Source organism: Flavobacterium circumlabens (assembly GCF_004345565.1).
GTDB lineage: Bacteria > Bacteroidota > Bacteroidia > Flavobacteriales > Flavobacteriaceae > Flavobacterium > Flavobacterium circumlabens.
In genome coordinates this window covers 230,685-346,027 of sequence record NZ_SLWA01000006.1, presented here as the reverse complement: position 1 = coordinate 346,027, position 115,343 = coordinate 230,685, and the positions used below count along the sequence as shown (strand labels likewise).

At 34.9% G+C, this 115,343-nt stretch carries 97 protein-coding genes, 1 tRNA gene and 1 pseudogene (2 of these 99 cut by a window edge); 57 read left to right on the top strand and 42 right to left on the bottom strand.

All coding sequences use genetic code 11. The features are described from left to right. On the top strand, positions 1-154 hold the 3' end of the coding sequence (locus tag EV142_RS16235) for a hypothetical protein (RefSeq protein WP_132036894.1). 1,346 nt of this gene lie to the left of the window's left edge; the window shows 154 of its 1,500 coding nt (coding positions 1,347-1,500); its start codon lies beyond the left edge, outside the window; its stop codon occupies positions 152-154. 600 nt (positions 155-754) lie between these two features. On the opposite strand, the gene EV142_RS16230 is transcribed toward EV142_RS16235, so the two are convergent. The 7 genes from EV142_RS16230 to EV142_RS16205 all read right to left on the bottom strand — a co-directional run bounded on the left by EV142_RS16230 (position 755) and on the right by EV142_RS16205 (position 7,300). Then, on the bottom strand, positions 755-2,365 hold the full coding sequence (locus tag EV142_RS16230) for a serine hydrolase (RefSeq protein ID WP_132036893.1): 1,611 nt from the start codon (positions 2,363-2,365) through the stop codon (positions 755-757). Between the two features lie 128 nt (positions 2,366-2,493). Then, positions 2,494-3,003, bottom strand: a complete 510-nt coding sequence (locus EV142_RS16225) for a hypothetical protein (protein ID WP_132036892.1) — start codon at positions 3,001-3,003, stop codon at positions 2,494-2,496. 157 nt (positions 3,004-3,160) lie between these two features. Further along, positions 3,161-3,274 carry a DUF6985 domain-containing protein gene (locus tag EV142_RS24720; RefSeq protein WP_371311645.1) on the bottom strand — a complete coding sequence of 38 codons (114 nt, stop codon included), beginning with the start codon at positions 3,272-3,274 and terminating at the stop codon, positions 3,161-3,163. A 773-nt stretch (positions 3,275-4,047) separates the two neighbouring features. After that, positions 4,048-4,638, bottom strand: coding sequence for a hypothetical protein (locus EV142_RS16220; RefSeq protein WP_132036891.1), 591 nt, complete (start codon positions 4,636-4,638; stop codon positions 4,048-4,050). A 154-nt stretch (positions 4,639-4,792) separates the two neighbouring features. Continuing rightward, the gene (locus EV142_RS16215) at positions 4,793-5,458 is read right to left on the bottom strand and encodes a hypothetical protein (protein ID WP_132036890.1); all 666 of its coding nucleotides are present in this window, start codon (positions 5,456-5,458) and stop codon (positions 4,793-4,795) included. Positions 5,459-5,622: 164 nt separating this feature from the next. Further along, positions 5,623-6,114: a hypothetical protein gene (locus tag EV142_RS16210; RefSeq protein ID WP_132036889.1), complete on the bottom strand. Its 492-nt coding sequence runs from the start codon at positions 6,112-6,114 to the stop codon at positions 5,623-5,625. A 10-nt stretch (positions 6,115-6,124) separates the two neighbouring features. Beyond that, positions 6,125-7,300, bottom strand: a complete 1,176-nt coding sequence (locus EV142_RS16205; RefSeq protein WP_132036888.1) for an ImmA/IrrE family metallo-endopeptidase — start codon at positions 7,298-7,300, stop codon at positions 6,125-6,127. A 713-nt stretch (positions 7,301-8,013) separates the two neighbouring features. On the opposite strand from EV142_RS16205, the gene EV142_RS16200 reads away from it, so the two are divergent. Further along, entirely contained in the window at positions 8,014-8,538 is a 525-nt protein-coding gene (locus tag EV142_RS16200) for a hypothetical protein (RefSeq protein ID WP_132036887.1), read from the top strand. Positions 8,539-8,616: 78 nt separating this feature from the next. On the opposite strand, the gene EV142_RS16195 is transcribed toward EV142_RS16200, so the two are convergent. After that, positions 8,617-9,021, bottom strand: coding sequence for a helix-turn-helix domain-containing protein (locus EV142_RS16195; protein WP_132036886.1), 405 nt, complete (start codon positions 9,019-9,021; stop codon positions 8,617-8,619). A 323-nt stretch (positions 9,022-9,344) separates the two neighbouring features. Here EV142_RS16195 and EV142_RS16190 point away from each other — a divergent pair, with 323 nt between their 5' ends. Continuing rightward, positions 9,345-10,814, top strand: coding sequence for a T9SS type A sorting domain-containing protein (locus EV142_RS16190; protein ID WP_132036885.1), 1,470 nt, complete (start codon positions 9,345-9,347; stop codon positions 10,812-10,814). Between the two features lie 232 nt (positions 10,815-11,046). Here the strand turns inward: EV142_RS16190 and EV142_RS16185 are convergent. Further along, positions 11,047-11,120: transfer RNA gene (locus EV142_RS16185), tRNA-Arg, on the bottom strand. 114 nt (positions 11,121-11,234) lie between these two features. Here EV142_RS16185 and EV142_RS16180 point away from each other — a divergent pair. Beyond that, the gene (locus EV142_RS16180; RefSeq protein WP_132036884.1) at positions 11,235-11,747 is read left to right on the top strand and encodes an adenine phosphoribosyltransferase; all 513 of its coding nucleotides are present in this window, start codon (positions 11,235-11,237) and stop codon (positions 11,745-11,747) included. A gap of 35 nt (positions 11,748-11,782) precedes the next feature. Further along, the gene (locus EV142_RS16175; RefSeq protein ID WP_132036883.1) at positions 11,783-12,547 is read left to right on the top strand and encodes a hypothetical protein; all 765 of its coding nucleotides are present in this window, start codon (positions 11,783-11,785) and stop codon (positions 12,545-12,547) included. Positions 12,548-12,555: 8 nt separating this feature from the next. On the opposite strand, the gene EV142_RS16170 is transcribed toward EV142_RS16175, so the two are convergent. Genes EV142_RS16170 through EV142_RS16155 form a run of 4 tightly spaced genes read right to left on the bottom strand, consistent with a single transcriptional unit; the run spans position 12,556 to position 15,049 of the window. After that, positions 12,556-13,206 carry a response regulator transcription factor gene (locus EV142_RS16170; RefSeq protein ID WP_132036882.1) on the bottom strand — a complete coding sequence of 217 codons (651 nt, stop codon included), beginning with the start codon at positions 13,204-13,206 and terminating at the stop codon, positions 12,556-12,558. Then, positions 13,184-13,981 (bottom strand): sensor histidine kinase, encoded by a 798-nt coding sequence (locus EV142_RS16165; protein ID WP_132036881.1) that lies wholly within the window; start codon positions 13,979-13,981, stop codon positions 13,184-13,186. Before EV142_RS16165 ends, EV142_RS16170 begins: the two co-directional genes overlap by 23 nt. After that, positions 13,954-14,601, bottom strand: coding sequence for a hypothetical protein (locus tag EV142_RS16160; protein ID WP_132036880.1), 648 nt, complete (start codon positions 14,599-14,601; stop codon positions 13,954-13,956). The genes EV142_RS16165 and EV142_RS16160 overlap by 28 nt, the downstream gene beginning before the upstream one ends. Positions 14,602-14,608: 7 nt before the next feature. After that, positions 14,609-15,049 carry a hypothetical protein gene (locus EV142_RS16155; protein ID WP_132036879.1) on the bottom strand — a complete coding sequence of 147 codons (441 nt, stop codon included), beginning with the start codon at positions 15,047-15,049 and terminating at the stop codon, positions 14,609-14,611. A 293-nt stretch (positions 15,050-15,342) separates the two neighbouring features. Here EV142_RS16155 and EV142_RS16150 point away from each other — a divergent pair, with 293 nt between their 5' ends. Continuing rightward, the gene (locus EV142_RS16150) at positions 15,343-16,167 is read left to right on the top strand and encodes an N-acetylmuramidase domain-containing protein (RefSeq protein WP_132036878.1); all 825 of its coding nucleotides are present in this window, start codon (positions 15,343-15,345) and stop codon (positions 16,165-16,167) included. A 184-nt stretch (positions 16,168-16,351) separates the two neighbouring features. Here the strand turns inward: EV142_RS16150 and pheT are convergent, their stop codons facing one another. The 5 genes from pheT to EV142_RS16125 form a co-directional block, all read right to left on the bottom strand. Then, on the bottom strand, positions 16,352-18,772 hold the full coding sequence (gene pheT, locus EV142_RS16145; protein ID WP_132036877.1) for a phenylalanine--tRNA ligase subunit beta: 2,421 nt from the start codon (positions 18,770-18,772) through the stop codon (positions 16,352-16,354). Between the two features lie 148 nt (positions 18,773-18,920). Next, positions 18,921-19,784 carry a bestrophin family protein gene (locus tag EV142_RS16140; RefSeq protein WP_132036876.1) on the bottom strand — a complete coding sequence of 288 codons (864 nt, stop codon included), beginning with the start codon at positions 19,782-19,784 and terminating at the stop codon, positions 18,921-18,923. Between the two features lie 28 nt (positions 19,785-19,812). Beyond that, positions 19,813-21,123, bottom strand: a complete 1,311-nt coding sequence (locus tag EV142_RS16135) for a TolC family protein (protein ID WP_132036875.1) — start codon at positions 21,121-21,123, stop codon at positions 19,813-19,815. Between the two features lie 61 nt (positions 21,124-21,184). Further along, entirely contained in the window at positions 21,185-24,280 is a 3,096-nt protein-coding gene (locus EV142_RS16130) for an efflux RND transporter permease subunit (protein WP_132036874.1), read from the bottom strand. Between the two features lie 92 nt (positions 24,281-24,372). Next, on the bottom strand, positions 24,373-25,434 hold the full coding sequence (locus tag EV142_RS16125; RefSeq protein WP_132036873.1) for an efflux RND transporter periplasmic adaptor subunit: 1,062 nt from the start codon (positions 25,432-25,434) through the stop codon (positions 24,373-24,375). Positions 25,435-26,065: 631 nt separating this feature from the next. Here EV142_RS16125 and EV142_RS16120 point away from each other — a divergent pair. From EV142_RS16120 to EV142_RS16105, 4 genes and pseudogenes are all read left to right on the top strand, one after another. After that, positions 26,066-26,665, top strand: a complete 600-nt coding sequence (locus tag EV142_RS16120) for a TlpA family protein disulfide reductase (protein ID WP_132036872.1) — start codon at positions 26,066-26,068, stop codon at positions 26,663-26,665. 30 nt (positions 26,666-26,695) lie between these two features. Further along, positions 26,696-27,553, top strand: a complete 858-nt coding sequence (locus tag EV142_RS16115; protein ID WP_132036871.1) for an ATP-binding protein — start codon at positions 26,696-26,698, stop codon at positions 27,551-27,553. A 59-nt stretch (positions 27,554-27,612) separates the two neighbouring features. Continuing rightward, positions 27,613-27,951 (top strand): hypothetical protein, encoded by a 339-nt coding sequence (locus EV142_RS16110; RefSeq protein WP_132036870.1) that lies wholly within the window; start codon positions 27,613-27,615, stop codon positions 27,949-27,951. Positions 27,952-28,029: 78 nt separating this feature from the next. After that, a pseudogene (locus EV142_RS16105) lies at positions 28,030-28,631 on the top strand (PAS domain-containing protein). Positions 28,632-28,984: 353 nt separating this feature from the next. Here EV142_RS16105 and recG read toward each other — a convergent pair. Then, positions 28,985-31,093 (bottom strand): ATP-dependent DNA helicase RecG, encoded by a 2,109-nt coding sequence (recG, locus tag EV142_RS16100; RefSeq protein ID WP_132036869.1) that lies wholly within the window; start codon positions 31,091-31,093, stop codon positions 28,985-28,987. Positions 31,094-31,376: 283 nt separating this feature from the next. On the opposite strand from recG, the gene EV142_RS16095 reads away from it, so the two are divergent. Both EV142_RS16095 and EV142_RS16090 read left to right on the top strand, forming a co-directional pair. Further along, positions 31,377-32,189 carry a hypothetical protein gene (locus EV142_RS16095; protein WP_132036868.1) on the top strand — a complete coding sequence of 271 codons (813 nt, stop codon included), beginning with the start codon at positions 31,377-31,379 and terminating at the stop codon, positions 32,187-32,189. A gap of 122 nt (positions 32,190-32,311) precedes the next feature. Then, positions 32,312-32,854 (top strand): DUF1697 domain-containing protein, encoded by a 543-nt coding sequence (locus EV142_RS16090; RefSeq protein WP_132036867.1) that lies wholly within the window; start codon positions 32,312-32,314, stop codon positions 32,852-32,854. An 18-nt stretch (positions 32,855-32,872) separates the two neighbouring features. On the opposite strand, the gene EV142_RS16085 is transcribed toward EV142_RS16090, so the two are convergent. Genes EV142_RS16085 through EV142_RS16075 form a run of 3 tightly spaced genes read right to left on the bottom strand, consistent with a single transcriptional unit; the run spans position 32,873 to position 34,908 of the window. After that, positions 32,873-33,376, bottom strand: coding sequence for an MBL fold metallo-hydrolase (locus tag EV142_RS16085; RefSeq protein ID WP_132036866.1), 504 nt, complete (start codon positions 33,374-33,376; stop codon positions 32,873-32,875). A gap of 24 nt (positions 33,377-33,400) precedes the next feature. Further along, positions 33,401-34,090, bottom strand: coding sequence for an aspartyl/asparaginyl beta-hydroxylase domain-containing protein (locus EV142_RS16080; protein WP_132036865.1), 690 nt, complete (start codon positions 34,088-34,090; stop codon positions 33,401-33,403). A 47-nt stretch (positions 34,091-34,137) separates the two neighbouring features. Then, complete coding sequence (locus tag EV142_RS16075; protein WP_132036864.1) at positions 34,138-34,908, bottom strand: Dph6-related ATP pyrophosphatase; 771 nt, start codon at positions 34,906-34,908, stop codon at positions 34,138-34,140. Between the two features lie 67 nt (positions 34,909-34,975). Here EV142_RS16075 and EV142_RS16070 point away from each other — a divergent pair, with 67 nt between their 5' ends. Together EV142_RS16070 and EV142_RS16065 are read left to right on the top strand one after the other, a co-directional pair. Further along, complete coding sequence (locus tag EV142_RS16070) at positions 34,976-37,036, top strand: M1 family metallopeptidase (protein ID WP_132036863.1); 2,061 nt, start codon at positions 34,976-34,978, stop codon at positions 37,034-37,036. A gap of 196 nt (positions 37,037-37,232) precedes the next feature. Then, a complete protein-coding gene (locus tag EV142_RS16065) occupies positions 37,233-38,132 on the top strand; it encodes a patatin-like phospholipase family protein (protein WP_132036862.1) in 900 nt (299 codons plus the stop codon). 97 nt (positions 38,133-38,229) lie between these two features. Here EV142_RS16065 and EV142_RS16060 read toward each other — a convergent pair whose 3' ends face one another. From EV142_RS16060 to EV142_RS16040, 5 genes are all read right to left on the bottom strand, one after another. Beyond that, positions 38,230-39,465 (bottom strand): lanthionine synthetase LanC family protein, encoded by a 1,236-nt coding sequence (locus EV142_RS16060; protein ID WP_132036861.1) that lies wholly within the window; start codon positions 39,463-39,465, stop codon positions 38,230-38,232. A 10-nt stretch (positions 39,466-39,475) separates the two neighbouring features. Then, positions 39,476-40,441, bottom strand: coding sequence for a T3SS effector HopA1 family protein (locus EV142_RS16055; RefSeq protein WP_132036860.1), 966 nt, complete (start codon positions 40,439-40,441; stop codon positions 39,476-39,478). Then, positions 40,428-41,531 (bottom strand): aminoglycoside phosphotransferase family protein, encoded by a 1,104-nt coding sequence (locus EV142_RS16050; RefSeq protein ID WP_132036859.1) that lies wholly within the window; start codon positions 41,529-41,531, stop codon positions 40,428-40,430. The genes EV142_RS16055 and EV142_RS16050 overlap by 14 nt, the downstream gene beginning before the upstream one ends. 69 nt (positions 41,532-41,600) lie before the next feature. Then, complete coding sequence (locus EV142_RS16045; protein WP_132036858.1) at positions 41,601-42,827, bottom strand: hypothetical protein; 1,227 nt, start codon at positions 42,825-42,827, stop codon at positions 41,601-41,603. Positions 42,828-43,275: 448 nt separating this feature from the next. Continuing rightward, a complete protein-coding gene (locus EV142_RS16040; protein ID WP_132036857.1) occupies positions 43,276-43,797 on the bottom strand; it encodes a DUF7935 family protein in 522 nt (173 codons plus the stop codon). Positions 43,798-43,920: 123 nt separating this feature from the next. On the opposite strand from EV142_RS16040, the gene EV142_RS16035 reads away from it, so the two are divergent. The 3 genes from EV142_RS16035 to EV142_RS16025 all read left to right on the top strand — a co-directional run bounded on the left by EV142_RS16035 (position 43,921) and on the right by EV142_RS16025 (position 47,861). Then, the gene (locus EV142_RS16035) at positions 43,921-44,688 is read left to right on the top strand and encodes a sulfite exporter TauE/SafE family protein (protein WP_132036856.1); all 768 of its coding nucleotides are present in this window, start codon (positions 43,921-43,923) and stop codon (positions 44,686-44,688) included. A gap of 146 nt (positions 44,689-44,834) precedes the next feature. Beyond that, on the top strand, positions 44,835-47,171 hold the full coding sequence (locus EV142_RS16030) for an ATP-dependent helicase (RefSeq protein ID WP_132036855.1): 2,337 nt from the start codon (positions 44,835-44,837) through the stop codon (positions 47,169-47,171). Between the two features lie 69 nt (positions 47,172-47,240). Beyond that, the gene (locus EV142_RS16025) at positions 47,241-47,861 is read left to right on the top strand and encodes an L-threonylcarbamoyladenylate synthase (RefSeq protein ID WP_132036854.1); all 621 of its coding nucleotides are present in this window, start codon (positions 47,241-47,243) and stop codon (positions 47,859-47,861) included. A gap of 191 nt (positions 47,862-48,052) precedes the next feature. Here the strand turns inward: EV142_RS16025 and EV142_RS16020 are convergent, their stop codons facing one another. Genes EV142_RS16020 through EV142_RS16010 form a run of 3 tightly spaced genes read right to left on the bottom strand, consistent with a single transcriptional unit; the run spans position 48,053 to position 50,408 of the window. Beyond that, positions 48,053-48,886: an OmpA/MotB family protein gene (locus EV142_RS16020; protein ID WP_132036853.1), complete on the bottom strand. Its 834-nt coding sequence runs from the start codon at positions 48,884-48,886 to the stop codon at positions 48,053-48,055. 32 nt (positions 48,887-48,918) lie between these two features. Beyond that, on the bottom strand, positions 48,919-49,938 hold the full coding sequence (locus EV142_RS16015; RefSeq protein WP_132036852.1) for a glycosyltransferase family 2 protein: 1,020 nt from the start codon (positions 49,936-49,938) through the stop codon (positions 48,919-48,921). 20 nt (positions 49,939-49,958) lie between these two features. Continuing rightward, positions 49,959-50,408, bottom strand: coding sequence for a type I restriction enzyme HsdR N-terminal domain-containing protein (locus EV142_RS16010; RefSeq protein ID WP_132036851.1), 450 nt, complete (start codon positions 50,406-50,408; stop codon positions 49,959-49,961). Positions 50,409-50,503: 95 nt separating this feature from the next. On the opposite strand from EV142_RS16010, the gene holA reads away from it, so the two are divergent. The 3 genes from holA to ettA all read left to right on the top strand — a co-directional run bounded on the left by holA (position 50,504) and on the right by ettA (position 53,530). Next, positions 50,504-51,508, top strand: a complete 1,005-nt coding sequence (gene holA, locus EV142_RS16005; RefSeq protein WP_132036850.1) for a DNA polymerase III subunit delta — start codon at positions 50,504-50,506, stop codon at positions 51,506-51,508. Positions 51,509-51,576: 68 nt separating this feature from the next. Beyond that, positions 51,577-51,759 carry a CAL67264 family membrane protein gene (locus tag EV142_RS16000; protein ID WP_057122980.1) on the top strand — a complete coding sequence of 61 codons (183 nt, stop codon included), beginning with the start codon at positions 51,577-51,579 and terminating at the stop codon, positions 51,757-51,759. 79 nt (positions 51,760-51,838) lie between these two features. Next, positions 51,839-53,530, top strand: coding sequence for an energy-dependent translational throttle protein EttA (gene ettA / locus EV142_RS15995; protein WP_132036849.1), 1,692 nt, complete (start codon positions 51,839-51,841; stop codon positions 53,528-53,530). Positions 53,531-53,788: 258 nt separating this feature from the next. Here the strand turns inward: ettA and EV142_RS15990 are convergent, their stop codons facing one another. Then, positions 53,789-54,202, bottom strand: a complete 414-nt coding sequence (locus tag EV142_RS15990; RefSeq protein WP_132036848.1) for a thiol-disulfide oxidoreductase DCC family protein — start codon at positions 54,200-54,202, stop codon at positions 53,789-53,791. 322 nt (positions 54,203-54,524) lie between these two features. After that, a complete protein-coding gene (locus EV142_RS15985; protein WP_132036847.1) occupies positions 54,525-56,690 on the bottom strand; it encodes an endonuclease MutS2 in 2,166 nt (721 codons plus the stop codon). A 130-nt stretch (positions 56,691-56,820) separates the two neighbouring features. Here EV142_RS15985 and EV142_RS15980 point away from each other — a divergent pair, with 130 nt between their 5' ends. After that, positions 56,821-57,486 carry a uracil-DNA glycosylase gene (locus tag EV142_RS15980; protein ID WP_132036940.1) on the top strand — a complete coding sequence of 222 codons (666 nt, stop codon included), beginning with the start codon at positions 56,821-56,823 and terminating at the stop codon, positions 57,484-57,486. 175 nt (positions 57,487-57,661) lie between these two features. Here the strand turns inward: EV142_RS15980 and EV142_RS15975 are convergent, their stop codons facing one another. From EV142_RS15975 to porX, 5 genes are all read right to left on the bottom strand, one after another. Then, entirely contained in the window at positions 57,662-58,045 is a 384-nt protein-coding gene (locus EV142_RS15975; RefSeq protein ID WP_132036846.1) for a DUF4258 domain-containing protein, read from the bottom strand. A 36-nt stretch (positions 58,046-58,081) separates the two neighbouring features. After that, positions 58,082-59,281 (bottom strand): alanine dehydrogenase, encoded by a 1,200-nt coding sequence (locus tag EV142_RS15970; protein WP_132036845.1) that lies wholly within the window; start codon positions 59,279-59,281, stop codon positions 58,082-58,084. Positions 59,282-59,366: 85 nt separating this feature from the next. Then, complete coding sequence (locus EV142_RS15965) at positions 59,367-59,840, bottom strand: GNAT family N-acetyltransferase (RefSeq protein WP_132036844.1); 474 nt, start codon at positions 59,838-59,840, stop codon at positions 59,367-59,369. Between the two features lie 125 nt (positions 59,841-59,965). Continuing rightward, the gene (gene tsaE / locus EV142_RS15960) at positions 59,966-60,373 is read right to left on the bottom strand and encodes a tRNA (adenosine(37)-N6)-threonylcarbamoyltransferase complex ATPase subunit type 1 TsaE (RefSeq protein ID WP_132036843.1); all 408 of its coding nucleotides are present in this window, start codon (positions 60,371-60,373) and stop codon (positions 59,966-59,968) included. Positions 60,374-60,646: 273 nt separating this feature from the next. Continuing rightward, positions 60,647-62,200 (bottom strand): T9SS response regulator signal transducer PorX, encoded by a 1,554-nt coding sequence (gene porX, locus EV142_RS15955; protein ID WP_132036842.1) that lies wholly within the window; start codon positions 62,198-62,200, stop codon positions 60,647-60,649. 219 nt (positions 62,201-62,419) lie between these two features. Between porX and EV142_RS15950 the strand changes: the two genes are divergently transcribed. From EV142_RS15950 to EV142_RS15900, 11 genes are all read left to right on the top strand, one after another. Further along, positions 62,420-63,649: an HD domain-containing protein gene (locus tag EV142_RS15950; RefSeq protein WP_132036841.1), complete on the top strand. Its 1,230-nt coding sequence runs from the start codon at positions 62,420-62,422 to the stop codon at positions 63,647-63,649. A gap of 39 nt (positions 63,650-63,688) precedes the next feature. Further along, positions 63,689-64,732: a UDP-3-O-(3-hydroxymyristoyl)glucosamine N-acyltransferase gene (gene lpxD, locus EV142_RS15945; RefSeq protein WP_132036840.1), complete on the top strand. Its 1,044-nt coding sequence runs from the start codon at positions 63,689-63,691 to the stop codon at positions 64,730-64,732. After that, complete coding sequence (locus EV142_RS15940; protein WP_132036839.1) at positions 64,725-66,113, top strand: bifunctional UDP-3-O-[3-hydroxymyristoyl] N-acetylglucosamine deacetylase/3-hydroxyacyl-ACP dehydratase; 1,389 nt, start codon at positions 64,725-64,727, stop codon at positions 66,111-66,113. Before lpxD ends, EV142_RS15940 begins: the two co-directional genes overlap by 8 nt. Before the next feature lie 72 nt (positions 66,114-66,185). Further along, entirely contained in the window at positions 66,186-66,971 is a 786-nt protein-coding gene (gene lpxA / locus EV142_RS15935; RefSeq protein ID WP_132036838.1) for an acyl-ACP--UDP-N-acetylglucosamine O-acyltransferase, read from the top strand. 146 nt (positions 66,972-67,117) lie between these two features. Further along, positions 67,118-67,684, top strand: a complete 567-nt coding sequence (gene efp, locus EV142_RS15930) for an elongation factor P (protein ID WP_132036837.1) — start codon at positions 67,118-67,120, stop codon at positions 67,682-67,684. Positions 67,685-67,819: 135 nt separating this feature from the next. Next, the gene (locus EV142_RS15925) at positions 67,820-68,749 is read left to right on the top strand and encodes a UDP-3-O-(3-hydroxymyristoyl)glucosamine N-acyltransferase (protein WP_132036836.1); all 930 of its coding nucleotides are present in this window, start codon (positions 67,820-67,822) and stop codon (positions 68,747-68,749) included. Between the two features lie 124 nt (positions 68,750-68,873). Continuing rightward, complete coding sequence (locus EV142_RS15920; RefSeq protein WP_238698731.1) at positions 68,874-69,113, top strand: hypothetical protein; 240 nt, start codon at positions 68,874-68,876, stop codon at positions 69,111-69,113. A gap of 84 nt (positions 69,114-69,197) precedes the next feature. Then, the gene (sucD, locus tag EV142_RS15915) at positions 69,198-70,070 is read left to right on the top strand and encodes a succinate--CoA ligase subunit alpha (RefSeq protein WP_132036834.1); all 873 of its coding nucleotides are present in this window, start codon (positions 69,198-69,200) and stop codon (positions 70,068-70,070) included. Between the two features lie 170 nt (positions 70,071-70,240). Beyond that, on the top strand, positions 70,241-70,669 hold the full coding sequence (locus EV142_RS15910) for a hypothetical protein (protein WP_132036833.1): 429 nt from the start codon (positions 70,241-70,243) through the stop codon (positions 70,667-70,669). Between the two features lie 123 nt (positions 70,670-70,792). Then, complete coding sequence (locus EV142_RS15905; RefSeq protein ID WP_132036832.1) at positions 70,793-73,390, top strand: DUF7619 domain-containing protein; 2,598 nt, start codon at positions 70,793-70,795, stop codon at positions 73,388-73,390. Between the two features lie 10 nt (positions 73,391-73,400). Then, positions 73,401-75,929, top strand: coding sequence for a T9SS type A sorting domain-containing protein (locus tag EV142_RS15900; RefSeq protein ID WP_132036831.1), 2,529 nt, complete (start codon positions 73,401-73,403; stop codon positions 75,927-75,929). Positions 75,930-75,994: 65 nt separating this feature from the next. Here the strand turns inward: EV142_RS15900 and EV142_RS15895 are convergent, their stop codons facing one another. Beyond that, positions 75,995-79,099, bottom strand: coding sequence for a T9SS type B sorting domain-containing protein (locus tag EV142_RS15895; RefSeq protein ID WP_132036830.1), 3,105 nt, complete (start codon positions 79,097-79,099; stop codon positions 75,995-75,997). 149 nt (positions 79,100-79,248) lie between these two features. Here EV142_RS15895 and EV142_RS15890 point away from each other — a divergent pair, with 149 nt between their 5' ends. The 12 genes from EV142_RS15890 (at position 79,249) to EV142_RS15835 (ending at position 97,421) form a co-directional block, all read left to right on the top strand. Continuing rightward, on the top strand, positions 79,249-81,852 hold the full coding sequence (locus EV142_RS15890; protein WP_132036829.1) for a DUF7619 domain-containing protein: 2,604 nt from the start codon (positions 79,249-79,251) through the stop codon (positions 81,850-81,852). Between the two features lie 253 nt (positions 81,853-82,105). After that, positions 82,106-82,717, top strand: coding sequence for an RNA polymerase sigma factor (locus EV142_RS15885; RefSeq protein ID WP_132036828.1), 612 nt, complete (start codon positions 82,106-82,108; stop codon positions 82,715-82,717). 90 nt (positions 82,718-82,807) lie between these two features. After that, entirely contained in the window at positions 82,808-83,920 is a 1,113-nt protein-coding gene (locus EV142_RS15880) for a FecR family protein (protein WP_132036827.1), read from the top strand. A gap of 308 nt (positions 83,921-84,228) precedes the next feature. Then, positions 84,229-87,954: a SusC/RagA family TonB-linked outer membrane protein gene (locus tag EV142_RS15875; protein ID WP_132036826.1), complete on the top strand. Its 3,726-nt coding sequence runs from the start codon at positions 84,229-84,231 to the stop codon at positions 87,952-87,954. A gap of 11 nt (positions 87,955-87,965) precedes the next feature. Continuing rightward, on the top strand, positions 87,966-89,450 hold the full coding sequence (locus EV142_RS15870) for a RagB/SusD family nutrient uptake outer membrane protein (RefSeq protein WP_132036825.1): 1,485 nt from the start codon (positions 87,966-87,968) through the stop codon (positions 89,448-89,450). Between the two features lie 25 nt (positions 89,451-89,475). Next, positions 89,476-90,336 carry a zinc-binding metallopeptidase gene (locus EV142_RS15865; protein WP_132036824.1) on the top strand — a complete coding sequence of 287 codons (861 nt, stop codon included), beginning with the start codon at positions 89,476-89,478 and terminating at the stop codon, positions 90,334-90,336. Positions 90,337-90,368: 32 nt separating this feature from the next. Further along, positions 90,369-91,718, top strand: coding sequence for a DUF4302 domain-containing protein (locus EV142_RS15860; protein ID WP_132036823.1), 1,350 nt, complete (start codon positions 90,369-90,371; stop codon positions 91,716-91,718). Between the two features lie 217 nt (positions 91,719-91,935). Next, positions 91,936-92,139 (top strand): hypothetical protein, encoded by a 204-nt coding sequence (locus tag EV142_RS15855; RefSeq protein ID WP_127339988.1) that lies wholly within the window; start codon positions 91,936-91,938, stop codon positions 92,137-92,139. Between the two features lie 260 nt (positions 92,140-92,399). Next, the gene (fabG, locus tag EV142_RS15850; protein ID WP_132036822.1) at positions 92,400-93,146 is read left to right on the top strand and encodes a 3-oxoacyl-[acyl-carrier-protein] reductase; all 747 of its coding nucleotides are present in this window, start codon (positions 92,400-92,402) and stop codon (positions 93,144-93,146) included. 120 nt (positions 93,147-93,266) lie between these two features. Then, positions 93,267-95,294: a hypothetical protein gene (locus EV142_RS15845; RefSeq protein WP_132036821.1), complete on the top strand. Its 2,028-nt coding sequence runs from the start codon at positions 93,267-93,269 to the stop codon at positions 95,292-95,294. A gap of 190 nt (positions 95,295-95,484) precedes the next feature. Beyond that, complete coding sequence (locus EV142_RS15840) at positions 95,485-96,381, top strand: LysR family transcriptional regulator (RefSeq protein WP_132036820.1); 897 nt, start codon at positions 95,485-95,487, stop codon at positions 96,379-96,381. 74 nt (positions 96,382-96,455) lie between these two features. Then, positions 96,456-97,421, top strand: coding sequence for a YeiH family protein (locus EV142_RS15835; RefSeq protein WP_132036819.1), 966 nt, complete (start codon positions 96,456-96,458; stop codon positions 97,419-97,421). 12 nt (positions 97,422-97,433) lie between these two features. Here the strand turns inward: EV142_RS15835 and EV142_RS15830 are convergent, their stop codons facing one another. Then, positions 97,434-98,387 (bottom strand): hypothetical protein, encoded by a 954-nt coding sequence (locus EV142_RS15830; RefSeq protein ID WP_132036818.1) that lies wholly within the window; start codon positions 98,385-98,387, stop codon positions 97,434-97,436. Between the two features lie 336 nt (positions 98,388-98,723). Between EV142_RS15830 and EV142_RS15825 the strand changes: the two genes are divergently transcribed. Further along, complete coding sequence (locus tag EV142_RS15825; RefSeq protein ID WP_132036817.1) at positions 98,724-99,725, top strand: cellulase family glycosylhydrolase; 1,002 nt, start codon at positions 98,724-98,726, stop codon at positions 99,723-99,725. A 205-nt stretch (positions 99,726-99,930) separates the two neighbouring features. Next, complete coding sequence (locus EV142_RS15820) at positions 99,931-100,929, top strand: zinc dependent phospholipase C family protein (protein WP_132036816.1); 999 nt, start codon at positions 99,931-99,933, stop codon at positions 100,927-100,929. Between the two features lie 132 nt (positions 100,930-101,061). Here the strand turns inward: EV142_RS15820 and EV142_RS15815 are convergent, their stop codons facing one another. Together EV142_RS15815 and EV142_RS15810 are read right to left on the bottom strand one after the other, a co-directional pair. Continuing rightward, complete coding sequence (locus EV142_RS15815) at positions 101,062-102,087, bottom strand: threonine aldolase family protein (protein ID WP_132036815.1); 1,026 nt, start codon at positions 102,085-102,087, stop codon at positions 101,062-101,064. 73 nt (positions 102,088-102,160) lie between these two features. Further along, entirely contained in the window at positions 102,161-104,260 is a 2,100-nt protein-coding gene (locus EV142_RS15810) for an LTA synthase family protein (RefSeq protein WP_132036814.1), read from the bottom strand. Positions 104,261-104,595: 335 nt separating this feature from the next. Here EV142_RS15810 and EV142_RS15805 point away from each other — a divergent pair, with 335 nt between their 5' ends. The 11 genes from EV142_RS15805 to hisIE all read left to right on the top strand — a co-directional run bounded on the left by EV142_RS15805 (position 104,596) and on the right by hisIE (position 115,172). Beyond that, on the top strand, positions 104,596-105,258 hold the full coding sequence (locus EV142_RS15805) for a response regulator transcription factor (protein WP_132036813.1): 663 nt from the start codon (positions 104,596-104,598) through the stop codon (positions 105,256-105,258). Between the two features lie 3 nt (positions 105,259-105,261). Further along, the gene (locus tag EV142_RS15800; protein WP_132036812.1) at positions 105,262-106,656 is read left to right on the top strand and encodes a sensor histidine kinase; all 1,395 of its coding nucleotides are present in this window, start codon (positions 105,262-105,264) and stop codon (positions 106,654-106,656) included. A 305-nt stretch (positions 106,657-106,961) separates the two neighbouring features. Next, on the top strand, positions 106,962-107,819 hold the full coding sequence (gene hisG, locus EV142_RS15795) for an ATP phosphoribosyltransferase (protein WP_132036811.1): 858 nt from the start codon (positions 106,962-106,964) through the stop codon (positions 107,817-107,819). 108 nt (positions 107,820-107,927) lie between these two features. Beyond that, positions 107,928-109,220 carry a histidinol dehydrogenase gene (hisD, locus tag EV142_RS15790; RefSeq protein ID WP_132036810.1) on the top strand — a complete coding sequence of 431 codons (1,293 nt, stop codon included), beginning with the start codon at positions 107,928-107,930 and terminating at the stop codon, positions 109,218-109,220. A gap of 107 nt (positions 109,221-109,327) precedes the next feature. Then, positions 109,328-110,374, top strand: coding sequence for a histidinol-phosphate transaminase (gene hisC, locus EV142_RS15785; RefSeq protein ID WP_132036809.1), 1,047 nt, complete (start codon positions 109,328-109,330; stop codon positions 110,372-110,374). A gap of 171 nt (positions 110,375-110,545) precedes the next feature. Beyond that, a complete protein-coding gene (gene hisB, locus EV142_RS15780) occupies positions 110,546-111,682 on the top strand; it encodes a bifunctional histidinol-phosphatase/imidazoleglycerol-phosphate dehydratase HisB (protein ID WP_132036808.1) in 1,137 nt (378 codons plus the stop codon). Positions 111,683-111,742: 60 nt separating this feature from the next. Next, the gene (locus EV142_RS15775; protein WP_238698732.1) at positions 111,743-112,117 is read left to right on the top strand and encodes a nuclear transport factor 2 family protein; all 375 of its coding nucleotides are present in this window, start codon (positions 111,743-111,745) and stop codon (positions 112,115-112,117) included. 77 nt (positions 112,118-112,194) lie between these two features. Next, entirely contained in the window at positions 112,195-112,788 is a 594-nt protein-coding gene (gene hisH, locus EV142_RS15770; RefSeq protein WP_132036807.1) for an imidazole glycerol phosphate synthase subunit HisH, read from the top strand. An 89-nt stretch (positions 112,789-112,877) separates the two neighbouring features. Continuing rightward, positions 112,878-113,603, top strand: coding sequence for a 1-(5-phosphoribosyl)-5-[(5-phosphoribosylamino)methylideneamino]imidazole-4-carboxamide isomerase (hisA, locus tag EV142_RS15765; protein WP_132036806.1), 726 nt, complete (start codon positions 112,878-112,880; stop codon positions 113,601-113,603). Between the two features lie 81 nt (positions 113,604-113,684). Beyond that, complete coding sequence (gene hisF / locus EV142_RS15760) at positions 113,685-114,440, top strand: imidazole glycerol phosphate synthase subunit HisF (RefSeq protein ID WP_132036805.1); 756 nt, start codon at positions 113,685-113,687, stop codon at positions 114,438-114,440. Between the two features lie 135 nt (positions 114,441-114,575). Further along, positions 114,576-115,172 carry a bifunctional phosphoribosyl-AMP cyclohydrolase/phosphoribosyl-ATP diphosphatase HisIE gene (gene hisIE, locus EV142_RS15755; RefSeq protein WP_132036804.1) on the top strand — a complete coding sequence of 199 codons (597 nt, stop codon included), beginning with the start codon at positions 114,576-114,578 and terminating at the stop codon, positions 115,170-115,172. A gap of 131 nt (positions 115,173-115,303) precedes the next feature. On the opposite strand, the gene EV142_RS15750 is transcribed toward hisIE, so the two are convergent. Further along, positions 115,304-115,343, bottom strand: the 3' portion of a protein-coding gene (locus EV142_RS15750) for a carbohydrate-binding family 9-like protein (RefSeq protein WP_132036803.1). 659 nt of this gene lie beyond the right edge of the window; the window shows 40 of its 699 coding nt (coding positions 660-699); its start codon lies beyond the right edge, outside the window; the stop codon is at positions 115,304-115,306.

Below are 115,343 nucleotides of genomic sequence, written 5' to 3'. Positions count from 1 at the left end.
GATGGATCTTAGTCCAACGATGGATAGCTATTTAAAAACTATTCCAAGTAAGGGAAATGCAGTTTATTTTGAAACCATTTTTTCTGATCAGGGAATATGGTTGGTAGAAACTGATAACAAAGAATATTACAAAGTTCTTTTATTTAAAGAATAAAAAAAGCTCCCAATCTGGTAGTCATGGTCGGAAGATTTTTTCTTCCGGCTTTTTTTGTATATCCGAAAAAAGTATATCTGTATTACAAAAAACCCGCTCTTCGAAGTGTTCTCATGAAAAGCTGCGCAATCCCGAAAGCCTTCGGGGCTGACTTTGTGTAATTTTTTTGTTTCTTAGAAATTATAAACCTGATAAAAGTCTCCCGACTTTTTACGTTTAGTTCTTATTATTATCTTGGATTTTTTACATTCAGGAAAAATATTCTAAGAAAATTAGTTTTAAAGTCAGAGACTTTATGAAATCTCTTTTTTCAATTATATTTGTTAAAATGGCGCAAAGTCACAGACATTTGCCCAGCGTAAAGAAGAACACTTCGGAGAGCGGGGTAAGGGAACTTATGCTTAAAAGTGATAGAAAACACTAAAAAACCAAGTAGAAACTACTTCCAAAAAAAAAGAGGCGCAATAGCCTCTTGTAATTCTTATAACTCATTTATCGAAAAACCCATAGTTGCGGAATCTCAGCGGTTCCGTTCAACAAGGGCTTCATTGTTCGTGCTGCGCACGGCAACGAATCCCTTAGCTGTTGCAGGCTGTTTTTTTAACTTTTCTTGAAAATTTTGTATTTTGGTTTTTCGTAATCAGTTATGTCCAAAATAATATCATAAACGCCTGCTAAAATTTCTATACTATTTCCTTTTGGCATTATTCCGTCGCTCCTATCTTTTCCAAAATTTAAAGTCCAATCGTCATTAAAACGAAATTTAAGCTCTCCTGTTTTTAAAGTCACATTTTTAATTGTCCAGATTCCTTTTGTTTCAGTTTCAAAAAGTTTTGCATCAGGACCTTCCCAGCCTTTTTCCGTGGCAGTTCCTACAATTCCCCAGGAAGGAAATATTTTTTTTGCTTTTTTTAGTTCTTTTCCTACATGAAAATTTAATGACTCTATTTGTGAAGTCTCGTTTCTTTCAAAAATTACATCACCCATTAATTCTTCAGCATAAAATAAATTTTCTTTTACAGGATATAGAATAGTTGTGGGCCCGTTTCCACTTTGCAATTTTAATTTATTGTTTTCAATTGTAAGGTAAACTACAAAATTGTTTTCTACCTGATAAGTTCCCGCATATTGCTTTAAAGTTTCTGAGCTTATGTTGGCTACAATTGGAATTTTATAATCTTTATTATACAAATTATACAAAGTTTTCATAATAGCATAAGTGGCCGTGTCTAAACCTCTTTCTGTATTTGTAAGCAGTATAATGCAGATATCATCTTCGGGAATTTGAACAAAATTGCTACAAAAACCAGCCCCATAACCACTATGACCAACTGTCATTTTTCCAAACATTTTCTTTGTGATCCAACCATAACCATAATTGTTTTTGAAAGGTGTATATGCTTTTTCTAAAGTTTTTTTGGAGATAATTTTGTAATTTTTTAGTCCATTATAATATTTGTTTAAATCTTCAACAGTTGAGTATATTCCGCCAGCTGCAAAAGGCATAGGCGGATCATAAACAATCGATGGTTTTTGTTCTTTTTCAGAAAAAATCTCATAGCCAGTGACTTTATTTTTACTTTTTAGATTTTTAAAAGCAAAACCACTTTGCTTCATTTTCAATGGTTTAAATATGTATTTTTCCACTGCTTTTTCGTAACTTATTCCAATAACTTTTTGAATTATATAACCTAGAAAATAATATCCCGAGTTAGAATAACTCCAGTCAGTTCCAACTGGAAAATCCAAAGGTTTTGTTTTTTGAAATTCAATAAATGATTTTTCCGTTTGGTCTTTCATATCATTTCCTCTGGTATAGTCATATACTCCAGAGGTATGGGTTAACAAACTTTCAATTGAAATAGCACTTGCATCGGGATAATCCGGATAGAACTTTGAAAGTTTATCCTGTAATGAAAGTTTTTTTTCTTCTACTAATTTTAAAATTACCGTTGCTGTAAAAGTTTTTGTAATGGAATATATTTGAAAAATACTGTTAGCGTTATTTTCCTTTTTTAACTCTACATTTGATAATCCATAACCTTTATTTAGTAAAGTTTCTCCTTTTTCAGAAATAAAAACAGAACCGTTAAATAGATTTTGTTGATTGTAAAATTCAAAAAGTTGTTCTAATTTTTCTTTCTTACTTTGTGCAAAACCTAATTGTGTTATAAATAATAAAATAAAAGTGATTGATTGAATTGATTTCATATTTTTTTTTTTGATTTTTTATTGAATTCTAACTAACGGTTTGCCCTTTGACAGTTGCGTAAATTTATAATAAAAGATTACAAATAAAAATTCCTAACTGAATTTTCAAGCAAAATTCAGCGCACAGGCTAAGCTAACAATTGTTGGCAACTGGCTTTTACTTTTTCAAATTCCATGCGGTTATTTGTTCCAAAAATTAGTTTGTCTCCATTTAGAATAAACTTCTGTGGTTTTATTTTCTCAATCTGATTCCAAAATCTTTCGGTATCCTTTAATGTAAGCATTTCCCGAGATTCGTTTAAGTCGATTGAAAAGCCACTATAATTAACAAAAATATCCATTGATTTAAATCTCTGCTTAGTATCAAAAAGCAACCATTGGTCATAAATATCAAAAAGGGAGTTTTGTGATAATTCAAATGCAGTTACTTTGTCGAAATAAGCGATTTCATCTTCGTAAACCCAACCTCTTTGTAATTCATCATCAGTTGGTACGAACGAGTCGCTATCGAATGAAACAATAGAAAGATATTTATCAATAATAAATTCAGGAAACAGTAAAATAAGAGAATCCATATTATAACTATCAGATACTATTTCAATCCAATAGTATTCACTATATTTTCCAGAGTTTATCATTTTGTTTGTTAAAAAGTTCTCGCGATTCTAGACGTTTACAAGTTATGAAAACGAATATTTTCGGCTGAACGAAAATACGATAAAAACGGTAATTCCACTAAAATGTATAGAAACGTGTGTTGCTGGCTGGCTTTTAGTTATCCGAATGTAAACTAAATCAGATATCTGATCCTCCAACTTTATTTACTTTATAGTTTCTTAATTCTATTCCGAGTCCGTGTTCATCTTCAAATGTACATATAAAACAAATTCCAAAATATCCTTCATTTATTTTGCCAGCTCTGCAAAGTGTTGTTTATTTATAAAATATGCTGATCGCTGTGCGAAGTCCCCAGCTCTGCAAAGTGTTGTTTATTTATAAATTATGCTGATCGTTGTGCGAAGTCTCCCGACTTCGTAACTCAGCTATGCGAAGTGTTCTTTATTTATAAAATATGCTGATCGCTGTGCGAAGTCTCCCGACTTCGTACCAGCTCCAGTGATCCACAAAAAGAATGAAAAAAAATTGGAACGGAATGTAGCAACGGGTACGAAGTCGGGAGACTTCGCACAGCAAGGGTTCTCCGGGTCATAGCGGCTGCTGTTTTCTGCTGTGCTTTTTGGGTCTTTGATTTGGTTTTGAGAATTACGGTGGTCCTTGTCGTAATTTTTGGTTGTATGGGAATTTTTCGTTTTATTTTTTGAATTAAATTAGTACTGTCGATTTTTTAAAAGACTCAGTTTTTAGATTTAATATTATTTTTTAGGAGCTATTCCCGCTATACGTTTCAATCTTTTGTGCCGAACCCCGGCACAATAGGATTTCCACTGCTATCGAGGCTAGAGTGGGGAACCCATTTGCATTTTTTGAAACTCTCCACAATCTGTTCTGGCATTTATAGAGGGTTGTAACTAAATTAAGCTCTATTCTTGGATTTTCTTCCTGAGCGATAGCGAAACAGATCAAGCGTCCGACAGCGAACAGGCGAAGTAAATCATCCCAAATACAAAACTAATTTTCCATTAAGCCTATTGCCCAAATCCGTTGTAGCTGTTATGCCTAATTTATTTTATGCTTACATAGCTCCATTTATTATTCTTCTTTTTTATAAGCAAAGCCATATTATAACCATTTGTATATCCGCTTTCATTTCCAATTAAATAATTTATTACTACAATTCCATTTTCCATTTTCTCATCGAAGCAAACTCTAGAAAAAAGTATTTTTGAATAATCATCTTCTGGCTTAGCATCTTCGTTAAATTGTTTATATGGTTTTATAAGCTTTATTTTTGATTTATCATATTCACGATATTCAAGATCTTTAAATTTTTTTGAATTCATAATGCCATAAAAAATGATTGAATCAGATTTGATAAAATCATTATTTTTAAACATCCACTTATTGTCTTCTCGTATTTGGTTTATAGGCATTAAAGCATCTGATAAATATACTTTAAAATCAAGTTTGTCAATATTTGCTTTAGGTGTTGGTTTTCCAAAAAAATCTGGTGGATTTAAATAATATTTGTCTAAATGATTTTTTTTAAGATAATCATTTGTAATGTCTTCAATTGCTTTGACTTCTTCTTTTTCATATGATTTTTGACAACCAAAAAAAAATAGTATTATGAATATTGAAGTTGTTATTTTCATAGTTGGTTGTTAAATTAGGCATAACGTCCCGGGGCTTTATGAAATTGGGAATTTTGTTCCCGAACCATTCCGAAAAGACTGAAGCCAAATATACAAAAAGCTCCTTCGATTAAACACCCAAACCCCAATTTCATTAAACCGCTGTTGTGTGCCGTTATTTTATCGGTTTACCTTTAAGTTTATATTCGCCTACTTTTTGTATCGTGTAATTATAAATAATGTACTTGTCCTTTCTTTTAATTTTAGAAAATCCTAAGTCACTTTTTAATTCTGCGATATGTGGAACTAGGTCTTGACAATTATATTCCCAAAATGGTTTTAGGGTGTCAGCTTTAACTTTTTTAGCAATTGTGTCTATATGATTAGATATTGAAAGAGATATCCTTTCATTAGGAACAAGCTTGTCCTTAGAAAAAAAATATCTTTTTTTAAAAAAATAATCTCCGTCAAGAGAGTCAACTAGTTTGAAACTGTTTTCTGGAATGAAATGTAAGCTACTAATATCATAAACGTCTATTGCTAGGATTAAGTTAGTTGCAGTTTTGTTACTATTGTTGAAAATCTGATAGTTTGTTGAAACGTGAGGTGTACCAGTCATCATATTTTCTCCTTCTTCAACTTCAATATCTGGCTGATTATAAATATCAAGAAAATATGGAGAGGTTATTATAAGTTGAGCAACACTTGTTACTAAAGCAAGAATTGAAATCAAAAGAGCAATATCAATTTTTCTTTTACTCTTTTGAATTTCTGCATCCTGATTTATATCTGTGGCAGCCTTTTCGTCTTCTCCTATGTGTTCTTTGTTTTCTTCTGACATAATTTTTGTTATAATGGTACACAACGTTCTCGCGCTACAAGCAGTTTGGGATTAAATTAGCGTTATCTTTCGGATTTGTCAAATCTTCCAAATACAAAACTAATTTCAAATTAAGCCTAATACCCAAATTGCTTGTAGTGTGTGTTGGTGGCTGTGCTTTTTATTTAGTCTTGATGTCCGTATCCTAATTCTTCATTTTTATCCCAAAATGCCATAAAAAGTTCAGCTGGTGTTCCTTTATTGATTGTCCAATCTGCAACTATTTTAATAGCTTCTTCTAAATCTTCTACGTAAGCCATTCTACCATCGCTTCCTCTAATTCCTTTTTCATCTTTTTTTGCGCCTCGATTAATAAGAATGTTCTTTTCATCATAAACAATTCTTCTTACGTCTTCAAAAGATTTACCTTTTGGTAAGCTGTCTTTTACAAGTTTTGATAGTCCCTGATAATATAATTGAAACTTTTGTACAGGGTCATCTATTTTCTGTCCAAGTAATTGTTCGGCCTGATTTTCTATAACAAGTTCAGAATCCAAATTAATCGAAAGTTGTTCACCTTTTACCTCTTCAGATTTTTGTAATATGTCTAACCTTTCCACATCTTCTTTGGAAAGCTTTCGTTCGACCTTGTTTATATTGGTTTTTTTGTCGCTCATTATTATGATTTTATACTGTTAATAATTGTTTTATTTTTATTGCTGTTTCTTTTATTGACTCATTATCCCAATTTGAAACATTCAATTTTTTTGTTATACCTTTTATGTTTGGGAAATATTCTTTAAAAGCGCCCCAATAATCATTTCCTTTTTCAGATTGCCTCCATTGATATTGTGAATAAATTATGCAAGGATGGATCTGGCATTCCTTTGCAAATTTTTCTACCATAAATTTATTGTGAATCATCTTTTCAATGTATCTCATTTTCTCTGATGATATTAAGTATTCGGAAGCAAATTCATTTGCTTTATCTTCTTGAATTAAAAACAAATCTGGTTCACCAGATAAATGATATTTTGTTTTTTCAATTGTTTCCAGGTCAAATAAAACGTGGTGAAGTTCGTGAATTAGGGCAAACCAAATTGTAGCATAATTTTTATTGAAATCTGTAATTACGATACAAGGTCTGTCATTGATTAGAAATGTCGCTCCACGAATTTGATTTTTAGGTAAAGAAGGCTGGAATACAATTGTAATTCCGATGTTAAACAAGGCTTGGAAAACAGTTAGTAAACCTGTTTCAGTATTTTGTGTATAGGGTTTAATTTTAGGAATCAGATCAATAAGATTCTGTCTTTTATACTCATTCGGGTTATCGATTAATTCAAAATATTTATAGCTTGATTTAATCCAAAAATCTTTCATTTTGTCACTAAATGTTTTCTTTGTTCTACTATAAAAAGCTTCGTTTAATTCTCTTTCATATTCATAAATACTACTGATATCAAAGAATTTACAGATCCTTTCTTTTAGTATTTCCAAAGAATCGTTTTTATTAATAAATCCTAAACTTATTAAAGTTTTAAGGTCAAAGAATTTATTTATAAAGGTGATGTCCATTGAAGATTGAAGTTCTTTTATTTCCTCAACAGGTCTGTCTTTAAAATGGACAATTAGAGCCTCATTAAAATCTATTTCTAAAAATTCAGCAAGTTTTAATAGCTTGATAATATCAGTCTGTTTGGATGTTTTATCAAGTATAGCGTCTAAACTTCTTCTTTCCATTCCTGATAATTTTTCAAATTGAGTTTTAGTTAACCCAGATTCATCAAGTTTCTCTTTTAATAATTCTTCAAGAGATGGACCGTTATATTGGAAGCTTTTATTTAAAATATCGTCTATCATAATAGTTTGAGGTAAATATACCGCAAATATAGTAAAATGTTTTAAATAAATCAAAAAACAGAGGTAAATTTACCTTTTATGATTTTTTAAGCATATATAAAAGATAAAAATTTTTGTTCTAGCAATGATTTTCATTCGTAATGATAGCATTGCTATCAACTAATTTAGATCTCCCATAAAATGGCATCAATGCAAATTTTTTGTAGTTGGCTTTAGGTCATAAGTAAGCTTTTTTAAGTGAATATAAGAATAGTAACCAAATCTTTTTAGGTGTTGAATTCATTCCAAAGCCCGCTTCTTTTCTTCCTTTAATACTGTTATCTCCAGTATCCCAATTACTTCCCTTTTACTTTTTATACAAGACCCTGTATGCTTTTGTTTTATTTCACGAGCAAAGTTAACTCAGTGTCCTTATCCCAAAGGCAAGGCCAAGCCTTTCAGGTCTTGTCAAAAAATCTCCACCCATACGGGTTGTATTTTTTTACAGATCCTTGCTTTTGCCGGACACTCACCTTTTTATGCTCATAAAACAAAACATAACATCGGCTGCACAGGTGACTTTTTTAGCTGAAACAAAATAATTAAAAAAATATTTCGTTTCTAAAATCGGAACAAAAATAAAATAATAAAAATTTGTTCTAGGTTTTGAAACAAATAAAAAATAAGCTAAATTTGTTTCATTAGATAAAATAGAGTAACCAAAAAGCAGAAGAATGAAAAAAGAAGAAAATCTTGGAGCGCTATTAGGAATACCCCAGGAAGAAATGGCTTTGTTATTAGAGGTGAATCGCGTTCATTGGGCGCTGTTTCTGACCGGAAGGCGTAGTTTGCCTACAGCAGCGCTACTCAAATTGACCGAAATGCTTACTCTTTTAAAAGAGTCTGATACCGAAGAACCAGATGCTGCTGTCCTAAAGGAAGAGCAGGAACAAATAAAACAATACATAGAAGAGGAGATCATTATTAACCAACGCAACCAACGCGTTGCAGCAGATGAGCTCGAGAGGTGCAAAAAAAGATACCAGTCGGCTCAAAATGCGGTAAAGCTTACTGATGCCCTGATTGCCAAAGGACAGCAAATCGGAAAAGGGCAGCAAGAACTATTGCCGGGTATAAAAAGTACCGCCCAAAACGTCCTGCAGAAAAACAGCCTACTGGTACAAGAGCAATACACTATAAAACTACTCGTACTGCAGCAGAAAGAAACGGTATTGAGACAACGGTTGTTGAGTAAGTAAACATTTTACCGTTCACAGCTTATCAACTAAAAAATGTGACCATTATATATTTGAATAAAATAATATCTTTATAAATAATTATTTATTGATTAATTTTTCAAGCCTTGCCATCATTTCATCTTTCTCTTTCAACATACGCTCGTACAACGCAATTTTTTCTTCGTGCATCTTTAGCACTTGATCTATAGGATTAAAAGTAGGATTATCATTTCTCTGATATCCAATACTATTATCGCCAAATGTATTAGAAATAATATTTATCGCCTGCTCCTCATCAAAATTCTGAAAAGCTTCCACAGGAATTTTTAATACAGCTGAAATTTGTTTCAGCAGGCTGTCTTCAATTACATCTTTTTGCTCCAGCATCGAAATTTTCTTTTGGTTCCAGTCTGCGCCCAGATCATAAGCTAATGCTTCCTGCTTTATGTTAAGCATTTCTCTGAAACGTTTTACGTTTTTTCCCTGATGTATTTTCTGTTCCATAATGCGTATCAATTTTTCTAAAGGCTCAAAGATAAAGCGATTTTGATTAAAAATCCTGAATTTCAAAGATAAAAAAATATCCAGTAAAACATCCTTTTTTGTCAGATATTATATCCGTTTTCCGAATAGCAAAAAAAATGGAAGGTGAAAGAATCTGTACGCTGCGAAACTGTTTTTCATTTTTCTTTTCCTGACTTTGTGAGGAATAGTAAACCGTTATCTTGCAGGGAAATACACGTATGCGACATAACCGCAATAAATTGATTTAATATTTTTTTTACTTAATTGGAAAGTATATTTTTGTTAAAAAATCAGATTTAATTATGAAAAAAGTTTTACTTTTTATTTTACTTCCTTTATTGAGTATCGGACAATCACAAATTGGAGTAGCTATTCCTGGAGAAGCTGCTAATGATAATAGTTCCAGTGTTTCCCTTTCCAGTGATGGGACTACTCTGGCTATTGGAGCTCCTTTTAATGATGGAAATGGTACCAATTCGGGTTCAGTTCGGGTGTATAAGAATGTATCTGGAACCTGGACACAAATTGGATTAGATATAGATGGAGAAGCTGCCAATGATCAAAGTGGCTGCAGTGTTTCTCTTTCCAGCAATGGATCTGTTTTAGCTATTGGAGCCCTATATAATGGTGGAAATGGCAGATATTCGGGCTCAGTACGTGTGTATGAAAATAGATCTGGTACCTGGACAAAAATAGGTGCTGATATTGATGGAGAAGCCGCTGCTAATTATAGTGGTAAAAGTGTTTCTCTTTCTAGTGATGGCAGTATTTTAGCTATTGGAGCTGAAGGTAATACCAAAAGGGGGTATGCTTCAGGAACAGTATATGTATATAAAAATATTTCGGGTACCTGGACGCAAATAGGAGCAGACATATACGGAGTTGCAACTTATCCTGCTCTGGGGAATAATGTTTCCCTTTCTGGTGATGGAGGTATTGTTGCTATTGGCCTTCCATCAGAGCATGGAGTTGTAAGTGGTTCAGGAAAAGGTGTAGTGCGGGTGTTTAAAAATATTTCAGGGACTTGGACACAAATAGGAGTAGATATAGAAGGAGAAGCGAATGGTGATAACAGTGGCTGGAGTATTTCCCTTTCCAGCAATGGTACTATTTTAGCTATTGGATCAATATTTAATGGTGCAAATGGTTCAGGTTCAGGTTCAGTACGTGTATTTAAAAATATATCTGATACATGGACACAGATAGGTACTGATATTAATGGAGTAACCACTGATGATTTTAGTGGTAGAAGTATTTCTATTTCTGGTGATGGAAGTATTCTGGTTATTGGAGCTGATGGAAATAATCATTCAGGATCAGTTCGTATATATAAAAATGTGTCAGGTATCTGGACTAAAGTAGGAATAGATATAAATGGTGAAGCGGCTTATGATCAAAGTGGTTTTAATGTTTCTCTTTCCGGTAATGGATCTGTTTTAGCTATCGGAGCTCCATATAATGATGGAAATGGTGTATATTCAGGATCCGTTCGGGTATATGATTTGTCAGCTGCTCTGGCAGCTGTTTTGAGTTCAGATAGTTTTGTATTGGCTAAATTTTCGGTTTTTCCTAATCCAGCTTCAGAAGTTGTTACTATTAGCTTGCAGGAAGATTTAAAATTAGAAAAAGTAAATATTTACAACACTTTTGGACAATTGGTGAAAACAGAAAAGAAAACTGTTATTACTGTCAATTCTTTAGCAAAAGGAATATATTTTTTTGAGGTAATTACCAATAAAGGAAAAGCTACTAAACAGATTATTGTAAAATAACCGTAATTAAAAGCTAGTATTAAAAGATCACGGGGCTTTCGCGTTTGGGAATAACTTTATCTTTATAATTTTAGCCCCCGCTGGCGTGAGTTTCTGGATCATGAACGCTTACGTTGAAAGCGATAATACATAAAATATCCTAAAAGCAAAATAGTAAAAATAATATACTAAAAGGTAAAGAAAAAGCATAAAAAAAATCCCATTCGCCGCGGCGAATGGGATTGTAGTTTTGTGACCTCGACTGGATTCAAACCAGTAACCTCTTGAGCCGTAATCAAGTGCGCTATTCAGTTGCGCCACGAGGCCTTTTTTTTTTTCATTAAGCTAATTTTCGTAGCTTTGGTGAACGCTGTTTGCGGGTGCAAAGATAGAGATAAATGTGAGATAAACAAGGGAAAAATAACATAAAAATAAAAAAAAATGAAGATTGAAAATTATATACGTGATATTCAGGACTTTCCTAAAGAAGGAATTTTGTTTAAAGACATTACTTCGTTATTAAATGACCCCATTGCGAGGAAAGAATGCCTGTCGATTTTAGTTACGTCTTTAAATGGTCAGCCTATTGATAAGGTAGTAGGAGCGGAAAGCCGGGGTTTTTTCTTCGGAATGTTACTGGCTCAGGAATTAAATGCGGGCTTTGTCCCGGTTCGTAAACCTAAAAAACTGCCGTATAGTACGATTTCGGCTTCTTACGATTTAGAATATGGTACCGATACGCTGGAGATTCATACAGACGCGATTCAAAAAGGAGACCGGGTTTTGATCCACGATGATGTTTTGGCCACCGGAGGGACCGCAAAAGCCCTTGGCGAATTGGTTGAGAAACTTGGCGGAGAAATCATTCAGTTTAATTTTCTGATGGAGCTTTCTTTTCTGAACGGAAGAAATAAAATTGAAGGTCATCCGATTTTTGCCGCCATAACTTATTAACTTTACTTTTCAAAACCGCTTAACTAAACGCCACAATGAGATATTTTCTTTTAGCATCACTTCTGTTATTATTTTCGTGTACGGATAAAAAAGTTTCAGTTCCAAAAGAATCAAATGACAGTTCCGGGATTCCTTCTAAAGAAATTGACGTGACTCCTGAAGAAGTCAATGTTTTTAGCGCCATCAGACCTGATGAAAGACTGAATAAAGGAGAACAATACTCTGATGAAGTAGAATATGTGGGCTATGATGCGAATGGTGATTATACTTTATTTACGATAAAGAAAGGTTCAGAGGTAGTGGCACTGCAAACTAATTTTGAGGGGGCTGATCAATTCCTGCGAGGCGACATTTTAAAAATTACCTGGAAAATGGATTCTACTTATATAGCAGGTGAGGGGGAAAAACTTGATTTTACCGAATGGCTGATTAATGCTGAAAAAGTAAAGGACGGAAGCGTTAGTTTGTTTAGGAAAAAATACAATAAACCGCTTAAGTATTCCTGGACAGAAAAGGAAGAATATTCAAAAGACTTTAAAGATTATCTTTACACGCTGGTAGAATATTATTTGGCAAATTCGAAAAAAGAGCTTGTAAAGGCACACCTTCAGAATACGGATACCGAATTTGTTTTTTCGATAGAAGACCGCCAAAAAGACGGACGTGCATATACCGTTTTGGGAATTGCAAACGAATTCGAAAATCACACCAGCATCATTCAATGGCTTTATTTAGACAGCGAAACCAGAAAACTATACGAGTATGATTTACCGAATGACAAACTGATTGAATTTAAGTAATGATTGCTTTACACCAGGACAATTTTGTGTTTGATGGCATATAAAACCAAACCGATCCGGGTTTTAATTTCGAGTTTATCAAATAAACACTCCCTGTAGCCGTCAATCGTTTTGGGGCTGAGGCACATTTCAGAGGCGATTTCCTTGTATGTTTTTTCGCTGCAGGCATGTCGTATAAAAACAATTTCTTTTTCTTTTAAATTGATTTTTTTAGAATCGTCATTCGCTTTTTTGACCAGCATTCCCGAAACCAGTTCGGTAAAATAAAAACCTTTTTCAATCACACAGGACATGGCTTCCTTAAATATTTCCGGCGAAGTGTCTTTCAGCAGATAACCTTTGGCACCATTGGCGATCATCTTGATAATGATTTCTTCATCATCATTGACAGACAGCGCAATCACTTTGAGGAAAGGCCTGTTTTCCTTAATCCATTTCATTGTCTCAACACCGTCCATAACGGGCATATTGACATCTAGTAAAATTAAATCGACGTCTGAATCGGTATTTTCCTGAAGGTAGGTTATAAAAACTTTACCGTTTTCAAAACGGTTTATCACTTCAAATTCTTTAAAACTATTGATCAAAAGCTGTAAGGACTGTGAGAATAGCAAGTGATCATCAACAATAATAATTTTATTCCTGGCTATTGGTTTCATCTGATGGGGTTAATGGATATTCTAATAGTAAACTTGTTCCGGATGGGTTTGATTCTATAATTAGCGTGGCGCCAATTAGTTTAGCTCTCAGTTTCATGTTGCTTAATCCGATACCCGAATTGATTTTTTTAGTATCGTAACCAATTCCAAAATCTTTCATTTTCAACTGGAAAAGTTTTGCATTTGTCGTAATATTCACCTCATATAAATCGCTGTGTGAATGTTTCAGACTATTGTGCAGGGCCTCCTGGAAAATGCGGTAAATAAACAAATCATGACCTTCGTTAATCTTTGGTATTCTTCCTTTAAAATTATAATTGTATTGAATGTGTTTTAGCTTTTTTACGCGTTCCAGATCTTGTTTTATGGCTTCTATAAAATTGGTTTGAAGTAGATTATCCTTATTTATAATTCGGGATAAAATCCTGATTTCGTCTAGTGATTTTGCTAAAACATTTTTAAGATCGGTAAGCTCTCTGGTCTGAATAGATTTATCGTCCTGTATGTACATATTAAGCTGCATTATACCTACCGAAACAATCTGGCCAATATTGTCATGCAGTTCTTTGCTTATTTCAGAAAGGGTCTGATCTTTTATTTCTATTCTGGTCTTTACTAACTCGGACTGAAAGTACATTTCAGATTCCATTTTTTCGACCAGATAATGGTTCTTTTTCTTCAAAAAATAAAAAAAAATGACAAGCAGCGTCATCAGTAAAGTAAAAAAAACAATACCTAACGAAATGACTAATAATTGTATTTCTTTTCGCTCCATACAAATCCGATTATATAACAACTATGTGCTAAAAAATTTAAAATAAACAGGACCAGACTGAATACAGATTCATCCTGTTTAATTAGGAACCATTTTATGGCGAGCATAAATGGCAGAACGGGAACGTGAAAAACAAGTATACCTAAGATATACCAGAAAAACACCGATTTTTTAAAATTTAAGATCTTGTTTGAATTGAAAATCTCGACCAGATACAGACAAGAAAGCATCATAACCACTATAACGCCAACGGCGAAACTGTATGTAAAAGAGTGATTTATGTCTTTTTTGTAATATAAAATATTCAGAAAAAAGGAAATGATAAATAACATTAAAAACAGTACAGCCGAAATTCTGTTGGTTTGTTTCTGGAGAAGACTTCGAAGGAGTAATATATAGGCGGAAAAACTAACGAACATATAAAAATTATACACATAATAATTTAACAAGCCCGTCCATTGTGTAAAAAAATAGCCAACAACTTCAGTTAATGCTGAAAACCAGATTAAAAGTACTAAAAACTTAGCTTTATTACCGGGAAGTTTATGCAGGGAAATCAATCCGATGCTTCCTGATAATATCGCGAGATAGATGATATACGATCTTAAAAATTCAAACATAATTTGTTTAGTATATAATGCTAGGAGGTCTTCCTATGTTGCCATAATTCATTGGGTCAAGGCTTTCGATATCAGCAGAAGAATCTTCTTTTGCCATTACAAAACTTTGTATCTGATTTGCATTTTCTTCTGCTGATAATGTCTTTTTTCCTGTTGCAGCCAAAAATAAAGTGGTTAAACCTGCTTTTTCGCCATGCTTTTCATCATCCGGGTATACGCCAAAATAAAATCGGATGCCGTCCACTTCATATCCCGTATCGGCTCCATGGGTCTTAATATAATTAATGTAGCTTTCTAAAGCTTCCAGTGAATACCAAATGGCATTTGCATCTTCTTTTTTGGTTGACTTGTGAATTAGTTTTCCTCTTTTATGAGTGTAATTCAAATTCAGCTCTTTGGCGAATTCTTTTGTAATCAACTGACTTGGTTTTTCGGAAAGGTTTTTCATGATTTTTTTTAGTTTAAAAATAATTAGTTAAAATTTATTTGTGGTTTTGAAAATGTTCCTGACAAAATTATTTTAAAAGATAAAAGTGTACAAGGGTAAATTCACCCTTTTTTAGTAAGTAAAATTATTGAAAAAAAGGAGTCAAAGTACTGTTTTATAATAATTTATAAAAATTTAATTTTATATCGTTCATTTTTGTCGATAAATAAGCGACACTAAACTTTAAAAATATATCTGACAAAATGTGAACCTTTAAAGGATACCACAACTAACGATACTAAAATTAAAAAGCAATGAAAACTTTAAAATCCGGAGTAAAATCAAGCGAAGTATATTATTTAAATGAATTACTTGCAAAACTAAATTACAGCGTTGTTGTTTCTGACTATTTCGGAGTTGCAACCGATAAAGCTGTTCAGGATTTCCAACTAAAAAACAATTTGGTAGTGGATGGTATTGTAGGGCTAAAGACCTGGTCTGCTCTTATGGAGAAAAGTGCAGCCGGTTTTTTATCCAATCCTAAATTGCTCTCAGAACAAAACCTGATTGATTTTTCGAATCATCATACTATTGAACTGGCGATCGTGAAGGCCGTAAATTTGGTGGAAAGCAACGGTAAAGGTTTTCTTTTAGACGGAAGACCAAAAATTTTGTTTGAAGGTCATGTTTTCTGGAGAGAGCTTGAACAGAGAGGTATTCATTGCGAAAATTATGTAAATGCAAATACGGAAAATATCCTTTTTAGGAAGTTTACCAGAAAATATTATGTGGGCGGCGCTGCTGAATATGTACGGTTGGAAAAATCAATTCATTTAAATCCGGACAAAAGTTTTACTGATGCCGCCAATTGTGCAGCTTCGTGGGGACTTTTTCAGATTATGGGTTTCAATGCAGTTTCTATCGGATATCAGAATATAGACGAATTTGTGCAGAAAATGGACCTCAATGAAGGAGAGCACCTAAAAGCATTTGGATTATTCCTCGAAAAAAAGAAGCTGATTACTGTTTTAAGAAATAAAAATTGGGCAGAATTTGCACTGAAATATAATGGTGAAGGTTATAAGACCAATCGATATGATGAGAAGCTGAAAAATGCTTATTTGAAATTTTCGTCGTGAAAGAGTTTTCAGTCGCAGTTTTCAGTCACAGGTTTGAATTCCCATGTCACAATTTTTCACATCTCACAAGACAATAAATAATTAAACCCGACAGGTTTTAAAAACCTGTCGGGTTTATAACTCATAACTCATAACTCATAACTCATAACTCATAACTCATAACTCATAACTCACAACTAACTTTTTACCTCAAACTAGCTCCAAGTTCACTCTCAAAAGTATGTTGCAGTTTCGACATGATTTTATCGATTTGAGCATCGGTTAGGGTTTTTGTATTATCCTGGATAGTAAAACTCAAAGCGTATGATTTTTTACCTTCCGGAAGGTTTTTACCTTCATATACATCAAACAGGTTTACATCTTTTAAAAGCGTTTTTTCTGTTTGTTTCGCCAGATTGTAAATACTTTCGTAAGTCGTTTTCTGATCAATCAACAAAGCTAAATCTCTGCGGACTTCCGGGTATTTAGGGATTTCGCTGTATTTAATTTTTCCCGAGATAATTTTTAGAATCAGATCCCAGTTAAAATCAGCAAAATAAACATCTTGTTTGATTCCGAAATGTTTCAGGATTGATTTTTTAACAACGCCCATTTCCACCAAAGTATCATTATTATAGGAAATTGACGTTCCCTCAGAGAAAATATCAGATTGCACGGGAGCGTTAGATACTTTATCAATTCCTAAACGGGACAAAATAGCTTTTACATATCCTTTCAGTAAAAAGAAATCACTTGGTTTTTGCGGATTGGTCCAGCTTTCTTTGTTTCTGTCTCCTGAAACAGATAAGGTCAAATGTTTGTGCTCTTCGAAACCATTCAGGTATTTATGGTATGTTTTTCCAAATTCAAATAATTTCAGGTCAGAATTTCTTCTGTTGATGTTGTATGAAACTGCTTCTAAAGCAGAGAATAACAAAGACTGACGCATTGTTGCCAAATCACCGCTTAACGGGTTTAGCATCGTAACATTATGCTCTTCTTTTAAAACCGTTGATAATTTTGCATAAGCAGCTGTTGTTAAGGAATTCGCCATCATTTCATGAAAACCCTGTGAGTTTAATTGAGAGGCGATGATATTTTGTACTTTATAATCTTCAGTTCTTGGAGAGTTGGCAACAGTTGCATTAAACTTTTTAGAGAATTCAATGTTGTTGTAACCGTAAACTCTTAAAATTTCTTCAATTACATCAATTTCACGCTGTACATCAACACGGTAAGCCGGAATTGTTAATCCAAGACCCGATTCGGAAACACTGTTTACTTTGATGTCTAAGGAAACCAATATCTTTTTAATGGTATCTTTTGGAATTTCCTGTCCGATGATTTTAGAAACATGGCTAAAGTTTAACAGAACAGAAAAATCTTCTACTTTTTTAGGATAAATTTCTACTACATCAGAAGTGATTTTTCCGCCGGCCACTTCCTGAATTAAAAGTGCGGCACGCTTTAAGGCATATTCCGTAATAGTAGGATCAATTCCTCTTTCGAATCTAAAAGAAGCATCTGTATTTAACTGATGTCTTTTGGCCGTTTTACGAACGCTGACCGCATCAAAATAGGCACTTTCTAAGAAAATGGAAGTAGTTCCTTCTGAAACTCCAGATTTTTTCCCGCCAAAAACACCTGCAATACAAAGAGGTCCTTTTTCGTCGCAAATCATTAGATCCTCTGCATGCAATGTTCTCTCAACATCGTCAAGAGTGGTAAATTTGGTACCTTCCGGTACTGTTTTTACAATTATTTTCCCGTTGATTTTTGCAGCGTCGAAAGCGTGCAAAGGTTGTCCTAATTCATGTAACACATAATTCGTAACGTCAACGATATTATTTTTTGGAGTCAGACCGATCGCTTTCAAACGATCCTGTAACCATGCAGGAGATTCTTCAACAGAAATTCCTGAAATGGTCAGACCGCAGTATCTTGGGGCTAAAATAGGCTCTTCTACCGTAACATCAATTTTTAAGGTACGCATCTCTACTCTGAAATTACTTACCGATGGCGTAATTAATTCGATGTTTACACCACGCTGCAGCATTCCGGCTCTAAGATCACGTGCAGTACCATAGTGACTCATGGCATCGGCGCGATTAGGCGTTAATCCAATTTCGAAAACTTCATCACTTACAATATCAAACACTTTTGAAGCCGGAGTTCCGGGTGCTAAGTTTTCGTCTAATATCATAATTCCGTCATGGCTTGTACCCAGACCTAATTCGTCTTCTGCGCAAATCATTCCGTGACTTTCCTGTCCGCGAATTTTTCCTTTTTTAATGGTAAATTCCCCGCCATCTTTATCGTACAAAACCGTTCCGATAGTGGCAACCGGTACTTTTTGGCCTGCAGCAACATTGGCAGCACCACAAACAATTTGTATAGGAGTTTCCTGTCCGATATTAACGGTTGTAATATTTAATCTGTCGGCATCAGGGTGTTTTTCACAAGTCAGTACGTGTCCTACAACAACTCCTTCTAAACCGCCTTTTACTGATTCATATTTCTCAACAACTTCTACTTCCAGACCTAAATCTGTCAGTAATTCCGAAGTTTGTTCAGATGTCCAGTCTGTTTTAATGAATTGTTTTAACCAGTTGTAAGATATTTTCATGTTAACTTTTTTGTTCTTGAATAAGGATACAAATATAAGGATTGCGTATTGTAGAAAGAAACAATTTATTTGCTTTTTTCTAACTGTTTCTATTTTTGTACAGAAGTCTGTAATAATGAGTAATTTGTTCTTTTAACAGGGCAATTCACTAAATTAATTCTTCTACGTGTTTTTTAATGTTTTCTGATATTTTTTTTATTGGCAAATCGTTTTCATCATCGCCAAACGGATCTTCAATTTCTTCCGCAATTAATTCTAAACTGGCTAATACATAAAAGATAAAAACGACTACCGGAGCCACATAATATCCTAAACTCAACGAATAACCAAAAGGCAGGGTCATAATGTAAAAAAAGATAAATTTTTTGATAAAAGCACTGTAGGAGTAGGGAATAGGCGTGTTTTTGATACGCTCGCAAGCCCCGCAAATATCGGTAAAGGCAACTAATTCGGCATTTAAAATAATAAGCTGATCGCCGGTAATTTTTTTGGCCTCATACAGATCATTGATTTTATGCGACATCATTCGTTTTACCTGATTCGGTTTGTGTTTATGATGATCCAGTTCTAAATCTACATCGTCAAAAAGCTGTTTGGCAGTTTCAGAATTATTTAAATGTTTGTATAAAACCGAAGCGTAAGCGGGAATGAATTTCCTGAAAAATTTACGATCATTTTCGTCTTTCAACATGCAGGAAAGCTTGATGGCAAAATTACGGCTGTTGTTGACTAAGGCTCCCCATAACTTTCTTGCTTCCCACCAGCGGTCGTAAGCGGTATTGGTTCTGAATACTAATAACATTGAAATTACAAAACCTAATATTCCGTGCATCATCGGAATATTTTTGATGTAATGATTTTCATCGAGTCCTAAATAAATTACTTCAAAATAACCGACTACTGAAGCATAAACTCCAATGGCAAGCATCACCGGAAAAAGTTGTCTGACCGTATCGGATTTATGAAAATGAAAAATAAAAGAAAACCAGTCTTTAGTATTGTATGAGATCATTTAATTTTGTTTTGAAAACAAAATTAACTTAAAAATTAATATTTCCCGCCAATTCTTTTAAGGCAATTTCAGATAATTTTGCCTCATATTGCGCATTGCTGTAACGTACTTTAGCATTCACATAATTCAGCTGCGCAGTCCTGAAATCGATAGTTGTTATGGTTCCGATTTTAAATTTATCTAAGGTAATTTGAAGATTTTGTCTCGCAATGGCCTCATTATCCTCTTCTAAATCAATTAATTCCAAATTGGTTAAATAGGTTTGAAAAGCAATACTTAACTGTGAATTTAAAATCATGTTTTGCTGTTCGATTGCGATTTGCGAATTCTCAATTTGAAGCTTTGCCACCTTTTCATTTCGATGCTGATTGAAACCGTCAAAAATATTTAAGGTAGCATTGAAACCGTAATTTAAACCTCTTGACGAGGTAGCACTGGTAAAACCCAGACTCGATTCACTTTCGGCAAAATTATAGCCTGAACTCAGCCTCACAACTGGATAACGATCTGCCTTAACCTGTTTCAGCTGCAATTCCGCAACGCGTTTGTTGATGATCTGCGTTTCCAAAGCCTGATTTTGCTTTTGTGCCAAATTGATTAAATCAGCCAGAACTAATTTGCTGTCAACCGTTACCTGATCTGTTACTTTAAAATCTATTTTCGGATCACGCGCCAGATATTGGTTCAATAGGATTTTGGCATTGGCATACGATTCTTTTTGTCTTAATAAAGCCACCTGATCTGAATTTAAATCCACCTGAGCATTTAAAACTTCTAATTTGGATGCCTTACCAATAGTGAAACGATTTTTTGCAAGCGTAAGCCTTTGATTGGAAATTACAATGGTAGTATCCAGTGCAGCCAATTGCTGTTGCTGCTGAAATAAATCATAATAGGCAGAATTAACCTGACCAATTTTAAATAAAATGGTTCTTTTTAACTCCGAATCACCCAGTTTTTGAAGTTCTTTTAACTGATCGTGTCTGGCGAACATTTTCATTCCGTCAAAAATAGTCCAGCCGATACTTACGCCGTAATTCAAACTGTTATTTTTGGCGTTGTCCAACGAGGTCGAAGTTCCGTCCTGACGGGTTTGATCCGAATTCTGAATGCTGTTGTTATCGGTAACCGAAGCGGTTGCAACAGGCAGCATTCCGGCGTTTCCAATGGTTACGTTAGTCTCGCTTATCTTTGAATTGTTTTTTGCAATCTTGATTTCAAAATTGTTCTCCAAAGCGATTTTCATAGCATCTTCAATGGTTAAGACTTCCTGAGCCTGCATTTTTGCGAGGCAGAAGAAGCATAAAAAGATACTGCTGAATAGAATTTTAGTATTCATATTTGTTTTTCTTTTGGCAGGAATTCATCCATTATAATTCATTGAATTCCAGACTCCTAAATTATTTACTTTCTTTTTCGTATTCTTCAATATGGTCAAATTCCGGATAATGTTTTCGGGCTTTCGACCACATCAGGTAAATAGCCGGAATTACAAAAAGGGTTAAGGCCAAAGAGAAAATAGTTCCTCCGACAATAACAACTCCCATTCCGATTCTGCTGGTAGAAGCAGCTCCAAGCGACATTGCAATCGGCAGCGCCCCTAAAGCAATAGCTAAACTGGTCATTAAAATCGGACGTAAACGCGCTTCTGAAGCTTCCAGAATGGCTTCCATTTTTGGTTTTCCCTGTTCTCTTAACTGATTGGCAAATTCAACAATCAAAATACCATTTTTCGTCACCAGTCCGATAAGCATTACCGTTCCGATCTGGCTGAAAATATTCCAGGTCTGATTGAACAACCATAAGGAGAATAAAGCTCCGGCAACCGCCATCGGTACCGTTAAGATAATAATAAACGGGTCTATAAAACTCTCAAACTGAGCGGCAAGAATTAAAAATATTAATAATAAAGCCAATCCGAAAGCGAAAGAGGTATTCGAACTACTTTCAACAAAATCCCGTGATTCACCACTTAAATCCGTTGTAAAACTTTCATCCAGCACTTTAGCCTTAATCTGATTCATCGCTTCAATACCATCACTGATGCTTTTGCCCGGCGCCAAACCTGCAGAAACAGTGGCAGACATATAGCGGTTGTTGTGATATAATTGTGGCGGGTTACTTTGTTCTTCTATATTCACCACGTTATCCATCTGAATCAGTTCTCCGTTTTTATTTTTAACAAACATAGAAGTTAAATCCAACGGTTTAGAGCGGTCTTTTTGATCAAATTGCCCGATTACCTGATACTGTTTTCCGTTTTTAATGAAATAGCCAAAGCGCTGACCGCTTAACGAAAGCTGTAAAGTCTGGGCAATGTCTATAATAGAGATCCCTAAACTTTCAGCTTTTGCACGATCGATGCTTACGTTGATTTCCGGCTTGTTAAATTTCAAATTCACATCGGTAACCGAGAAAACATCGCTTTTACCCACTTCATCCATAAAAAGCGGAATTTTTTCTCTTAATTTTTCAAAAGTAGGAGCCTGAATAATGTATTGAATCGGTAAACCTCCACGTCTGTTTACCGCAATTGTAGGCTGCTGAATGACAGAGGTTTTAGCATCCGGATACTTTTTTGTCCACTTGGTTAATTTGTCGGCAATATCTTTTTGGGATGTTTTTCTTTCGTCCGGTTCTTTTAACGAAAGCCTGATAAAACCGGAATTGGTTGCTGAACCTCCGGAACCTCCCGCAGTAATTACTAAACTCACTTTTTTCTCCGGAATAGAGTCATCCACCAATTTTGATATTTCCTGCATAAAACGGCTGGTGTATTCATAAGAAGAACCTTCTGGAGTAGTCATACGCATGGTTACCGAACTACGGTCATCGTAAGGAGCCGTTTCTTTTGGCAGTATCGTAAAAAACAAATAAATCAATCCGAAACAGGCAATCAGAATCGGAAAACTGATCCATTTTTTTGCCATAAAACGATTTAAGGCATCTGCATAACCGCTGTTTAATTTCTCGAAAAAAGGCTCTGTTTTGATATAAAACTTCGATTTTTTCTGTTCTCCGCCTTTCATTAAATACGCATTCAGCATAGGCGTTAAAGTCAGGGATACAAAGGCAGAAATTAATACCGCAGCACCAATGACGACACCAAATTCCCGAAACAGACGGCCTACGAAACCTTCCAGGAAAATTACCGGTAAAAATACGGCTGCTAACGTTACTGAAATCGAAATTACTGCATAAAAGATTTCGTTGGAACCTTTGATTGCCGCTTCAATTGGCGACATTCCTTCTTCTACTTTCTTAAATATATTTTCGGTTACCACAATTCCATCATCTACTACCAGTCCCGTCGCCAAAACAATAGCCAGAAGGGTCAGTACATTGATGGAAAACCCGAAAAGCCACATGACAAAAAAGGTTGCAATTAGCGATACGGGAATATCAATCAAAGGTCTGAAGGCAATGGCCCAGTCCCTGAAGAACAGATAAATAATAATGATTACTAAAAGAATTGAAATTCCGAGAGTTTCGGCAACTTCAAGTACCGATTTTTTAACAAAAAGTGTATTGTCAAGCGCGATATTAAGCTTGATATCTTTGGGTAAATCCTTTTTTAAGGCTTCGTATTTTTTATAAAATTCAGACGAAATATCCAAATAATTCGCTCCGGGCATCGGTACAATAGCCAGACCAATCATAGGAAGTCCCGAAGATGTTAAGGACGTTTCGATATTTTCAGGTCCTAATTCAGCACTGCCGACATCACTAAAACGAACGATTTTATCTCCGTCTGTACGAATGATAATATTATTAAATTCTTCGGGTTTGGAAAGGTTTCCAATGGTTTTTACCGTCAGTTCGGTATTGTTTCCGGTAAGTTTTCCGGAAGGGAGTTCGACATTTTGCGCATTCAGTGCCGCGCGGACTTCTGCAACCGTACAGCCGTATGCTGCAAGTTTTACAGGGTCAATCCATAAACGCATGGCGTACCGTTTTTGTCCCCAAATTTGCACACCGCTTACACCCGGAATGGTTTCTAATCGTTGTGAGATAACATTTTCGGCATAATCACTTAATTCTAAAGAGCTTCGCGTATCACTCTGAACCGTCATTGAAATAATAGATTCACTATCAGCATCGGCTTTGGAAACTACGGGCGGCGCATCAATATCCTGTGGTAAACTTCTAACGGCCTGTGAAACTTTATCACGGACATCATTGGCAGCTTCTTCTAAATCTTTATCTAAATTAAATTCGATAGTAATGCTGCTGCTTCCCTGATTACTGGACGAAGTTATATTTCTGATTCCGTCGATCGCATTTACTGCTTTTTCTAAGGGTTCGGTAATTTGTGACTCAATAATATCGGCATTAGCTCCGGTGTAGTTGGTTCTTATCGAAACCTGCGCAGGGTCAATGGATGGGAATTCCCGAACACCTAAAAAGGTATACCCAATGAAACCGAACAAAATAATCAAAAGATTCAGTACAATGGTTAAAACGGGTCTTCGTATACTTGTGGTGGATAAACTCATAGGAGATTTTATATTTTAGATTTCAGATTTTAGAAGTATTGAATTCGCTTTCGCAATTCATAACGCATAATCCAAAAATCATAACTTAAAGATTATTTTTTTACTTTAACTTTTATCGGAGCTTCATTTTTCAAGGACATAACACCGCTTGTGATTAGCGTATCTCCAGCTTTCAATCCGGATAAAACCAAAATAGACGCATCAGTTCTGGTAGTGGCATCCACCATAATTTCTTTGGCTTTGCCCATATTGGCGATATATACTTTTTTGCCGCTTTGTACAGGAACAATAGCTTGCGACGGAACTACTATGGCATCTTTGATGATGTTTAAAGGTAATTTTACATCGGCAAAAGTACCCGGGAAAAGTTTGCCATCCATGTTATCGGCAATGGCACGAACCTGTAAAGTACGTGTTGCTACAGCCACTTCGGGCTCAATCGCATATATGGTTGCTTTGTAAACCTTATCGGAACCGGACACCCCAAAATCGATAACAGATCCTGATTTTACCTCAGAAGCATATTTTTCGGGAATAGAAAATGTAATTTTCAGTTTTCCGGTGTTGACTAATTTTGCTACGAGAACAGCAGGAGTAATGTAAGTTCCGGGAGAAATAGACCTCAAACCAATTTTCCCTGAGAAAGGGGCTTTTACAGAAGTTTTGGCAATCTGAGCCCTGATGAGTTGCGTTTGTGCCTGCATGGAGGCATAATCTGCGTTGGCAACATCAAATTCTTCCTGACTAATCGCTTCTTTCTGAAGTAATAATTTGGCTCTTCTTTGATTTTCACCTGCTAAACCTTCTTTCGTAACAGCCTGTCTTAATTGTGCTCTTAATTCAATATCGTTTACCTTAAACAGCACCTGACCTTTATTTACATTAGTGCCTTCCGTAAAGTAAATACCTTCTACAATCCCTGAGACTTCACTGTGAATTTCTACTTGTTCATTGGCTTCAATAGAGCCTGATAAGGAAAGGTTATTATCAAATGTTGAAGTTTTAACCACAATTCCTGTTACGGTTGTAGGTTTGTCTTTGTCCCCGGACTTTTTAGAATCTTCGTTTTTACCTTTATTAGAGATGACTCTGTAGGCAATAAATCCTCCGAGTCCGATAATCAGAAGGGCGTAAATCAGGTTTTTTAGTTTCATAGAATTGAGGTAGATGTAATTTTGGTGTGTATTTTTAGCAAGTGTACAAATTTAACTTTTTGGAATGAATCCAAATGATGTTATCTTTTATTTAACATTTGTATGTACAAATCTTTATAATGTGTTTAAATGTTTTACAATCAATTGTTTATGTTTTTTATGAATGAAGTTTTTATGAATTTGAGCTCTTTTTTTAATCATTTTATTAAGCATATCGAATACTGCTAAGTAATTTTAGACTTTCCTTCTGCTATTTGGTTTAATGCCTTGTCTTGATTTTAGTTCTTTTTAACAAAATTTTTAGATAATAGGTTAAAATTGTCATGTTTTTGTCTGTTTATACGCACGTAGTTTTACTTATAATAATCCTTTAAAAGGAGATAATTCCTACTTAAAAGTAATTATATGTATTTAATCCGATTTTTTTTGCACTTTATCGATTTTATTTGTAATATTGATAAGCTTAAACAAAATGATAGTTTTTTTGTGAGAATAGTAATGTTTTTGGAGGTTAAGCGTTAAAATGTGTAAGGTTTTTATTTTCTTTTAAGTTAAAATTATTGATTTATAAAATTAATTAATTAACAATCGTTTATACATTATTCGTGTAACATACCAAAAACTTCTCTTTATGGCGAAAAAAATACTTTTGGGCTTATGGTTTTCATTATTACTCTTCGCCATTTTGGTTTTGTTCTGGCAAAACGAATTCAAATACAGTTTGCCGACTCCGATTCCACAAAATTACCATGCGGTTGCCATGGGGTCCAGAATTGATTTAGGAAAATGCTGGACTACGAATAATAAACCTGTTTTTATTCATTTTTTTAATCCGGATTGCCCTTGCTCCCGTTTTAATGTACCTCACGTAAGCGGATTGATTAAAAAGTATGGTGACCGGATTAATTTTAAAATTGTGGTGCTGAACCAACAGAAAAATTTTACGATTGAAGAAATCCAGAAAAAATTCGGCGCAGCTGTACCTGTTTATTTTGACAGTGCCATGGCCAGCAAGTGTGGTGTTTTCTCGACTCCGCAAGCCGTTATAATTGATCCTTCCCACCATTTATACTATAGAGGAAACTACAATAAAACCAGATATTGCACCAATGCTGACAGTAATTATGCGCAGATGGCAATTGATTCTTTGCTAAAACAAACCCAGTCCCCCTCATTTGATGCTTTAGCGCTGAGAGCTTACGGATGTTCGTTACCAAAATGCACTAAATAAATCTAACCATTAACCTAATTACCAGAAACTATGAAAACAAAAGCAAGTTTAAATGAACAAGATTACCTGCACAATTTTATGTCTACCATGACACAAAAATCGGATACTATTATTAATTATGTTCTGGCCTTCTATTTTCTTCTCGGAATTGCTTTGGCTTTTAAATACGACACCTTTGAAATTGGAGTGGGTGTGGGAACCATTAATTTATTATTGTATTATTCTGCAAAATTCTTCCTTAAAAAATCAAATTTTTACCAGTACGTTTTATCTGTAGTACTTGCTGTTTTTATGGCGCAGTATATTTATCAGATGCATGGTTTGTTCGAAATGCATTTTACGGTTTTTATTGCCAGTACGATTTTGATTATTTATCAGAACTGGAAACTTCAAATTCCGCTTACGCTTTTGGTAGTGCTGCATCATGGTGCACTGGCTTATATGCAAAATTTCGTTTATACAGATCCGAAAGGGCTGCAATTGTATTTTTCCCAGGTCAATTTTGATTTAGAAACCTTTATCATCCACGTTGTTTTGGCAGCAGTTGTATTTCTTATGAATGGGTATTGGGCTTACTATTTTAAAGAACACAGTCAGAATCATATCTCTAAAATATCTGATGAGTATGAATTGGAAAATATCAAATTGGCATCAGCGAAATACAGTTCATTATCGGCCAATAACGAGTTTAATGTTTTTGTTTACAGAACGGCACAGGACTTAAAATCACCGGTTAATTCAGTATTGAAACTTATTGATGTTTCAAAAGGCCATACAGACAATGATAAATTGTTAAGCTATTTAGAGATGATGAGAGAAAGTGCCAAGAAAATTGATGATTTGGTGAACGATATTCATGGCAAATCGGCAAACAGGGTTTCGAATTAAGTTTAAGTAGTATTTGAAAATTTATTAAATCAATTCAATTATAACTAAAAATTTATTTTATGCCGAAGCATGATTTTGAAGCCACAAATATAATGCTGGATTCTTTAAAAAAATCTTTTGATTTCTTCCTGAAAAATGAGGCGACTTCAAATTCAATTGAAAAAATAGAGTCCGAAACAGAATTTGGAAAAGAAGTTGCAAAAATTTTTAGCACGTACGGAGATAATCCCCTTGCGAAGAATTTAGATTTTCAATATAAAAAGATGATCCAGATAGCCAGGGATATCCAACATCTGAAATTAGCCAACGATGCCACTTTACCGGATTGGCTGGAAGATGAGTTAGAGGTTATTTTTAAGAAAATAAAGGACCTGCTGGCACAACTAAAAGAAGAATGAAATAGCATATTTTTAAGAAACAGAGACCATTTTATGCACAGTGTGAGAACGGCATATTAATTTTAAAATACAAGATTTATGGATACCAGAATTACCCGCCCGACCCCGTCAGACAGAGAAGTTGATTGGAATAAAACGAAAGTACTATTAAGTAAAACAGATACAAAAGGAACCATTTTGTATGCAAATGAAGCTTTTATCGATGTATCGGGTTACGATGAATTTGAGCTCATTGGGCAGCCTCATAATGTTATCCGCCATCCTGATATGCCTAAGGTTATTTTTAAATTTTTGTGGGACAGTATTAAGTCCAGTCAAAATATTCATGCTATTATCAAAAACATGTCTAAAACCGGCAGGTACTATTGGGTAATCACAGATTTTAAAATTATCTCAGATTCTGATGGAGAAATTGTAGGTTACTTTGGAACCCGTAAATCGGTCCCGGAGGAAATCATCGTGAATTTATAGAACCTTTGTATAAGAAACTGATTCATATTGAAGAGGCGAGTGGCGTACATGCTTCTGAAGAATACCTGATCGGTTTTTTAGAAGAACGGAAAAAAACGTACATGGAGTATGTGGATCATCTTGTGGCAACAGGAAAAGATGATAAGAATAAAGTCAGCAAAGGTTTTTTTAACGGCTTTTTCGAAAAGAAGAATTCAACCAAAAAATAATTATAAAAAAGATGCTTCATTGTATCAGTTCTAAAATTGGAAAAGCCTTTTTCGCCTCAAATCTATCAAGCTTACTAATTTAATAGACTGTTTTAGACTTAAATAACGAGTGTTTAAGATGATACTTTGAAGTATTTTTTTTAAATTAGACAATTAGATAATTAGACAATTGGATAGTTAGACAATTAGATAACTAGATAATTAGGCAATTAGATAATGGATAATTTGTTTTTTATAAAGTGATAGCCTTAGAAAGTTAAATGACTTTTTTATCTTCCATCTCAGTGACTTAGCACCTCAGTACATTAGAGCCTTTGCATCTTTGCATCTTTGCACTTCTGTACCTTCACACCTTAACTAATATAATTCCAAATATTTTTCTTCTTCGTCAATTCGATAAAAACAGCTTTCAGGACTGCATGTTCCGGTTTTTGAAGAGGAGGATCTTCTTTTAGGATTTTCAGGGCATAATTTCTTCCTAAGGCCAGGATATCCCGATCGCGGACAATGTCTGCAATTTGAAGGTTTAAAACACCACTTTGCTGAGTTCCCATTAGATCACCGGGGCCGCGAAGCTTAAGATCTACTTCGGCAATTTCGAAACCATCATTGGTACTTACCATGGTTTCCATACGGGTTTTGCTGTCGGCACTTAATTTATGGCTGGTCATAAGAATACAATAACTTTGTTCGGCTCCACGGCCTACGCGACCGCGCAGCTGATGCAGCTGAGACAAGCCAAAACGTTCGGCACTTTCGATAATCATCACACTTGCATTCGGGACGTTTACGCCAACTTCAATAACTGTTGTCGCCACCATGATATTGGTTTTACCTTCAGAAAAACGTTTCATTTCGGCATCCTTATCCGCTGGTTTCATTTTCCCATGTAATATCGAAATTGAATATTGCGGTAACGGAAAATCACGTGAAATACTTTCGTATCCGTCCATCAAATCTTTGTAATCCATTTTTTCGGATTCCTGAATTAACGGATAAACAATATAAATTTGCCTGCCGAGTGCAATTTCATCACGCAGGAATTTCCATACTTTCAGACGATTAGAGTCAAATCGGTGTACAGTCTGAATGGGTTTTCTGCCCGGTGGTAATTCATCGATAACAGAGATATCCAGATCTCCATACAGACTCATCGCCAGTGTCCTCGGGATAGGAGTGGCGGTCATTACCAGAACATGAGGCGGAATATCATTTTTCTTCCACAATTTAGAGCGCTGTTCTACACCAAAACGATGCTGCTCATCAATTACGGACAACCCTAAATTCTGAAATTTCACCTTATCTTCCAGCAGTGCATGCGTACCGATTAAAATATGTAAACTCCCGTTTTCGAGCTCTTCATGAATAATTTTTCGGGCGGCGGTTTTGGTTGAACCCGTGAGTATTTTAATATTGATTCCCAAAGTTTCAGCCAGTTCGGATAATCCGATAAAATGCTGATTGGCCAGGATTTCGGTTGGTGCCATCAGACAGGCCTGAAAACCATTATCGATCGCCAAAAGCATACTCATAAAAGCGACAATGGTTTTTCCGGATCCGACATCTCCCTGCAATAAGCGGTTCATTTGGGCATTACTGCCCATATCGGCACGAATTTCTTTTATTACCCTTTTTTGTGCATTTGTCAATTGAAACGGCAAGTGATTCTTATAAAAATCATTAAAAAGTTCACCGACTTTGGTAAACGGGTGCCCTTTTATTTTATGTTTCCGAATGAGGTTTTTGGTGATTAATTGTAATTGAATGAAAAACAATTCTTCAAATTTTAAACGAAACTGCGCTTTTGACAAGGCATCGGCACTTTTCGGAAAATGGATATTGAATAAAGCTGCTTTTTTCGAAATCAGTTTTAATTCTTCAATTAAATAAGGAGGAAACGTTTCAGTAAACAAAGCTTGGGTTTCAATAAACAACTGTTCCATTAATTTATTGATTGTCCGGTTTGAAATACCACGATTTGTCAGGGTTTCTGTCGAAGGATAAACGGGCTGCATCGCGGAACGCAGGCTTTTTTCGTGTTCGCTTAAAAGTTCTATTTCCGGATGTGCCATGCTGAACTGGCTTCCGTACAGGGAACATTTTCCAAAAATCACACAAGCTTCATTCAGTTTCAGACTCTCCCGAACCCACTTATGTCCCTGAAACCAATTGAGGTCCAGTGATCCTGTATCATCCACGAAAGTGGCAACGAGACGTTTTTTGTTTTTAGCAAATTCAACCGTTTTTATATTGATTATTTTTCCAACCAACTGCACTTCAGAGCCCGTATTTTGAAGTTCGTTTATTTTGTAATAACGGGTCCGGTCAATATATCTGTTCGGAAAAAAGTTAATTAAATCACCATACTTATGAATTCCCAATTCCTTACGAAGCAGCTGACCGCGACTTGGGCCAACACCTTTTAAGTATTCGATGGGAGTTTCGAGGAGATTATTAGACATTTTTTTTAGATTGTTGGGACTTTAGAGTTTTAGATTGTTGGATCTTCAGATTTTTAGAATATAGAGTATAGAAAACAGAATAGAGACTAAAGACTAAAGTCTATTAATATATACTCTAATATTCTTTCTTCTATTTTCTTTTCTCTCTTACTGCGAAGATAGATTTTAATTAGGAATTTTGGAAATGTGCTCGTTTAGAAAAGCGATTTAACTTTAAAAATAAAATAGTGGTGGTCAATGCAAAAGAATATATTTGTCGAAATTTTAAGAAACCAATTAATAAATGAAAAAAAATATCCTACTCTTAATAATTGCTCTTATTTCCGTAGCCTGCTCTAAAGATAGCGAAGATAATAATGAAAAAGAGTGCAGTCTGGTCAGTGCAAAAATAACAGGCTTTTATTATGACGATATAACGATCTCAAATGACGCATCTAATTCCAATTTTTCAGGCAAAATAAGTTTTGAATATGACATTCAAAACCGTATCAACAAAGTGAAAGGAGGATTGCAGCACGTACCGGATGGAAATAACCTGAACAAATGGGGCTTATCAAATGATGTGGAAGATGTAGTTACCTACGATAATAATACGATTAAAGTGGATTACTCTGCCAATTCGGAATCCAAGCCTTATAAAAAAGAATTTACTTTAAATAATGGGATCTTAATCAGCAGAAAAGTAACCAAAATATATCCTCTGCAATTAGACCCTGTAATCTATACCTATGAATACAACGGCGACGAAATAAAGGAAAAAATAAACGGAAAAGTATACCGAACCTTTACTTTGTCTGCTGATAACCTGATTAAAATTGAGCAAATTAAATATGGTTTTCCCAATAATGAGATCGTAGGAAAAAGAGAGTATTTGTTTTTAAATTATGATAGTTCCCAGAATCTTTTAAAAGGCAAATTTTATATCAACGGGGCATTCTTTAAAGCTTTTTCAAAAAATAATTACACACAATTAAAAATTAGAGAGTATAGTTTTAAGGATAATACCTATACTTTAGAAGATGAATCAGGGACGTCTTTTGAACTTACCTATGATGCAGACAATATCGCTTCTTTGTTTGAAAGAGATTGTAAGTAAGGAGTTTAGGTCTAATGTAAAGTATAAAGCAGTTCAATGATTCGGGTTTAATTTTCCCGGACTTTGAACTGCTTCAGTTTTATTGCGATTGAATCTTTATCTTTGAACAAAACTTTAAAAAAATGACAACACATCTGGCACTTTTACGCGGCATCAACGTTTCCGGTCACAATATGATGAAAATGGAAGCGTTAAGAGCAATGCTTGAAAATATCGGTTTTCAAAACGTTAGAACTTACCTGCAATCCGGAAATGTGTTTGTCGATACAGAAGAAGAGAGTGCTTCGAAGGTAGGTTTTATGATCAAACAGGAAATTTTTAAGGTTTTCGGACATGAAGTTCCTGTGATTGTCATTACTAAAGAAGATCTGGAAGCTTGTTTTAAAAATAGTCCGTACTTAAAAGAAAAAGATTTAGATACCAAAAAGCTGTATGTTGCTTTTGTTTCGATTGCTTTGAAAAGTGAAAATATAAACGATCTCAAAATCAGTCAGTTTAAACCTGATGAAGCGAGTATTGACGGTAACAGAATATTTATTAAATATGCTGTTGGCGCCGGAAAAACAAGATTTGATCAGAAATATATTGAGAAGAAATTAAATGTTACGGCAACGATCAGAAACTGGAATACGGTTACGAATCTGTTGGAAATGTATGCTGAATAGGCTGAAAAGCAGATCTTATTAATCTCTCATCCATTTTAGCATGGCCGGAAATGCGGGTTTATTTTCCTTAACAGCGCGTTCTTTTCCTAAACAAAGCCCAATCCATTCCAGGAAAGGCAAACCGATATAATTTTCATTGGTAAAATTTGAAATGAGCCAATCAGATTCATTTTTATAGCCATAGGGATGAAATACGAATTCCAATGGCAACTGTAGATGATTTGCTGCAGCAAAAGACCAGAGAATTGCACCTATTTCTTCGGCTTGAGTTGGCCAGTCAGCTGCTGTTTTTTTTGTTCCGGCTAATTGTCTTTGACTGGATGTGGTAACAGCTAAATGTCCTGCTTCGTGCAGAATATCCCCGGGATATAATAATTTATTGTAATCGATATAAATACAATTTGGACCTAAACTTAATCCGGGTAAAAAAGTTGTATCTAGTTCTTTTTCAATTATATCTAATCCTATTTCTTTAAGGAACGATAAAATTTTTTGTAGTTCAAAGTTTCCTTCTACGGGCATATTAATTGGTTTTAAACAAAATTACTATTTTAGATTTTTGATCAGTTCGTTTGCGGCACTTGTATTCATTCGTTTTAACTCAGCAATCACCAATAGTTTCTGCTCTTCACTCATTGTTACTTCAGGTTTTACAAATTGATTTTCAGGAGCTTCTTTATAAAATAACGAATCAGTCCAGTCATTTCGTATGCCATCAATAACCAGATGAATACGGTCCTGATTTCCTCTGTTGGCAACCGAATGGGTAAAATTGGCATCAATATACCAGCATTCGCCTTCCTTCATCATCAGACGTTTTCCGTCCAGTATAAATTCAACATCCGGATTGGTAATGATCGGAATATGCAATCGGAACGAACCGTCTTCATAGCCCAGACAATGATCGGAATGAGGTTTTATTTCTGCTCCTGCGGCCAGTTGCAGCAATCTTACCGCTGTTTTTTCGAAATGGAAATGCTCCAGAATTTCTTTAAAATACGGACAGGAAGCTAAAATTTCGGTATTCATCATTTCATCACCTGTATTGGATAAGGCAAAGATATTGTTGGATTTCCCGTCTGTAGACATCAGGGCAACAGAAGTCCATTTTCCGGTGTAATCATTTTTATTGTAATGAGCTGTCCAGCTTTTATTCAGTATTCCCGAAAGGTCACTTTTGAGTTTATCGACATCAAAAGAGATTGGAAATTTGATAAAACGTATTAATGTATCCATATTGTTTGCTTTAAATGGTAGTGGTAAACTGTCATCAATTCAGTACTTTATTTCGGAATCAAATCGCAATACCAGAATCCAAAATCAAAAGCATCAGTGGCACTGGTGTCGCATGCGGTATCAGATGAAGCTTCGTTTTCTGGTCTTTCATATTTGCGATAAACGATTTCCCCGATTTCAAAAGCGATCGGTTTGTAAAAAATAGGTCCATCAAATGTAAAGGTATGAAATTCACCATTTTCTCCGCATAAATCTACATTTTCAGGCAGATCCTTTATAAAATCCTGATCGATAATCCGGCCAACAAAACTTTTGTCTAAATAACGTTCGTTCACGCAAACTACAATCGTTTTAAAACCCAGTTCAATAAATTCCTGAATCAATTCGCTGGTTGGAATCTTCCAAATGGGGAAGACGCCTTCGAAATCTATTCTTGCCAGTTGTGTTTCTCTGTATTTTCGCAGATCTTCGAGAAAAATATCCCCAAAAACAGAATGGGTAATTCCTTCGTTTTTAAGTTCGGTTAAAGTTTCGGTCATCACCTTTTCATACACTTCCATGGTTGGCATTTCCGGAACCTGCATAATTTTTAAGGGTAAGCTGATGCTCTCTGCCTGTGCTTCAAGTAGCTCCACCCGAACACCGTGCATTGAAATGCGCTGAAATTTTTGGTTGACACTGGTCAGTAAATATTCGATTTTATAATCGGGATTCTGTAAAATTTTGTACAGGGTAAGTGCGGAATCTTTTCCGCTGCTCCAGTTAAATAAGGCTTTGATTGGTTTGGACACGTTCTTATAATTTTCTATAGTAAACATACAAATTTCCTTCGATTTGTTGGTCAAACCTTTGTAACTTTGAGATTTCTGCCCAAATTTATAAGCAATGAAATATGTTTTCCTCTTTATTACCAGCTTTGTTTTTGCACAACAGACTCATTTTGTTGATTTTAAATCAGTTTCTGGACAATTAGTATTAGATGCTAAAGAAAAAATGGTTTCCGGATCTGTTGTTTATGATTTTAATGTTTTACAGCCCACGGATACGGTTAAAATTGATGCTAAAAACATGGAATTTACTCAGGTGAAAATCGATGGAAAAGAAGCTGTGTTTTTAAATACTGGAAAAGAACTGAAAATCATTTCAAATTTTCAAAAAGGAAAAAATCAGTTAAGCTTTGACTATTCGGTTAAACCAAAACAAGCTTTGTATTTTGTGGCTATCGAAAATGCTGAAGTTCAGATTTGGACACAGGGTCAGGGGAGATATACCAGTAATTGGTTTCCCAGTTTTGATGATGTGAATGAAAAATTGATTTTTAATCTACAAATCAGTTATGACAAGGGATATGAGGTTGTTTCGAATGGAATTTTAAAAAATAAAATCGAAAACAACAACCAAATCAATTGGCAGTATCAAATGGAACGCCCGATGAGTTCTTATTTACTGATGCTTGCTGTTGGTAAATTTGATAAAAAAGAATTTAGTTCAAAAACTAAAATCCCGTTAGAATATTATTTAGAAAACAAAGACAAAGATTCTTTTGAGCCAACGTATCGTTACTCTAAACGTATTTTTGATTTTTTGGAAAAGGAAATAGGAGTGAAGTATCCGTGGAAAATTTACAGGGAAATTCCGGTTCGCGATTTCCTGTATGGCGGAATGGAAAATACAACTTCAACGCTTTTTACCACCCGTTATGTAGTGGATTCAATTGGTTTTACAGACAGAAAGTACACCAATGTTGACGCCCACGAATTGGCACATCACTGGTTTGGAGATCTTATTACTGCCGAAAGCAGCACACATCACTGGCTGCAGGAAGGTTTTGCCACCTACTATGCTTTGCTTGCTGAAAGGGATATTTTTGGAGAGGATTACTTTTACTCGAGATTATACGATACCGCTCAACAACTTAAATTTGCCTCGCGGACAGATGTTATTCCGGTTTTAAATGCCAAAGCCAGTTCATTGACTTTTTATGAAAAGGGGGCTTGGGCGCTGTTTGTTTTACATGAATCGATAGGAGATAAAGCATTCAAAAAAGCCATTAAAAGCTACTTGAAAAAATACGCGTACCAAACGGTGAATACTCAGAATTTCTTTGATGAAATAAAAAAAGTATCCAATTTTGATCTGGAGAAATTTCAAAAAACCTGGCTGGAATCTGTTGCTTTTGATACACCAACAGCCAACGCTTTACTGAGTAAGAACAAAGCAATTCAAATTCGTCTGGAGGTTGATAAATTAAAAAAAGTACCTTTCGAAGAAAAGAAAGATTTCTTAATTAAAACTTTAAATTCAGATGTCTATCATTCTGTAAAGGAAGCGATTATTGACCAGATTCAAAATGAAAAGTATGACCTGAAAAAGGATTTATTGCTGATCGCTTTGCAAACTGATAATGTACAGGTTCGGCAGGCTCTTGCCGATAGTTTTAGTGAAATTCCGGAAGATTTCAGGGTAAATTATGAAACTTTACTGGATGATAAATCGTATCAGACCCAGGAAATTGCGTTGTTTTATTTATGGAAAAACTTCCCGGATCACCGAACGGCATATTTGAATAAGTCTAAAAACTGGATTGGTTTTAAAGATTACAATCTCCGTACTTTATGGCTTTCGCTGGCGCTATCGACTCCCAATTACAGTGAGGATCCGCAAGCCTTGATCTCTGAGTTGGTGGCTTTTTCTTCCACTAAATATGAGGCTACAACCCGACAAAATGCATTGGAAAAGCTAATAGCCTTTAAGCTGATCAACGATTCCGTTTTGATAAATCTGGTAAATGCAACAACGCATCATATGTGGCAATTTTCGAAATACGGAAGAGATTCAATTCGCATCTTGTTAAAAAATTCAGAAATACGTGTGTCGTTTGAAAGAATTTTGCCTAATTTGACACCCGATGAGCAGTTTCAGTTGAAGCGGTTATTAGCGGAGTAGAATGAAGAGTCAAGAGTATAGAATAAAGAATAAAGAGTAAAGAGTAAAGAATATGTAATAGAGAAAAAGAGTAAATATTAAGTTATAAAAAGCGATCGACACTACCCCCATACCGTTAGTTATGTCTTCTTTCTTCTATTCTCTTGACTCTATTGTCTTTCTTCTATTCTCTTAAAAAAAAACCTACAATATATTTATGAGAGCATTGGTTATTTCAGGTGGAGGCAGTAAAGGAGCATTTGCTGGCGGCGTTGCACAATATTTGATAGAGGAAAAAAAGCATGAATATGATCTCTTTTTAGGAACTTCAACCGGAAGTTTGCTGATTCCGCATTTGGCTCTTGGGCATATTAAGAAAATCCACTGGGTTTATACCAATGTTACGATGTCTAAAATCTTTAATATTTGTCCTTTTGTTGTGAAAGTAAAAGATGGAATTGATATTGTAACGATCAACCATTTTAATGTTATACGTCAGTTTTTCAAGGGAAAGAGGACGTTTGGTGAAAGTAAAGGTTTACAGAAATATATTAAAAATAACTTTTCGATATCCGATTTCAATAAACTTAAAAAACTCCAGTCTGATGTTATTGTAACGGTAACGAATTTAACCAAAAACGAAGCAGAATACAAATCGGTAAAAGATTGTACCTACGATGAATTCTGTGACTGGACCTGGATTTCCAGTAATTATATTCCGTTTATGAGCCTGGTTACCAAAAATAATTATGAATACGGAGACGGAGGTTTTTCAAGTCTGGTTCCCATTCGCGAAGCTATCAATCGTGGTGCCACCGAAATTGATGTCATTGTTTTGGAAACGGAAGTCAATATGGATAAAATGGTTATTGGCAAAAATCCTTTTTCACTGATGATCGATTTGTTTCGAATTGCCTTAGATCAGGTAGAAAAGCATGATATTGCTATCGGGAAATTGATGGCCAACAATAAAAACGTAAAACTCAATTTGTATTATACACCTACAAAACTTACTAATAATGCTTTGATTTTTAATAAAGAAGTCATGAAAGAATGGTGGAAACAGGGGTATGAATATGCTCAGAATAAATCTGAAATTATGAGTGATAACAAGTAGCTTCACAGTTTAAAATAATTTTAAAAAAAAGCAGGTAATCAATTGATTCCTGCTTTTTCGATTTCCAAATATAGTAGTTGAATTAGTTTAAGTCATATTATGATAGCACAAGTGCAGGTACTAACACACTTTTGTGCTTGTCTTTATTAAGTAAACGAAGATAAAAATAACCAGTACCGGCAATGCCCATCATGAGTCCGGGAGTATATTGTCCTGAATTTAATCCGGTAGACCACGGAATATTATTATCCTGGTATTTACTGATGCCGGCATTACCCACCGCTTCTGCAAGCTGTTGGTATTCAATCCCTCCGCAATCCAGTATAATATCTGCATTTCCTGCTATACCGTGGCAGATGGAATAATTGGTGTTGCTCAGATTTTCCACCAGGCCATGGTAAACGGAATTGGCAGTAGTGGTAAGGGCAATCTTCATTTCGTTGGCAAAAACAGTGTTTGGATAGAACTGATTCGCCTTTAATCTCGATATCGTAATGCCCGGAGCACCGTGGCACCATGCAAGTCCGCAGATATTTCCGGCTGAACCCGAAGTTACATCATCCCTAAAATCCGGCCAATTTTGCTGTGAGCTGTCGAAAGAATGACGTTCATAATTAAAACCTCCTTCGGAAGCTTCCAAAAAAGAAGGATTTCCTGTAACCTGATGCAATTGTAATAAGGCCAAAGCGATACCGCAAGATCCATGTGAAAAACCAGTCAGGTTTTTTTGGGAGGGAACTGTTGCCCATGACCAAATGGTATCGTTTTTAACTGCTGCGCTGCACAATAAATTGCCCAACGCAATTGCTTTGTCCAAAAGTTCTTGTTTTTCAAAAACGGCATACGCATCCAGTAGAACAGGTATAGTTCCGGCAGCGCCGCTAATAATATCAATTTCGTAAGATTGAAGCGAATCGGTGGGAATACTTTCAAGCAACTCAAGTCCTTCTTTTATCCATTCTTCTTTATCAAGGGCTGCTCCCAGTTTTATTAATGTTGCCGCGATCCCGGGTTTTCCTGCGTAGAAGCCATGATTGGAGGCCTGATTCATAGTTGATCTTACCTGTTCGATACTGCCTTCTATTGTTTTAAGTAAAATCGGGTCTTTTCTTTCGGAATACAATGCCATCAGAAATAAAGCAATACCAGAGGTGCCGGAATATACATCAGGGCCAAAAGTTTTGATGACCGGCTGGTAAGTCCCATTCAGAGGCTCAAAGGAATACCCTTGCCAGGTACAGGATTTATGATGCCAGATACTGGTTTTCATTAAATGCGTTCCGATATTCCATGCTGTTTCAAGGAAATTATTGTTAGTTGTAGTTGCGTCCATGGTTGTTTTTTTAATTGAATACTATTTTCGATCCTTTATTGAGAAAAGTGTTTTCAGGATCTATTCCTCTTTGAAGAAAAGCGGCAGCAATTTCGTCCACAACTGCAGCTGCAACGAGTTTTTTATGTGCAGTTTGAAATAAGGTTTCTGCAAGTATCGTTACCCTGTTCATTCCAAAACTTTCCTGTGTATTTGGACTTTCGGCTATGCCAACACCTTTCGCATAGGGATAAGTAAAAAGTGGAACATCTTCTTCCAGATACTCTTTCATTTCATTGCAAATTTCCGGCAATAACATTTTGATTATCGGAAGCATAGCGTCTTCTACATAAAGTACGGCTGCATCACGTCGAAAATATAAATCGGGATGATTAAGGCATTTGAAGAGAAACGGAATGTTATAATAATTTAATGTTTTAGTAAGGATATTAATAAGGACAGGAGCGCCTTCACTAATACAATTCCAGTAAATCCGGGTCAAATTAGGAGATGGATTCAGCGACTGATTGCTAAAAACATAATGAAAGGTAGGCTGCCTGTGTTTGTCCTCTTTTGGGAATAAAACCGTAACGGTCTGTCCAATTGCTGCAGTTGATCCGACAGGAATATCTGTTACGGAAGATACTGGAATAATACGATGTTCGGCCAGTTTTACGATTTCTAAATAGCCGTTCGGGTAAATGTTTTTTACCATCCAGTCTTTCTCCGTTTTATTTTTGCTATGGTTATTTTGAGACAACAATTCTGAAAAGGCATCATTAGTAACGCTAAAATGAACCGCTCTTTCTTTCTCGCCGGACTGATAACTTTCTTTTAAAGCGTAACATTCCGAATACAAGATGCTGATGAGACTGCCCATGGCATTTTCAGCAGTAGTGGCGTATTGTTTATCCCTGAAAAGTATAGTGGAGTCAGAAATATGAAGCTGACTGACCAGTCGGGTAAGTTCTTTAATAATGGTTTTATCCTGGAACATAGTCTTGTTGTAGTTTTATATTAAATAATTCCTGTAATGCCATAAAAGGATCATTCATAATATTGAAGGCCAGCTGAATACAGCGCATGCTATTGGCTTCTATTTTTGAATTATAAGTGATGCCTTCCAGACTGGTCTGAATAATCCTCGCAGCTGTTAGTTGTATCATTCGAATTAAGATGTAACTATGGCTGGATTCCGGGTACTGCTTTATTGCCATATATTCGTAAAGAAAAGCCTGTGCAGAAGATTGTGTGTTTTTGATATCATAAGGCTGCATGTATTCGGGCAATTTGTAACCCGCAGGATCATTATTATCAAATCCAAGAAGCCATACACTAACATAAGATTGTAATAGCCCGGCAACATCCCACATCGGATCACCAATATCTGCCAGTTCCCAATCGATGAGTTTTTGTGTAAAACCTTTCTCATTTGGTATCGCCATAAAGTTGATCCATTTGATATCACCGTGTATGAAGTGGGTGTAATTCCACGATACCGCCAGATTGATTAAAGTATTTTGTAAGACCTGATTTTCTTTTATCAATTGAATGATACTGGTGCTTGCTTCATTGTTAACAAAAAACTGATCAGCATTGTATTGATCCAGTTGCAATACCCAAGGTAATGCTTTTGGAAACATTGAAGTGTCTGTCCGGGCATCAGGTACAACATGGCACGCTGATAATATAGCGGCTTGCTCGCGGGCAAGGTTTAAGTCAAAATTTTTGGTAAGCATATAATGCTCGTATAGGTTTTTTGCGTTATATAACAGCTCGGTCACCATTATATTATGATCCCCATCATGATCCAGAAGTTTAGGAACATGGGTAGCAATGGATGAAAATTCGGTATTGTTTTTAAGTAAAGTATAGGCATCTATTTCTCTTCGGAATAAACCATCGGCGACAAGATCCTTTTCCATTTGTTTTACAAAAAGAGAATTTTCAGGCTGGACTATTATTTTCAAAATTGTATTCCTGGTGTTTACGGGATGTACCATAAAGTGACCTTTAACCACTGCATCTTCATCAATAAGCTGGCGTTTATGTAAGTATTGATATACGGTTTCCGGGGTTAATTGCATAACGTAAGATTTAAGAGTTAAAAAAGAATCGCAGGATTTTTCAGATCCTGCGATTTTTTAAATTAGGTATTATGGACAGATAAATGGTATTCCCGTACAAGATACAGTAGGGATACAAGATACTGTTGGAAAACAAGATACAGTAGGTACACACTGATTTACCGGCAATGTTGGTATTGCAGCAGCATTCACATCAGCAGGAGTTCCTGAGACTCTGCATATCTGTGGTATTGTGGGATGACAGTAAAGTGTATGTGGTAACCCCGCATTTACATTACCTGTGCTTTGAGCAACACCATTACAAATAAAAGGTATTCCGGTGCAGGATGCTGTTGGGATACAAGATAATGTTGGAATACAGGATACCGTCGGGATACACTGATTAACAGGTAAAGTAGGTATAGCAGCCGCATTTGCATTTGCATCAGTACCACTTAGCGATCTGCATACCGGTGGATAGGTTGGAAAACAAAACAGTGTTCTGCTTTCTGTATTTGCAGTATTATCAGCATTTTGAGCGACACCACTGCAAATAAAAGGTATTCCTGTGCAGGAAGCTGTTGGAATACAAGATAATGTCGGGATACAAGATACCGTTGGGATACACTGATTAACAGGTAATGTAGGTATTGCTGCAGCATTTACATTAGCATTCTGTTGCGTCAGACAAATTGGAGAGATGCCTGTTACACATGACGTAATAGTCGGAACACATTGTACCGTTGGTATTGGAAAACACTGTGTAATTGGTATGGTTGGAAAACCTGCCTGACTGTTTAGATAGTTGGTGTAGATATCACCTTTCAATAATGGAGAGGCTTTATCATCACATTGGCAGGCTGCATTTAGGGAACCACTCGCATGCAACGTTAATAAACTTGTAAACTGGCTGTCATCGATCTCACTTTGGATACCGGCAAGCAATAAAGGTACAGAGAATGTATGGCTGTAGTTGAAACATTTCCATCCAAGGAACGGAACGTCTACACATGGGTTCAGACCCAGGTCAAAACTAAAAACACCACTGGCTTCATTGAAGTTAGTGATGCTTACTGTAATTTTGAATTTACTAAAAGGCTGCCATGTAAAACTTGTATTGGTATTAAAGCTAAAGCTTTTCGTTACATTTCCAAAAGGAGTTTTTAATCCTAGTGTTATTGTAACCTGGCCTTTTATAGCACTGGCAGAGATGCACATGCTACAACCCAGAAATGATGGTGTACACCACTCTGAGGCCGCAAGACTGTCGTACCCTTCGTACACAGCCCCGTTTTCTACGTTTAAAATTTTAGACATAATTATTGGTTGATTTGACACCTACTCTTTTTTAGGGTTTTTCGGTTTTCTTCCCTGTTCTTCGGTTGATTTGCTTATTGTTTAAAATAAAATGGAGACAATAACTTTCTCTCAATATCATGTAAACACATGTTGGTTTTTATTGTCGAAAATCATTTTAGTAATAAGTGGAGAAACAAACGATGCTAGCTTTTCATTTGTTATTCTGAAATAAAAGTACTGGGCATAGCGCCGTATTTGAGAAGAAATGACAGGAGCAGGAGATTTCTTGTCATGAAAGAAGAAAAATGAAACATAAGAAAAACGCTCTCATTACGAAAGAGTTCCCCCCATAAAAAAAGCAGGCATCCATAAGGGAATGCCTGCTTTAATGTGTTATGTATTCGACCAATAATGGGTATTGGCATTAAAGAAATATACTTGTTTTAGCTGTTATGGTAAGTGGTTTTTACCACAACCCGGATACCTCATTTTTAATATATCCCAAAGCAGCATTGCTTGGAGATTGTTTCTCTAATAAATCGTTCAAAATTACTTCACGTAATTTATCAGCACTGTCGACGCGGTCACTCATTGCCGCTTTACGAATAATTTGTATCGTTGAGTTTTTAGCCGTTGTAATAATAGTCCAGCATTCATCAGACATATAAATCTGCTGTGTTAGATTGTGTTCGAATTCCTGTTCAATCTGATCGATTACAAAATTTTCGTAATCATGCTTTTCATTAGAAATGGGGGCAATTCTTATCAGTAGTTTAGTCAGGTTGATACGCTCTAAATATAAAGTCATGCGCTCGTAAGCCTGCAAACGAATTGGCAGGGATTCGCTGTGTGCTTGTTTATTCAATAAGAAAGCACGTTTTCTGTCGTTGTTTTTAATATGTAATTCAAAAAAACTGTAGGCCACAAATCCGGTAACAATGGCTGGTAAAGTATAACTTGCTAATTCTATAATTCTTGTAAAATCCATTTTAGTAATTTTTCAACAAAAATATACTTTTTGAGGAGAAATCCACTTTAAAATTATTGTAATAAACAAAATGGAATTCTACTTTTGTGCACAATTCTTTAAACGGACTGAAAGACAACAGAAATGGAATCATACATCATTATTTTACTTTGTTTAGCGGCCTTTGCTGCAGGATTTATTGATGCTATAGTGGGAGGCGGAGGATTGATTCAAACCCCAATGGGATTGATCCTGTTACCCAATTTGCCAGTTTCCACGGTTATCGGGACTTTAAAGTTACCGGCTTTCAGCGGTACGGCTTTTGCTGCTTTTCAATATCTGAAAAAAGTAGTGATTCAATGGAAATTATTATTGATTATGATGTTCCTGGCAGTTCCCTCGGCTTTTCTGGGCTCAACTATATTAACATATGTGAGTAATGACTTTATGAAACCGCTTTTACTGGTGGTTTTATCCATTTTACTGATTTATACCTATGCAAAGAAAAATTTCGGACAGCATGTGGCTAAAGAAAATTCAGAAAAAACACAAATTTTATATGCGGTCGTAATTAGCATGGTTGTTGGTTTTTACGATGGATTTATTGGCCCCGGAACAGGAAGTTTTTTAGTAGTAGCCTTTATAGCATTAATGGGTTTCGATTTCCTGCACGCTTCCGCGAATGCCAAAATGGTAAATCTGGCAACCAATTTTGGTTCGATATGTCTGTTTATTTCCAAAGGAAAAATAATCTGGGCAATCGCATTACCAATGGCTGCCAGTAATGCGTTGGGAGGCTGGCTGGGGGCTAAATTGGCAATTAATAAAGGAAATGGTTTTATCAGAATCTTCTTTTTGGTTGTAGTAATCGGCACTTTGATTCGTTTCGCTTACGATGTTTTTTATAAGTAATTTGCTGGGATATTAAGTTACTCATTTGCTCACTTTTATAAATTAGGATGCTCCTGAAAACTTATAGTTTTAATATCATCATAGCAGCTTAGTCACTTTCTTTTTCCATCTTTAATTCTTATTTTTGCATAAACAGAAAAAAATTCATGCATAAATATATTGACCAGCTAAACGAAGCGCAAAGAGAACCCGTTCTGCAAAAAGACGGGCCAATGATTATTATTGCTGGTGCAGGTTCGGGAAAAACACGTGTTTTAACCATCAGAATCGCTTATTTGATGCATCAGGGCGTTGACGCGTTTAATATTTTGTCGCTTACTTTTACGAATAAGGCAGCTCGTGAAATGAAGCACAGGATCTCAGATATTGTAGGACCAGCCGAAGCAAAAAACCTTTGGATGGGAACATTTCACTCGATTTTCGCACGTATTCTGCGTTCAGAATCGGAACACTTGGGATATCCTTCCAATTTTACCATTTATGATTCACAGGATTCCCAAAGACTAATTTCTTCCATCATCAAGGAAATGCAGCTGGATCGTGATGTTTATAAACCAAAGCAGGTTTTAGGCCGAATTTCAAGTTATAAAAACAGTCTGATTACGGTAAAAGCGTATTTCAATAATCCCGAATTGCAGGAAGCCGATGCCATGGCAAAAAAACCAAGGCTAGGAGAAATCTACCAGCAGTATGTAGACAGATGTTTTAAGGCAGGAGCAATGGATTTTGATGATTTGTTATTGAAAACCAACGAATTGCTAACCCGTTTTCCGGAAGTTTTATCCAAATATCAAAATCGTTTCCGTTATATTCTGGTAGATGAGTACCAGGATACCAACCACTCCCAATATTTGATTGTCAGGGCTTTATCAGATAAATTTCAGAATATTTGTGTCGTAGGAGATGATGCGCAGAGTATTTATGCTTTCCGTGGAGCGAATATCAATAACATTTTGAATTTCCAAAAGGATTACGAAGGGGTAAAAACCTTCAGACTCGAACAAAATTACCGATCCACAAAAAATATTGTTGAAGCAGCGAATACGATCATTGATAAAAATAAAACAAAACTGGACAAAATCGTTTGGACAGCGAATGATTTCGGACCAAAAATTAAAGTACACCGCAGTTTAACAGATGCCGAAGAAGGTCGTTTTGTGGCCAGTACCATTTTCGAGCAAAAAATGCAGAATCAACTGCATAATGGTTCTTTTGCAATTTTATATCGTACCAATGCACAATCACGTGCGATGGAGGATGCCCTTAGAAAACGTGATATTCCGTACAGGATTTATGGAGGTTTATCCTTCTATCAGCGTAAGGAAATTAAGGATGTACTTTGTTATCTTCGACTCGTGATTAATCCGAAGGATGAAGAAGCGCTAATTCGTGTGATCAATTATCCGGCACGTGGAATTGGGGATACAACAGTTGAAAAACTAACTATTGCAGCCAACCATTACAAAAGATCGATTTGGGAAGTGATGGTCAATATTGATAAAATTGACCTGAAACTGAATTCGGGAACGAAACAAAAACTAAATGATTTTGTGACAATGATCCAGAGTTTTCAGGTTATTGATCAGAATCAGGATGCTTTTTATATTACCGATTATGTAGCGAAAAAAACCGGTTTAGTTCAGGAACTTAAAAAAGACGCTACTCCCGAAGGAATGGCTAAAATTCAGAATATCGAAGAACTTTTAAACGGTATAAAAGATTTTACTGAAGGGCAGAAAGAAATTGATGGCGCAAGAGGAGCTTTGTCTGAATTTATGGAAGACGTAGCACTCGCCACAGATTTAGATAAAGATACAAGCGATGAAGATCGTGTGGCCCTGATGACCATTCACCTGGCAAAGGGACTTGAATTTCCTCATGTATTCGTAGTCGGAATGGAAGAAGATTTGTTTCCAAGCGCCATGAGTATGAGCACAAGAAGTGAATTGGAAGAAGAAAGACGTTTGTTTTATGTGGCATTGACACGTGCGGAACATCAGGCCTATCTAACCTACGCTCAATCACGATACCGCTGGGGAAAACTAACAGATAGCGAGCCATCCCGATTTGTGGAAGAAATTGATCCGCAATATTTAGAGTATTTAACACCCGCAGAAAGTAATTATCGTTACAAACCAATGATTGACAGCGATATTTTTGGAGATATTGATAAATCGAAGTTACGATTGGCAAAACCGGTAGGAGGAACTCCGCCTAAATATATAACAGATAACGAGCCTAAACCGGATTTGAATATTCGGAAACTAAAACCAGTTGCAGGTAATAACCCAAATATCAGCGCTCCCAATTTATTTGACAGCAAATTAACTGTTGGAAATATTGTCATGCACGAACGTTTTGGTAAAGGAGAAGTCGTTAATCTGGAAGGTGTAGGGCCAGATAAAAAAGCCGAAATCAAATTTGAAGTTGGCGGAATCAAAAAACTTTTACTACGATTTGCTAAGTTGGATGTGGTAGGATAAATAATGTTTTAAGTTTCAGGATTCAGTTACGTGAAACCAGAAATAAATTAAACTTTTAAACAAAAAGAAATGGCAGAATTTATAAAAATATATCCCGATAAACCTAGTGAAGCCGCAATTGCTAAAGTTGTAAAAGTGCTTCAGAATGGAGGTTTAGTAATTTATCCAACGGATACTGTTTACGGTCTAGGTTGTGATATTACAAATTCACGTGCATTAGAAAAAATTGCAAAAATCAAAGGGGTAAAATTAGAAAAAGCAAATTTCTCTTTTATTTGCCATGATTTAAGTAATCTCTCCGATTATGTGAGACAGATTGATACTGCAACTTTCAAAATCCTGAAAAGAGCATTGCCAGGCCCATATACTTTTATTTTACCGGGAAATAATAATTTACCAAAAGAATTTAAAAAGAAAACAACCGTTGGTATCCGTGTTCCCGATAATAATATCATCTTGGAAATCGTAAGGCAATTAGGGAATCCGGTGGTGTCCACTTCAATCCGGGATGAAGATGATGTAATTGAATATACAACTGATCCGGAATTGATTTTTGAAAAATGGCAAAACCTGGTAGACCTTGTTATTGATGGTGGTTACGGAGATAATGTAGGTTCAACAATTATTGATTTATCAGAGCATGAACCGGTAATTGTGAGAGAAGGAAAAGGAGATATTGGGATTTTGTAAAAAAAAACTTAAATTGTATAATAATCAAAAAATAATAACTAACTTTAATATCAGTTAAAATTTAGTTAGTTAATTGAAAATAATGCTATTCTTGATTTATATTTAATTGGTTATTAAAAAAGTTAAGAATACATAAAAGCAGGTCATTAGACCTGCTTTTTCTGTTTTTTATAATAAAGAAATATTGTTTTTTATTTCGCCTGTTTTTTCATTTCTTTTTCAATCATATCATAGAACTGATCGATTTTTGGCATAACAACAATACGCGTTCTTCTGTTACGGGATTTATTTTCCGGAGAATCATTTGCAACTAAAGGCACATATGAACTTCTACCAGCAGCAATTAATTTCGCCGGGTTAACACCTAAATCATTTGTTAATACACGAACGATTGAAGTAGAACGTTTAACACTTAGATCCCAGTTGTCTAGCAAAACGCCATTACTTTTGTAAGGAACATCATCTGTATGACCTTCAACCATACATTCGAAATCTGGTTTGTCGTTTACAACTTTAGCCACTTTAGCTAAAACAGATTTTGCTTTATCGCTTACATCATAACTACCGCTTTTAAATAATAATTTGTCAGCAATAGAGATAAATACAACTCCTTTTTCAACGTTGATTTCGATATCCGGATCATTAATTCCAACTGCTCCTTTTAAGCTTGTTACTAAAGCGAGAGTTACACTGTCCTTTTTAGTTAAAGCGTCTTGTAATCTGGATATTTTTAAATCTTTTTCTTTTAAACTTTCTAAAGATTTTTCAAGATTTTCAGCACCTTTTGTAGTTAATACAGTTAAGTCTTTAGAGCTGCTTATTAAGTCCTGATTGTGTTGTTTATAACTTTCCGCCGTAGCTGCCAATCCTGCTTTTTCTTCTAAACATGAATTAAGTTTTACAGTACAAGAATTTAATAAGTCCTGAATCTCTTTGTTCTTAGCTTCCAAAGCTGCATATTCCTTTTTAGAAACGCATGATGTTAAAGCCATTAATACTGATAGTGCAATTACTATTTTTCTCATAATTTTAATTTAATTAGACGTTGATTACAAATTTAGTTTTTAATATTTTGAATTCTGTTAAAGATTTCTTTAAATACCGTCAATTTCTTTACGTAATACAAGTAAACGATACTTTTTACGGTATAGTATTGTTGTATCTGAAAATCTTTTCTTTTCCTTATATATTTTAAAGATATGCAATAAAATGAAAAATGGGCTTTCAAAATTGCAAAAGTATGTTGAAATTTTCCCTGTGTAAGAAACCGGATAGCGGCAATTCCATCCAGAATCATTCGGGTAAAAATCACAAAAAACATTCTTTTTTTAGGCAGGTTTTTTACCAGCATTAATAATGAATTCCTGAAATTTAAATAGGTCTTTTTCGGATTTCCATGCTGTAAAGTTGCTCCTCCAACGTGATAAACAGTTGATTGGGAATTGTATTTAATAATGTAGCCTTCGTTCAAAGCACGCCAGCACAAATCGATTTCCTCCTGATGTGCAAAAAAGGATTCATCAAAACCGCCTAATTCGTGATAGACTTGTTTTCTTATAAAGAAACAAGCTCCGGAAGCCCAAGACAATTCACAATTATCATCATATTGACCGTTGTCTTTTTCAATGGTTTCAAAAATACGTCCGCGACAATACGGATAGCCGTATTTATCGATGAAACCACCGGCTGCACCGGCATATTCAAAGTATTCCTTATTTTTAAAGTCGAGAATTTTGGGCTGTATAATAGCAGTTTGATTTTCAATCTCAAAGGTCTCAATAATAGGTTTCAGCCAGTTTTCGCTTACTTCAATATCAGAATTAACCAGAGCATATATTTCTGCATCAATATGTTGTAAAGCATCATTATAGCCTTTTGCAAAGCCATGATTACCGCTGTTTTGTACAATTTTAATGGTGGGGAATTTTTCTCTGACGAAATTTACAGAATCATCTGTTGACGCGTTATCTGCAACATATATAGTGGCTCCTGCCGAAAATTGAACGACGGATGGTAAAAATTGTTCTAACAATTTCACCCCGTTCCAATTTAAAATGACGACTGCTATTTTATCCAAAAGTACTTTATTATAATTTGTTAAATCTGCTTGTAATCGGGTAGGGATTGTAAAAACTCATACTTTTCATTTTCAAAATCCATCTGACAATAAAAATGATTCAGACCGTTGGTGACGTTCAAAAACCGTGCCTTCATTGTCATATTATAACGTGCAATCTGATCAAAAGTTGCCTGCGAAATTTTAATTTCCGGAGCTTTGCACTCTACTAATATATGTATAGAACCATCCGAATTAAAAACGACAACATCATAGCGTTTTCTCAATCCGTTGACTGTAAGAACCTTCTCTACGTTGATGAGCGACTTCGGGTATTTTTTTTCATTCATTAAATAATGAACAACATGCTGCCGGACCCATTCTTCGGGTGTAAGAATGATAAATTTTTTCCTGATTTCATCAAAAATAGACACTTTATTTTCGCTATTTTTGAATCGGAAAGTATAACTAGGGAAATTTAATCTTAGCATAAAGCAAAAATATAAAAATGGTTTCAAGTTTCAGGTTTAAAGTTTCAAGTTATTGAAGCAAGCACCTGAAACTTTAAACCTGAAACAAAATTTTAATGGACGAAGTTGTAAAAATTGTTAATGATATAAAGGCCGGAAATATAAAACCAATCTATTTTTTAATGGGGGAAGAACCTTATTATATAGATAAACTGTCCGAATACATTGAGCAGAATGTACTTTCAGAGGAAGAAAAGGGGTTTAATCAGACTGTTTTGTACGGAAGGGATGTTTCTGTCGAGGATATTGTGTCAACGGCCAAGCGCTATCCTATGATGTCTGATCGTCAGGTTGTTATTGTGAAAGAAGCACAGGATTTATCCAGAACGATTGATAAAATTGAATCGTATGTAGATAATCCGATGGAATCTACCGTACTTGTTTTTTGTTATAAATACAAAACACTCGATAAGCGTAAAAAAGTCACTAAATTATTAGCCCAAAAAGGAGTAGTCTACGAAAGTAAAAAGTTATACGAAAACCAGGTGGGTGACTGGATCAAACGTGTACTGGCCAGAAAAAAATATACCATTGATCCGAAGGCAAACGCTATGTTAGTGGAATTTTTGGGTACCGATTTGAGTAAAATCAATAATGAACTTGAAAAACTACAGATTATTTTGCCTCAGGGAACTGTAATTACGCCACAACATATTGAAGAAAATATCGGTTTCAGTAAAGATTATAATGTTTTTGAACTTCGAAAAGCAATTGGCGAACGAAATCAGATTAAGGCCTATAAAATTGCTGCAAATTTCGCCCATAATCCTAAAGAATATCCGCTTGTCATGACAACGGGATTGGTTTTTGGATTTTTTATTCAACTTTTAAAATACCACGGACTTAAAGATAAGAACCCTAAGAATGTGGCCGCAGCGATTGGCGTAAATCCTTATTTTCTAAAGGAATATGATTTGGCCATAAAGAATTATCCGATGCGAAAAGTGAGTCAGATCGTGGGTGCGCTGCGTGATATTGATGTAAAAAGTAAGGGAGTTGGAGCTAATGCTTTATCTCAATCGGATTTGTTAAAAGAAATGCTTTACAAAATATTTAATTAAGCCGTGAAAATTCACGATATTTGCATTTCCGAAAAAAATAAATGAGATTAAAAAAATAACTAATAATTATGGGAATGAATAAAAATACCGTTTTAGGATGGGCAACTTTTATAATGGTACTTATGGGATTATTACTTATAGGTCTTGGAGCTTTCCGATACAGCGATGTATCCGGCTGGGGATTTGTAGCAGTAGGTGTCGGGTTTTTTGCTAATGCCTGGGTTTTTAATGCTTTGAAAGGCAGGGTTTAATAGGAATCAATGTCAATTGCAAATATCAATTGCAATAAAACAATAGAAAATAAATAATTAAAAATTTAAAATAAATAGAATGTCAGACGATAAGAAAGTAATTTTCTCAATGCAAAAATTGAGTAAAACCTATCAGGGAGCAGACAAACCGGTGCTTAAAAATATTTATTTAAGCTTCTTTTACGGAGCCAAAATTGGTATTTTAGGTCTTAATGGTTCTGGAAAATCTTCTTTATTAAAAATTATTGCAGGAGTTGATAAAAACTATCAGGGAGATGTTGTTTTTCAACCAGGTTATACAGTTGGTTATTTAGAACAGGAACCAATTCTTGATGATTCTAAAACCGTTATTGAAATTGTTCGTGAAGGAGCTGCAGAAACTATGGCAGTTTTAGAAGAATACAATCAAATTAATGATTTATTTGGTCTTCCTGAAAATTACGAAGATCAGGACAAAATGGACAAATTAATGGATCGTCAGGCCGCTTTGCAAGACAAAATTGATGCTCTTGGTGCCTGGGAAATCGATACTAAGCTTGAAATAGCAATGGATGCTTTGCGCACGCCGGAAGGAGATACACCAATCAAGAATCTTTCGGGAGGTGAGCGTCGTCGTGTTGCTTTATGTCGTTTGTTGTTACAACAGCCTGATGTATTGTTACTTGATGAACCTACCAACCACTTAGACGCTGAGTCTGTACTTTGGTTAGAGCAGCATTTAGCGCAATATGCAGGAACTGTAATTGCTGTAACGCACGATAGATATTTCCTTGATAATGTTGCTGGTTGGATTTTAGAGCTGGATAGAGGAGAAGGTATTCCGTGGAAAGGAAATTATTCTTCCTGGTTAGACCAGAAATCAACCCGTATGGCACAAGAAGAAAAGGTAGCTTCTAAACGCAGAAAAACGTTAGAGCGTGAGCTGGACTGGGTTCGTCAGGGAGCGAAAGGCCGTCAGACGAAACAAAAAGCGCGTTTGCAGAACTATGATAAATTATTGAACGAAGATCAAAAACAATTGGACGAAAACCTGGAAATCTACATTCCAAATGGTCCACGTTTAGGTACGAATGTTATCGAAGCAAAAAATGTTGCCAAAGCTTTTGGAGATAAATTATTATATGATAATTTGAATTTCACTTTGCCACAAGCCGGAATTGTTGGAATTATCGGACCAAATGGTGCTGGTAAATCCACTATTTTCAAAATGATCATGGGAGAGCAAAAAACAGACAGCGGAGAATTTTCAGTAGGAGAAACAGTTAAAATTGCTTACGTAGATCAGTCTCACTCTAATATCGATCCGAATAAATCGATATGGGAAAATTTTGCTGATGGTCAGGAATTGGTTATGATGGGTGGAAAGCAAGTAAACTCAAGAGCTTATTTATCTCGTTTCAACTTTGGTGGAGGTGAGCAAAATAAAAAAGTATCAATGTTATCTGGTGGAGAGCGTAACCGTTTGCACTTAGCTATGACATTGAAAGAAGAAGGAAATGTACTTTTACTGGATGAGCCTACGAACGACTTAGACGTAAATACACTTCGTGCACTTGAAGAAGGTTTAGAGAATTTTGCAGGTTGTGCCGTAATTATTTCGCACGACAGATGGTTTTTAGACAGAATCTGTACACACATTCTGGCATTCGAAGGAGATTCTGAAGTGTATTATTTCGAAGGTGGTTTCTCTGAATATGAAGAAAATAAAAAGAAACGTTTAGGTGGTGATTTAACTCCAAAACGTTTGAAATACAAAAAACTAATTAGATAATTTTCTAATAATTTCAAATTTAAAAATCCCAAATTCCAATTGTAAAAAATTGAATTTGGGATTTTTTATTTCTAGTAGTTATGATCCAAGCCATTTTGTCATTTCGAGGAACGAGAAATCTTAGCAACTAACTCCGCAACGAAAATAAAATATTTGTCGAGCTTCTCGCGAAGATTTCTCGTTCCTCGAAATGACAATACTACGCTGAAGAATTAGAATTTGGAATTTAAAAGATTGGAATTTTTAAAAAATTTGGAATTAAAGAAATTTTGCCTTCAATTCCGGAGTAGGAATCATACAGCTTTCTTTTTTGCCATACCATTTGTAACGGTTTTTAGCAATGTAATCGTAAATGTAATTTCGAAACTTTTCCGGAAAAATTTTAAAGAATGATACTAAACTATAAATTCCACCTAAATCTTTACTAATTTCAAGAACAGCTGAAGATTTATAATAATAAGCAACACCCGGATGATATAAAATAATGCTGTCAATTTTATTTTGATCAACACCTATATGATTACAAATTTCAATTCCCAATTCCGATTGCAGCGCTACAAACCTAAAAATATCTTTTTTATCATTTTTGATGATAAACTGAACCGCGCCATTGCATAAATTGCAGACTCCGTCGAAGAGGATTATTTTTTTGTTTTCTGGAAAGTCTTTCATTTTTTGAATTTTAGTTTTCGAGGTTTTTCAAAGCTAATGTATGATTTACAGAAATGACAAGATTGCGGGCGATCTTTCCATCAAATAAAAAAGCTTCATGATAAAAGCTTTTTTAAACTATTCGTTTTGTTTATGAAAATAGTTTTTTGTATAGATTTTACAAATCAAAAACAACCTTCATAAATAAGTTTTAAGCGATTTTTTTAAATTTTACAAATTCGTTTATAGTTTTAAAGCAGACGCTTGTTTAAATCGCTTTATTTTAATTTCTGCCCAATTTTCATATTTTTAAACACTGAAAACTGCGACTAAAAACTGAAAACTATTTCTTCCCCGCTTCAACAAATTCCAATTCGTCCAGACTTACTTTTGAAGTAAAGATTCCGTAATTTACTGTTGCTTTGTTTTTTTCAATTGAATCGATGCTGCCAACAGACCTGCCATCCAGCATTCTTACTCTGTCACCAACTTTCAGAATTGGTTTTGGTTTTTCAATAACAGGTTTGAGTTTTTTTTCTTTTTTCTCTTTTCGAATTTCTTCAACTTGTACAGTAATTTCGGCAATAACTTCTTTTTTCTTTTCGATTATGGCTTTTGCTTCTTTCGGAGTTGCTTTTTTACGTTTTGAATTTTCAATTTCAATAATTTTCAAAAATTCGCCAATCAGTTCTTTTTTATTTTTGTTATTGAAATATTTCTCCGAGATGTCCTCTATTTTTTGTCCAACGTAAATGGTCTTTTGATTGCTGTCATACAATTCCTGATAGCTTTCCAGTTTTTGTTTGATTTTTACATTGATGTTTTCCATTTTTTTGCTTTCCTCACGCGCACGGGTTTCTTCTTCTTTCAAATTGATAGAAGTTTTTTCGAGTTTGGAACGTTCTTTCTGGAGAGTTGCAATCGTTTTATCAAAACGGACTTTACCGACTTCAATTTTCTTTTTCGCACGATTAATCAATCCAAACGGAATGCCGTTTTTTAAGGCAACTTCAAATGTAAACGAACTTCCGGCCTGACCAAGAGCCAGTTTATACATGGGTTCTAATGACTTTTCATCAAACATCATATTGGCGTTTGTGGCAAAAGGCAATTCGTTGGCGAGAATCTTCAGATTAGAATAATGCGTGGTGATAATTCCGAAAGCTTCACGATGATAGAATTCTTCCAGGAAAATCTCTGCCAAAGCACCACCCAATTCAGGATCAGAACCTGTACCAAATTCATCAATCAGAAACATGGTTTTTTTATTACATTTTTTCAGAAAATAATTCATGTTTTTTAATCGATAACTATAGGTACTTAAATGATTTTCAATGGATTGATTATCACCGATGTCGGTCAGGATTCTGTCAAACAGGAAAGTTTCGCTGCGTTCGTGTACCGGAATCAGCATTCCGGACTGCAACATCAATTGCAGCAAACCCACTGTTTTAAGCGAAATTGTTTTTCCTCCTGCATTAGGTCCTGAAATAACAATTATTCGGTTATCTTGTTTTAATTCAATAGTTTGTGGGTGGGTGATTTCGTTCTTTTGTTTGTTATTCAGATACAAAATCGGATGATAGGCTTCCCTGAAGAATAATCTTCTTTCTTCTGTAATGGTCGGAAGAATTCCATTGATCCTGTTGGCATATTTTGCTTTTCCGGCAACAACATCAATATCACTTAAAAACTCCTGATATTCAATCAATAACGGTAAAAAAAGACGAATTGAATTTGATAGTTGCTTTAAAATTCGCATAATTTCCTCTTTCTCTTCGTATTCAAGATTGCTAAGTTCACGCGAATACTGCAAGGTTGCTTCCGGCTCGATATAGGCAATACTTCCGGTTTTGGAGCTTCCTAAAATAGAACCTTTCACTTTGCGGCGATACATGGCCAAAACTGCCAAAACCCTGCGGTTCTGTACAAAACTTTCCTTAATATCATCCAGATAACCAAGACTATTATTGTGTGTAAGGGCAACTCCGAAACTTTGGTTTACTTTGCCGCGAACGATATTCATATTTTGTCGAATGCTCAAAAGGGCAGGCGAGGCGTTGTCTTTTATCTCTCCATATTTGTCTACAATCGCATCAATTAGCGTTACTATATCTTTTGTATATTCGACTCTTGAAGCCCTTGCATTTAAATTCGGATAATAATCATCAAATTTTTTAAGGAAATTCACCAGGAAATTCGATGTTGATGAAAGTGTCGCAATTTTCCTGAAACTGCCTACTTCCAGAAAACTGTCTTCTATGGCCAGAAATTTAATTTCGTGCGTTATCGCGTCAAAACCATGATTTGGAATTGCGTTATTATTCTGAAACGACGAAACATATTCTGATGTCTGCATCAAAGCCTGCATCAAAGTTTCCTTGTCTCTAAATGGAGTTATATGTAAAGCTTTTTCCTTTCCAATGTCGGTATTGCAACCAGCTGAAATGGTTTCGAGTACGGTTGGAAATTGTAAGTCTTGTAATGTTTTTTCGGTAATACTGATCATTTATTCTCTTTATGAAAGTCACGCAAAAGTACAAAAATTGTAGCATTGAATGAGGTAAAGTTTTGCTCTAATTTTATAGTGTGTAAATATGATTGCAATAAAAAAATTCCGAAATTCGCATAAAAAAAGTATGGACGTTAAAATGCATGATTCCTGGAAGCCCGTTTTGAAAGAGGAGTTTGAAAAGACCTATTTCAACGAATTAATTGCTTTCGTAAAATCAGAATACACTACCAAAGTTTGTTATCCAAAAGGAAGTCAGATTTTTTCTGCTTTTGACCATTGTCATTTTGATCAGGTAAAAGTTGTCATTATTGGACAGGATCCCTATCACGGACCTAATCAGGCCAATGGATTGTGTTTTTCTGTAAATGACGGAATTTCATTTCCGCCCTCTCTCCAGAATATTTTTAAAGAAATCGAAACAGATTTAAATAAACCATTACCAAAAACAGGTAATTTGGAACGTTGGGCAGATCAGGGTGTTTTTCTTTTAAACGCTACCTTAACAGTCCGACAATCTGAAGCCGGAAGCCATCAGGGAAAAGGCTGGGAAAAATTTACAGATGCCGTTATTAAGCAAATTTCGGCTGAGAGTGAAAATGTCGTTTTTTTACTTTGGGGAGGTTTTGCCCAGAAGAAAGCAGCCTTAATTGATGCTGCAAAACATCATATTTTAAAATCGGGACATCCTTCTCCTTTAAGCGCGAACAGAGGATTTTGGTTTGGGAACAAACATTTTAGTCAGACTAATACTTTCCTGAAATCAAAAGGGATTAAAGAAATTGAATGGTAATCTTAAACCATAGAAGTGATTTTAGTCACATATCACATTGGTTTAAAATATTTCTCAGAATCTTGTCATTTCGAGGAACGAGAAATCACATAACGGATTAACGGTTCGTTGCTCTGTGGATGTGATTTCTCGTTCCTCGAAATGACAAACCTCGATTAGTATTAGACTTTAGGAACTATTTTTCGACAGGTTTTTTAACAATCTCGTCTAAAACAGCTTTGTTTTCGTAATTGATTACTTTTAGGATAATTTCCTGTTCTTTTATTTTGCCTTCAATGATATAAAGTTTTCCTTTTTTGAAAGGCACATTGCTTTGATCAAAATCAACATCTCCGTAAGTTAACGTTTTTCGGATATCGGCAGTATCAACCCATTTTTCATTTAATGTCTGAATTGCTTTTGGAGAATATTCAAAAGGTTTTGTACGCAGATTATTTAAAACACGGGCATTTGGAAAGTAATTGCATCTGGTGTCTTTTCCACTAAAAACAAGGGCTACAAAAAAGCATCCCATAATAAGACCAATCAAATAATAAGCAAAACGATGTACGAACTTCATGAAATATTTTTTTTGCAAAGGTACATTAAAGTTCCTTTAAAACACAAGTAAATTGATATCGTTATCCGGTAAATCAAACCATTCTCCAATAGCTTTATTGGTCAGGATTCCATGATAGAGATACACTCCGTTTTTCAGGCCTTTATTGCATCTGATAGAACTTTCCAAGCCACCTTCTTCTGCTATTTGAAGCAGGTATGGGGTTAAAATGTTACTTATTGAAAGTGAGGCGGTTTTGGAATATCTGGAAGGGATATTGGGTACGCAATAGTGCAAAACATTGCTTTTGATGAAGGTTGGTTTTTCATGCGTCGTAACTTCAGAGGTTTCAAAACAGCCTCCGGTATCGATGCTTACATCAACAATTACGGCACCTTTTTTCATGTGTTCTACCATAGTTTCTGTGACTATAATAGGACAACGTTCTTTTCCGCGCATGGCTCCGATAGCCACATCGCAGCGTCTTAATGCTTTCAGTAATGCTTTTTGCTGAACGGTAGAAGTAAAAATTCTTTGATTTAAATTATTCTGCAAGCGACGCAATTTAGTAATTGAATTATCAAAAACTTTTACGTTTGCACCAAGACCAATGGCTGTTTTAGCGGCAAATTCCCCTACGGTTCCGGCTCCTAAAATAACAACTTCAGTAGGAGGGACGCCTGTGATGTTGCCAAATAAAAGGCCTTTCCCAAATTCATCGGTGATCATTAATTCTGCTGCAATAAGTATGGAAGCAGTTCCTGCAATTTCACTTAATGATTTTACAGCGGGATAAGATCCGTCTTCATCTTTAATATATTCAAAAGCGAGTGCGGTTATCTTTTTTTGTGATAAAGCTTCAAAGTATGTTTTCTTCTTTGTTTTTAACTGAATGGCTGAAATGATAATCGTTTCAGGATTAATCATTTCGATTTCAGCTAAAGTCGGTGGTTCTACTTTAAGGAGCATCGGACAGCCAAATACTTTTTTGGTGTCTTTTGTTACTTCTGCACCGGCATCTGAATATTCTTTATCAGTATAACTTGAACTTTCTCCGGCTCCGGATTCAATCATAACGCGATGGCCTTCATAAGTTAATGAGTTCACAGCGTCCGGAGTCAGGCATATACGACGTTCCTGATAACTTGTTTCTTTAGGAATTCCTATAAAAAGCTCTCTTTTAAATCGGCCAACTTCAAGTTTTTCTTCTTGTGGCAACAATTGTTGTTTCGTAAATGGAGTTAAGGTAATTGACATGTATTATTCAAAAAATATTAAGGGTACAAATTACGTAAAAAGTTTTAAAATTAGTAGAAATATTCTGCTAATAAAACATTAATAATTAGGGCATTATTTTTTCCATTTTAATATCAGCTCTTTCATAAATCCCTTCTTCCAAAGGAATTTCCTTAAAACCAAATTTTTCATACAGATGAATCGCCGGAAGCAATATCCTGTTCGAATATAAAAACAGTTTTTTAATGTTATTTTCCTCAGCTACAGCCATGCAGTGTACCAGCATTTTGTTGCCAATTCCAAGTCCCTGCGCTTTATCCGAAACCGCCATTTTTCCGAGTTCGAATGTTGAGTCATCTGTTTTTAGCAACGAATAAGTTCCAAGGATTTCATCGTTATATCTGGCATAGAAAATAAATCCGCCTTTATCAATAATATATTCCTGTGGATTCGAAAGGACTAATTCATCTTTTTCCTCCACTCTGAAATACTTTTTCAGCCATTCTGTATTCAGGATTTTGACAGCCTCTTTTAGATCAGCTGAATAAGGAATTATTTCTACTTTATGCTGCGGATTCATTTTTAATAATTTTATTATAATCAGGTCATTCACAAAGATTCGCTGAGATTTCGGAAAGATTCACAAAACTTTTAGACGTTTTTTTGTTTTTCTCCGTACCATTTTAGTGCCTCTCTGTGCAATAATTAAGCTAAATTCAATTCCCTTTTTCCATCAGCCAATAACTCAATTGTTATAACAGAATGTTCATCGGGAATAAGACTTCCTATTTTTTCTGACCACTCAATAAAACACCAATTACCGGAATACAAATAATCATCAACACCCATATCAAGTGCTTCTGTTTCTTTATTCAAACGGTAAAAATCAAAATGATAAACAATTTGGTTGTCAGACGTATAGTATTCATTAACCAAAGAAAAAGTCGGACTGCTTGTGGCGTCTTCAACTCCAAGGGTTTTGCACAATTGTTTGATTAAAGTAGTTTTTCCAACGCCCATTTCTCCGTTGAAAAGAATGATTTTCTTTGGGTTCTGAGTCAAAATTTGTGCTGCTACTTCTTTAATCTGATCTAATGAAAAAACGATATTCATTGTTAATTATTTAGTGATAATTTTTTTTGTCAAGAATTTCACGAATTTTGATGAAAGAAATTTGTAAAATTCGTGGCATTTTTAAACAAGTCCCAGTTGTCAGTCTCAGCTTGAAAACTAAAACTGCGACTTAAAACTTTTTTTTGCCACAGATTAAAAAGATTTTATTGATTTTTAATCTGTGTGAAGCTGTGAAATCTGTGGCATTTATTTTAAATAAGTCTCAATTTTCAGTCTCCGCGTAAAAGCTGTAAACTGCGACTAAAAACTTTCCTACTTAGGGTTGAATACCAAAAACGGAATAATCATTTCTTCTAATGAAATTCCACCGTGCTGGTATGTATTTCTATAATAACTCACATAATGGTTATAGTTGTTTACGTAGGCCAAAAAGAAATCATTTTTAGCGAATATAAATGAACTGCTCATGTTTATGGCCGGTAAACCAATATCTTTTGGTTCTTTGACAACATAAACATCTTTTTGTTCATAGGTCAGACTACGACCTGTTTTATAACGCAAATTTAAGCTTGTATTTTTATCTCCGACAACTTTTGATGGATTTTTTACATTTATAGTTCCGTGATCGGTAGTCAGGATCAGTTTGAAACCCAAAAGTTGTGCCTGCTGTATAATTTCCAGTAAAGGAGAGTTTTTAAACCAGCTTAGGGTCAGGGAGCGATATGCCTTATCATCAGAGGCGAGTTCTTTTACGACGTCCATTTCGGTTTTGGCGTGCGATAACATATCGACGAAATTATAGACCACCGTTACCAGATCATTGCCTTTTAACGCTTTGAAGTTCTCGGCCAGTTTTTTTCCGCCTGCATAATTGGTGATTTTAAAATAATCTTCCTTTATATTCAGACCTAGACGTTTTAATTGTGCGCTTAAAAATTCGGCTTCATAGAGGTTTTTTCCTCCGTCTTCGACGTCATTTTTCCAATATTGTGGAAATTGTTTTTCCATTTCTGTTGGCAATAAACCGGAGAAAATAGCATTTCTTGCATATTGTGTAGCAGTTGGAAGAATAGAAAAATACGGGACTTCTTTTTCTAATTTATAGTAGTTGGCTACAACAGTTTCAAAAGATTTCCATTGGTCGTAGCGCAAATTATCAATGACAACGAACAAAATAGGTTTGTCTTTCTTTTTGATTTCAGGAACCACCAATTCCTTGAATAAAGTATGTGACTGAATCGGTTTGTCTGCTTTTGGCGCAAACCAGTCTTCGTAATTGCGTTCGATATATTTTCCAAATTGGGAATTGGCTTCTACCTTTTGAGACTCGAGAATTTCAATCATTCCCTGATCATTGATGTTTTCGAGTTCTAATTCCCAGAAAATCAATTTCTTGTATAATTCAACCCAATCTTCAAAGGAGTTAACCATGGCTAATTCCATTGAGATTTTTCGGAATTCTTTCTGGTAATCCAGAGTTGTTTTTTCGGATATTAATCTCGAATGGTCCAGATTTTTTTTCAGGCTCAATAAAATCTGATTTGGATTTACCGGTTTTATCAGGTAATCGGCGATTTTAGAACCAATCGCTTCTTCCATGATGTATTCTTCTTCACTTTTGGTAATCATAATCATCGGAGTGGCTGATTTTTTTTCTTTCATTTCAGAAAGTGTTTCCAGACCGCTCATTCCGGGCATATTTTCATCTAAAAAAACAATGTCGAAATTATCTTCCTCAAACAATGCAATTGCGTCTAAACCATTATTGCAAGTGGTGACAGCGTAGTTTTTCTTTTCAAGAAATAATATATGTGGTTTCAAAAGATCGATCTCGTCATCGACCCAAAGTATTTTTATCTTATCCATAAACAAAATTAATTTTAATGCAATTTAAAGGTATAGAACTTAAAAAGTATTAAAAATAGTATAAAATTAAGAATAACAAATTATGTTTTTTTTCAAATACCTTTTGCTCAATTGTTGTTGGAGAAGCTGTTCTTATGTAACGCCGTCATTTTAAATCAAAAACCGAAAACTCTTTATAGTTATTTACTTATATTTGTTGACCTAAAAAAGAACCAAATAGTGACTCAAATTAATAAGTTAAAAATATTCAACGACCCTATTTACGGGTTTATTTCCATCCCAAACGAGCTTATTTACGATTTAATTCAGCATCCGTATTTTCAGCGTTTGCGCCGTATTTCTCAGATGGGATTGTCTTATTTGGTATATCCGGGGGCGAATCATACCCGTTTTCATCATGCCTTAGGCTGCATGCATTTAATGCAAAAGGCGATAGAAACACTTCGTTTTAAAGGAGTTGCCATTTCATTAGAAGAAGAGAATGCTTTATATATTGCCATTTTACTGCACGATATTGGTCATGGGCCATTTTCGCATGCAATGGAAAAAAGTATTGTAGAAGATGTGAATCATGAAGCTATTTCATTGTTGTTTATGAATCAGCTGAATGATGAATTTGAGGGAAAACTAAGTTTGGCCATTCAGGTTTTTAAAGGAGATTATCACCGGAAATTCATGTTGCAATTGATTTCAAGTCAGTTAGATATGGATCGAATGGATTATTTGAAACGAGATAGTTTTTACACCGGTGTTGCAGAAGGAAATGTCAATTCCGAGCGATTGATTCAGATGATGAATGTCGTGGACGGAGTCCTGGTGATTGAAGAAAAAGGGATTTATTCTGTAGAGAAATTCCTGCTGTCAAGAAGATTGATGTACTGGCAGGCTTATTTGCATAAAACAAGTCTGGTAGCGGAATTAATTCTGATGAAAGTTTTAAAGAGAGCCAAAGAACTGACGCTAAAAGGGGTGAATCTGCCTTGCAGTGAACCTCTTTTGTATTTTATGAAAAACAAAATTACGCTGGAAGATTTTGACGCTGAAAAATTGGATTTGTTTTCACAACTGGACGATTTTGATATTATCAGCGCATTGAAAGCCTGGCAAAAGCAAGATGATTTTATCCTTTCTACTTTAAGTAAAATGATCATTAACAGGGATTTACTTAAGATTAAACTTAGTGCTGAAAAAATCCCGATGGAAGAATCCCAGTCCTTAAAAGAAGAATTTGCAGAAGAACATCATATTACATTGTTAGAAGCGGGTTATTTTATTTTTAGAGGAAAAATAAAAAATCAGGCTTACAGCAAAGAAGCGGAACCGATACGAATTTTGAAAAAAGATAAAACAATTGAAGATGTTGTTGAAGCTTCTGATCAGCTGAATTTGAAATCATTATCTAAACTGGTGACAAAATATTACATCTGTTTTCCAAAACAACTTATCTAAAATTAACATTTAAAATCTATTTTTTATATTTTTGTCGCAATGAAATTTACAGCAGAACAAATAGCAGGGATTTTAGAAGGAGAAGTTGTTGGGAATCCCAATGCAGAAGTTTCTCGCTTATCTAAGATCGAAGAAGGTGAAGAAGGATCGCTTACATTTTTGGCTAACCCCAAATATATCAACTACATATATACTACAAAAGCATCAGTAACTATTGTTAACGATAGCTTTATACCAGAGGCCGAGATTACTACTACTTTAATAAAAGTAGACGATGCGTATGCCTCTTTTTCTAAACTTTTGGAGTTTTATAATCAGGTAAAATTGAATAAAAACGGAATAGAAGCACAGTCTTTTATATCTGAAGGAGCTAAATATGGAGAAAATTTATATTTAGGAAGTTTTAGTTATGTGGGTCAAAATGTGGTTTTAGGTGATAATGTAAAAATTTACCCTAACAGTTTTATCGGAGATAATGTTGTTATTGGGGATAATGTATATATTTTTGCAGGCGCCAAAATATATTCAGAGACCATAATTGGCAACAATTGTACGATTCATTCCGGTGCTATAATAGGGGCAGATGGTTTTGGTTTTGTGCCAAATGAAGAGGGAATTTATAGTAAAGTGCCACAGATTGGTAACGTTATTATAGAAGATAATGTAGATATTGGAGCTAACACTACAATAGACAGAGCAACTCTTGGTTCTACGATTATTAGAAAAGGAGTAAAATTAGACAATCAGATTCAGATTGCCCATAATGTAGAAATAGGTAAAAATACGGTAATTGCAGCCCAATCGGGAGTTGCCGGTTCTACAAAAATTGGCGAAAACTGTATGATTGGCGGGCAGGTTGGTATTGCAGGCCACTTGGTTATAGGTAATAATGTGAGGTTGCAGGCTCAGTCCGGGGTGGCAAGAAACATTAAAGATGATGAGATTTTGCAAGGAACACCATCACTTGGCTATACTGATTTTAATAAATCGTATGTTCATTTTAAAAACTTACCTAAAATCGTAGCCGAACTGGAAGAATTAAAAAAACAAATAATAAACCCAAAAAATGGAAATAATGGTTAAACAGAAGACCATCAAAAATGAAATTTCACTAACAGGCGTTGGATTACACACTGGAAAAGAAGTTACAATGACTTTTAAACCAGCTCCAATTAATAACGGTTTCACTTTTGTGCGAATAGATTTGCAAGGCCAACCAGTCATTGAGGCTGATGCTAATTATGTTGTTAATACACAAAGAGGTACCAATCTAGAAAAATTAGGTGTAAAAATTCAGACTCCGGAACACGTTTTAGCTGCTTTAGTAGGCTGTGACCTGGATAATGTTATTATAGAATTAAATGCTTCAGAACTACCTATCATGGATGGTTCTTCAAAATATTTTGTAGAGGCTATTGAAAAAGCAGGAATCGAAGAACAAGATGGTAAACGTAATGTTTACGTGGTAAAAGAAGTGATTTCTTTTACTGATGAAACGACCGGAAGCGAGATTCTTGTAATGCCAAGTGATGATTATCAGGTAACTGCAATGGTTGATTTTGGTACTAAAGTTTTAGGTACCCAAAATGCAACAATGAAAAGTATAGCTGATTTTAAAGACGAAATTGCTAATTCAAGAACTTTTAGTTTTTTACATGAATTAGAATCTTTATTAGAAAACGGATTAATAAAAGGTGGTGATTTAAATAATGCTATTGTATATGTAGATAAAGAAATATCTGATGCTACAATGGAAAATTTAAAGAAAGCTTTTGGAAAAGATAAAATTTCAGTAAAACCAAATGGTGTTCTGGACAATCTTACGTTGCATTATCCAAACGAAGCAGCAAGACATAAATTGCTTGATGTTGTTGGTGATTTATCATTAATTGGAGTAAGAATTCAGGGTAAAATCATTGCAAACAAACCGGGTCATTATGTAAATACTCAGTTTGCCAAAAAAATGGCAAAGATTATTAAAATTGAGCAAAGAAATCACGTACCGGTTTATGACTTAAATCAGGAACCCCTGATGGATATTCATAAAATTATGGCCGTTTTGCCACACAGACCTCCCTTTTTGTTGATTGACAGAATTATTGAAATGTCTGAAAGTCATGTGGTGGGAATGAAAAATGTAACTATGAATGAAAATTTCTTCGTAGGGCATTTTCCTGAAGCACCGGTTATGCCAGGGGTTTTAATTGTTGAAGCAATGGCTCAGACAGGAGGGATTTTAGTATTAAGCACTGTTCCGGATCCTGAAAATTATTTAACTTATTTCATGAAAATAGATAATGTTAAGTTCAAACATAAAGTATTGCCTGGTGATACTTTAATTTTCAAATGTGAATTGATTTCTCCAATAAGAAGAGGAATTTGTCACATGCAGGCAAATGCATATGCAAACGGAAAATTAGTAACTGAGGCAGAATTAATGGCTCAAATTGCAAGAAAACAATAATATTAATCAATTTTATTGTTTACGTTTGTTGCCCAAATTAGATTATTTTAATTTAAAATATAAAAAATACAGATGAATCAACCATTAGCTTATGTTCATCCTGGCGCTAAAATCGCTAAAAATGTTGTAATTGAGCCCTTTACAACAATTCACAATAATGTTATTATTGGTGATGGCACCTGGATTGGTTCAAATGTAACCATCATGGAAGGTGCTCGAATTGGTAAAAATTGCAATATTTTTCCGGGGGCAGTTATTTCAGCTGTTCCACAAGATCTAAAATTTGGTGGAGAAGATTCTTTGGCAATTATTGGAGACAATTGTACGATCAGAGAATGTGTAACTATAAACAGAGGTACAGTTGCCTCGGGACAAACTATCTTAGGAAACAATTGTCTGGTGATGGCCTATGCCCACATTGCACACGATTGCGAAATTGGCAACAATGCTATTATTGTAAACGGAGTTGCACTGGCAGGTCACGTAGTAGTTGGTAATCATGCCGTAATTGGAGGTTTGGCTGCTATTCACCAATTTATCCATATTGGGGATCATGCTATGATTTCCGGAGGTTCTTTGGTAAGAAAAGATGTTCCGCCATTTACAAAAGCAGCAAAAGAGCCATTATCATACGTTGGAATCAATTCTGTAGGTTTACGAAGAAGAGGTTTCAGTACAGATAAAATAAGAGAAATTCAGGAAATTTACAGAATTCTCTATCAAAAAAATTACAATACAACACAAGCTTTAAGTATTATTGAAGCGGAAATGGAAGCGACTCCTGAGAGAGATGAGATTCTGGATTTTATCAGAAATTCATCAAGAGGAATTATGAAAGGTTATTCAGGAAACTATTAATTTTAGTCCCGATAGCTATCGGGATAGATTTCTAATTTTAGATTTCTGAACGCATAATAAAATTAAAAAATAGTATAAAAAATATAGAAGATTTGGTTCTTAATAAGAATCTAAAATCTACACTCTTAAATCTAAAATAAAAAAAAATGGCATCTACATCAGATATTAGAAACGGATTGTGTATTAAATTCAATCATGATATTTATAAAATCGTTGAATTTCTTCACGTAAAACCTGGAAAAGGACCGGCTTTCGTAAGAACAAAATTAAGAAGTTTAACTACAGGAAGAGTATTGGACAATACCTTTTCTGCAGGACATAAAATAGACGATGTGCGTGTAGAGACGCATAATTATCAGTTTTTATATGCTGAAGGAGATGAATTTCATTTTATGAATACAGAATCTTTTGAGCAAATTTCTTTGAATAAAAATATCCTGGATGCTCCGGGATTGTTGAAAGAAGGAACAAGTGTAATGGTTCAGGTGAATACTGAAACTGATTTGCCTTTATCAGTAGATATGCCATCTTCTGTAGTTCTTGAAGTTACATATGCTGAACCGGGAGTTAAAGGAAATACAGCTACCAATGCTACTAAATCTGCTACGGTAGAAACAGGAGCAAATGTAAATGTTCCGTTGTTCATTAACGAAGGTGATAAAATTAAAATCGATACTGCTTCAGGGAATTACATGGAGCGTGTAAAAGAGTAGTTTTTTAATTGGATAATTTGTCAATGAGTCAATTAGAAAATTGATGCTTAAGCAGAAATTGAATACATTTATTTTCTAATTGACATATTTCTAATTGACACATTTTCTAATTGACAAATTTTCTAATTATAAAATATGAAATTTCCAAAGATTCATTCTTTACAAGAAATTGCAAATTTGCTTGAATGCGAATTTATAGGCGACCAAAACTTTCCAGTTTCAGGCATGAACGAAATACATGTTGTTGAACCGGGAGATATTGTTTTTGTCGACCATCCCAAATACTATGACAAAGCTTTACAATCGGCTGCAACTATTGTTCTGATCAATAAGAAAGTAGATTGCCCGGAAGGTAAAGCTCTTTTAATTTCTGATGATCCTTTCAGGGATTTTAATACCCTGACGAAACATTTTAAGCCTTTTCAATCTGCTAATGTAGCCGTTTCCGCTTCTGCAGTTATTGGCGAAGGAACTGTTATTCAGCCCAATAGTTTTATTGGTAATCATGTACAAATCGGAAAGAACTGTTTGATTCATTCCAACGTTTCCATTTATGACCATACTGTGATTGGTGATAATGTAATTATTCACGCCGGAACTATTTTAGGAGCTGATGCTTTCTATTATAAAAAACGTCCCGATGGTTTCGATCAGTTGATATCAGGAGGAAGGGTTGTAATTGAAGATAATGTTGGCATTGGTGCACTTTGTACTATTGACAAAGGCGTTACCGGAGATACCACTATCGGAGAAGGTACTAAAATCGACAATCAGGTACATGTCGGACATGATTCTGTAATAGGGAAAAAATGTTTAATCGCTTCACAGACAGGTATTGCCGGATGTGTTGTGATTGAAGATGAAGTAACGATTTGGGGACAAGTGGGTACAACAAGCGGTATTACCATAGGAGCGAAGGCTGTTATTATGGGACAAACAGGAGTTACAAAATCGGTTGAAGGAGGAAAATCTTATTTCGGAACCCCAATCGAAGAATCAAGAGAAAAATTAAAACAACTGGCCAATATCAAAAAGATTCCTGAAATTCTAAATAAATTGAAGTGATATGTCTATAAAAGAATTTGTTCAAAAGTTTTATAAGTCGGATGCCTTGATTGACAGCGAAATCATGAAAGCGTATTTACATCCTGAAGTTATACTGGAATGGAATAGTACGAAGGGCCTAATTATGCTCGACAACGACTCCATGTTGGCTATGGCTAATGAATTAAGTCGTGCCTATGTGCGTTCAAAAGTCAGAATCAGTCATATTATTGCCGAAGATGATTTAGTATCCATACGGTATTCCCACTACGTTAAGACCATTGAAAATCCGAGAGAAGAAATGTTGTTAGCTCATTTTTCTACCATTTGGCAGATTAAAGACGATAAATTATATCGCGGTTATCAAATGAGTCAATTTTCTTAATTTTTTTGATGACAAAAAGGTTAAAATACATTACAAAACCTTATTTTTGCATCACAATTTTAAAAACTACATAAAATATATATCATGAGTGTTTTAGTTAATAAAGATTCCAAAATAATTGTTCAAGGATTTACAGGTAGCGAAGGAACTTTCCACGCTTCTCAAATGATTGAGTACGGTACTAATGTTGTTGGTGGTGTGACACCTGGAAAAGGGGGAACAACCCATTTAGACCGTCCGGTTTTTAATACAGTGAAAGATGCTGTAGATCAGGCCGGAGCTGATACTTCTATCATTTTTGTTCCGCCTGCTTTTGCTGCTGATGCAATTATGGAAGCTGCTGATGCCGGAATTAAAGTAATTATTGCTATTACAGAAGGAATTCCTGTAGCAGATATGATTAAAGCAAATAATTATGTGAAAGAAAGAAATTCCAGATTAATCGGACCAAACTGCCCTGGAGTAATAACTCCGGGAGAAGCTAAAGTTGGTATTATGCCAGGTTTCGTTTTCAAAAAAGGAACAGTTGGTATCGTTTCCAAATCAGGAACTTTAACTTACGAAGCTGCTGACCAGGTTGTAAAACAAGGTTTAGGAATTACTACAGCTATCGGTATTGGTGGAGATCCAATTATTGGAACTACAACTAAAGAAGCTGTTGAATTATTAATGAACGATCCTGAGACTGAAATTATCATCATGATTGGTGAAATCGGAGGTCAATTAGAAGCTGATGCTGCTAAATGGGTAAGAGCGGATGGTAACCGTAAACCAGTTGTTGGTTTTATCGCCGGAGAAACTGCTCCTGCTGGTAGAACAATGGGTCACGCAGGTGCTATTGTTGGTGGTTCTGATGATACAGCTGCTGCTAAAAAACAAATTATGAGAGACAACGGAATTCACGTTGTTGATTCACCAGCTGAAATTGGTAAAAAAGTAAAAGAAGTATTGGGTTAATTTCCAATGTTTTAAATAACAAATTCCAAAAGCTCCGTCTTGTTGAATAAATAAGATGGAGCTTTTTCTTCGTTTATGTTGTTTAAAAAAATTAAATAAACACTTAGAAACTTAGTTCCTCAGTCCCGATAGCTATCGGGATAGAACCTTAGTGATAAAACAAAAGAAATATGTACAAAGAATTAGAAAAATTTAAAGTAAGCAATAGTTTTACTTTTACTGTTGAAGATAGTTTAGAACAAACTTGTAATGCTCCGGAAGCGGGTGCTGGAATTTTTGTTGTCTATGCTGTTGAAGGTGATGCAAAAGAATTAATCATGGTAGGTTCTACAGGAACTGTTCAGAACGATGGAACTTTAAAAAGTAAAAACGGTGGTTTATACGATAAAATCGTAAACGGACAACAGTTTGCTAAAACAGGAAGAAAATATTCCTGGCCTGCACAAATGAAATTAGAAGAGATTACCGCACTTGAAGTGGTTTGGTATGAAACTTTTACTGCTGAAGTAAAAGGAATTCCAACTACTGTTGAAGGACAGGTTTTGCAAAATTTCTTAGATGAAAATGGTAAATTGCCAAGATGGAATGTTGCTTTTTAAAAAAGTTGTTTTTTAAGTAAAATATATAAGAGCCTCGCTAATTTCAGTGAGGCTTTTTTTATTAAGTGTTAGGTTTTGACTTTTTGACTTTATATATTTATAGACCAAAAATAAATGTAAAATATGACCAAAAACTACTTTCTATTATTAGCTCTTTGCTTTTTATCTTCAGTTAATGCTCAAATTATTAATATCCCGGGGGCTCTTTTCAAAGCTCAATTACAGCAAGCTAATGAAACAAATAATGTTGCGAAAGACATTAATAATAATCCAATGAAAATTGATTTAAACAATGATACAGAGATTGATGCAGATGAAGCTTCAAAGGTTTACAGTTTAAATATCATTGGTTCAACTAGTTTGCCTTTATATGATTTGACAGGTATTAAATATTTTAAAAATTTAACTTATCTCTATTGTGCAGATTCTTATTTGACATCTTTGGATCTTTCTGGTTTAAATAATTTAAAAGAATTGGTTTGCTCAAGAAGTAAAATTGAGAGTATTGATTTAAAAGGATTAACAAGCTTAGAAAAGTTAGATTGTTATTCTAATAGTATTACAAGTTTAGATATTTCGGATTGTAAAAATCTTAAGGTTTTAACTTGCTTGCAAAATTCACTTTATAATTTAGATACTACTGGATTATTAAATTTAGAAAGTATTGATTGTAGTCAAAACAAAATAAAAATATTAATAATTCCTTTTTTAGATAAATTAATAGATTTAAAGTGTAATGAGAATCAAATTGAAGCACTTGATTTTTCAGGTATCAGTAATCTAATGACTTTAGATTGTAGTAGTAATAACTTAAAAACTGTCAATGTTTCAAATTTGAGTAAATTATCATATTTCAAGATCAGAAAAAACAAACTTGATGTACTAGATGTTTCAGCATTGTTCAATCTTGAAACATTTGCATGTGGAGAAAATTTTCTTACTTCTCTTAATATATCAAAAAATCAAAATATTAAAGATTTAGAATGTGGAGGCAATTTATATACTTCTATTGATCTCTCAGGACATAAAAAACTTTTCTCATTACGTTTTAATTATAGTAATATATCATCTGTAAATTTAAAAAATTGCGAAAGCTTAATGGTTTTTGATTGTACTGACAATCAGCTTATCAGTCTCGATGTTTCAGATTGTAAAAATTTATCGCAATTAGATTGTAGCTTTAATAAATTAAAAAGCCTTTATATAAAGAATGGTATTTCATATAATTATTACTATTTTTTTAATTTCAATCCAACGTTAAAATACATATGTGCAGATGAAATTGAAGTAATGGATTTTCAAAATAGAGTTAACAATTTAGGATATAATTGTATTGTAAACTCTTATTGCTCCTTTAATCCAGGCGGTACTTATTATACCATCAGTGGAAATCAAAAGTATGACTCAGATAATAATGGCTGTGATATTTCAGATACTAAATTGCCAAATCTAAATTTTAATATTACTGATGGAACTCTAAAAGGAAATATAATTTCTGACGAATCCGGTAATTATTCAATTTCCGTAGGTGAAGGAACTCATACCATAACACCAATTCTGGAAGACCCAAACTATTATGAAGTTTCCCCAGAATCTTTAGTAGTAACTTTCCCAACACAAACAAGTCCGTTTACTCAAAACTTTTGCGTTACGCCGAAAGGGGAGCATCAGGATATAGAAATTACTATTTTATCGACAGTTCCGGCGAGACCCGGTTTCGATGCCACTTATAAAATTGTTTATAAAAATAAAGCAAATAAAACGGTATCAGGTTCTGTTACACTTGATTTTAATGACGCTGTTTTGGATTATGTAGCTGCCAGCCCGTCCATTACCAATCAAACGACCAATAAATTGGTTTGGGATTATACCAACTTAAAAGCTTTAGAGACACGCGAAATTAATGTAACCCTAAATGTTAATTCACCAATGGAAACTCCTGCGGTAAATATCAATGACCGCTTGAGTTTTAATGCTCTAATTACTCCTGTAACGGGAGATGAAAAACCAGTCGATAACTCCTTTGCTATGCGTCAGACCGTTGTGGGTTCTTTTGATCCAAACGATAAAACATGCCTTGAAGGTGATGTGATCACACCTGAATTAATTGGGGAATATGTGCATTATTTAATTCGTTTCGAAAATACCGGCACTTATCCTGCAGAAAATATTGTTGTAAAAGATATGATCGATTTATCAAAGTTTGATATTTCGACATTAGTTCCCACAAGTGCGAGTCATTCTTATACAACCAAAATTTCAGAAGGAAATAAGGTAGAATTTATATTCGAAAAAATAGATCTTCCATTTAATGACGCATATAATGACGGATATATCGCTTTTAAAATTAAAACTTTGCCGACTTTAAAAACAGGGGATTCGTTTACAAATGAAGCCAATATTTATTTTGATTATAATTTTCCGATTCTCACCAACAAAGCAACTTCTACTTTTAAAACTCTAGGAACACAGGATTTTGAGTTTTCGAAGTATTTCAATATTTATCCGAATCCGGCACAAAATGTTTTAAACATTTCTATAAAAAATGATGCCACTATTAAATCAATTGCGGTTTATGATGTATTGGGACAATTGGTTATCGCAGTTCCAAATGCTGTCGATGTTTCCACAATAGATGTTTCAAAATTAAGAACGGGTAATTATATTTTGAAGATAAAAACTGATAACGGAACTTCTGGTGTGAAGTTTATTAAATTATAATATCATTTAAATGAAAAAACTATACTTTTTAACATTCGTTTTATTTTTATATGCAACCTCTCAGGCTCAAACTATATATTTTCCAGATGTTACTTTTAAATATAAACTATTAGAATCAAATAATAATAGCTACATCGCTTTAAATCAAAATGGAGAAAAAATTAATATCGATATTAATGGTGATGGAGAAATTCAAATAGCTGAAGCTTTAAATGTCTACGAGATAAATGTTAATTTTTTTAACATTTCCAGTATAAAAGGAGTTGAAAATTTTAAAAACCTTCGAATTTTGCAATGTATTGGAAATTCATTAACAGAAGTAGATTTACCAGGTTTAAAAAATTTAAAGGAATTTTATTGTTCCGGTAATAAAATATCAAATTTGAATATAGAAGGATTAGAAAATCTCGAAACCCTTGATTGCTATGATAATTTGCTAAATGAGCTTGATTTCAGAGTACTAAAAAAACTTAAGTCATTGAAATGCTCCGGTAGTAATGTGCAGAAGTTGAATGTAACCGGCTTAACTAATCTGGAATACATATTTTGTGATAACAGTCAATTAACTGAATTGAATGTTTCTGGTGCATTAAATTTAAAATATTTAAAAATCGACTTTAATAATTTGGTTAGTGTGAATGTTTCCGGTTGTATAAACCTTGAAACTTTTGTGTGCGACAATAATAAGCTCACAAATTTAAATTTGGATGGATTAGTTAATCTAAGAACCCTGCTTTGTAATGAAAACCAATTAACAGATATAAGTGTAAAAGGATTAGTTAATTTGATTAATTTTAAATGTGTAAATAATAAATTCAAAAGTTTAGATCTGACACCTTTAAAAGGATTAGTTTATTTGTATTGTGGCTTTAATAATTTAGAAAAATTGGATCTGACAGGCTTAAGTAAACTGTTATTTATACATTGTGAGAACAATCAATTAACAAATCTTGATTTATCAGGCGTTGAATATATTTATGATTTGTTTTGCGGAAATAATCAGTTAATTTATCTTAATTTAAAGAATGGAAGCCCAGATAGTCAGCTTATATTTGGTAATAATCCTGATTTAAAATTTATCTGTGTAGATGATAGTCAGATCGATTCTATTACACAAATGCTGAGTTATTCAGGTTTTACTAATTGTGTAGTAAATTCATATTGTAGTTTTACTCCAGGCGGTACCTTTTATACAATAAAAGGTAATAGTAAATTTGATGGTAACAAAAATGGATGTGATACAGATGATATTTTCTTTCCAAATCTAAATTTTAATATTACTAATGGAACTCTGAAGGGAAATATAATTTCTGACGAATCCGGTAATTATTCAATTCCAGTAGGAGAGGGAACTCAAACTATAACACCAATCCTTGAAAATCCGGATTATTTTGAAGTTTTACCAACTTCTGCGACGACGACTTTTCCAATAGAAACAAGTCCATTTACTCAAAATTTTTGTGTTACACCAAAAGGAGAGCATCAGGATGTGGAAATTTCTATCTTATCCATACTTCCTGCCCGACCAGGTTTTGATACGAGTTATAAATTAGTGTTTAAAAACAAAGGAAACCAAATTACGTCAGGATCAGTCACTTTTGATTTTAATGATTCTGTATTAGATTTTGTATCTGCAAGCCCTCTTGTTTCAAGTCAGGACACAAATAAATTAGTTTGGAATTACGAAAACCTACAGCCATTTCAAACACGAGAAATTTCAGTAACCCTAAATGTTAATTCACCAATGGAAACTCCTGCGGTAAATATCAATGACCGCTTGAGTTTTAATGCTCTAATTACTCCTGTAACGGGAGATGAAAAACCAGTCGATAACTCCTTTGCTATGCGTCAGACCGTTGTGGGGTCTTATGACCCAAACGATAAAACGTGTCTTGAAGGTGATGTGATTACACCCGAATTAATTGGAGAATATGTTCATTACCAGATTCGTTTCGAAAATACAGGAACCTATCCGGCAGAAAATATTGTTGCAAAAGATATGATCGATTTATCAAAGTTTGATATTTCGACATTAGTTCCAATAAGTGCGAGTCATTCTTATACAACCAAAATTTCGGAGGGAAACAGGGTAGAATTTATCTTCGAAAAAATAAATCTTCCATTTGATGACGCACATAATGACGGATATATCGCTTTTAAAATCAAAACTTTACCAACTTTAAAAACAGGGGATTCGTTTACCAACGAAGCCAATATCTATTTCGATTATAATTTTCCGATTCTCACCAACAAAGCAACTTCTACCTTTAAAACTCTAGGAACACAGGATTTTGAGTTTTCGAAGTATTTTAATATTTACCCAAACCCGGTAAAAGATGTTTTAAACATTATTTCTATAAAAAATGATGCCACTATTAAATCAATTGCGGTTTATGATGTATTGGGACAATTGGTTATCGCAGTTCCAAATGCTGCAGATGTTTCGACAATAGATGTTTCAAAATTAAGAACGGGTAATTATTTCCTGAAAATTAAAACCGATAAAGGAACTTCAAGCTCGAAGTTTATTAAATTTTAATAGAACTCTAAATGCATAAAAAAGGAGCCTGAAAATTTCAGGCTCCTTTTTTATGTGCAATAATTTTATCTCTTTAAAGTAAAATGAGATTTAAATTCTTTTTCAATTTTGTCTTCGGTGAAAATTATTTTAAACCAGTAATCAGTTGCAGGCATTTGGTATCCGTTGTATGTTCCGTCCCATCCTAAAACTTTAGAATTGAGTTGCTTTAACAATTTTCCATAACGGTCAAATATAAAAATCCGATCATTTTGTATTCCATCAAAACCAATAATATTCCAGGTATCATTATGGCCATCACCATTTGGCGTAAAGAATTTAGGATATCCTATTACTATAATTTCTTTAGTTAGATTAGTGCATCCATTTACGCTTCTAACCGTTATGCTATGTTTTCCGGAAGCCACATCCGTAAATTGATTTGAAAATTGAAAATCGGAGTTGTCGATTTGATATTCAAAAATTCCTGAAGCATTTTTTACATTTATCGTTATAGTTGAATTTTCGGAAAAGGATTCAGATTGTACGATTGTTATTTCGCCGGAATCAGTTTTAGTACTTGTCACTATCGCTTCTGCAATATCTGAAATACAATTGGTGTTTTTATCGATTGCAATTACAGCGTAATGGCCCGTTTCTTTTGCCTCTAATGTACTATTGTTTTGATTTTCGATTTTAGTTGCTTCCAAAAACCATTCAAAATTATACAATGAATTATTTAACTGTGTATCTAAAAGATAGGGTTGAATGAGATTATTTGTTGCGTTTTCAATACAAATTTTTCCATCCTCAATTTTCAGTTGTGGCTTGGCATAAACTGTAACGGTAAGTTTTTCCGCTGCTGCACATTGGCCATTAGCCGGAGTAAAAGTATATTCGGTAGTGTTAAGGTTGTCGATCGCCGGTAACCAGGTTCCTACAATTCCATTATTTGATTGTACCGGAAGCATAATAATTTCTCCTTCACAAATTGGTGCGATAGTGGTAAATAGTGGAATTGTCTTTGGATTTACGCTTACGGTTAATTTTGCAGTAGTGCTGCATTGCCCTGAATTTGGGGTAAACGTGTATTCAGTCGTTGTTGAATTGTTTATTGCGGGAGTCCATGTTCCGGGAATTCCGTTGTCTGATTGTGAAGGAAGTACAATTGTTTCGCCTTCACAAATTGGAGCAATCGCGGTAAATACAGGGCTGGTTTTCGGGATTATAGTTACATTTAATTTAGTTGTAGCAGCACATTCTCCTAAACTTGGAACAAAAGTATATTCTGTTGTCGTTATATTATTTATAGCAGGAGTCCAGGTTCCGGTGATCCCATTATTTGATTGGGCCGGAAGAACAATAGTTTCTCCCTCGCAAATTGGTGCAACGGCAGTAAATACCGGAACTGTCTTTGGATTTATAGCGACAGTTAATTTAGTAGTAGTGGCGCATTGTCCGGAATTGGGCGTAAAGGTGTACTCTGTAGTTGTTAAATTATTAACCGCAGGACTCCATGTTCCCGGTATACCATTAATAGATTGTAATGGAAGCATAAAATTCCCACCTTCACAAATGGCATTAATCGGGGCAAAGCTGGGTAGGGTTCTTTCAAGTATAACAATAGAACCGTTAACGGATGCATTGGTACCGCATCCTCCGGAGGTCGTAATGGTGAAATTATACGTTCCCGATGAAGTTGCCGTTCCGCTAATGGTAAAAACATTCCCAACTAAAGTTCCTGTTACGCCATCTGGCAGACTTCCTGAAGTTATAGAAGCAGCTGTCGCTCCACCGCCAATCGTATAACTCATATCAGAAACAATTGTATCTGCACAAGTTTGCTGGGAAGTTGGCCCCTGACTGTTAGTGATCGTGGGCGTTAATACACAAGTGTCCAATATACAGGAAATTGAGTTCGGACCAAAACATTCTGCAGGTGTTCCTACAGGAGTAACAGTTATTGTAACCGTTTCGCCATGGGGTACATTTTGAACCGTATAGGAATATACTTTACCAAGAAATCCAACATCTACAATGGCGTTAGTTCCAATTTTATAGGCCACAGAAAATTCTGCATATCCTAAAGCTAACCAATCAAAAGTAATTGAGTTTGCTGTTTTTGTTCCACAATAAAGATACGGCTCCATGACAGTACTAAATTGTATTTTTATTTCATCAGAAACAGGACATCCTATTCCGATCGGAGTTGCCTTTACGCCATAAGTACCGGACTGATTTACTGTAATTTCAGGACCTGTCTGAAGTGGAATCACGACTCCGTTAAATGTCCATTCATGCACAACGGAAGCGTCTAGTCCTGTTTTTAAAGTATAATTAGTTGCGGAACAAATCTGTAAATCTGCGCCTAAATTAATTCCCGATGAACTAAAACTTGCACCTTCTATAAATACGGCAGAGTCATAATTATTATCTAGAACATTTGCAATTGCAAGTTTTATATGATAGGTCTGTCCACATTGAACATCAGAAACGGCCTGAATAACTTTAGTAAATCCATCATATTGTATAGTGGTACCGCTATCGTTATTTACATAATATTGACAATATTCACAGGGGCCGCTATTTGAATTGCCGTTATTTAAATTATTAATTGAAACAGGTAAAGATGTTGTGGGAATTAGGGCAATATTTTTTGCATTTCCCGAATATGGTCCCGTTATTCCGGGTCCGGCAATAAAAAATCCAAAATTATCATTATAGGAATCATTTACAAACTCCGGATATTCATCAGATGCAAAAACAAAATTAAAAGTCAGTTTATTTCCAACAGGAACAAAATCAAATTCAAGAACAGCTGCATTCTGTATGGGCTGATTATTAGTTAAAATTGATAAGTCGGGATCTCCCTGAACCGGATTAGATGTTGGTAGAGTTGCCTGTCCCTGATCATTTGGGCCTTTAGCTATAATTGCATTTCCGGTACTTAAAATTAAACCTTTATTGATGCCAATGTTTGTTGTTGCGCCATTATCAAACAGGGCAATCTGATCACTTATTGTAGCAGCAGCCGATCCGTTAAACTTAATATTTGAAATATTAATTCCTTGTCCAAGTAATATATTTTGAGCTAATTGTTGTGGAGTTAAGGTTGAATTATCAATGACTAACTGCGCTTTTGCAAGGTTTGAAGTTAGTACTATCAGAAGCACAAAAAGTGTTTTTTTCATTTATAATTTTAAGGGAATCAGATTACAGAAGCAAATATAATTAACGAAATGAACACATTTTAGTTTTCTTAATAAATTCGTAATAAAATATTTTGGCAAGAATTACTTTGTTACTTAAAATGCTATATTTACTTCTTCAAAAACATCTTATGAAGAAAAACTACTTTTTTTTATTTACCTTTTTTTTATTGGTTAAAGTAAACGCGCAAGTAATTCAATTTAAAGATTCTAATTTTAAAACAAAATTAATTCAGGCCAATACTTCCAATACAATTGCAAAAGACTTACAAGGAAATTATTGTAAAATTGATCTCAATGGAGATTACGAAATACAAGTATCAGAAGCACAAAATGTAAGTTCACTGAATTTGAGTAATTCTCTAATTTCCGACTTGGCAGAAATAGAAAATTTTACCCAATTAAATGATCTGGATCTAAGTAATGAAGGAAGTGTTTATTATAATGATATAAAAAGTCTAAATATTAGTGCGCTTACTAAGCTTCAATATTTTAATTGCAAGGCAAATTATAATCTAAAAAATCTAGATTTTACAGGCTGCACTAATCTTACCTCATTAAATTGCAGTTCTACTAATTTTGGAGTTTTAGATTTAAGAAGTTTTACAAAACTAGAGACTGTTGAAGCAGACAGCGCTTACTTAACCTTATTAGATGTAAGCGGCTTATTAAAATTAAAGACCTTATTTGCAAGTGGTAATTTATTCACTGCCTTAGATTTAACGACCTGCAAAGATTTAAAAGAGGTTGTTATGAGTACAGGTGGATTAATATCCTTAGATGTAAGCGGTTTAACAAAACTCGAAAAAATAAATGTCTATAATAATAAATTAACCTCGTTAAAAATTTCTGGCTGTAACAGCTTATTTCACGTAGATGCCTGGATTAATAAATTGACAGCATTAGATGCCTCAAATTTAAAAAGTCTGACCTATTTAGATGTAAATTACAATGAACTCCAAATACTGAATCTTCAAAATTCAAACAGTCTCGAAAATGTAAGCTGTAATAATAATAAACTAAGCGCCCTTGACGTAAATGAGTTACTTAATCTTAAAGGATTATACTGTAATTACAATAATTTAACTTCTATTGAAGTAGATAAATTAAAAAAGCTTGAATGGCTTACAATCAGTTTTAATAAAATAGAAAATTTAGATATCAGTTCTTGTCCGTTATTAGCTAATATACATATAGACAATAATAACCTTCTGTTTGTTAATCAAAAAAATGGAATCAGGAAATACAACTATCAATATTACAGCAATGACAATTTAAAATATATATGTTGTAATGAGGACGAGCTTGACTTCTTGTTTCCAAGTTATGGTGCGCCATATCCTTTTTCTGTAAACACCTATTGTTCCTTTACTCCGGGTGGTGTTTTTTATACTTTAAAGGGGACTAATAAGTTTGACAGTAATAATAATGACTGTGACGAATCGGATATTAAGCTGCCTAATTTAAAATATAAAATTACAGATGGAGTAAAATCCTCCAATATTATTGCAAACTCTTCCGGGAATTATGAATTACAAGTAGGAGAGGGAACTCATACTATAAGTCCGGTTATTGAAAACCCCGCTTATTTTAAAGTTTCGCCTGAATCAGTTTCAATTACCTTTCCGGGAGCTGCAAGCCCATTTGTTCAAAATTTCTGTGTCACTCCAAACGGGGATCATCAGGATTTGGAGGTAACTCTTTTACCACTAATTCCGGCAAGGCCAGGATTTGATGCTACTTATAAATTAGTTTATAAAAACAAAGGAAACCAGGTAAAATCAGGTTCAGTTTCATTTGATTTTAATGATGGGGTGTTAGATTTTATAGCTGCGGTTCCTCAAATCACAAGTGAGCTAACAAACAAATTGGTTTGGGAGTATGCAAACTTGCAGCCTTTTGAAAGCAGAGAAATTTTAGTTACCCTAAATGTCAATTCGCCAATGGAAACTCCTGCGGTAAATATTAATGACAGATTGAGTTTTAATACCTTAATCCTGCCAATCGCGGATGATGAAAAACCGGTCGACAACTCTTTTGCCCTGCGCCAAACCGTTGTAGGATCTTATGATCCCAATGATAAAACGTGTCTGGAAGGTGATGTCATCAAACCAGAACTAATAGGAGAGTATGTTCATTATTTAATTCGTTTTGAAAATACAGGAACCTATCCTGCTGAAAATATTGTGGTAAAAGACCTGATTGATGTATCAAAGTTTGATCTTTCGACTTTGGTTCCCACTGACGAAAGTCATTCTTATATCACTAAGATTTCAGGTGAAAATAAAGTCGAATTTATTTTTGAAAAAATAAATCTGCCTTTTGACAATGCTAATAATGACGGTTATATTGCCTTTAAAATTAAAACTTTGCCGACTTTAAAAACAGGGGACTCTTTTACTAATGAAGCGAATATTTATTTTGATTATAATTTCCCGATTTTAACCAACAAGGCAACGTCAACTTTTAAAACTTTAGGTACTCCGGATTTTGAATTTTCAAAGTACTTCAGTATTTATCCAAATCCGGTTAAGGATGTTTTAAATATTGCGTCGAAGAATAATTTAGAAATAGGAGCATTGGCCGTTTATGATATTTTGGGACAATTAGTTATTGCTGTTCCCAATGCCCATGCTACTTCTTCAATTGATGTTTCAAATTTAAGAACAGGCAATTATATTTTAAAAGTAAAAACAGACAAAGGAAGTTCGGCCGTAAAATTTATTAAAAAATAATGCTGCTAATTTATGTTATAAAATCTGACATTTTTAAATAATAATAATTTTAACATTCGCTCAGGCAGCCAGCTAAATCAACAAAAGAGACAGTTTTCCAAGTTAGGAAACTGTCTCTTTTGTGTAAAAAAATTGGTTTTATATATTTGCTTTTATATATTTATCGCACAAATACAATGAATAATGTTAAAAAACTGTATTCTCTGTATTAAGTAAAAATATCTTTTTTAAGAATTCTGCGCCAAAATAAATTATGAAAACCACAACTGTACAAAACACTTTTGATGATATTACTCTTTGGAATAACATGAGGGAAAGTGATGAAAAATCCTTTTCTACGTTATTTGAAAAGTATTTTAGTGATTTAGTGAGTTATGGCAATTCACTGTCACCGTATTCGGAAAAAGTACAGGATTGTGTACAGGAAGTTTTTATCGATGTCTGGAAATATAGAAAAACACTGCAAAGTTCTGTCGTTGTAAAAGCCTACTTATTATCAAGTGTTCGTAAAAGAATTGCCCGTTTGCACGAAAGAGATCATATTTTTCGAAAGTCTACCAGTACCGATTCTATCGCTTTTCGTTTGGAATTTTCGGTAGAACACGAGCTTATAGACGATGATGATTATGCAACAAAAGAAAAAGTTGCCCATTTGAATAATTTACTGAATGATCTGCCACCGAGACAAAAAGAAGCGCTGTATCTTAAGTACCATCAGGGTCTGACGGTAGAGCAAATCGCCGATATGCTGGAAGTAAATTATCAGTCGGCAAGTAATTTGTTGTACCGTGGTTTACTGACGCTTCGTAAAGAATGGAAAGGTACTTTATCCTTAATTACACTATTATCTTCAGGTACTTTTTAATTTTTTTTAAAAAAGAATAAAAAAAATCACAATTTGGTGAGTATACAATAAGAGAGCTGTCCTCTATGTTTTTGTAACCTCATTTTACAGATGCAAAAACGTAACACCTATACCGAAATTGAAGATTTTTTATCTGATGAATCATTCCAGGCCTGGATCTTATCTAAAGTTGATGAAGAGGGCTGGGAAGAATGGACTCTGGAAAATCAACAGCGTGCGAAATTGGTTGAAGATGCCAGATTGATATTGCTTGCCATGAAAGTGCCGGAGTCAAAACTATCAGCTTCGGATATTCACAGAGCGTTGCAAAATACCTGGATCAAAATTGAAAACAGCCAAAAGCAAATTGATATCCGTAAAAATACCAAACTAAGATTCTTTAAGAAATATTTTCTTTCCGGAGTTGCAGCAACATTGTTTTTTTGCTTACTGTCGGTTTGGTTTTACAAAAACAATTTTAGTGAAGCCCATGAAACTGTAACTTATAAAGAGCTTATAGATAAAAACAGTGAAGGATTGGTAGAACAGACCAATAATTCCAATAAACCGCAAATCATTACATTATCCGATGGAAGTTCGGTTTTATTACAGCCCAATAGTAAATTAAGTTACCCTAAAATCTTTACCGGAAACGAAAGAAAGGTGTATTTGTCCGGCGAAGGTTTCTTTGAAATTAGTAAAAATCCTAAAAAGCCTTTCTTCGTTTACGCAAACGAAATCGTCACAAAAGTCGTAGGAACTAGTTTTAGAGTGAAAGCTTATTCCGATCAGCCTGATGTTGAAGTTCTTGTTCGCACCGGTAAAGTTAAGGTAAAATCCAATGAGTTAGTGTCATCATCCGATCGGGAAGTCGTTTTGCTTCCTAATCAGGCATTGCGATTTGTAAGGCATGATTTAACTTTTAATAAAATCACCAATATTACCCAGGATGAAACACTCACCAGCAGTGTTGGTAATATTGAGCAATTGAGTTTTGAATTTACCGACATTCCTGTTTCTCAAATCTTTGAGACGATAGAGCAGGCCTACTTAATTGATATTGATTACCCCCGTGAAAAATTAAAGGATTGTCATCTTACCACATCATTAAGTGATCAGCCCCTCACCGAAAAACTAAAAATTGTCTGTCGAAGTATCGGCAATAATACCAGTTTTGAGATGAATGGAAATCAGATTATTATAACATCTGAAGGGTGTAATTAATTTTTTGAAGACCCCAGTATAGAATCAGTACTGTACTTACTGCATATTCTAGTTTAAAATCGTATCATTTTTAAAAGTGGTATGCTATACTTCATTTAAAATAAAGGATTTATATAAATATAAAATACCAAAACATAATAATTCAAAAATAAAATAAAGGCCTATGTGAATTTAAAATGCAAAAAAAAGTGCCGAAATGCTGTAACATTTTCGACACTTCAATAAAGTTGAATTGCTTTCTGTAAAAAGGAATTCAGTCGTTTCTTAAAATACGCTCTAAACAGTATTAATCAAAACAAACCAAAATTATGAAAAAACCAGTTGTTAAACAACGATTACTCCATCGAATCATGAAAATAACACTATTTCAGTTTGTCTTAGCACTTGTATTTTCAAGTGTAGCTATGGCAGACGATGTAAATGGACAAAAAAAATTAGATACCAAGGTAACAATTACAGTTGAAAATTTAACTTTGGATAATGCCTTATCTAAACTTTCGAAATCTGCGCATGTAAAGTTTTCTTATAATTCGAGAATAGCTCAATTGAATCAAAAAGTGAGTATTGAGGCTAATAATGAAACGTTATCCGCTATTCTGTCCAGAATTTTAGAGCCCTTAAGCATCTCATATGCAGAAATAAGTAATCAGATTGTATTGCAAAAAAGCAGTAAAAATTTGTTTTCAGATTCAGAAAATACAAATTCATTATTTGAAACTTTAGTTCCGGGACCGATTATCAAAGGTAAAGTTACAGACCCGAGTGGTGTTCCTCTTCCAGGAGCTACGGTATTGGCTAAAGGAACCAAAATAGCTGTACTAACAGACTTTGATGGAAACTTTTCCATAGACATGCCGGCTAATAGCACATCATTGGTCATTTCTTATGTAGGCATGGAAACGAAGGAAATCGGAATACAAAATACAACTCCAACCATATTTCTGAATGAAGCAGGACAAAATTTAAAAGAAGTAGTAGTTACTACAGGTTACGAAAAAACATCAAAAAGAACTTTTACAGGAGCCATCAGCAAAATTTCAGGAACTGAGTTAAAAGTCGACGGAGTTGTTGATATCAGCAGAATGATTGAAGGAAAAGCAGCCGGTGTAACGGTGCAGAACGTGACGGGTACATTTGGTACTGCGCCTAAAATTACGGTACGTGGATCTTCCTCTATTTTTGGAGATACAAAACCATTATGGGTTATCGATGGGGTTGTACAGGAAGATATTATCAATATTTCTTTTGCAGATTTAGCTTCCGGAAATTCGGAAACTTTATTAAGTTCTGCGGTTGCGGGATTAAATTCAAATGACATTCAAAGTATTGAAATTCTTAAAGATGCATCTGCTACTTCAATCTATGGTTCAAGATCATTAAGCGGAGTTGTAGTGGTAACAACCAAACAGGGACGCAGGGATTCGCCGTTAAAAGTGAGTTATTCTGTTGAAAATACGGTAAGAACAGTTCCAAGTTATACACAGTATGATATTTTAAATTCTCAAGAATCGATGAGTATTTTAAAAGAAATGGAGCAAAAAGGTTTTCTGGATATGCCATCAACGCTTCAGGGAAGATATGGCGGGGTGTACAATCTTCTTTCCAGACAAATTGATCTTTACAGGACATCTAACGGTCAATTTGGAGTTAAAAACGAACAGCCTTATCAAAACGAATTTTTGAAAAAATACGAATTAGCCAATACAGACTGGTTTAAAGTTTTATTCCGACCTTCCATTACACAAAATCACTCGATGAGTTTTTCCGGTGGTGGAAAAAACAATACGTTTTATGCTTCTTTGGGATATTATACAGATCCGGGATGGACTATTGCTGACAGCGTAAAACAATTATCATCAAACATAAAAGGAACTTTTTATGTAAATGACAAATTGAATATTACCTTGTCTACATTAGCTTCTGTACGTGATCAAAATGCTCCGGGAAGTTACGAAAGTCAACAGGATGTTGTTTTTGGTAACGTAACCAGAGATTTTGATATAAATCCGTTTAATTATGTTTTAAGCACCAGCAGAACACTGAGACCTTACGATGATTTGGGGAACAAGGAATATTACAGAAATAACTGGGCGCCAATGAATATTATAAATGAATTGGAAAACAATATTTTAGAAATTAAAGTAAAAGATATTCGTTTCCAATTGGATTTAGATTATAAAATTAACAAGCACTTAAGTTATAACCTTACGGGTTCGGCACGTTATGCCAATACGAGCAGAGAGCACAAAATCTACGAAAACTCTAATGTGGTAGAAGCTTATAAAGCCGGTACTGAATACGGAGCAGACGGAGCCAATACGATTGTTAGAAACGCCAATATCTTTTTGTATAAAAATCCGGATGATTTGACGGCACAGCCGATTTCAGTGCTGCCAAACGGAGGATTCTTAAGAAAATTTACAAATGACCTGACTTCTTATAATATCAGAAACAGTGTAACTTACAGAAACACTTTGAATGACAAACATGAATTAGAAGGTTTTTTCGGAACCGAATTAAGATCATTAGACCGCAACAGCGACAATTTTACAGCTGCCGGAATTCAGTATGACAGAGGACTTACCGCTTTTACGGACCCCAAAATTATTGAAAAGATAATCAATGAAGGAAGTTCTTATTATGGCTTTAATACAGAAAGAGAAAGAACAGTTGGTTTTTTCGGAAAAGTAGGGTATACCTATGATCGTCGTTATACCGGTTCGATTACAGGCCGTTACGATGGATCAAACAGACAAGGAAACAGCGGTTCATCAAGATGGCTGCCAACTTATACCGTGAGTGGTAAATGGAATGTTGCGGAAGAAAAATTCATGAAAAATGTAGCAGCTGTAAATAATTTAGCTTTAAGAGCTTCTTATGGACTTACCGCCACAGCCGGGCCTGCAACAAATTCATTAGCGATTTACAAAAGTTTTATTACCGATCGTTTGGGAATTTCTGACAGAGAAACCGGAATAAATATTGATGAATTGCAAAATGCTGATTTAACCTGGGAAAAACAATACGAAACAAACCTTGGTGTAGATTTAGGAATGTTTAACAACAGAGTACAATTTACAACAGATGTTTACAGCCGTAAAGCATTTGATTTAGTTGATTTTGTAGTGACTTCAGGAATTGGAGGACAAAAAATCAAACAGGGAAATAATGCCAATATGGAGACTAAAGGTATTGAGGTTGGTTTTACAACTCAAAACATTGTAACCAGTAATTTTAAATGGTCTACAACACTTAACTTTTCTGTATACGATCAAAAAATTACAAAATTAGAAAATCAGCCTACAGCTTTTGATTTAGTAGACGGAAATGGAGGAAACGCTGTCGGACGACCAAGAAACTCCATTTATTCTTACCAGTTTACAGGTCTGAACAATCAGGGATTGCCAACTTTTGTTATGCAGGATGGGGAGACTGATAAAGTAACAGGAGCTAATTTTCAGGATACCGAAAATGTGACAAAATACCTGAAATATGAAGGCTCTATCGAACCAAATAAATCGATAGGTTTAGCCAACACGTTTACTTACAAAAGATGGTCGTTATATGTATTTGTTGTGGGTTCAGGCGGAAATAAAGTTCGTTTAAATCCGGCTTTTAGCAGTCAGTACGATGATTTAACGGTATTTACAAAAGACTTTACGAACCGTTGGATAAACCCTGGTGACGAGCAGTATACGAATGTTCCTGTAATTGCAGACAAACGTCTGATCACCAATTACGATGGAGCAAATGCATTGGGACGTGCTTACAATACTTATAATTATTCTGATGTGAGAATTGCTGACGGTGATTTTGTGAGACTAAAAAATGTTTCGCTTAGCTGGGAGTTTCCAAATGATTTCAAGAAAAAATTAGGAGTGAGTACTTTTACATTAAAAGGTTCAGCAGTTAATCCATGGCTGATTTATTCAGACAAGAGATTAAACGGACAAGATCCTGAATTCCGTAATACGGGAGGTGTTGCTTTTCCAATTACAACACAGTACAGTTTTTCTTTAAACCTTTCATTTTAATATAGTTGATTATGAAAAATATAAAATATATAAAAATCACCCTGGCCTTATTACTGATCATTACGCTAAGCAGCTGCGATGAATTTCTTTCAGAAGTACCGGACAACAGAACGCAGATAGATACGCCTGATAAAATATCAGAATTATTGGTAAATGCTTATCCGGAGGCTTCCTATATGGATTTTGCCGAAACGATGTCTGATAACGTTGCTGATGCCGGATTAAATAATTCAAATATAAAAAACGAGCAGAGTTATTATTGGGAAATGCACGACCAGACCAATGTTGATAGTGAAGGGAACTATTGGGATGCCTGTTACAAAGCAATTGCCCATGCCAATCAGGCTTTGGAATCCATTAAAAAACTAGGAAATCCTGCAGGTTTAAATCCGCAAAAAGGCGAAGCGTTACTGGCCAGAGCCTACGCACACTTTATGTTAGTTACCTTTTGGTCTAATCGTTACAATCCCGCTACAGCAGCGAAAGATTTAGGAGTGCCTTACGTAACAGAACCGGAAACAGAATTGCTGAAAAGCTACAAAAGAAATAGTGTACAGGAAGTTTTTGATTTTATTCAGAAAGACCTTGAAGAGGGTTTAAAATATGTAACCAACGATTATAAAGAACCTAAATTTCATTTTAATAAAGAAGCTGCCAATGCATTTGCAAGTCGTTTCTATCTGGTAAAAGGAGATTGGGATAAAGTACTGGAAGTTTCAGCAAGTTTAGGTTCTAAGCCTGACGGAAAGCTTAAAGATTATGTAACATTGTCAAGCCTGGCTCCTGATGTTCAGTTTATAGAATATGGAAAATCATCTTATACGGCGAATTTGCTAATAGCTTCTCCGAATACGCTTATAGGAAGATCTGCGAGCGGAAGCAACTATTATCTGACTGACGCAAAACAAACGGAACTTTTTGGACCTCAAACCAGTTTTTACAATAAAGCATGGTTGTTTGATTTTTACAGTTATAACAGCAGCAGTACGTTGTTTACGCCGAAGTTTGAAGAATACTTTAAGTACACCAACCTGACGGCTAACATAGGAATACCATATGCCGGAGTTCTACTTTTATCTAATGATGAGTTTTACCTGAATCGTATTGAAGCACTTGTAATGAAAAACAGAATTGCGGAAGCCAATACAGAGTTAGAGTACTTTTTAGGAACAAGAACTTCGGGATACAATGCCGCAACTGATAAACTGACTGAAGCAAATGTAGTAGCAAAATACCCTGTTATTACCAATGAGTTTACACCTTATTACGCGCTGACACCATTGCAGACTTCTTACGTAAAAGCTATTGCTGAAGCAAGAAGAAGGGATTTTGTTCATGAAGGATTAAGATGGCTTGATGTAAAACGTTTTAATATTGTGGTAAGCCGCAATGATCCTGGTAACCCGGTTAAAACTTTGGTGAAAGACGATAAACGCAGAGCCTTGCAAATACCGCTTAGCGCATCAAATTACGGAATAGAAAAAAATCCCCGATAAATTTTAATTCAATTTTTTAGAGACTATGAAAATATTAAAAAAATATAAAGCAATAATGGCAGTTGCAGGGGTTTTAACTTTTACAGCCTGTGCTCATGAAGATCAGCCGACCGAAAGCCAGTTAGATTATTCAATACCTGCAAAAACAGCATTAGACAACTGGATTTCAGCCAATTTTCTTAATCCGTACAACATCAGTGCCCAATATAAGTGGAACCAGAACAAAGTAGATAACAACAGGTTTCTTTTTCCTCCATTAGTAGAGAATGTACAGCCGGCATTAGAGGTTGTCAAACAAATCTGGATTGACAGTTATTCTGAAGTGGGCGGTGCTGATTTCGTAAAAATACTCGCACCGAGAGAAATTGTTCTCGTGGGAGGAGTAAACTCTAATTCTAATGGAACGAGAACTCTGGGAATTGCAGATTCCGGACAAAGAATCACCCTTTTTGAAGTGGATTATCTGGACACAACAAATCGTGACAACGTGACGGAATTCATTCATACGATTCAGCATGAATATGTACATATTTTAAATCAAAACAAACCTTTTGATGAACAGGCCTGGCAAAAAATAACGCCCGGAGATTATACCGGGACCTGGCATTTAGAAAAATTGGAAACCTCCAGAAATCTGGGATTTGTAACCAACTATGCGAGAAATAATATTATTGAAGATTTTGCTGAAACTGCTTCTACAATACTGACCAGTTCAAAAGCAGAATATGCTGCAATTCTGGCCAGCATTACCAGTGCAAACGGAAAAGCAAAGCTGAAACAGAAAGAGGCAATGGTAGTACAGTATTACAAAGATGCTTTTAATATTGATTTCTATGCATTGAGAGATGCTGCTGAGAGAAATACAACAGCCGTTACTAATCAATAGTTCTTTAATGTACAATTTATAAAAGAAAAATTATGAAACCAAAAAATATATTGAAGTACTTAATGTTTGCCTTTCTGGCAGTATATGTGTTAGGCGCTTGTTCAAACAGCACAGAAGCAGATCAGATATTTGATGAAACGCCATCTGAGCGTCTGAGTGCACAAAAAAAAGAATTAAACGATGCATTGCTTTCTTCAGAGTTTGGCTGGAAAGCGGTTTATTTTACAGATGATACCCAATTAGGAGGTTTTACGCATTTGTTTAAATTTTCTGCCGGTGGAAAAGTAGTAATGGCCTCTGATTTTGATGATGATGTCCTGGCTCATGAAAGTGAATATGATGTGGTGTTAGGCAGTACCGTTAGTGTAGTATTTACAACATTCAATAAAATACATCTTTTGTCCGACTCAGACAACTATCCCACTAGCGCTTTAAGAGGTAAAGGGTATCTGGGTGATTTTCAGTTTTTATATTACGGGCAGGAAAATGGTGATCTGGTTTTTAAAAGCAACCGATTAGTCAGAGAAGTACGTTTTGTAAAAGCCACACAACAAGATTGGACAGATTTAGCTAAAAATCTCGTAACGGAGGAAAATTTAGTGGGAGGAATAGATAAACCCTTATTCAAATTGCTTGAAATCAATGATGGAAAATCAATTAAGAAATATGAGTTTGGATACAATCCGTTATCCCGATACTCATCCTCCTCCTCTTTAGATGCAGGTTCTTCAGAAGTAGTGAGCATGGGAATAGGCTATACACCAACTGGTCTTGTAGTAAGTCCGGCTTTGAAAGTAGCAGGACAGAGTTTAACGAACTTTGTATATGATGAAGACAGCGAAAGCTTTACTGCAAAAGGAACCGGAGGAGTAAGTGTTGAAATTAAGTACAGCAATGCGCCTTTGTTTTTAACAGATGATTATAAAATATTGCTTCCCGGAAATCCTCACGCCTGGTTTGGCTATTATGTGGGTGACTATACGGAAGATGCCCCAACAAATTCAGAATTGTTTATAAAGGAATTAGCCGGAATCAATGCGTCTTTGCCGGCAGGTGTAACCATTACTTCTGTACAGCTTTATCTTAACCATCCACTAGGAAACTTTATTTACTACACATTTGAGGGAAGATCCGCAATATTTCATTACATAAATGTAACAGAAGATTCGGTTGGCAAAAAGGTTATTTTAAGTCATAAATCATGGAATGGAAATACTGTTGTAGCAACTCCTGCATTCCTTAAAGAATTTGATAAACATCTGGTCAATGCATCCGGTGTTTATGTTAAGAGAGAAAATTTCAAACTTTATTATACAGAACCTGTGTATACGTTTACAAGTGCTTCAAGTTCCTTTAGAATGACAACTTGGAAACTTAATTAATAATTTTTTTTAGTTTTTTTAATTTTTGGATAAATGCAGCTCACTTGTGGGCTGCTTTTTGTAATAGCAATAAATAAATATTTTCTTGTTATTACTTTAATTAATAGAAAGTTATTCTTATATTTAACACTGAAATTTTATGCTTAAGGTTATTTACAGGTCTGAAACTCAACAGGCATCAAAAAGTTTGAGGGAACAAAATATTAAACAACCTATTATGATGTTAAAAACAATTTTGAATTTTTCAGGAGTTGAAGTATTAAGTAGAGAAGAACTAAAAAACATGAATGGAAGCGGCGGTCAGAGATGTACCATACCATGGACACCATTTCCTTATAACGGGCCATGCATTATGCTTCCTCCGGTCACTCCGGTGGAGCCGCTTGAGCCATTTCCGGAAGAACCCCTTTTAAAACCATAATACGCCATGCCAGTAGCAAATAACTACTGGTTTTTTTATTTTTTTGCTAATTTGAAAATGTTCCAATTGTTGTATTTGGTATTTATACCTTAAATGACCGACAATTGTTTTTTTTTAAAAAGGGAATTATCATATATTTGACGAGTCGTTCATAGCCCTGATAGAAATGGAAATCCTTTTGTGTTTTTTCTTTAAAAACAGAAAAGATTGAAATGGATAGCAGGATTAGCTACAAATAAATATTAAATTTAATTTTGAATATGAAATTACTAGAAGGAAAAGTGGCCATCATTACGGGCGCTAGTCGTGGAATTGGAAAAGGAATTGCTGAAGTTTTTGCGAAACACGGTGCAAACGTAGCTTTCACCTATAGCTCATCTGTTGCTTCTGCTGAAGCTTTAGAAGCTGAACTGAACGCTTTAGGAGTAAAAGCAAAAGGATACCAATCGAATGCAGCCGATTTTAATGAGGCACAAACTTTTGTAGACGCTGTTTTGGCTGATTTCGGAACAGTAGATATTTTGATTAATAATGCCGGAATCACAAAAGATAATTTGTTGATGCGTATGTCTGAAGCAGATTTCGATCAGGTAATTGATGTGAACCTGAAGTCTGTCTTTAATATGACAAAAGCAATTCAAAAGACATTTTTGAAACAACGTGCAGGTTCTATTATTAACATCAGTTCTGTAGTCGGAGTTTCCGGAAATGCAGGTCAGACCAACTATGCAGCTTCAAAAGCAGGGGCAATTGGTTTTACTAAATCTGTTGCATTGGAATTAGGTTCCCGTAATATTCGTTGCAATGCAATTGCTCCCGGATTTATTGAAACTGAAATGACTGCAAAATTAAGTGAAGATATCGTAAAAGGGTGGAGAGAAGGAATTCCTTTGAAACGTGGCGGAACAACAGAAGATGTTGCGAATGCCTGTTTATTTCTTGCTTCAGATATGAGTGCCTATATCACAGGACAGGTTTTGAATGTTTGCGGAGGAATGCTTACCTAAGATAAAGTCTCAGTTTACAGTTTTCAGTTTACACTGCGAACTAAATACAATATAAAAATTTCAGTTTACGGTTTTCACTTATTGCTGATTACCGAAAACTGCCACTGCAAACTATAAAATATGACTACAAACACGATTCTATTATTATTACTTTCTTTAGTAATAGCCGGTGGTTTGTCGTATTTTCAATATTATTACAAAGCCAAAAGTAAATCCAATGTGATCGTGCTTTTGGCTTTTTTGCGTTTTTTAGCCATTTTTGCTTTACTAGTTTTATTGATCAATCCGATTGTTACTAAAAATGCGCTGGTCGTAACCAAAACACCTCTGGCAATTGCAGTAGATAATTCAAGTTCGATTACATCTTTAAAATCAGACAAAAAAGTTGTTGAATTGTATCAGGAATTGGTTTCAAATCCTGCACTTCAGGAAAAATTTGAAATTCAGTCGTATCAGTTCGATGCAGATCTAAAGCCATCAGCAGTATTTGATTTCAAAGGAAAGCAGACCAATTTAGATGCCGTTGCCAGTAATTTAAAAAGTATCAACAGGAATACTATTTTTCCAACGGTTATTATTACTGACGGAAATCAGACTACAGGAAACGATTATGTGTATCGTTTTGATCCCCTAAACAAAGTATATCCTTTAATTGTAGGGGATACAACCACTTTTTTTGATTTAAAAATCAATCAGCTCAACGTAAATAAATACGCTTTTCATAAAAATAAATTCCCCGTTGAAGTATTTCTGCAATATGCCGGAGATAAAAATACAATAGCAGATTTTTCAATTACTCAGGGAAATTCTGTTATTGCTAAAGAAAAAGTTTCTTTTTCCGCAGCTAAAAAAACAGCGACTTTAAATTTGCTTTTGCCTGCTGATAAAGTAGGATTGCAGGTTTTTAGAGCCAGTATTTCTTCTGGTGCAAAAGAAAAAAACAGTTATAACAATATCAAGAATTTTGCGGTAGAAGTTATTGACCAAAAGTCAGTAATAGCAATAGTTTCGTCTATAAACCATCCGGACATTGCAGCACTAAAACGTTCGATTGAAACTAATGCACAACGTAAGGTAATATTAGTCAAACCAAACGAAATCAATCTATTACAAGATGTTTCTGTTTTGGTTTTATATCAGCCAACAGCTGCTTTTAAACCCATTTTTGACAACAATAAATTAGCCGGAACCAATACGTTTATTATTACCGGAACCAATACAGATTTTAATTTTCTGAATCAGCAGCAGAATAACCTGATCTTTAAAATGAGCAATCAGAGAGAAGATTATTTAAACGAATTTCAGTCCCAGTTTAATCTGTTTGCTATCGAAAATATTGGTTTCGAAAATTTCCCGCCTTTGCAAAATTTATTCGGTACAATCACCACCAATGGAAATGTATCGGTTTTACTATCTTCAAAAATCAGAAATGTTTCTACTAATGCACCTTTGTTGGCATTCGCCGAAAATCAGGGCAAAAGAACCGCTTTTCTTTTAGGAGAAAACAGCTGGAAATGGCGTTTGCAAAGCCATATCGATAATCAGTCTTTTGAAAAGTATGATATCTTTACAGACAAGATCATTCAATACTTAGCTTCAGCAACGTCAAGAAAATCATTGGTTGTAACGCACGAAAGTTTTTATAATTCCGGAGAAGCAATTGTAATCAATGCACAATACTTCAATAAAAATTATGAATTCGACGAAAAAGCGAGATTGACCATAAATGTAACCAATGCCATAACAAAGCAAACCAAAAACTACGATTTGCTAAAAGGAAACAATTCTTTTTCCGTAAATCTGGACGGGTTGCCTGCAGGGAAATATAATTTTACGGTAAAAGAACTAAATACCAACACAAGTTATACAGGCCATTTTGAAATTCTGGATTTTGATATAGAAAAACAATTTGTAAATCCTGATGTTTTAAAATTGAAACAATTGGCCTTGCAAACCAACGGAAAAGCTTTTTTCCAGAACCAGAGAGCAGAACTGATTAAAACACTTTTGGAAAATAAAGAATACAAATCGATAGAAAAAAACGTTTCGACTAAAACGCCTTTAATTGACTGGGTTTGGTTGTTGATTTTGATTGTTGCTTTACTGACAACAGAATGGTTCGTTAGAAAATATAACGGGTTACTTTAAAAAGGTGCTAAGGTACTAAGTTGCAAAGGTTCAAAGGTTTTGAATTGACCCGAAGATAGCTTAATGGAATAGTGCTGGGTTTAGCCTAAAATAGCGTAATTTGGCTAAAGCCATTTAAAATCTTCCTTACAAAGTTTCAAAATTTTACTTAACTTGAAACCTTAAACATGAAACAAAACGAACTACTATAATGGATTTCAGGCTAAAAGTATTTCACACCGTTGCTCTCAGGCTCAACTTTACAAAAGCGGCGAGTGAATTGTATATTACCCAACCGGCAGTTTCCAAACACATTCAGGAATTAGAAGAAACTCATAAAATCAAGCTTTTTGAACGGAACGGTTCCAAAATAGCATTAACTCCGGCTGGAGAAATTTTACTAAAACATACTAAAAATATTTTCGAAATCTATCGCAAGATAGACTTCGATATGAGTACGTTTGTGAGTAAACGCCAGGGTTTATTGCGCCTGGGATCAAGTACAACAATTTCCCAATATATTATTTCTCCCGTTCTGGCCCGTTTTCATCAAAAGCAGCAGGAGATAAAAGTCAATTTGTTAAATGGAAATACAGAACAAATTGAAAATGCCTTACTCAGTAAAGAAATTGAAATCGGAATTGTAGAAGGGCAGTCTAAAAATCAGTCCATTAAATACATTCCGTTTTTAAAAGATGAATTGGTCTTGGTCTGTAATAGTAAAAATCCATTAATTCAGCAAAATGAAATTTCATTAAACGATTTAAAAGTAATGAAATTCATCACCCGGGAACGAGGTTCCGGAACACTTGAAGTTATTGAGTATGCCCTAAAACAAGTTGGCGTTAAAATAACCGATTTGCAAATCGAAATGCAATTGGGAAGTACGGAAAGCATAAAATCGTATTTGTTAAATTCAGATTGTTTTGCTTTCATGTCCATACATGCTGTTAGTAAGGAATTGAATAATAATGAATTAACGGTTTTAGATGTTGAAAATTTAACTATTGAAAGATATTTTTATATCATCACCTTGCTGGGCAAATCAGATCCTTTATCTGAATTGTTTGTTCAGAACATGTCTGATTATTATAACCTGAAGTTATAGTCGATTGTATTTTACGATTGGTAATTGCGATAAAATCGACAGATCTTTGTCAGGTAATTATCAAGCAGTATATTTTGAAAACGCAACAACATTCAGTATCGCATTTAGTAGAGGTTAGCATTTATTTTCAACAGGCCCTTTTTGGCTTGGTGATTTTTTTATGTTTGTTTTCCATTATTTCTCCTCCAATCGCTTTGTTACTGGGAGTTCTGATAGTAAATGTTTTCGGGAATCCATTTTTAGCCTTCAATCATAAAGCGATTACTTTTTTGCTGCAATTCTCTGTGGTTGGTTTGGGTTTCGGCATGAATGCAGCAAGCGCCATTTCAGCCGGGAAAGAAGGTTTTTTGCTGACGGTATTTTCAATTTTCAGTACCTTAATCTTCGGGACTTTATTAGGAAAGTGGTTTCAAACAGATAAAAAAACCTCGCATTTAATTTCGTGTGGCACAGCAATCTGTGGAGGAAGTGCCATAGCAGCTATTTCTCCCGTAATTAAGTCAAATGAAAATCAAACCTCAATTGCTTTAGGAGTAATTTTCATCTTAAATTCGATTGCCTTATTTGTATTTCCGTTTATTGGCCATCAACTGGATTTATCGCAAAGAGAATTTGGTTTATGGTGTGCAATTGCCATTCACGATACCAGTTCAGTAGTGGGAGCAGCCAATAAATACGGCGCCGAAGCCTTGCAAATTGCCACAACAGTAAAACTCGCCAGAGCTTTATGGATCATTCCGATTTCAGTTTTTACAGCGGTTTTATTCAAAAACAAAAGCAGCAAAATCAAAATTCCGTATTTTATTGGATTGTTTATTGTAGCCATGCTTTTAAATACTTATGTACCTGCAACAGCTCTTATAGCTCCGACTGTTGTTAGTATTGCCAAGATAGGTTTAACAATAACCTTGTTTCTTATTGGGGCAACTTTAAATCTTACTACTTTAAAAGCAGTAGGAGTGAAGCCTTTGCTTCAGGGCATTTTCCTTTGGATATTTATTGCAGGTTTGGGATTGGCTTCTATTTTATATTTCTATTAAAACAAAACGGATTTATTTTACATTTGAAAATGTAACGATCGGCTTACCTGTACTATTATATCTTTTTCCTTTAAATGAAAAACGTCTCTCAATTTCGAAATCAAATTGTTTTTTCGTTTTTGCCATTGTCGCTATTTCAGCGGGTAAATTTACTTCAAATTCATCCTTAGCTTGTGCGGCCTTGTTAAATGAACCTTTTGTTTTAATAACGATATCCCTGAAATGCTTTTTATTATTGTCGTTGACAACTTTGTAGGAACTGGACCATTCTGCACTTTCAACATTGATAAGCTGGTAATCATAGACCTCCATGATCGGCTGGTATTTGCCATCAAATCCGGCAACAAGATAAAGAATACCTTCAAAAGGACCGCCACCGCCACCATTTACATGCAATAAAGTAAAAGCATACTGGTCTTCTCCAATTTCTACAAGTTTAGGTTTGGGAGACTGAGCAAAGGCACCAAAAGCAGCGACTCCGGGTTGAAAAGATCTCATTTCCCAGATTTTATCATTTTTTGCAAACTTCGCCACACCTATTAAACCTCCGGAAAATCTGCCGGTTTGCAATCCGTCTTCATCATAAACAGAGTGGTTAAAAAGCAATAACTTGAATTGATTTCCTTTTGAATCTGTATAATCCATATTAGAAAGCAATCTTGTCGCAACGCCTCTGTCGTAAGGAAATATTTGATCTCCTTCCTCACCATTTACATCTGTGTAAGAAGCCGTTTTACAGCTTTTGCATTTCCAGCTTATAAAACTATTATGCTCCGACAGGTTGTATAATTTACCCGGGAATAATTGCTGCATTGTTTTTACAGCATCCAGCTGACCTGAAACTACCAGTGTTCTTTTGGTATTCAAAATGGTGTCACTCACATTTTTTAGTTGCACAATGTCTTCTTGTGCCGAACAAACAGAAACAAATAAGAGAGTAAAAAGGAAAGCTTTAATTATTTTCATCGGTGGTAGTAAGAGTAATTTTAAAATTCAAATTTACATTGTTTTTGTTTGTAAACGGTATAGAAAACGGCTCTTTTTAAGGTAAATTATGAACTCCATATTTTTTTTATTGAAAGGCTCTGATGAAAAAAAGTTTCCCTGTAATTGAGATTATATTGTTGTAACTTGATTTTTTTAACACAAATAATGAGGTAAGTTTATTTTTAATAATTAAAAATGCATTTTTCGTATTGCAGTTTGATAAAATAGCATCGGTTTTATCTTACTTAAAATTAAACATTTGCAATGAAGACTTTACAAAACCACAAAACTTCATTAACCACAAAAAACTAAAGTATGAGAAAATCAGTTTTTATTACGAAAATGTTTAAAACAGGAAATGTTTTATTTTTAGCAGCAAGCATGGCTTTGTTTGTCAGTTGCGAGCAATCAGAAACCGATCAGCTTTCGCCGGAAGCAAAAACAGTAAATACCCCGGCTAATTCAAATTTAACTTCTAAAACAGCATCAACAGCAGGAGATATTGGAAACGGAGTTAATCTTCAGCCATCGTACTACAATGGAGGCAATTGTGACCTGGGCTGGACTTTGATGAAGCAAAACACTAAAATCCAGACGGTACGAATTGAAGTAGAACCAGGGCAGGAAAATAATGCAAAACGTTGGATATCAGAAGCCAAAGCAAACGGATATAAAGTTATTGTGACCTATCATAAAGCATCCGTTTTAGGTTCCGATAGTGCGTCAGAGCTTTTGGCAGCAGGAACGTGGTGGAAAAATAATTACAATAATCTTGGCGGTGGTTTCATCGTAAATTTAATGAACGAATGGGGAAGTCATAACATTACTCCGACCGCTTTTGCATCTGCCTATAATGCAGCAATTACAGAGGTCCGTAAAGTATACAGCGGAAGTATCATTATCGATATACCGGGTTGGGGACAGGAAACGGCAACGGCTGCCTGTGCGGTAAAAGGCTGTACTTCGGGACAGACTAAAATTAATGATACAAAGATTATTCTATCTGCGCACGTATATCCCGGTGCTTACAATCAGGCTAAGGGGCGTTATATGAACAATTCTGATATAGATGATCTGGCTTCTGCCGGCAGGGCGTGTATGCTGGGTGAGTTTGGCAGTATTGGTGGTTCCGGTGCGGATTGGTCCGGAATTGTAGATTATGCAAAATCGAAAGGATGGACCGTAATAGGCTGGGCATGGGCTGGAGACGGGATAGGGATGAACATGATTTCGCCTCAATTTCAGTCTTTTACAAGTGGAAGTCCTAAAACGTATACCAAATCTTCTTATTTCAATACGGTTTATAATAAGCTGTAAACAATAAAAATAGTATTCAAATCCTTCTGAAATGTCTTCAGAAGGATTTTTTAATTTAGAATTTTAAATAAAAACAGTTCTGTTATTAATCTTGTAGTATACTTTTGATTTTTATATACTTAATTAAATTAACAGAATATTTATTAGTATTCTTTTGAATTATCCTTAAATGAATATAGATTTGCACTTCTAATAAAAATTGCAAATGAAAAACTTTAAAATGAAACCAAGACTAATTACTCTTTTAGTATTAGCAATTGGATTCTTGACATTATCATGGGGAATCGTGGGTCACGAACGTATCAATAAAGCGGCTGTTATGGCTTTGCCTCAGCAACTTCAGGTATTTTTTTACAATCATATTGATTTTATTACCCAGGAAGCCTCTGTACCGGACATCCGTAAATATGCCTTAAATTACAAAGACGAAAATCCAAGACATTATTTTGACATGGAAAATTTTGGCGCTGTAGACAGTATTCCGCAAACAATGGAAGCAGCTAAAAAGAAATACGATGCTAAATTTTTAAATGACAACGGAATTTTACCTTGGTATCTTGAAGATATGATGGGTAAATTAACAAAGGCTTTCAAAGATAAAAACAGAGCAGAAATCTTATTTCTTGCTGCCGACTTAGGTCATTATATTGGAGATGCCCACATGCCCTTGCATACTTCTGCTAATCATGACGGACAACTGACTGACCAAAAAGGAATTCATGCGCTTTGGGAAAGTAAACTCCCTGAATTATTTGCTAAAAATTATAAGTTAAATGTTCCGCAGGCACAATATTATGAAGATGTTCATAAAGCAATCTGGAATATGATTAATGATACGCATAGTCTGGCACAGCCGTTACTGGATGTGGATAAAAAACTAAGAACCACAACTCCCGAGAATAAGGTTTTCGTAATGGATGCTGATGGAAAAGTATTGAAAAGCAAATACAATTCGGCTGTTTTCTCTGATGAATACGCTAAGAAATTGCATGAGCAGTTAAACGGAATGGTTGAGAATCAAATGAGAAAAGCCATTACAGCGACTGCTAGTTTTTGGTATACGGCGTGGGTAAATGCTGGAAAACCGGATTTAAGCAATTTAGATGCACCGGCTGTTACACAAAGAAACTATCAGGCTTTAAGAGACGATTTAAAATTGTTTCAGCAAGGAGATCTTTTCGGAATCAGAAATCAGAACGACTAGGGAAGTTTTTAGTCTCAGTCTCAGTTCACAGATTAATAAAAAGCCTCAAATTTTAAACAATTTGAGGCTTTTTATATTTAATTCTTAGGGTATTTTGTGTAACCCTTTTGCGAAACTTTGTATTTTGAAAACTTATGAATTCTTCAAATCTTTTATAAAAGCGTCAACCATTGTTTCATCTGTCGCCCAGGAAGTAATAAGCCGAACAGCAGATTGTTCTTTATCAATTGCCTTCCAAACATAAAACAGATACTTTTCATTTAGTTTTTCGATAACCGTATTTGGTAAAATCGGGAAAATTTGATTTGTGGTTGAATTGGTCAAAAAAGAATATCCCTTTTCTTTAACAGCAGCCGAGATTTTCATAGCCATAACATTGGCATGTTTTGCTAAGGTAAAATATAAATCATCTTTAAATAATTCCAAAAACTGAATCGCCAGTAATCTTCCTTTTGCCAGCAAAGCACCTCTTTGTTTGAGTACATAATCAAAATCTGCTGCAACTTCAGGCCGGTTAAAAACAATTGCTTCTCCAATCAGACCACCATTTTTAGTGGCACCAATGTAAAACATATCCGTAAGCTGGGCAATATCAGATAAAGTCAAATCATTGTTTTCAGCAGTTAAGGCATGTCCCAGTCTCGCACCATCTAAATAAAGCAATAAATCATTGTCTTTGCAAAATTGTGATAAAGCAACGAGCTCAGATTTACTGTAAATCGTCCCAATTTCTGTAGAATTGGAAATATAAACCAATCTTGGTTTTACAACGTGTGGTCTCAGAGCGTGTTCCTGTAAGGTTAGCTGAAGATCAGAAGGTTTTAGCTTTCCATCAGTCGTTTCAATCGCAATTACTTTATGCCCAGTTGCTTCTATTGCTCCGGTTTCATTAGCCGAAATATGCCCGGTTTTGGCGCTGATAACCGCTTCGTGAGCACGTAATGACGAAGCAATAACAATAAGATTGGTTTGTGTACCTCCCGATAAAAAATAAATTACCGCGTCACGATTTTTTATTTTTTCTTTCAGCAATTCTTTTGCTTGTCTTGAATATTCATCTTCGCCATATCCTAATTGCTGTATCAGATTGGTTTCGATTAGTTTGTTTAAAATATTGGGATGTGCCCCCTCAGAGTAGTCGTTTTTAAAATTGTACATTTTGTATATTTATGATAAGTGCTTTTTCAAAAATACAAAAGTTACTTATAAATACAGCCCTCCGCAAGATTTTTTATTGTTGATATCTCTTATTCTTCAATAGATACGAAGCAGTCTGATAAAACGAAATGGTTTCATTTATTAGATCAGTTCGTTCTGTTTTTAAGGGCTTTTCACAGTAGAAAATCTGGTATTCCGGAGCAATATCTTTTTTAGCTTCTTTGGGATTTAGATGCAATTCAAACTGTTTTACTTGTTGTTTGGGAGACAAAATAGTCAGTACATTATCTTTTATCAGTCCTAAATCCTGATACGTTGCAATAAAAGCACGAGGTTTATAATCAGGTTTTAAAACATCCTGTCCAAAAAACTTACTCTGGTAATTGAAGTGCAATAATCCAAAAACGGTTGGCATCAAATCAATCTGTGACATTAACACATTATATTTTTGAGGTTTGATTCCGGGGCTGTAAATAAAAGCAGGAATTCTGTATTTATCCATTGGTAATTGTGTTTTCCCTGCACTCGATGCACAATGATCTGCTACAATTACAAAAACCGTATTTTTAAACCAGGGCTGTTTACTTGCCATCGAAAAGAATTTTTTCAATGAATAATCCGTGTATTTTACGCCGCCATCACGGGATTTAATATCTCCCGGAATATCAATTTTATTATTCGGATAGGTAAAAGGCCTGTGATTACTTACTGTCATGATATGATTGAAGAAGGGTTTGTTTTCTTTGGCTTCCTTATTCATCACCTTTATGGCTTTGTTATACATATCTTCATCACAAACGCCCCAAACATTAGAAAAGGTAATTTCTTCTGGAGAAAAGCTTGATTTGTCCACAATTTCATACCCATTTCCGGAATAGAAATCCTGCATATTATCAAAAAAGGCATCACCACCATACATGAATTTAACCTGATATCCTTTTTGTTTAAAAATAGCACCGGTAGAAAATTTATTTTTATTGTCTTCTCTTTTTACAACACTTTCGCCAGCTGTAGGAGGAATACATAAGGTAACGGCTTCAAGCCCGCGAACAGTGCGGTTTCCTGCAGCATACAAATTGGTAAACTGAAGACTTTTTTGGGCTAAACTATCTAAAAAAGGCGTGATATTCTGATCGTTTCCATACATTTTCATGAACTCGGCACTGTAACTCTCAATTGTAATAAGCACTACATTTTTAGGAGTTTCAGCTGAATCACTTTCAATAGTACGCGTCATATTTTCCCCGGACAGGGTTGGAAACTGCTGTTTTAAAATTGCAAAAGCTGTATCATTTGGAATTGTCTTATAAAATTTGAAATAATCGAGTTTGTTATTTTCAAAGGCTAAGAAAAACTTATACAATCCGTTTGATTGTAATTCGTTAACAAAAACATTTTTTGAATTTTCTGCTAAAGCTAAAGTCGGAATGGCGAATAACGAAAGTATAAACAAGCCAATATATACGGCTGAAAGTTTGATTTTTTCCGGAAAAGACGGGATCGTTTTAATAAATGTCTTTCCATTTTTGACAATAAAATAAGTAATGATTCCTGTGATTAAAAACAAAGCAGAGAATAACGGAATTACAGGATAAGACTGCATGATATTTCCAATAACTTCATTGGTATAAATCAAATAATTAACCGCAATGAAGTTATATTTTACCCCGAATTCATTCCAGAAGAAATATTCACTTAATCCGTTTTGAAGTATTAGTAAAACATATAAAAAAATCACAAAAGTAAAAAGCCAGAATCTAATTTTGTCCCTGTGTTTTGGAAGAAAAAGTAAAAGTGCAAACAGTATCGTTTTGATTCCGATAAAGATTAATACAATTCCCGGCAAAGCACCACCGTATTCGTCCAGAATACTTCTTCCGGAGGCAACATATAGAAATAAGGCAATAAAACCACCCAGAATGATATATCCCCAGGGTTTGTTGTATTTAAGATTAGAAACAAAAACCAAATACAGCCATAAAAACACACTTGCAATTATAAAAACAAAAAAATCTGAAATTAAACCCAGACTGAAGATTTTTATACTTTCTGAAAAACGGAAAGAACTCTGTGTTATCGGGTGAAAAAATAATACAACTCGCAGTATAAAGCTTATGATAAAGTAGAATATGGCAAGATTGTAAAAAGGAGCGAGTTTTTTTGAAAAGATCATTACTTCTTTGTGTTTTAATTAAGATAAAAAGAATACTTACAGTATTGAAAATTATGGAGTTGTAAAAAAAGAACAAAAACATGTTTTTTTTCGGGCTAAGTAACAACTGGTTAATTTTAATGCATATTTGGAAGACCTTCTTTAATTTTTTACAAAACTAATTCCAATGAATTAATTAGAGATGAAGTTGTGCTTTTGCCTTGCTTAGTGTTAACTTAATGTTTTCTTAAGATGATGCTTTTTTCTGTATTCTCATGGTTTTAAGCAATTTCTGAGCTCAAAATTTTTATCTTTGAGCATAGAAATTTTGGGTTTTAATTAAAAAAAATCATTAGATGCATATTTTAATAGTTGAAGACGAATTGGGTATTGTTCAGTTCTTGCAGCAGGGCCTTCAGGAAGAAGGTTATAAAGTGAGTACGGCAAATGATGGTTCGAAAGGGTTTGAATTGACTCAAAATCACCAATTTGATTTGATTTTACTGGACTGGATGCTGCCTAAAATTAATGGATTAGAATTATGTAAAGCCATCAGAATCAAAGATCAGACGACTCCCATAATATTTCTAACGGCCAAAGACACCGTTCAGGAAACCATTGAAGGTTTAAAAGCAGGTGCAAACGATTATATCAAAAAGCCGTTCAGTTTTGAAGAATTGGTAGAACGGATTAAAATTCATTTTCGAAAAGAAAAAGTAAATGAAATTCTTACGCTGGGAACCATCCAGATTGATTTGTCCAAATATATCGTCGTAAAAAATGGTGAAGAAATTTCCCTTACACAAAGAGAGTTCGAATTGCTGACTTATCTGATTCGGAATAAGGGAAAAGTATGTACCCGAAATCAGATTTTAAAGGACGTTTGGGATATAAATTTCGAATATGATACCGGTGTAATTGATGTTTTTATGAATGCAATCAGAAAAAAACTCAATCTCAAAATAGAAGAAGATTATATAAAAACAATTCGCGGTGTAGGATACATCGCTAATGATTAATAAATGGCACAACTTTCTTTTAAAAACAGAATTGCTTTAAATTATATTATCACAACCGGTCTGTTGATCCTGGTCGTTTTCTTTACGCTTTATTCGATCGTAAAACACTCTGTTTATAGTCATATCGATGAAGATATCAATATTGAAATTCAAAATCATCTCGAAGAAATTAGAGAGGTAAATGGCGTTGTAATTTTGGTTGACAAAGAAGAATGGGAGGAGCGGGAGCACAATACAGTCGATATAAATCCTGTTTTTGTTCAGTTTTTGGATACCCATAAAAAAACAATAGAGAAATCGCCCAATCTTAAAACGGAAACCTTAAGATTCGATGACAGCATCGAAAATTTTGAATTATTTGACACTAAAATTGGAAATAATATTATCAGGCAGGTTCAGGTTCCTATTTTTATAAAATCAAAAAGCATTGGTTATCTGATCATTGGGATGTCGCTGACTAATTCCCGTGTGGTTTTAAATAACTTATTTGAGATCATGTGCCTGGCATTTCCGGTAATTCTGTTATTGCTTTTTTTTATCGCCCGTTTTTTTGCAGGCCGAAGCATAAAACCTATTAATGCGATTACCAATACTTCAAAAATTATTACCAAAGACAATCTTAAAACAAGAATTCCGCTGCCAAAAACGAAAGATGAATTATATACACTCTCTAAAACGATAAACAATTTATTAAGCAGAATTGAGGATGCAATTGAAAGGGAAAAACAATTTACTTCTGATGCCTCACATGAGTTAAGAACACCTCTTACAGTTATTAAAGGAACACTTGAAGTTCTGATTCGTAAACCAAGAGATAACAAGGAATACGAGGATAAAATTAATTTTTGCATTGCAGAAGTAGATCATCTCAATATGTTGGTAGATCAGCTCCTTTTAATGGCCCGTTTTGAAAATAAAAAAGCAGACTTAAAATACGAATCCGTTTATTTGAACGCTTTAATTCTGGATGTACTGACCTTAAATTCAGAGAAAATTTCGACGAAGAACTTAAAGGTAAATTTTGATGCTGAGGAAGATTATTTTATTAATTCAGATAATTATCTTGTCATAACAATACTAAGAAATATTATTTCGAACGCTCTTAAATATACCAACAGAGACGGCGAGGTATCTATTCTATTATCCCATCAAAATGAAAAAACAATATGCAAAATTTCGGATAACGGAATTGGAATTGCGAGAGAAGACATAGAGGCTATTGCTAATCCGTTTTTCAGGTCAGATTCATCCGGACACCCTGAAATAAAAGGAACTGGCTTAGGATTATCCATTGTAAAACGTCTGTCGGAGCTGCTTCATATTTCATTTGAAATCGAAAGTAAAATAGGCGAGGGAACTACAGTCTCCTTAAGTTTTAAGGAACAATTGAAATCGTGATAGTAAATAGAAATAAAAATACTGTTTCAGATTTTTTAACAATAAACTACCGTTAAGTTAAATTAAAAATTGCTTTTCTGTAAAATTATCCAGTATATTTGCAAACGAATCAAAGAAGTATAAAACAAACCAAGTCATGATTTCTATTCAATTACATCATCATCATTTTCATTATTGCTCTCAGGCGATGTGTTAATGGTATGCATGTAAATCATCATATTTTAAAACCCGTTTGAGTACATCAAACGGGTTTTTTAATTCCAATTCTTTGTACTCAGACTATTAATTCAACAAAAACTAAAAAAATGAGTACTTTAAAAATTGCAATTCAAAAATCCGGTCGTTTAAACGAGGAAAGCATTCAAATCCTAAAAGACTGTGGTATTTCTATCAACAACGGAATCGACCAGTTAAAAGCAGAAGCTTCGAATTTTCCTCTGGAGGTTTTATATTTAAGAAATTCGGATATTCCACAATACTTAATAGACGGTGTTGTAGATCTGGCCATAGTTGGAGACAACTTATTGGTAGAGAAAGGAAAAGGAATTGAAGTAATCCAGAAATTAGGATTTTCTAAATGTAAAGTATCCGTAGCGGTTCCTAAAACATTAGAATACAATTCAATTCAGGATTTGGCAGGTTTGCGAATTGCAACTTCGTATCCAAACACCGTTAATGAGTATTTTAATTCTTTTGGACTAACAGTTGATATCCACCAGATTTCCGGCTCTGTTGAGATTGCACCCAATATTGGACTTGCAGATGCAATTGTCGATATCGTTTCCAGTGGCAGTACATTATTCAAAAATAATTTAAAAGAAGTAGAGATAATTTTAAAGAGCGAAGCAGTCTTAGCTGTTTCCCCTAAAGTTTCTCCGGAAATTCAAAAACACATTGATACTTTAAAATTCAGAATTCAGGCGGTTTTAAGAGCCCGAAATTCAAAATACATTTTAATGAATGTTCCAAATGACAAAATCGATGCCGTTGGGAAAATTCTTCCGGTACTGAGAAGCTTAACGGTTCTGCCATTAGCTCAGGAAGGCTGGAGCAGCGTGCATTCCGTAATTGACAAAGATACTTTCTGGGACGTGATCGATCAGTTGAAAGAAGTGGGAGCAGAAGGGATCTTAGTTTGCCCAATCGAGAAAATGGTTCTTTAGGGCTCTTTGCCCGCCATAGGCTGTAAGCAATATGCTTTAAGCCCCAAAAAAAAACACAAAGTTAATAAAGCCTAAAGCCTACTGCTTAAAGCTTAAAGCAAAAAAAAAATGAATAAAATAGACAATCCAAAACCAGAAATCTGGTCCGAAATATTAAAAAGACCCACCAAAACGATAGATGATATTGAAATTACCGTAAAGGAAATCTTCAAAGAAGTTCAGAAAAAGGGAGATGAAGCTATTGCCAAATACACGTCTATTTTTGATGGGATCTCTTTAGAAAATTATGAAGTTTCTGAGGAAGAAATTCAGGAAGCCATCGGATTAATTTCAAGTGAATTGAAAGAAGCAATTCAGCTGGCAAAAAGCAATATTTATAAGTTCCATAGTGCGCAAAAAACAGAGCGAATTTCGATAGAAACTACAGAAGGCGTACGCTGCTGGCAGGAAAAAAGGCCAATCCAGAAAATCGGATTGTATATTCCGGGAGGAACAGCTCCTTTATTTTCTACGGTTTTAATGCTGGCTGTTCCTGCTGAAATAGCGGGTTGCAAAGAAATTGTGCTGTGTTCTCCACCGGATAAAACGGGAAAAATTAATCCCGCAATTCTGTACGCCGCTCATTTATGCGGTGTAACCAAAATAGTAAAAGTAGGCGGAATTCAGGCGATTGCGGGAATGACATTTGGTACGCCATCCATCCCGAAAGTATATAAGATTTTTGGTCCCGGCAATCAGTTTGTAACGGTGGCAAAACAATTGGCAACTCAGTTTGGTGTTGCAATAGATATGCCCGCCGGACCTTCTGAATTATTAATTGTGGCTGATGACACCGCTGTTCCTTCTTTTGTAGCCTCAGATTTATTGTCACAGGCAGAACACGGAACAGACAGTCAGGTGATTTTAGTTTCGACTTCAAAAAAACTAATTGATGCTGTTGAAAAAGAAATTCAGATTCAGATTGAAGAACTTCCAAGAAAAGTAATCGCGAAAAAAGCAATCGAAAATTCAAAATTAATTTGGGTTGAAAACGATAAAATCGCTCTAGACTTAATCAACGATTACGGCCCGGAACATTTTATCATCTGCTCCGAATATGATGATTTTTACTGTAATGGAATTGTAAATGCCGGTTCTGTATTTATCGGAAATTATACTCCCGAAAGTGCAGGGGATTACGCTTCCGGAACCAATCATACTCTGCCAACAAACGGATACGCCAAAAATTACAGCGGCGTAAACCTGGATAGTTTCATGAAATCCATGACGTTCCAGAAAATAACGGAGAAAGGAATTCAGAATATCGGAAAAGCAATTGAAATTATGGCGGAGGCCGAAGGTTTACAGGCACATAAAAATGCCGTAACGCTGAGATTGAAGAATATAGGGGAAAGAGAATAGAATAAAGAACAAAGAATATAGAAAATAGAACAAAGAATAAAGAAAAACAGATAAAATGAGAAGTCTATTCTCTTTACTCTATTCTCTATGTTCCAAAAATTAAGATAATGGAATTCGATATCAATACAATAACACGTGAAAACGTAAAAATATTAAAACCTTACTCGTCCGCGCGTGATGAATTTGAGGATTTTGATACTGCAGATATGATTTTTCTGGATGCAAACGAAAATCCGTTTCAAAATGGCGTAAATCGTTATCCGGATCCGCAGCAAAACTCGGTGAAAGCGATTTTGGCGAAGAATAATAATGTAAAAGCCAGTCAGATTTTGCTGGGAAACGGAAGTGATGAAGTTTTGGATTTACTTTTCAGGGCTTTTTGTGAGCCTAAAACAGATAATATTATTTCGTTGCCGCCAACTTACGGTATGTATGGCGTTTTAGCGAATATTAATGCGGTGGAAAACAGGGAAGTTTTGCTTTCTCTAGATTTTCAGCCACAAGTGGAAAAGATTTTGGATGCTGTGGATGATCATACAAAAATCATCTTTTTATGCTCACCCAATAACCCAACCGGAAATTCTTTTTCAGATGAAAGCGTGGTAAAATTGCTGCAGAATTTTAAAGGCCTGGTTGTTATTGATGAAGCCTATATTGACTTTTCAAACAAGGAAAGCTGGCTTATAGAAATCGACGAATATCCGAACTTGGTCATTACGCAAACGCTTTCCAAAGCCTATGGTCTGGCCGGAATTCGCTTGGGAATTTGTTATGCATCTGAAGCGGTTATTTCAGTTTTAAATAAAATTAAGCCACCCTACAATGTAAACGAATTAACACAGCAAAGAGCAATTATTCGTTTACAGGATTCTGATAAAATAAAACAAGAAATAGCTTCTATTATTGAACAAAGAGAGGAATTACTTAAAGTTTTACTTGATGTAAGTTTTGTCGAAAAAGTATATCCGACTGAAGCTAATTTTGTATTAGTAAAAGTGGATGATGCCAATAAAAGATACGATCAGTTAATTGCAAAAGGAATCGTAATTCGTAACCGAACGACTCAGCCTTTGTGTGAAAACTGTCTTCGTTTTACAATCGGAATGCCGGAAGAAAATGCAGTGTTGATTAAAGAATTGAAGTTATTGAATTGAAAGTTTAACCGCAAAGTTCGCAGGGAATTACACTAAGAACGCTACGTTATTTGCCACAGATTAAAAGGATTAAATTGATTTTTAGCCACGAATTTAGTTAGTGAAAATTCGTGCAATTCGTGGCAAAAGAAAAAAATCATTTAAATCTGTGGCAGAACAAAAATATAAACTATGAAAAAAGTACTTTTTATCGATCGTGACGGAACGATTGTTTTAGAACCTGAAAATTATCAGTTAGATGCTTTGGAGAAAGTAGAATTTTATCCAAAAGCATTTCAATATCTGGCTAAAATTGCCGGCGAATTAGATTACGAACTGGCAATGGTAACCAATCAGGATGGCTTAGGAACGGATAGTTTTCCGGAAGATACGTTTTGGCCCACACAGAATTTTATTTTAAGAGCATTTGAAAATGAAGGTGTTTTGTTTGATGAAATCTTTGTAGACAGATCATTTCCGGAAGATAATGCACCAACACGCAAGCCACGAACCGGAATGCTGACTAAATACCTGAATAATCCCGAATATGATTTAGAAAATTCTTTTGTTTTGGGAGATCGTTTAACCGATGTTGAACTGGCGAAAAATCTGGGAGCAAAAGCTATTTTTATCAATGATAATGACGGGATCGGAAGCAATGAAATTTCCTCAAAACGAGAAGAATTAGACGGGACGATTATTCTTCAGACGATGAGTTGGAAAGAAATCTACGAGTTTTTGAAACTGGAAGCACGTTCGGCTTCGATTACGCGTAAAACCAATGAAACCGATATTTTTATCGATTTAAATCTGGACGGAACCGGAAAAAGTAAAATTGAAACCGGAATTGCTTTTTTTGATCATATGCTCGACCAAATTTCACGTCACGGTCAAATGGATCTGGAAATTATGGTAAAAGGGGATTTGGAAGTCGATGAACACCATACAATCGAAGATACTGCCATTGCGCTGGGAGAAGTTTTTGCAAAAGCGCTGGGAAATAAATTAGGAATAGAACGTTATGGTTTCTGCCTTCCCATGGATGATTGTCTGGCACAGGTGGCCATTGATTTTGGCGGAAGAAACTGGCTGGTTTGGGAAACTGAATTCAAACGTGAAATGGTTGGTAAAATGCCAACAGAGATGTTTTATCATTTCTTTAAATCGTTTTCAGACGGAGCCAAAGCCAATATCAATATAAAAGCGGAAGGAACAAACGAACACCACAAAATTGAAGCAATTTTCAAAGCTTTCGCAAAAGCCATAAAAGTAGCCGTAAAACGCGATACAGAAAAAATGATTTTACCTTCAACGAAAGGAATGTTATAAAAAAAGTCTCAGTTTTTAGTTTTCAGGTTCTACACTTGAATTGAAACCAGAAACTTAATCGTGAAAAACAATACAACAAATTTTATGGAAGCTAAAAAGTTTGCAGAAGAATGGATAAAATCCTGGAATTCCCATGATCTGGAAGATATCATGAAACATTATTCAGAAGATATTGAAATTACGACACCAATGATAAAACTTGCAGCAGGAATTGAAAGTGGTTCGCTGCAGGGAAAAGAGCAGGTCAGGGCGTATTGGGAGAAAGCTTTACAGAAAATTCCGGACTTGCATTTTGAATTGGAGGAAGTCACATCAGGAGTTAATTCTGTTGCACTATATTACAAATCGGTTATGAATAAAATGGCAATCGAAGTCATGTTTTTTAATCAAGACGGATTGGTAAATAAAATGATCGCGCATTATACTGATTTGTAAAGAGAAGACAAAGCATTAATTATCGTTTTAGTTTAAGATGTAGCATCGAAAATCTAAAATCTAAAATCTGAAATAAATTGAAAATAGTAATTATAAATTACGGAGCAGGAAATATTCAAAGCATTATGTTTGCTATTGAAAGACTGGGCTTTAAAGCTGTTTTGAGTAATAATCCGGAAGAGATTCAAAATGCTGACAAAGTAATTTTCCCAGGAGTGGGCGAGGCCAGTTCGGCAATGAAAAAACTGATTGAAAGTGGTCTGGACAGTTTGATTCCGAATTTGAAACAACCGGTTTTGGGAATTTGTCTTGGCATGCAATTGATGTGCAACTCTTCTGAAGAAGGAAATACCAAAGGTTTAGGAATTTTTGATGTGGATGTAATTAAATTTTCGAACAAGGTAAAAGTGCCACAAATGGGCTGGAACCAGATTTATAATTTAAAATCAGATTTGTTTAAAGGAATTCCAGCACATGAATTTATGTATCTCGTGCATAGTTTTTACGTTCCCGATTGTGCAGAAAGCATTGCTACAACCGATTATGAGATGGAATATGCATCGGCCTTGAAAAAAGACAATTTTTACGGAACACAATTTCATCCTGAAAAAAGTGGTGCAGTTGGGGAGAAAATTTTAAATAACTTTTTAAAAATAAATTCCAAAGACTAAATTCCAAAACAATATCAATCAAAATAGCAGTCAGAAAATAATCTAAAATCTATCCCGATAGCTATCGGGACTAAATTCTAAAGTTAAAAATGAGAATAATACCAGCCATAGATATCATAGACGGAAAATGTGTTCGCTTATCAAAAGGGGATTACAATACCAAGATCATTTACAACGAAAATCCGCTTGAAGTAGCAAAATCATTTGAAGCACATGGAATCGAATACCTTCATTTAGTGGATTTAGATGGTGCGAAATCGAGTAAGATTGTCAACTATAAAATTTTGGAACAAATAGCCACACAGACCAGTTTAAAAATTGATTTTGGAGGCGGATTAAAAGCAGATTCGGATTTGAAAATTGCCTTTGAAAGTGGTGCCAATCAAATTACAGGCGGAAGTATCGCTGTAAAAAACAGGGCGATATTCGAAAAATGGATTTCAGAATACGGATCAGATAAAATCATTTTGGGAGCTGATGCCAAAGATGAAAAAGTAGCTGTTTCGGGCTGGTTGGAAGATTCAAATGAAGATTTAGTTCCGTTTATTCAGGAGTATCAAAGCAAAGGAATTCAATATGTGATTTGTACCGATATTGCAAAGGACGGAATGCTGGAAGGGCCAAGTTTTGATTTGTATGAAAAAATACTAAGCGAAGCCCATGGCGTAAAACTAATCGCTTCCGGCGGAATTTCAACTTTCGATGAATTGCCAAAATTAGCCGAATTAGGCTGTGAAGGAACGATTATCGGAAAAGCAATTTATGAAGGCAGAATTAGTTTAAAGCAATTGGAGAACTACATAATTAGAAAATGAGATAATTTGATAATTAGATAATTCTATACTTTGTGAAATAATTATCTAATTGACTAATTATCTAATTAATACATTAGATAAATGTTAGCAAAAAGAATCATACCCTGTCTGGATATAAAAAACGGAAGAACGGTAAAAGGCGTTAATTTTGTAGACTTGCGCGATGCAGGAGATCCGGTAGAACTGGCAGAAATTTACTCTGCAGAAGGAGCCGATGAACTGGTTTTTCTGGATATTTCGGCAACCGAAGAACGCAGAAAGACTTTGGTGAATATGGTACGAAGTGTGGCCGAAAAAATCAATATTCCATTTACGGTTGGCGGCGGAATTTCTTCTGTTGAAGACGTTGAAATCCTTTTGAATAATGGAGCCGACAAGGTTTCAATCAATTCATCGGCAGTCAAAAATCCACAACTGATTAATGAGCTGGCGCAGAAATTCGGAAGCCAGTGTGTTGTAGTAGCTATCGATGCCAAACAAATTAACGGACAATGGATTGTACATTTGGTTGGAGGAAAAGTACCAACGGAACTTAATTTATTCGATTGGGCTGTAGAAGTCGCAGAACGCGGTGCAGGTGAAATTTTATTCACTTCAATGGACAATGACGGAACTAAAAACGGCTTTGCAAATGAGGCTCTGGCCAAGCTTTCAGAATTGATCAATATTCCGATAATTGCTTCCGGAGGTGCAGGAAATGTCCAGCATTTTGTGGATACTTTTAAAGAGGGGAAAGCCGATGCCGCCTTGGCTGCGAGTGTTTTTCACTTTAAAGAAATCGAAATCAAAACCTTAAAAGAAGAATTGAGGAAGAATGATATTGAGGTTAGACTGTAGAGAGTAAAGAGAATAGAGTAAAGAGAATAGAGATGCAAACTCTTGGTTCTTTAATCTTGGCTCTTGACTCTAATTAAAAACAACAACAACAGAGCGCAGCAATCTAAAATCTGAACTCTAAAATAAAAAATAAAAATGAACATAGATATAAAAAGCTCCCACGGATTGATTCCGGCCATCATTCAGGATTCAGAAACAAAAAATGTCCTGATGCTGGGCTATATGAACGAAGAATCGCTTCAAAAAACAATAGATACTCAAAAAGTAACTTTTTACAGCCGCTCCAAACAAAGGCTTTGGACAAAAGGTGAGGAGAGTGGAAACTTTTTAAACTTGGTAAGTATAAAAAATGATTGTGATGGCGACACACTTCTGATTCAGGCAAAACCAGTTGGACCAACTTGTCACACCGGAGCTGATACTTGCTGGCAGGAGGAAAACAAGGAAAATTATGGTTTTATTTCTGAGTTAGAAAAAACAATAGCAGTTCGCAGGGAAAATGCGGATTCAGAGAAAAGTTATGTAGCTTCCTTATTCGAAAAAGGAATCAATAAAATTGCCCAGAAAGTAGGGGAAGAAGCTGTAGAAGTAGTCATTGAAGCCAAAGACGATAATGATGATTTGTTTCTAAGCGAAAGTGCCGATTTGCTGTTTCACTATTTGATTTTATTGCAAGCCAAAGGTTTTCAACTGAATGATGTTGTAGATGTTTTGAAAAAACGCCAAAAGTAGGTTTATTGTCATTTCAAAAAAGGAGAACTCGCACTATTGGCGAATGCTGAATGTGATTTCTCCTTCTTCGAAATTAAAAAAAAAATCAGCGCTAATCCGTTTAAATCAGTAAAATCTGTGGGTAAACTCATTTACTCCACAAACTCGAAAACTGCAAATTCCTGTGGTTGG

Excerpts from the sequence above, each read along its gene's own strand:
- EV142_RS16135 (WP_132036875.1), bottom strand. The coding sequence starts at position 21,123 with ATGAATACTAAAATTCTATTCAGCAGTATCTTTTTATGCTTCTTCTGC.
- EV142_RS15925 (WP_132036836.1), top strand. The coding sequence starts at position 67,820 with ATGAAATTTCCAAAGATTCATTCTTTACAAGAAATTGCAAATTTGCTT.
- EV142_RS16060 (WP_132036861.1), bottom strand. The coding sequence starts at position 39,465 with ATGGACGCAACTACAACTAACAATAATTTCCTTGAAACAGCATGGAAT.
- EV142_RS16205 (WP_132036888.1), bottom strand. The coding sequence starts at position 7,300 with ATGATAGACGATATTTTAAATAAAAGCTTCCAATATAACGGTCCATCT.
- EV142_RS16120 (WP_132036872.1), top strand. The coding sequence starts at position 26,066 with ATGGCGAAAAAAATACTTTTGGGCTTATGGTTTTCATTATTACTCTTC.
- EV142_RS15870 (WP_132036825.1), top strand. The coding sequence starts at position 87,966 with ATGAAAAATATAAAATATATAAAAATCACCCTGGCCTTATTACTGATC.
- hisA (WP_132036806.1), top strand. The coding sequence starts at position 112,878 with ATGAGAATAATACCAGCCATAGATATCATAGACGGAAAATGTGTTCGC.
- EV142_RS16080 (WP_132036865.1), bottom strand. The coding sequence starts at position 34,090 with ATGGATACATTAATACGTTTTATCAAATTTCCAATCTCTTTTGATGTC.
- EV142_RS16000 (WP_057122980.1), top strand. The coding sequence starts at position 51,577 with ATGGGAATGAATAAAAATACCGTTTTAGGATGGGCAACTTTTATAATG.
- hisF (WP_132036805.1), top strand. The coding sequence starts at position 113,685 with ATGTTAGCAAAAAGAATCATACCCTGTCTGGATATAAAAAACGGAAGA.
- EV142_RS15805 (WP_132036813.1), top strand. The coding sequence starts at position 104,596 with ATGCATATTTTAATAGTTGAAGACGAATTGGGTATTGTTCAGTTCTTG.
- hisB (WP_132036808.1), top strand. The coding sequence starts at position 110,546 with ATGAAAAAAGTACTTTTTATCGATCGTGACGGAACGATTGTTTTAGAA.
- EV142_RS15865 (WP_132036824.1), top strand. The coding sequence starts at position 89,476 with ATGAAAATATTAAAAAAATATAAAGCAATAATGGCAGTTGCAGGGGTT.
- EV142_RS16030 (WP_132036855.1), top strand. The coding sequence starts at position 44,835 with ATGCATAAATATATTGACCAGCTAAACGAAGCGCAAAGAGAACCCGTT.
- EV142_RS15940 (WP_132036839.1), top strand. The coding sequence starts at position 64,725 with ATGGTTAAACAGAAGACCATCAAAAATGAAATTTCACTAACAGGCGTT.
- EV142_RS16115 (WP_132036871.1), top strand. The coding sequence starts at position 26,696 with ATGAAAACAAAAGCAAGTTTAAATGAACAAGATTACCTGCACAATTTT.
- EV142_RS16110 (WP_132036870.1), top strand. The coding sequence starts at position 27,613 with ATGCCGAAGCATGATTTTGAAGCCACAAATATAATGCTGGATTCTTTA.
- EV142_RS16075 (WP_132036864.1), bottom strand. The coding sequence starts at position 34,908 with ATGTTTACTATAGAAAATTATAAGAACGTGTCCAAACCAATCAAAGCC.
- EV142_RS16095 (WP_132036868.1), top strand. The coding sequence starts at position 31,377 with ATGAAAAAAAATATCCTACTCTTAATAATTGCTCTTATTTCCGTAGCC.
- EV142_RS16070 (WP_132036863.1), top strand. The coding sequence starts at position 34,976 with ATGAAATATGTTTTCCTCTTTATTACCAGCTTTGTTTTTGCACAACAG.
- holA (WP_132036850.1), top strand. The coding sequence starts at position 50,504 with ATGGACGAAGTTGTAAAAATTGTTAATGATATAAAGGCCGGAAATATA.
- recG (WP_132036869.1), bottom strand. The coding sequence starts at position 31,093 with ATGTCTAATAATCTCCTCGAAACTCCCATCGAATACTTAAAAGGTGTT.
- EV142_RS15830 (WP_132036818.1), bottom strand. The coding sequence starts at position 98,387 with ATGAAAATAATTAAAGCTTTCCTTTTTACTCTCTTATTTGTTTCTGTT.
- EV142_RS15825 (WP_132036817.1), top strand. The coding sequence starts at position 98,724 with ATGAGAAAATCAGTTTTTATTACGAAAATGTTTAAAACAGGAAATGTT.
- EV142_RS16065 (WP_132036862.1), top strand. The coding sequence starts at position 37,233 with ATGAGAGCATTGGTTATTTCAGGTGGAGGCAGTAAAGGAGCATTTGCT.
- EV142_RS15905 (WP_132036832.1), top strand. The coding sequence starts at position 70,793 with ATGACCAAAAACTACTTTCTATTATTAGCTCTTTGCTTTTTATCTTCA.
- EV142_RS15900 (WP_132036831.1), top strand. The coding sequence starts at position 73,401 with ATGAAAAAACTATACTTTTTAACATTCGTTTTATTTTTATATGCAACC.
- sucD (WP_132036834.1), top strand. The coding sequence starts at position 69,198 with ATGAGTGTTTTAGTTAATAAAGATTCCAAAATAATTGTTCAAGGATTT.
- EV142_RS15890 (WP_132036829.1), top strand. The coding sequence starts at position 79,249 with ATGAAGAAAAACTACTTTTTTTTATTTACCTTTTTTTTATTGGTTAAA.
- EV142_RS15970 (WP_132036845.1), bottom strand. The coding sequence starts at position 59,281 with ATGTCAATTACCTTAACTCCATTTACGAAACAACAATTGTTGCCACAA.
- EV142_RS16225 (WP_132036892.1), bottom strand. The coding sequence starts at position 3,003 with ATGATAAACTCTGGAAAATATAGTGAATACTATTGGATTGAAATAGTA.
- EV142_RS15860 (WP_132036823.1), top strand. The coding sequence starts at position 90,369 with ATGAAACCAAAAAATATATTGAAGTACTTAATGTTTGCCTTTCTGGCA.
- EV142_RS15910 (WP_132036833.1), top strand. The coding sequence starts at position 70,241 with ATGTACAAAGAATTAGAAAAATTTAAAGTAAGCAATAGTTTTACTTTT.
- EV142_RS16090 (WP_132036867.1), top strand. The coding sequence starts at position 32,312 with ATGACAACACATCTGGCACTTTTACGCGGCATCAACGTTTCCGGTCAC.
- efp (WP_132036837.1), top strand. The coding sequence starts at position 67,118 with ATGGCATCTACATCAGATATTAGAAACGGATTGTGTATTAAATTCAAT.
- EV142_RS16160 (WP_132036880.1), bottom strand. The coding sequence starts at position 14,601 with ATGTTTGAATTTTTAAGATCGTATATCATCTATCTCGCGATATTATCA.
- EV142_RS16155 (WP_132036879.1), bottom strand. The coding sequence starts at position 15,049 with ATGAAAAACCTTTCCGAAAAACCAAGTCAGTTGATTACAAAAGAATTC.
- fabG (WP_132036822.1), top strand. The coding sequence starts at position 92,400 with ATGAAATTACTAGAAGGAAAAGTGGCCATCATTACGGGCGCTAGTCGT.
- EV142_RS16055 (WP_132036860.1), bottom strand. The coding sequence starts at position 40,441 with ATGTTCCAGGATAAAACCATTATTAAAGAACTTACCCGACTGGTCAGT.
- EV142_RS16200 (WP_132036887.1), top strand. The coding sequence starts at position 8,014 with ATGAAAAAAGAAGAAAATCTTGGAGCGCTATTAGGAATACCCCAGGAA.
- EV142_RS16045 (WP_132036858.1), bottom strand. The coding sequence starts at position 42,827 with ATGTCTAAAATTTTAAACGTAGAAAACGGGGCTGTGTACGAAGGGTAC.
- EV142_RS16210 (WP_132036889.1), bottom strand. The coding sequence starts at position 6,114 with ATGAGCGACAAAAAAACCAATATAAACAAGGTCGAACGAAAGCTTTCC.
- EV142_RS16165 (WP_132036881.1), bottom strand. The coding sequence starts at position 13,981 with ATGGAGCGAAAAGAAATACAATTATTAGTCATTTCGTTAGGTATTGTT.
- EV142_RS16220 (WP_132036891.1), bottom strand. The coding sequence starts at position 4,638 with ATGAAAATAACAACTTCAATATTCATAATACTATTTTTTTTTGGTTGT.
- EV142_RS15885 (WP_132036828.1), top strand. The coding sequence starts at position 82,106 with ATGAAAACCACAACTGTACAAAACACTTTTGATGATATTACTCTTTGG.
- EV142_RS15875 (WP_132036826.1), top strand. The coding sequence starts at position 84,229 with ATGAAAAAACCAGTTGTTAAACAACGATTACTCCATCGAATCATGAAA.
- EV142_RS16130 (WP_132036874.1), bottom strand. The coding sequence starts at position 24,280 with ATGAGTTTATCCACCACAAGTATACGAAGACCCGTTTTAACCATTGTA.
- EV142_RS16180 (WP_132036884.1), top strand. The coding sequence starts at position 11,235 with ATGAAGATTGAAAATTATATACGTGATATTCAGGACTTTCCTAAAGAA.
- EV142_RS15965 (WP_132036844.1), bottom strand. The coding sequence starts at position 59,840 with ATGAATCCGCAGCATAAAGTAGAAATAATTCCTTATTCAGCTGATCTA.
- EV142_RS16150 (WP_132036878.1), top strand. The coding sequence starts at position 15,343 with ATGAAAACTTTAAAATCCGGAGTAAAATCAAGCGAAGTATATTATTTA.
- EV142_RS16195 (WP_132036886.1), bottom strand. The coding sequence starts at position 9,021 with ATGGAACAGAAAATACATCAGGGAAAAAACGTAAAACGTTTCAGAGAA.
- EV142_RS16125 (WP_132036873.1), bottom strand. The coding sequence starts at position 25,434 with ATGAAACTAAAAAACCTGATTTACGCCCTTCTGATTATCGGACTCGGA.
- EV142_RS15990 (WP_132036848.1), bottom strand. The coding sequence starts at position 54,202 with ATGAAAGACTTTCCAGAAAACAAAAAAATAATCCTCTTCGACGGAGTC.
- EV142_RS15985 (WP_132036847.1), bottom strand. The coding sequence starts at position 56,690 with ATGATCAGTATTACCGAAAAAACATTACAAGACTTACAATTTCCAACC.
- hisC (WP_132036809.1), top strand. The coding sequence starts at position 109,328 with ATGGAATTCGATATCAATACAATAACACGTGAAAACGTAAAAATATTA.
- EV142_RS16215 (WP_132036890.1), bottom strand. The coding sequence starts at position 5,458 with ATGTCAGAAGAAAACAAAGAACACATAGGAGAAGACGAAAAGGCTGCC.
- EV142_RS16025 (WP_132036854.1), top strand. The coding sequence starts at position 47,241 with ATGGCAGAATTTATAAAAATATATCCCGATAAACCTAGTGAAGCCGCA.
- EV142_RS15845 (WP_132036821.1), top strand. The coding sequence starts at position 93,267 with ATGACTACAAACACGATTCTATTATTATTACTTTCTTTAGTAATAGCC.
- EV142_RS16040 (WP_132036857.1), bottom strand. The coding sequence starts at position 43,797 with ATGGATTTTACAAGAATTATAGAATTAGCAAGTTATACTTTACCAGCC.
- EV142_RS15815 (WP_132036815.1), bottom strand. The coding sequence starts at position 102,087 with ATGTACAATTTTAAAAACGACTACTCTGAGGGGGCACATCCCAATATT.
- EV142_RS16085 (WP_132036866.1), bottom strand. The coding sequence starts at position 33,376 with ATGCCCGTAGAAGGAAACTTTGAACTACAAAAAATTTTATCGTTCCTT.
- ettA (WP_132036849.1), top strand. The coding sequence starts at position 51,839 with ATGTCAGACGATAAGAAAGTAATTTTCTCAATGCAAAAATTGAGTAAA.
- EV142_RS16170 (WP_132036882.1), bottom strand. The coding sequence starts at position 13,206 with ATGAAACCAATAGCCAGGAATAAAATTATTATTGTTGATGATCACTTG.
- EV142_RS16230 (WP_132036893.1), bottom strand. The coding sequence starts at position 2,365 with ATGAAATCAATTCAATCAATCACTTTTATTTTATTATTTATAACACAA.
- EV142_RS16010 (WP_132036851.1), bottom strand. The coding sequence starts at position 50,408 with ATGCTAAGATTAAATTTCCCTAGTTATACTTTCCGATTCAAAAATAGC.
- EV142_RS16175 (WP_132036883.1), top strand. The coding sequence starts at position 11,783 with ATGAGATATTTTCTTTTAGCATCACTTCTGTTATTATTTTCGTGTACG.
- porX (WP_132036842.1), bottom strand. The coding sequence starts at position 62,200 with ATGGATAAGATAAAAATACTTTGGGTCGATGACGAGATCGATCTTTTG.
- pheT (WP_132036877.1), bottom strand. The coding sequence starts at position 18,772 with ATGAAAATATCTTACAACTGGTTAAAACAATTCATTAAAACAGACTGG.
- EV142_RS16035 (WP_132036856.1), top strand. The coding sequence starts at position 43,921 with ATGGAATCATACATCATTATTTTACTTTGTTTAGCGGCCTTTGCTGCA.
- hisG (WP_132036811.1), top strand. The coding sequence starts at position 106,962 with ATGAGTACTTTAAAAATTGCAATTCAAAAATCCGGTCGTTTAAACGAG.
- EV142_RS16140 (WP_132036876.1), bottom strand. The coding sequence starts at position 19,784 with ATGATCTCATACAATACTAAAGACTGGTTTTCTTTTATTTTTCATTTT.
- EV142_RS15980 (WP_132036940.1), top strand. The coding sequence starts at position 56,821 with ATGGACGTTAAAATGCATGATTCCTGGAAGCCCGTTTTGAAAGAGGAG.
- hisIE (WP_132036804.1), top strand. The coding sequence starts at position 114,576 with ATGAACATAGATATAAAAAGCTCCCACGGATTGATTCCGGCCATCATT.
- lpxD (WP_132036840.1), top strand. The coding sequence starts at position 63,689 with ATGAAATTTACAGCAGAACAAATAGCAGGGATTTTAGAAGGAGAAGTT.
- EV142_RS15800 (WP_132036812.1), top strand. The coding sequence starts at position 105,262 with ATGGCACAACTTTCTTTTAAAAACAGAATTGCTTTAAATTATATTATC.
- EV142_RS15810 (WP_132036814.1), bottom strand. The coding sequence starts at position 104,260 with ATGATCTTTTCAAAAAAACTCGCTCCTTTTTACAATCTTGCCATATTC.
- tsaE (WP_132036843.1), bottom strand. The coding sequence starts at position 60,373 with ATGAATATCGTTTTTTCATTAGATCAGATTAAAGAAGTAGCAGCACAA.
- EV142_RS15855 (WP_127339988.1), top strand. The coding sequence starts at position 91,936 with ATGATGTTAAAAACAATTTTGAATTTTTCAGGAGTTGAAGTATTAAGT.
- EV142_RS15975 (WP_132036846.1), bottom strand. The coding sequence starts at position 58,045 with ATGAAGTTCGTACATCGTTTTGCTTATTATTTGATTGGTCTTATTATG.
- lpxA (WP_132036838.1), top strand. The coding sequence starts at position 66,186 with ATGAATCAACCATTAGCTTATGTTCATCCTGGCGCTAAAATCGCTAAA.
- EV142_RS16050 (WP_132036859.1), bottom strand. The coding sequence starts at position 41,531 with ATGCAATTAACCCCGGAAACCGTATATCAATACTTACATAAACGCCAG.
- EV142_RS15840 (WP_132036820.1), top strand. The coding sequence starts at position 95,485 with ATGGATTTCAGGCTAAAAGTATTTCACACCGTTGCTCTCAGGCTCAAC.
- EV142_RS15880 (WP_132036827.1), top strand. The coding sequence starts at position 82,808 with ATGCAAAAACGTAACACCTATACCGAAATTGAAGATTTTTTATCTGAT.
- EV142_RS15820 (WP_132036816.1), top strand. The coding sequence starts at position 99,931 with ATGAAAAACTTTAAAATGAAACCAAGACTAATTACTCTTTTAGTATTA.
- EV142_RS15920 (WP_238698731.1), top strand. The coding sequence starts at position 68,874 with ATGCTCGACAACGACTCCATGTTGGCTATGGCTAATGAATTAAGTCGT.
- EV142_RS16190 (WP_132036885.1), top strand. The coding sequence starts at position 9,345 with ATGAAAAAAGTTTTACTTTTTATTTTACTTCCTTTATTGAGTATCGGA.
- EV142_RS15895 (WP_132036830.1), bottom strand. The coding sequence starts at position 79,099 with ATGAAAAAAACACTTTTTGTGCTTCTGATAGTACTAACTTCAAACCTT.
- hisD (WP_132036810.1), top strand. The coding sequence starts at position 107,928 with ATGAATAAAATAGACAATCCAAAACCAGAAATCTGGTCCGAAATATTA.
- EV142_RS16020 (WP_132036853.1), bottom strand. The coding sequence starts at position 48,886 with ATGAGAAAAATAGTAATTGCACTATCAGTATTAATGGCTTTAACATCA.